Source organism: Erythrobacter cryptus DSM 12079 (assembly GCF_000422985.1).
GTDB classification, from domain to species: Bacteria; Pseudomonadota; Alphaproteobacteria; order Sphingomonadales; family Sphingomonadaceae; genus Erythrobacter; species Erythrobacter cryptus.
Window position 1 is genome coordinate 54803 of sequence record NZ_AUHC01000002.1, and the last position, 113996, is coordinate 168798.

Genomic DNA, 113996 nt, shown 5'->3' on the forward strand with positions numbered 1-113996 from the left:
GATTGGCAAGGAAGCCCTCGGCAATCGCCCGGGCATAGTCATAGGGGCGTGGGCCCGGGCCGCTGTCACAGGCGGCAAGCCAGCCGTGAACCAGCGCCGGAGAGAGCGGCACGCGGTTGCGCGCCGCGCCCTTGAAGGCAGCGCGAAGCATTTCAAGCACAGTCATGGGCAATCCCTGGTTTAAGGCGCGCGAGGCCTCACAGCGGGCGGACACTCGGAAGCTGGCGGCGTCCCAGCAGCAATTCGCTGAGCGCCCAGACCAGCGCGTCGGCGCGGTCGGGGCTGCGGCCGGGGCCGGCATAGCCGCCCCCGGTGATGAGCCCGCACAATTGGTCTTCGAGCCGGGCAAACATGCCGACATGCCGCACCCGGCCCGCGGCGTAGAGCGCCGCCACCGGCTCGGCGCGTGCCAGCTTGCCGCGCGCGGCATGCACCAGCTTGACCGGCAAGGCATGATCCGCCGCGCGCAGCACGCTTTCGACCATCGCGCCGCCCTGATTGGCCTCGGCCACCACCCGATCGGCCTGCCAGGCCTGCGCCGCCTCGGCGACGGCCTTGGCCCAGGCGGCGGGCGGTGCGTCGCTGATCGAGCAATCGGCCAGCACACGTGCGATCCCGTCGGCGCCGAGCGCGGCCACGATGATCCCGCATTCATCCCCGCCGCTGCCTGCGGGCGGATCGACCGCGACCACCACCCGCAGCGGCTCGGGCACCTCGCCGTGCTCGCGCGCCGCCTCGAGCATGGCGCGGGTCCACAGGGCGCCCTCGATATCGTCGATGAGCTCGCCGCCGATTTCCTGGCGGGCGAGCGGGCTTCCGGCAAATTCGCTGGTGATCGCGGCGAGGAACCGAGCCGGCAGGTTGGCGGCATTGTCCTCGGTCGTGCCGCGGGTGATCACCACCTCGTCCGACACGCCAGCCTGCCCCACCAGCCGCCGCACCAGCGGGACAGCGCGCGGCGTGGTGGTCACCACGATCCGTGGGTCTTCCCCCAGCCTCAGGCCCAGCAGCAGATTGTCCCAGCAGCGCGTTGCCCGCTCATGCGCGAGCGGCCACTTGCCGACCTCGTCGCACCAGGCGTGGCTGTGCTGCGGGCCGCGCAGCGCCTCGGGCTCGGCGGCCGAGAACAGCTGCGCCTGCGCCCCGCCGGGAAAGGTGAGGCGGTGGAGCGAAGGCTGGTAGAGCGGCGCCTCGCCCGCAAGGCAGACGTGCAAGAGGCCGCTCTCGCCCTCGACCATCACCGCGCGCGCCTCGGCCAGCGAGGCGCCGACAATCGCGATCCGGGCATTGGGATCGCTGGCGGCGATCATCCGCACCCATTCGGCCCCGGCCCGGGTCTTGCCGAAGCCGCGCCCGGCCATGATCATCCACACCCGCCAGTCACCCGGCGGGGGAAGCTGCTCCTTGCGGGCCTGGAACTCCCACAGGAACGCCAGGTGGTCGCGTTCGGTCTGGCTGAGGCGGCGCAGCAGCTGCTGCCGCACGCGCGCCGCCTCGTCGGTCTGGTCTTCGAGCAGCGCGACCAGCGCGCTGGTCATTTGCCGTTTGCCTCGGCGGCAGCCTTCTCCCGGGCGATGCGTCGGCGGATGTCCTCGATCTTGCGGTCGATCGAGGCGCGCACCTCGGCGGCGCTGACATGGCGCACCGTCGCGCCGGCGCGCCCGGCGCTCTCGCGGTGGGCAGCGAGCAGGCGGATGGCATTGGCAAGGTCGAAGCGCTCCTCGCCTGACGTTTTGTTGTCGCCTTCGCGCAGGCGGCGCACCACCTCCATCTCGAGATGAAGATAGCCCTCGGCCAGCGCGGCCTGCCACTGGCGGGCGAATTCCGCATCCTCGCGCCGCACCTTGTAGGCGCGGCTGGGGCAGACCCCGGCCCTTGCGGCCGAGGCCGCAACATTCGAGGTCTCGGCGAGGTGATCGAGAAATTGCCGGCGCCAGTTGGTGCTGACGCGCGCGCACTCGCCATCCTTGAGATCGGGGCGGATGGCGACGCGCTTGCCCGGCGACTTGGGCATGGCGGGAACTCCTCGTGCGGCAACGACAAAAGGGCGGCTCCCCAGAGGGAGGGCCGCCCGCTGGCGAATCGCAATTTTCCGATGATGCCCCCTCTTAACCAAAGAGCGTGACGATGTCAAGAAAAATAACCAGATTGGTTACTGCGCGGAGGGCTTTTCAGCCCCGGGGCGGGTGACGCCTGAAACAAAATTGCCATTTTTCCATTGACGACAATCGGATTCGTGCGATTTTCTGGGTTCAGCCCTTTTCTTCATGTCGCTTGCGAGGAGAGCTGATGACGGATCGCGCGTTCCTGGCCCAGATGGCGGGCTACGGCCTGTCCACGGTGGAAATCCACTATTACATGCCCGACCATCGCAGCCTGCTGCAGCAATTCGTGATGCAACAATACGACGTGGCGCCGCATTTTCCGGAGCTTGACCGCTTCCTTGCCTTCTGGCGGCGCGAGATCGACGCCGTGCTCCATTCGGTGCGGGTCGCGCACAAGCACCTGATCGGCCCGCAGGAATGGCGGGCCGTGGACGGGATCATCTCGATCCATTGAGGCGCTGCGGGCCAGGGCCGCAACAGCTTCGGCTCAGATGATCCCGATCGCCTTGCCGGCACGGGCGAACATGCCGAGAATGGTAGTCACTTCCTCGGCTGAATGCTCGGCGCACAGCGAGCAGCGCAGCAGCGTCATGCCCGCCGGGGTTGCCGGGGGACGGGCGAGGTTGACGTAGAGGCCCTCCTTCAGCAGCGCCTCCCACATCATCGCGCCCTTTTCGAGATCGGGCATGATCACCGCGATGATCGCGCTCTGCGGGGTTTCGGTGCCGAGCTGGAAGCCCAGATCGCGCAACCCCTGGTGCAGCCTGCGGCTGTTCTCCCACAGATGCGCGCGCTTGTTGCCGCCATGCATCAGCTTGCGGATCGAAGCGGCGCTCGACGCCATCACGCTCGGCGGCAGGGCGGCGGTGAACACGTAAGGCCGGCACACCAGCCGCAGCACCTCGAACTTGGGGTGATTGGACACGCAAAAGCCGCCGACCGTGCCGACGCTCTTGGAGAAGGTGCCGATGATGAAATCGACCTCGTCGATCACCCCCTGCTCCTCGGCAACACCGCGGCCATGCGCGCCGATGAAGCCCATCGAATGGGCCTCGTCCACCAGCACCATCGCGCCGTGGCGCTTGGCGATCGCCACCATGTCCTTGAGCGGCGCGACATCGCCGAGCATCGAATAGACCCCTTCGAGCACCACCAGCTTGCCCGCGCCCTCGGGCACGCGCTTGAGCCGCTTTTCGAGCGCGTCCACATCATTGTGCTTGAAGGGCACCACCTCGGCATCGCCCATCTTGCAGCCATCCCAGATCGAGGCGTGGCTGTCGATGTCGAGGATGATGTAATCGCCCTTGCCCGCCAGCGTCGAGATCACCCCGAGATTGGCCTGGTAACCGGTGGAGAACACCATGGCGTGATCCATGGCATAGAATTCGCGCAGCGCCGCCTCGACATCGCGGTGATCGCGGAAGGTGCCGTTGAGCACGCGGCTGCCGGTGGTGCCCGCGCCGAAATCCTCCATCGCTGCCTTGCCCGCGGCGATCACATCGGGATCGAAGGTCATCCCCATGTAATTGTAGGTGCCAAGCAGGATGGTGTCGCGCCCGTTGCAGATGGCCCGGGTGGGCGAGAGCACCTTGTCCATCACCAGATTGAAGGGATCCTCCACCCCGGCGGCGAGCAGCGCCTCGCGGGTCTGGATGATGGGATCGAACTTGGCCAGCAGGTCAACCGGCGCGGGGGTGGGATTTTCGCTCATCGCGGTGGCCATGATCAGCCTTCCTGCAGCTTGTGGACCGCGGCCACCAACTGGCCCCAATTCTCGATCTCGGCCTGCTGGTTCATCGAGATGATGACATCGAAGGCATCCTCGATCTCGGCGACGAAATCCATCACCGTCAGGCTGTCGAACTCGAGATCGCCGGCAAAGGTGGTCGAATCCTCGATGGCGATGCCCTTCTTGTTGAAAGGCTGGATAAGCTCGCGGATGCGCGCGTCGACTTCGGCTGGGGTCATGCGAAAGGGTGCTTTCGTGGCTGGGGCCTGGCTGTGGGCGTGGCGTTGGTTGTGCGGCGCTTTGGCCTCATATACTACGCGTGCAAAGCGGCGGATGGGGCTGCTTGTCAAGTTTTCGGCGTGCCGGGGGGGCGCAAGGAGGTGGGTAATGGCCGATGCCGCTCGTCAGTCTCAGCCCGCAAAGGCGGCGCCGCCCGCGCCCGATGCGCCGCTTTCCCCCCACGGCGTCCACCTCATCCGCACCGCGCAATCGCTCACCCTGTCGCTTTCGCAGATGGCCGATGGCAAGGCCAATATCCTTATCGGCGCCACCTTCGTGGTGTTCTCGCTGGTGATCACTCAGGCCTTGTCCGCCGCGGTGCAGTGGTCGATGATCTGCCTTGCGGTCACAGCCTTTCTCTCCACCATCTTCGCGGTGCTGGCGATCACCCCGCCGATGCGCGCCAAGGCCGTGCCCGAGGAGCACAGGAACCTGCTGTTCTTCGGCCATTTCGCACTCATGGACGAGGAAGCCTGGACAAGGGCGATGCTGGCGCGCCTCCACGATGACGAGGCGCTCTATCGGGTGATGCTGCGCGATCTCTACCAGAACGGGATGGTGCTGCACCGGCGCAAGTATCGCTATCTTGCCTATGCCTACCACCTGTTCCTGGGCGGCCTTGGCCTTACCCTGCTGGTGTTCCTGCTGGAGAACCTGCTCTAGGCCCTCGGGGCTTGCCCCGTCCCCCTGGCCCCTGCGCTCGCCCTCAGGCCGCCAGCAATGCGCGCACCGCGCTCATGAAGGGGCTGATCGAGACCGGCTTGGAAAGGTATGCGGCCGCCCCTGCTGCGCGGATGCGTTCCTCATCGCCCTTGGCGGCAAAGGCGGTGACCGCCAGCACCGGGATCTTGCGCAGCACCCGGTCGCGCTTGGCCGCCTCGATGAGATCAACCCCGGAAACCCCGCCGAGCTGGATGTCCATGATGATGAGATCGGGCACCACCTGCCGCGCGGTGGAGAGCACCTTGTCGCCCTCGGCCACCGGTTCGACCTCGAAGCCATTGGCCTTGAGCACATCGCAGAACAATTTCCGGTTGAGGTCATTGTCCTCGACAACCATGATCCGCTTTGTCACATCGCGCCCCGCTCATGACCTAATTACCGACTAACCCGACAGGAAGGACACGGCAATCCCGCAAGGCCCCGCACAGCTTTCGGCAGACCCTGAGGCGCTGGCGCTGGCAGCGCTCGCCTGGGTGCTCGCCTGCGAGGAGCGTGCGGTGCGCTTCCTTGCGCTCACCGGGCTCGATCCGGCTCGGCTGCGCGCCGGGCTTGCCGATCGGGCGGTGCTGGCCGCGCCGCTCACCTTTCTTGCCGACCATGAACCCGATCTCCTGCGCGCGGCCGAGGCGCTTGCCGTCAGCCCCGAGGAACTGGTCGCCGCCAGGAACGCTCTCGACACATGACCCGCCCGCTCATCATCTCCGATTGCGACGAAGTGCTGCTGCACATGGTTGCCCCCTTCAAGCACTGGCTCGAGACCACCCAGGGCGTGGACTTCCACCTTGAAGGCCACAATTTTGCCCAGGCGCTGCGCTGGCAGGACAGCGGCGAGGTGCTTGCCCCGGCCGATATCTGGCGGATGCTCGGGCGCTTCTTCGATACCCAGATGGACACGCAGACGCCGATCGCCGGCGCGGTCGAGGGGATCAACACCCTTGCCGAGAAGGCCGACGTGGTGATCCTCACCAACCTGGTGGACGAGCGCCGCGACAAGCGCGCCGCGCAGCTTGCCGCGGTCGGCATCAATGCCCGGGTCTATACCAATCAGGGCCCCAAGGGTCCGGCGCTGCGGGCGATCCTGGCCGAATATGCCCCGAGCAAGGCGCTGTTCATCGACGATCTTGCCCAGCACCATGCCTCGGTGGCCGAGATCACGCCGCATGTCACCCGCCTGCACCTGTGCGGCGAGCCGATGATCGCCCATGCGATTGATTGTGCGCACAAGGCCGGCCATGCCCATTCGCGGATCGACCGCTGGGACGAGGCCCTGCCCTGGCTGCTCGAACGACTGGAGGATTGAGACATGACCATCGCCGCCAAGCTCGCCGAACTCGGCATCACCCTGCCCAAGCCCGCCGCGCCGGTCGCCAGCTATGTCCCGGTGGTGGTGCATGGCGGCGTGGCTTATGTCTCGGGCCAGATCGCCTTTGTCGATGGCGCGGTGATGACCGGCAAGCTGGGCGCCGATGTCAGCCTCGAGGAAGGTCAGCGCGCCGCGCGCGCCTGCGGGTTGATGATCCTTGCCCAGCTTGAGGCTGCAGGCCTGCTTGAACAGGTCGAGCGGGTGGTCAAGCTTGGCGCCTTCGTCTCCTCGACCCCGGATTTCTTCGATCACCCCAAGGTCGCCAATGGCGCATCGGATCTGATGGAGCAGGTCTTCGGCGGGGCCGGCCAGCACGCCCGCGCGGCGGTGGGCGTGGCGGCGCTGCCCCTCAATGCCGCGGTCGAGGTCGATGCGATTGTCGCGCTCAAGTCATGAGCGAGCGGCGCGCGCCTGCCTGGCTGACGCAGTGGGAATATGCCCATCGTGGGCTTCACGGCGAGGGCGTGCCGGAAAATTCGCGCGCCGCGGCCGAAGCGGCCATCGCGCGCGGCATGGGGATCGAATGCGATATCCAGATGAGCCGCGACAATGTGCCGATGGTGTTCCACGATTGGGAGCTTGACCGGCTGACCGGCGCGCGCGGCAAGGTTGCGGCCCGCAGCGCCGACGAATTGTGCGCGCTTGCCCTGATGGAGACCGGCCAGACGATCTGGCGGCTGGCTGACCTGCTCGCACTGGTGGCGGGCCGCGTGCCGATCCTCGTCGAGGTCAAGGCGCAGCCCCATCTCTCCTTGAGCGAGCCGTGCATGGCGATCAACCGGGTGCTGGCGGCCTATCAGGGCCCGCTTGCGGTGATGAGCTTTGATCTGCGCGTCGGTGAGTGGTTCGCCCGCCATGCCCCGGAGGCGGTGCGCGGGCTGGTCGTCACCGACACGCTCGATCACGGCTACAAGAGCGCCTGGCGCGCGCCCAAGGCGCTCGAGCGCAGTGTACCTGATTTTCTCGCCGCTGATGTGCGTGATCTTCCCAATGCGCTCGCCCAGCTGTGGCGCGAAAGCGGCCGCCCGCTGCTCACCTGGACGGTGCGCTCGCCCGACACCCGCGCGCGCGGGGCTGCCCACGCCGATGCCCTGATTGCCGAAGGAGCGGGCCTCGCGTGAGCGATGCGGCCTTGACCGTCCGGATCGCCCCATCGGTCGGCGCCTTTGGCCGCGCGGCGTGGAACGCGCTGGGCGGGAACGACAATCCCTTTGTCAGCCACGAATTCCTCACCGCGATGGAAGATTCGGGCTCTGTCGGGCCCGGCACCGGGTGGGAGCCTGCCCCCATTGCCATCACCGACGATAGCGGGCGCCTGCTGGCAGCCTTGCCCGCTTACGCCAAGGGGCACAGTCAGGGCGAATATGTGTTCGACCATTCCTGGGCCGATGCATGGCACCGGGCAGGGGGGCGCTATTACCCCAAGCTCCAGATCGCCGCGCCCTTCACCCCGGCGACGGGGCCGCGCCTGCTGCTCAGCGACCCGGCGCTTGCCCCGCACCTGCTCAAGGGCGCCGAGGCGGTGTGCCTCCAGAACGGGTTGTCGAGCGCCCATGCCACCTTCATTGACCCTGCCCAGCTTCCCCTGTTCGAGGCGGGCGGCTGGCTCTTGCGCGCCGATATCCAGTTCCACTGGTTCAACCGCGGCTATGCCAGCTTCGAGGACTTTCTCGGCGCGCTCTCCTCGAGAAAGCGCAAGGACCTGAGGAAGGAGCGCGCTGCGGCGGTGGGGGGCCTGACCATCCGTCATCTCACCGGGAGCGACATCACCGAGGCGCATTGGGACGCCTTCTGGGAGTTCTATCAGGACACGGGCAGCCGCAAATGGGGGAGGCCCTATCTCACCCGCGAGGCCTTCAGCCTGCTCGGCGCGCGGATGGGTGAGCGGATCGTGCTGATCCTCGCCTATGACGGGACCGAGCCGATTGCCGGCGCGCTCAACTTCCTCGGGCGCGATGCGCTTTACGGGCGCTATTGGGGCTGCACCCGGCAGGTGCGCTTCCTCCATTTCGAGCTGTGCTATTATCAGGCGATCGAGCTTGCCATCGCCCGGGGGCTAAAGCGGGTCGAGGCCGGGGCCCAGGGTGGGCACAAGCTCGCCCGCGGATATGAGCCGGTCAGGACCTGGTCGGCGCATTGGATCGCCGATCCCGGCTTTCGCGCGGCGGTGGCCGATTTTCTTGAACGCGAGCGCGCCGGGGTGGCGAGCGACCAGCTCACCCTCGATGCCCGCACGCCCTTCCGCAAGGGCTGATCAGGCCGCCCGCAGCCGTCCCTCGGCCAGCCATTGCCGGGCCCGGCGCTGGGCTTCGGCGATCTCGCGCGCGGTCATCTCGTCGGCGATCTCGGCGCGGCAGCGTGCGGCTTCCGCGTGACCGCGGGCGGCGGCAAGATTGAACCACTTGTGCGCCTCGATGAGATCGCACTCGGCCCCGTTGCTGCCGGTGGAAAAGGCAACGCCGAGGTTGAAGCAGGCTTCCGGCTCGCCCTCGGCCGCCTGCGCCAGCCAGGCGCCCAGCAGGCTCTCGCTCGCCGCGCCCCGCGCGCCTCTCGCGGCAATGGCAATGATCGTCATGGTCTTGTCCCCGTTCCTCACCCGGTCGCCCCCCGAGCGACCTTCCGTGGGGGCAGACTGCGGCGATCATGGTCAAGAAATGGTTAACGCCAGCCCGGGCGGGCTGGTGGCGCGCCCGATTGTGTGCTCACAAGCTGCCAAAGGCGCTTGTGCGGTTTGGGGGGCTTGCCTATAGGCGCCGCAGTGCTTCAACTTGCTGGGACCAAGTGAGCCAATGAAAAAATTGAGGCGGCAGGACGCACTGGTCAGCCCAGTGCCACACGGGATGAGGAAGCTTCATGCCATCTGCCGCGTCTGACGAGATCGACATCCTCGAGAAAGCCAAGCGCCTGATCGCTCCGGATTATGTGCCGAGCGAGGACGAGGAATACATGAACGAGCGCCAGCAGGCCTATTTCCGGATGCTGCTCACGGAATGGAAGCGCGCGATCCACTCGGCGGCTGGCCAGACGCTGCAATCGCTCCAGGACGGCCCGATCCGTGAGGCTGATCTGACCGACCGCGCCTCGAGCGAGACGGACTGGGGCATCGAACTGCGCACCCGCGATCGCCAGCGCAAGCTGATTGCCAAGATCGACGCAGCACTGCGGCGGCTCGATACCGGCGAATATGGCTATTGCGAGGTGACCGGCGATCCCATCGGCCTCAAACGCCTGATCGCGCGCCCGGTTGCCACCATGACGGTCGAGGCCCAGGAAGCCCACGAACGGCGCGAGAAGGTCTCGCGCGACGACTAGTCATCAACAGCTTTGCGCCCTTGTGTATCGGCTTGGGACGGGCTTGTTTTTGTGCGCTCGCGGCGGGGCGAAGCTTAACCACCTGTTTACTGCGAATGCGCCATCGTTGCGGGCGCGAGATTGGCGCAGCCGCGATGCGCCCCGGCGGGGTGCCACGCGCGGTTGTCGGTTGAGGAGACAATGCGGGCATGACCGGGGTCGATACACGCAGCGTTGCGCGCGACAGCCTGTTCCTGCTGGCTGACGTGCGGATCGAACAGGGCAGCGAGACCCATCGGGTGCGGGTGCGCAACCTGTCTGACGGCGGCATGATGGGCGAGGGCCAGATCAGGGTGCAACGCGGCAACCGGCTCACCATCGAATTGCGCAATATCGGCGCGGTGGGCGGCACGGTCGCCTGGGTGCAGGACAATCGCTTTGGCGTCGCCTTCGACGAGGAAATCGATTCGCAAAAGGCGCGTCGCCCGGTTCAGGCCAGCGACGAATCGGCGCTTGGCTTCTACGAGCGCTCGTGGGCGCATCGGGCGCCCAAGCCGCCCGAGCCGAGCCGCCTGCGCAAGATCTGATTCGCCCCCTCCCACTGCCTGCGCGCGCAAGCTGACCGGCGCGGTGCGACCTGCTAGGCAGGCGTGATGCGATTCTGGCTCTCCGTGCTTGCGCTCATCCTGCTCACCTCCTGCGGGGCCGCGGGACGCGATGGCCCGGTGGCGGTGGCGATCATCGGCACGCCTGGCAGCCTGTTCCAGCAGGGGGTGCGCCTGCCCTTTGCCGCGCAGCATTTGCGGGCGGCAACCAACGAGGGGCTGGTGAGCCTCGATGCCGCCGGGCAGGTGGTGCCCGCGATTGCCGAGCGCTGGATCGTCACCGACGATGGCATGAGCTACATCTTCCGCCTGCGCGACAGCACCTGGCCCGATGGCGAGGAGATCACCGCAATCGAAGCGCGGCGGCAGCTGCGTGAGGCGATTGCCCGCTTGCGGGGCACCGCCCTCGGGCTTGACCTTGCCAAGGTGCGCGAGGTGCGGGCGATGACCGGAAGGGTGATCGAGGTGCGGCTCAGCGCGCCGATGCCCGATTTCCTGCGGCTCTTGGCGCAGCCCGAACTGGGCTTTGTCAAGAACGGCAGCGGCGTCGGGCCGATGGTGATGTCGCGCGAGGAAGGCGCGGATCTCGCCCGGCTCACCGCACTCCCGCCCGAATCGCGCGGGCAGCCCGCGCGCGAGGACTGGGAGCAGATTGCCCGGCCCGTCACGGTGCAGGTGCTCGGCCCGGAGGCCGCGGTCAGCGCCTTTGGCCGCGGCGAGATCGATCTGGTGCTGGGCGGCAGCCTCACTGATTTTCCCCTGGCCGAGGTCGGCCCGCTCTCGCGCGGGACGATCCAGGCCGATCCCGCCCAGGGCCTGTTCGGGCTGATGGTGCGCCGCGAGGAGGGGCTGCTCGCCGATCCGGCCCGCCGCGAGGCGCTGTCGATGGCGATCGATCGGGCGGCGCTGATCCAGGGCTTCGGCATTTCCGGCTGGCGCGAAAGCAGCTGGATCGTGCCCCCCGATCTGTTTGCCGGCCGGCCCTATCCCGCTGATCGCTGGGATGGCATGTCGCTCGATGAACGCCGCCGCGTTGCCGCAGCCCGGGTGCGGGCCTGGCGCGCCGAGGGCGGGGGCGAGGCGGTGGTGCGGATCGCGCTGCCACGCGCGCCGGGCAGCGATCTGCTGCTGCGCCAGCTGGCCGAGGCCTGGGGCGCGATCGGGGTGACGGTGCGGCGGGTGGCGAGCGTCGCCGAGGCCGATCTAGAATTGCGCGACACGCTTGCCCGCTATGCCGCGCCGCGCTGGTATCTGAACCAGTTCAACTGCGCGCTCAGGGCCGGCCTGTGCTCGCGCGAGGCCGACGCGCTGGTGCGCCAGACCCTGACCGAGCCCGATCCCGCGCGGCGCGAGCGGCTGATGGCCGAGGCTCATGCCGCGCTGGTCAAGCGCGAGGCCTTCATCCCCCTCGGCGCGCCGGTGCGTTGGTCGCTGGTGCGCGGTTCGATCCGCAATTTCCAGCCCAACCCCTGGGGGATGCACCCCTTGTTCCCGCTCTCGCAGCCCCCCACATAAGGCGCATGACCATGACCACTGCCCGCCGCGACCCCGCCCGCGCGATCCTTGCCCAGCTGCCGACCGGCACCGATCCTGCCGCGGTGCGCATGCGGATCGAGGCGCTCGAGCGGCTGCTTGAACGCAGCCTGGTGATCCCCGGAATCAATCTGCCCATCGGGCTTGATGCGCTCATCGGGCTGGTGCCGGTGCTGGGGGAAATCCTTACCACCGCGATGGGCGCCTACCTCATCTGGGAGGCGCGCAATCTCGGGCTTTCGCGCTGGAAGCTTGCGCGGATGGGATTGAACGTGCTGTTCGACACCGCGCTTGGCGCGGTGCCGCTGGTGGGCGATGCGGCCGACGTGGTGTTCCGCTCGAACACCCGCAACCTCAGGCTGCTGCGCCGCCATATCGACCGCCACCATCCCAAGGCCCGGGTGATCGAGGCCTAGCTTGCAGCGCAGCCCATCGCGGCGCTAGGGCATGGGCGCATGACCATCGAAGCGCGCGCTCGCGAGTTCGACCTTGCCGATCCTCTGGCTGCGGCCCGAGCGCTGTTCCGCCTGCCCGATGGCGTGATCTATCTCGATGGAAATTCGCTCGGCGCCCTGCCGCGTGCCACTCCGCAGGTGCTGGCGCGGGTGGTGGAGGAGGAATGGGGAGAGGGGCTGATCGGTTCGTGGAACCGGGCCGGCTGGTTCGACATGGCGGCGCGGGTGGGGGCCAAGATCGCCCCGCTGATCGGCGCCGCGCCGCAGGAGGTGATCGCCTGCGATTCGACCAGCATCAACCTGTTCAAGCTGATCGCCGCAGCCTTGCAGCTGCGCCCGGGGCGCAAAGTGATCCTGTCAGAGCCGGGCAATTTCCCCACCGATCTTTACATGATCTCCGGGCTCGAGGCGCAGGGGCTGGCGCGGCGGCGGCTGGCTGCGCCCGAGCGTCTCGCCGAGGCCCTGGATGGCGATGTCGCGCTGCTGCTGCTCACCCATGTCCATTACAAGACCGGCGCCGTGCACGACATGGCCGCGCTCACCAAGGCCGCGCATGCGGCAGGGGCGCTGGTGCTGTGGGATCTGTCACACTCGGCCGGGGCGTTGCCGGTTGACCTCAACGCGGCGGGCGCCGATTTCGCGGTGGGGTGCGGCTACAAATATCTGTGCGGCGGCCCCGGCGCGCCGGCCTATGCCTTTGTTTCCGCGCGGCATCTGCCCCGGCTGTCCCAGCCGCTGACCGGCTGGTTCGGGCACGAGGCGCCTTTTGCCTTTGTCGATGACTATGCCCCGGCCCCGGGCATTGCCCGGCTGCTTGCCGGCACCCCGCCGATCCTCGGGCTTGCCGCGCTCGAGGTGGGGGTTGACCTGATCGCCAGCCTCGGCGTGGCGCGGCTTTACGCCAAGGCGCAGGCGCTTTCGCAATTCTTCCTTGAATGTCTGGAAGCGCTCGGGGTGGAGCTTGAACTTGCCAGCCCCGCCGATGCCGCGGCGCGCGGCAGCCATCTTGCCTTCCGCCACCGCGAGGCCCACGCCATCTGTCAGGCGCTTATCGCGCGCGGGGTGATCGGGGATTTTCGCGATCCTGATGTGCTGCGCCTGGGCTTTGCCCCGGCCTATCTGAGCTTTGCCGATATGGCCGCCGCGGCCCGGCACCTTGCCGAGGTGCTGGCGCGGGGGGAATGGCAGCGGCCCGAATTTCGCCGCCGCGCCGCCGTGACCTGACCGATCAGGCTTCCAGCTCGACGTCCCAATAGAGCCAGTCGCGCCAGGTTTCGTGCAGATAGTTGGGCGGGAACAGCCGCCCGGCCTGCTGCAATTGCCAGCTCGTTGGCCGGATCGGCGACTGCTGCGGCTGCATCCCGGCCTGGCGGGGGGTGCGCCCGCCCTTCTTCATGTTGCACGGGGCGCAGGCGGTGATGATGTTTTCCCAGGTGGTGCGCCCGCCCAGCCGCCGCGGGATCACGTGATCGAAGGTGAGATGTTCGCGGCTGCCGCAATACTGGCACTGGAAGCGATCGCGCAGGAACACGTTGAAGCGGGTGAAGGCGGGAAATTCGCTCTGCTTCACATATTGCCGGAGCGCGATCACGCTCGGGATCTTCATGTCGAGGCTGGGGGAGTGCACCTCGCGGTCATAGCTCGCGACGATATCCACCCGGTCGAGGAACACCGCCTTGATCGCCGTCTGCCACGGCCAGAGCGACAGCGGATAGTAGGAGAGAGGCGTATAATCAGCGTTGAGCACCAGGGCAGGGCAGGCCGAGAGATTGCGGCTCGGGTCTTCATCGACACCGCGAAAACGGGCCACCTTCTCGATCAGTTCGGCGTTGAACACGGTTCTGCGTTCCTCCCTGACTGGAGCGAACATGCCGTGCCAAGCTAAAGAGTCAAACCCGTGACAGCGGGGCTATCCACAGGGACGGCCTGTGGGCAGGCTGTGGATGGCGCAAGGAAATGTCCTGTGGCATCAGGAAGAATAATGCCCGATTGCGCTGCCCAGACCACCCGTTTCGCGCCCAGCCCCAATGGGCCCTTGCACCTCGGCCATGCGCTTGCGGCGATCATCGCGCATGACCTTGCGCGCGTGAGCGGGGGGCGATTCCTGCTGCGCATCGAGGATATCGACGGGCCGCGCGCGCGCGCGGAGCTTGCCGATGAATATCGCCGCGATCTTGAATGGCTGGGGCTCGAATGGGACGAGGTGCCCGCGCAATCGACCCGCCTTGCACACTATTCGGCAGCGGCCGATAGGCTGAAGGCGCTGGGGCTGCTTTACCCATGCACCTGCACCCGCAAACAGATCGAGGCGGCGGGTGCCAAGCCGGGTTCGGACGGGCTCATCTATCCCGGCACCTGCCGGCACCGCCCCCCTGATCCCGCGCGCCCGGCGGCCTTGCGGCTCGACAGCGCGCGGGCGCTGGCGCTGGCGGGGCCGCTGGTGTGGGAGGACGCGCTCGCCGGCCCGCAGGCGGTGGACCTGTCGGGCCTTGGCGATGTGGTGCTGGTGCGCAAGGATCTGCCGGCAAGCTATCACCTTGCGGTCACGCTCGATGATGCGGCCGACGGGGTGAGCCTGGTGACGCGCGGGGCCGATCTGTTTGCTGCGAGCCATGTCCACCGGCTGCTCCAGGCGCTGCTCGGCCTGCCGGTGCCGCGCTTGCACCACCACCGCCTGCTGACCGATGCGCGAGGAGAAAAGCTCGCCAAGCGCCGCGGTTCGCCCGCGCTTGCCGCCCGCCGCCTTGCCGGGGAGGACGGGCGCCGCCTTGCCGACGAATTGCGCCGCGCCCATTTGGCACTTGGAACCTGAAGCCCAAGCGTCCATTACAGGCCTTATGACATATGTGCTCGTGCCTCTGCTCATCATCCTCATGGGCCTTACCGCCTTCTCGCTGATCCGCGGGATCGTCGCCTTCCTCAGGACGACCAAGATCGATCTTGAAAGCGGCGAGGGCCAGACTGCCACCGAAATGCAACTGCTGCAGAACAAGGCGATGTTCGCGCGGATCAAGTATCAGGCGCTTGCCGTCGTGGTGGTGGCGATCCTGCTGGCGGTGACGCGCTGACCCGCAAGGCCCATGGTCAAGCTCAACCGCATCTACACCCGCACCGGGGATGACGGGACGACGGGACTTGTCGATGGCTCGCGCTGCCCCAAGCACGCCGCGCGCATCCACGCCGTGGGTCTGGTTGACGAGGCCAATAGCGCCATCGGCCTTGCCATTTGCGCGCTTGACGATGCGGGCCACAGGGCGCTGCTCACCCGGGTGCAGAACGATCTGTTCGATCTTGGCGCCGATCTGGCAACGCCGGGGGATGATTTTGCCCCGTCCGAAATGGTGCTGCGCATCGTTCCGGCCCAGCCGGCCTGGATCGAGGCGCAGATCGATGCGCTCAACGAGCGGCTCGAACCGCTCACCAGCTTCGTGCTGCCCGGCGGCAGCGAGGGTGCGGCGCGCGTCCATGTCGCCCGCGCCGCCACCCGTGCGGCGGAACGCGCGATGGTGGCACTGGCGGCCGAGGAAGCGGTCAATCCGGCCGCGCTTGCCTATATCAACCGGCTATCCGATCTGCTCTTTGTGCTGGCGCGCGTCGTCAACGAGGATGGCGCGCGCGATGTGAAGTGGGTTCCCGGCGCTAACCGCTAGCTTTTGCCCTGCACCATCGCTAGTGCGGCGCACCTGCTGCACTTGCGAAGGAGCCGCCTCATGCGCAACATCGCCGTCATCGGCGCCGGTCAGATGGGAACCGGCATTGCCCAGACCATCGCCGCCCATGGCATGGCCGTCATGCTCACCGATGTCGATCTGCCCCGCGCCGAAGCCGGCAAGGAGAAGATCGCGCAGGCGCTCGCCAAGCTGATGGGCCGCGGCAAGATCGAGGCCCACGAGGCTGAAAGCCTGCTTGCCCGCATCACCCCGGTTGCCGACTATGCCCCCTTCGCCGAGGCCGATCTCATCATCGAGGCGGCGACCGAGCGCGAGGAGATCAAGAACGCGATCTTCGAGAAGGCCGGCAAGGTGCTGGCCGCGCAAGCGATCATGGCCTCGAACACCTCGTCGATCCCGATCACCCGGATGGCCAACCATGCCCCCGATCCGGCGCGCTTCATCGGCCTGCATTTCTTCAACCCCGTGCCGGTGATGGGCCTCATCGAGGTGATCCCGGGGCTTGCTACCTCCAAGGACACCACCGATCGCGTCACCGCCTTTGCCCGGGGGCTGGGCAAGGAAGTGGTGCTGAGCCAGGACGAGCCTGGCTTTGTCGTCAACCGCATCCTTCTGCCGATGATCAATGAGGCGGTGTTCGTGCTCGGCCAGTCCACGGCCGGCATCGAGGATATCGACAAGGGCTGCCGGCTCGGCCTCAACCACCCCATGGGTCCGCTGCAACTGGCCGATTTCGTCGGGCTTGATACCTGCCTTGATATCATCAAGGTGCTCTACCAGACCACCGGCGACAGCAAGTATCGCCCGGCGCCCTTGCTGGTGAAATATGTCGAGGCCGGTTGGCTCGGGCGCAAGACCGGACGGGGCTTTTATGACTATTCGGGCGAGATTCCGGTGCCGACCCGCTGAGCGCGCGGCTTTGCTCTATGGCGCGACCGCCATGTCGGGATCGGTGTTGAGGGCGCTGGCCGGTTCGCTGTCGGAACTGATGGTGGCACCCGGGGCGAGCGGAGCGGTCATCGGGTTGCCGGGCGCGGCGGCGCGCGCAGGTGCCGTTGCTGCAGGAGCAGGGCTGGGCGGCACGTAGTCGCCGAAAACGCTTGGCGACGGGTCATCGCGCTGAGGCTGATCGCCCGCGCCTTGTGCTGCGGCATCAGCCCGCCCCTCGCTGGCGCCTGCTGCACCTTCAGCGGCAAGCCGGTCGGCCAGCCTGGGCAATACGCCGCCCTTGTCCGAAGGGCCCACCAGCGCGACTGCCCCCAAAATGGTCATGCCCGCAAAGGCGAGCGCAGCCTTGCTGTTTTCGAACAGGGTTCGCGACATGGGCGCAAGCCTAGCCGCTGCGTGGTTAAGGCTTGGTTGCCTCAGCTGCGCGCCGGGGGCAGGTTGCGCTTCCATTCATAGAGCAGATCGAGCGCCTCGCGCGGGCTCAGCGCGTCGAGATCGGTGGCGCGCAGCGCCGTGGCTAGCGCTTCTTCCGGAGTCTCGCGCGGGGCCTGCTGCGCGGCGGCGAACAGCGGCAGATCGCCCAGCCCGGCGGCGATCCCCCCGGTCGCCGCGCGGGTTTCCTCGAGCTTTGCGAGCACCTCGCGGGCGCGATCGACCACCGCCGGCGGCACTCCGGCAAGCCGCGCCACGGCCAGCCCATAGGAACGATCGGCCGGGCCGCTTGCCAGTTCGTGCAGCAGAACGAGATCGCCCTGCCACTCGCGCGCGCGCACGTGGTGGAGCGAGAGCGCCTCGCAGGTTTCAGCAAGGCGCGCCAGTTCATGGTAATGCGTGGCAAACAGGCAGCGGCAGCCGATCTGCGAATGCACCGCCTCGGCCACGGCCCAAGCCAGCGCCAGGCCATCATAGGTCGAGGTGCCGCGCCCGACCTCGTCAAGGATGACAAAGCTGCGCGCGCTTGCCTGGACAAGGATCGCCGCGGTCTCGACCATCTCGACCATGAAGGTCGAACGCCCGCGCGCGAGATTGTCGGCCGCGCCGACCCGGCTGAACAGGCGATCGACCAGCCCGATGCGCGCCGCTGATGCCGGGACAAAGCTGCCCGCCTGAGCCAACAGCACGATCAGCGCGTTCTGCCGCAGGAAGGTCGATTTGCCGCCCATGTTGGGCCCGCCGATCAGCCACAGCCGATCCTCGGCATCGAGCCGGCAATCATTGGCCACAAAGCGCGCGCCGCTGCGCGCAAGGGCTGCTTCGACCACCGGATGGCGCCCGGCGGTGATCGCGAGTTCGACCTCCTCGGTGATCTCGGGGCGGCACCAGTCACCCTCGGCGGCCCGCTCGGCCAGCGCCGCGCCCACATCGAGCCGGGCGAGCGCGGCGGCGGTGGCGGCAATCGCTTCGCGCGCGGCCGAGATCTCAGCCACCAGCGCGGCAAAATGGGCCTCCTCGGCGGCGAGCGCATGGCCCCCCGCCTCGGCGATGCGCGTTGCTTCCTCGTGCAGGGTGAGCGAGTTGAAGCGCACCACATCCTTCATCGTCTGGCGATGGGCAAAGCCGCTGCCCTCGGCCATCAGCCGATCGGCATGGCGCGCGGGCACCTCGATGAAATAGCCTAGCACCCCGTTGTGGCGGATCTTGAGCGCACCGATCCCGGTTTCGGCACGATAGCGCGCTTCCATCGCCGCAATGGCGCGGCGGGCATCGCCGGCAATCGCGCGCAGCTCGTCAAGCGCCGGATCATAGCCATCGGCGATGAAGCCCCCGCCAGCGCGCTCGGTCGGCGGCGTGGGCACCAGCGCCCGGGCGAGGTGATCGGCAAGCGCGCCGTGCCCGGCCAGCTGCGCGATCACCTCGTCGAGCAGCGCGGGGCGATCGGGCGCGTCCTTGAGCCAGTGGTGGAGCCGCCCCGCTTCGGCAAGCCCATCGCGCAGCTGGCCAAGATCGCGCGGCGATCCCCGCCCGGCCACCACCCGGCCCAGCGCCCGCGCCAGATCGGGGATCGCGCGCAGCGCCTCGCGCAGCTGCGCGCGCTCGATCGGGCGGTCACGCCAGAACTGCACCAGGGCAAGGCGCGCCTCGATCGCCGACCGATCGGTGAGCGGGGCGGACAGGTCCTCGGCCAAAAGCCGCGATCCCGCGCCGGTGACGCAGCGATCAACCGAAGCAATCAGGCTGCCCGCGCGCCCGCCGGTGGAAGCCTCGAGGATCTCGAGGCTCGCCCTGGTGGCCGCGTCCATCGCCATCACCGCGCCGCTCTCGCGCCGCACCGGGGGCAGGAGCAGCGGCAGGGTGCCGCGCCCGACATGTTCGAGATAGGCGATGAGGCCGCCGGCAGCGGCGAGCATCGGCCGGGTGAAGGCGCCAAAGCCATCGAGCGTCGCCACCCCGTGGATGGCCTTGAGCCGCTCTTCCCCCGCTTCGCTGGCAAAGGTGGCGCGGGGGCGCATGATCGCCTCGTCTGGCCCGTGCGGCCAGTCCTCGCCCACCACCACCTCGCTCGGGCCAAGCCGCGCCAGCGCGGCCCCAAGCGCCTCGGGCGCACATTCCTCGAGGCTCATCGCCCCGGTCGAGACATCGCAGGCGGCAATGCCGATCACCCCGCGCAGCTCGGCAAGCGCAACCAGCACATTCGCCCGGCGCGGCTCGAGCAGGGCCTCCTCGGTCAGCGTGCCCGCGGTCACCAACCGCACGATCGCGCGGCGCACCAGCACCTTGGACGAGGGCAGCCCTTCGCGCCTGGCGCGGGCCTTGGCCTCGTCAGGGGTTTCGACCTGTTCGGCAATCGCCACGCGGTGGCCGGCCTTGATCAGCCGGGCAAGATAGTTCTCGGCCGAATGCACCGGCACGCCGCACATCGGGATCGGTGCGCCGCCGTGCTCCCCGCGGGTGGTGAGCGCGATATCGAGCACTGCGGCGGCCACCTTGGCATCCTCGAAGAACAGCTCGAAGAAATCGCCCATGCGGTAGAACAGCAGCGCATCGCCCGCCTCTGCGCGCAGCGCCAGATACTGCGCCATCATCGGCGTGGGCTTGGCGGAAAGCAGAGGATCGAGCAGCGCGGCCATGACGCTGGCCTAGCCCTTCGCGCACGATTCGGAAAATGCCTGCCCCTGGGGCTTTCCCCGGGAGCCGTGCGTGATTTATCGCCTATCGCATCGCCGCGCGCGGCGCTAAGCGGGGCGGGGCAATCGCCAGGCCGACAAGGAGGGATCAGGCAGCATGAGCGAGGAGAGCAAGGGCGGCTTCACCGCGCGCGAGGCGCTGTTCTATCACGAGACCATCCGGCCGGGTAAGCTCGAGATCGTCGCCACCAAGCCGATGACGTCGCAGCGCGACCTCAGCCTCGCCTATTCGCCGGGCGTTGCCGTGCCGGTCGAGGCGATCGCCGGCGATCCCTCGCTCGCCGCGCGCTACACCGCCAAGGGCAATCTTGTCGCGGTGATCTCCAACGGCACCGCGATCCTCGGCCTCGGCAATCTCGGCGCGCTCGCCTCCAAGCCGGTGATGGAAGGCAAGGCGGTGCTGTTCAAGCGCTTTGCCGATGTCGATGCGATCGACATCGAACTGGCGACCGAAGACCCGCAGGCCTTCATCGAGGCGGTGGCGCTGATGGAGCCGAGCTTTGGCGGCATCAACCTCGAGGACATCAAGGCCCCCGAATGCTTCATCATCGAGGCCGCGCTGCGCGAGCGCATGAAGATCCCGGTGATGCATGATGACCAGCACGGCACCGCGATCATCACCGCCGCCGGGCTGCTCAATGCCTGCCATCTCACCGGGCGCGATATCAGGGATGTCAAGGTGGTGGTCAACGGCGCCGGAGCGGCGGCGATCGCCTGCACGGCGCTCATCAAGGCGATGGGCGTGCGCCATGAGAACGTCATCATGTGCGACCGCGCCGGCCCGATCACCCCCGAGCGCGAAGGCGTCGACCAGTGGAAAAGCGCCCACGCGGTCGCCACCAGCGCCACCAGCCTTGAAGAAGCGCTGGTGGGCGCGGACATCTTCCTCGGCCTCTCGGCAGCGGGCGCGCTGAAGCCCGAATGGGTCAAGAAGATGGCCGACAAGCCGATCATCTTTGCCATGGCCAACCCCGTGCCCGAGATCATGCCGGATGAGGCCAAGGCGGTGCGCCCGGATGCGATCATCGCCACCGGGCGCAGCGATTTTCCCAATCAGGTCAACAATGTGCTGGGCTTTCCCTTCATCTTCCGCGGGGCGCTCGACGTGCAGGCGACCACCATCAACGAGGAGATGAAGGTCGCCGCGGCCAAGGCGATCGCCGAGCTGGCGCGCCAGCAGGTGCCCGAGGAAGTGGCGAGCGCCTATGGCAAGAACCACAAGTTCGGCACCGATTACATCATCCCGGCCCCCTTCGATCCGCGGCTGATTGAGGTCGTGTCCTCGGCGGTGGCCAAGGCGGCGATGGATTCGGGCGTGGCGCGCACCCGGATCGAGGATTTCGAGGCTTATCGTGTGGCGTTGCGCAGTCGCCTCAACCCCACCACCTCGGTGCTCACCGGGGTCTATGAGATCGCCAAGGCCAACCCCACCCGCATGGTCTTTGCCGAGGCGGAAGAAGAAGTGGTGCTGCGCGCCGCGATCCAGTTCCGCGATTTCGGCTATGGCACGCCCATCCTGGTGGGGCGCACCAAGGCGGTGCTCGACAAGCTTCACCAGCTTTCGGTGAGCGATCCGGGCAGCTTCGAGATCCAGAACTCGGCCGACAGCGCCCACGTGCCGGCGATGGTCGAATATCTCTACAAGCGCCTGCAGCGCCGCGGCTACACCCTGCGCGACGTGCGCCGGCTGGTGAACCAGGAGCGCAATGTCTTTGCCGCGCTGCTGGTGGCGCTCGGGCATGGCGACGGGATGATCACCGGCACCACCCGCACCTTTGCCCAAAGCGTGCGCGAGGTGAACCTGGTGCTCGGCCCCAAGGAAGGGTGCATTCCCTTCGGCATCCACATGATGATCGGCAAGAACCACACCACCTTCCTTGCCGACACCACCATCAACGAGCGCCCCGATGCCGCCGCGCTGGCCCATATCGCGCGCGAGACCGCCGCGGTCGCCCGGCGCATGGGGCACGAGCCGCGGGTGGCGTTCCTGTCCTATTCGACCTTCGGCAATCCTTCGGGCCAGTGGCTCGACAATATCCGCGAGGCAGTGGCGATCCTCGACCGTGAGGATCCGGGGTTTGAATATGAGGGCGAGATGGCCCCCGATGCGGCCTTGAACCCCAAGGTCATGGCGCTCTATCCCTTCAGCCGCCTGTCCGGCCCGGCCAATGTGCTGGTGATGCCGGGGCTGCAATCGGCAAACCTTTCGGCCAAGCTGCTGCGCGAATTGGGCAGCAACGCCACGGTCGGCCCGATGCTGATCGGGATGGAAAAGCCGGTGCAGATCGTGCCGATGACGGCGAGCGTGCCCGATGTGCTGACCCTGGCGGTGCTGGCGGGTGCCGGGGTGGTGGGGTGACAATCGCGCGCGCCGCCCTTGCCTATTGGGCGGTGGTGTTTGCGCTGGGATTTTTGCTCGGCAGCTTGCGGGTGCTGTGGCTTGCGCCGTTGGTAGGGCTGGTGCCGGCCACGCTGATCGAGTTGCCGCTGATGCTGGGGGCAAGCTGGTGGGCGAGCGGCTGGCTGGTGCGGCGCTTTGCCATCGCGGACAAGGGCGCGGCGCTGGCGATGGGCGGCATCGCCTTTGCCTTGTTGATGGCGGCGGAATGCGCCGTGGGGGTGGGGATGATGGGGCTGACCCCCGGCCAGTGGCTCGCGGACTTTGCCCAGCCCCATGCGGCCATCGGGCTGGCGGGGCAGGTGGTCTTCGCCCTGATGCCGCGGTGGCGGGCGTGCAGCCCAGCCTAGTTCGGCGCAGACCTCGATCAGGACACGCCTAGGTTGCGGGCCTCGGCTGTTTCACGTGAAACATCGCCAAGCCGTGGCCCCTCACCGCCGCCGGAAGCGGAAATACCAAACCTCATGCCCATACACGGTGCGCGCCTTGTGTTCGTAGCGCGTTTCGGGCCAGCCTGAGGGGCGCACCTGCCAGTCTTGCGGCTTTTCCACCAGCCATTCGAACAGATCGGTGTGGCGCTGCATCACCATCAGCGCGTGGCGCACATAGACCGGGTGATCGGTGCTGAAGCGGAATTCGCCGCCCGGCTTCATCTTCTGCGCAAACAGCTTGACCGGCCCATCGTTCATCATCCGCCGCTTGGCGTGGCGGGCCTTGGGCCAGGGATCGGGGTGGAGCAGGTAGAGCATGGTCAGCGCCCCATCGGGGATGCGCTGCAATACCTCCAGCGCATCGCCATGGTGCAGGCGGATATTGGCGAGGCGCTGCTCCTCGATATGGGAAAGCGCCTGGGCCACCCCGTTGAGGAACGGCTCGGCGCCGATGAAACCGTGATCGGGCAGGAGATCGGCGCGATAGGCAAGGTGCTCGCCCCCGCCAAAGCCGATCTCGAAATGCAAGGGGCGCGCATCGCCGAACAGCACCTCGCTTGTCACCGGCCCCTCGGCCGGCACGGCGATCTGCGGCAGGAGGTTATCGACCAACCCCTGCTGGCGCGCGCGCAGGGGCTTGCCCTGGGCGCGGCCATAGAGCCGGGCGATGGTGAGCGGGTCGCCGTCCTTGAATGCGGTCATGGGCCGCCCATAGAAAAATGCCCGGGGATGTTCCACCCCGGGCGCGATGTTTGATGGTGTCGGCAGTTAGGCCCGAAGGGCCGCGCGCGCACGGCGCGCGCCGCAGGCGCGCGATCCCTCAGGCATCGAAACGCAGCAAGGACGAGGGCGCGGGAGACGCCCTTGAAAAACCAGCTACGCCGCCTCGACTTCCTCGCCCGGATCGCGCAGCACGTAGCCGCGGCCCCAGACGGTCTCGATGTAGTTCTCACCCCCGCAGGCCAGCGACAGCTTCTTGCGCAGCTTGCAGATGAACACGTCGATTATCTTCAGTTCCGGCTCATCCATCCCGCCATAGAGGTGGTTGAGGAACATTTCCTTGGTGAGCGTCGTGCCCTTGCGCAAGCTGAGCAGCTCGAGCATCGCATATTCCTTGCCGGTCAGGTGCACCCGCGCGCCATCGACCTCGACCGTCTTGGCATCAAGGTTGACGGCCAGCTTGCCGGTGCGGATCACCGATTGCGAATGGCCCTTGCTCCGGCGCACCACGGCATAGATGCGCGCAACCAGTTCCTCGCGGTGGAAGGGCTTGGTGACATAGTCATCGGCGCCAAAGCCGAAGGAGCGGATCTTCGAATCCATCTCCGAAATGCCCGAAAGGATCAGCACCGGGGTCTGCACCTTGGCGACGCGCAGCTTCTTGAGCACGTCATAGCCGTGCATGTCGGGCAGGTTGAGGTCGAGCAGGATGATGTCGTAATCATAGAGCTTGCCGAGGTCCAAACCCTCCTCGCCAAGGTCGGTCGAATAGACATTGAACCCCTCGGTGGTGAGCATCAGCTCGATCGCCTTGGCGGTGGTCGGCTCGTCTTCGATCAGCAGAACGCGCATTTCTGTCCCCTGTCTTCCCCGTGGTAACCCCCGCTTAGGAGAGGTTGCAGCCTGTTAACCACGCCACTTCTCACCAAAAAAGGTTAATAAGTGGTTTAGCGCGTTAACGTTTGCCGGTGAGTCTTTCGCGTCACACCTCGGGCGGGCAAAAAGCCCTGCCAGTATCGGCGTTTACGCTTTGCCTGTCACCTGAGGCAAAACCGCTAGGATATGCCCGCCAGCTTCTTCGCGCGCCGCCGCTCTGCGCTCGATCCCAGCCCGATCGCCTCGCGGTATTTGGCCACCGTGCGCCGGGCGAGGTCGAAGCCTTCCTTCTGGAGCATTTCGGCCAATTGCTGGTCGGAGAGGATGTTCTTCGCGGTCTCGGCCTCGATCAGCGCCTTGATCCGCGCCTTGATCGCCGCGCTCGAGGCGCCCTCGCCATCGGCCGAGGCGACGCCGCTGGTGAAGAAATACTTGAGCTCGAAGGTGCCGCGCTCGCACCACAGGTATTTGTTGCTGGTGACCCGGCTGACCGTGCTTTCGTGCATCCCGATCGCCTCGGCCACCTCGCGCAGGGTGAGCGGGCGCAATTCGCAGACGCCGCGGCGGAAGAAGCCATCCTGCTGGCGCACGATCTCGGCGGTGGTCTTGAGGATGGTCTTCTGCCGCTGGTCGAGCGCGCGGATCAGCCAATGGGCATCGGCGAGCTTCTCCTTGAGCCAGGCTTGCGATTCCTTGTTGGTCGCCCCGCGGTTCAATTCGAGGTAATAGCCGCGGTTGACGATCAGCCGCGGCAAGGTCTCCTCGTTGAGGGCAATGTCCCAGCCGCCTGCGGCATTGGCGGTGACGAGGATGTCGGGCACCACCGCCGGGCTCGCCGCGCTGGCAAAGGCAAGGCCGGGGCGCGGATCGTAGCTGCGCAGCTCGCGCAGCATCTCGGCAAAATCCTCGGCATCCACCCTGCACAGGCGCTTGAGCCTTTCGATCTCGCCGCGCGCGAGCGCTTCGAGATTGGCGATCAGCGTTGCCATGCACGGATCGTAGCGATCAGCCTCGCGCGCCTGGATGGCGAGGCATTCGGCCAGGCTGCGCGCGCCGACGCCGGCAGGCTCGAGCGCTTGCACCAGCGCGAGGCCCGCCTCGGCCTCGTCGAGCGCCACCCCGAGATCCTCGGCCACCTCTTCGATCGGGGTGGAAAGATAGCCCGCCTCGTCGAGCAGGCCGATGATGTGGCGGGCGATGGCCGCGGCGCGCGGATCGCGGGTGAGCACGCCCACCTGCGCCTCGAGATGTTCGGCCAGCGTCACCTCGGCGGCGCGCCGCTGTTCCCAGTCGGAAAGCTCGAGCGCATCGCCGCTGCCACCTGCCGCTGCGCCCCATTCGGCATCGGCGCGGCCCGGCCCTGACCCGTCGCCCGTGTCCCAGTCGCGATCGACCGCGGCGAGATCGAGCGGGGCATCGCCTTCGCCGGCGCCAGCGAGCATCAGCGCATCGGCGGTTGCCTCCTCGCTCGCCGGGGGCGCCGTCTCCTGACGCTCGGCCTCCCCCGGCTCGGCAGGCGCGGCGGTGTCGAGCAGCGGATTGGCCTCGAGCGCCTCGGCGATGAAGCTTTCAAGCTCGAGATTGGAGGCCGCCAGCAGCTTGATCGCCTGCTGCAATTGCGGCGTCATCACCAGCGCTTGCGTCTGCCTGATATCGAGGCGGGGAGCGAGCGCCATGGCCGGGCCGCGCTAGAGCGTGAAGCTCTCGCCGAGATAGAGGCGCCGCACGTTCTCGTCGGCGACCAGTTCCTGCGGGGAGCCGGAAAACAGCACCTGGCCGCCATAGATGATGCAGGCGCGATCGACGATATCGAGCGTCTCGCGCACGTTGTGATCGGTGATCAGCACACCGATGCCGCGCTGCTTCAAATCCTTCACCAGATCGCGGATGTCGGCGATCGAGAGCGGGTCGATGCCCGCGAAGGGCTCATCGAGAAGCATGATCGAGGGCTTGGCCGCCAGCGCCCGGGCGATCTCGCAGCGGCGGCGCTCCCCGCCCGACAGCGCCATCGCCGGGGATTCGCGCAGCCGGGTGAGGCCGAATTCGTCGAGCAGGCGTTCGAGTTCGCTGGCGCGCGTCGCCTTGTCCGGCTCGACCAGTTCGAGCACGCAATTGATGTTCTGTTCCACCGTCATGCCGCGGAAGATGCTGGTTTCCTGCGGCAGGTAGCCAAGGCCAAGAATGGCGCGCCGATACATCGGCAGCTTGGTGACATCCTCGCCATCCATCAGGATGCGGCCCGAATCAGGCTTCACCAGCCCCATGATCGAATAGAAGCAGGTGGTCTTGCCCGCGCCATTGGGACCGAGCAGGCCAAGCACCTCGCCCTTGGCGACGCTGAGCGAGATATCGGTGAGCACGCTGCGCTTGTCATAGCTCTTGGCGATCGAAATCACCTCGAGCCCGCTGCCGGTGGGCTGGATCGGCGTGGCCGCGGGGGCCGGATCGGTGCGAAGGGCGCTGTTCATGCGGCCCCGTCTTTAGCAGGCCTGCCGCCGCAGGAAAGGCCCCGCGGGGGTTTGGCAGGATTTTTGCTTAACCCAGTTGCCCGCCCGCGCGGCCGTGGCAAAGGCCAAGCGATTCGAGCAGCTTGCCGCGCCACTCTTGCGCTTCATGCAACAAGATGGCGGATTTGCGCGGCTTCTTGCAAGTTGGCGGCCCCTTTGCGATACTCCGCGCCTGACACAGGCCCTTGGGGAGCGGTCTTATGGGAAAGCCTGCCGAACAGCTGCGCAGCGGGGCGCGGGCGCGCGACTGGCGCAAGGCGATGAGCGATCATGTCGCCTATGGCCTCCTGGTCTATACCGCGCTGCAGATCTTCGTCACGGTCAAGGCGCTGTCCGAAGGCTCCTCGAGCCTCTTGCCCTATCTTGCCCTGATCGTGCTGGTCGCCGGGATCATTCCGCTGTGCCGCTGGTATGAAAAGCGCTGGGCGGTGCTGAGCGATGCGGAGGCGGGCGATCCGGCCTTCGCCCCCGCCTTCCGCCGCGATGTCACCACGCTCTGGGCGGTGGCGATCGGCCTGCCCTTTGCCCTTGCGCTTGCGTTCAAGGCCCTGCTCAGCCTCGCTTAAGCCGCGGTTTCAGCCTTCGGCCTTGTCCCGTCCGGCGTCCCGCCCGGCCTCGTAGCGTTCGATCGCCTCAATGGTGATCTGCCGCGCCTCGGCGGCATTGCCCCAGCGGCCCACGCGCACCCACTTTTCGGTCTCGAGGTCCTTGTAGTGGGTGAAGAAGTGCTCGATCTGCTGGAAGATGATGTTGGGCAGATCGCTGGTCTCGGCCACCTCGGCATAATAGGGGAAGGTCTCGTTCACCGGCACGCAGACCAGCTTTTCATCGCCGCCCTGCTCGTCCTCGAGATAGAGCACGCCGATCGGGCGGGCGCGCACCACGCAGCCCGGGATGAAGGGCGAGCGCGAGATCACCAGTGCATCGAGCGGATCGCCATCGGGCGAAAGCGTGTGCGGCACGAAGCCATAGTTGGCCGGATAGCGCATCGGGGTGTGAAGGATGCGATCGACGAACAGCGCCCCCGATTCCTTGTCGAACTCGTATTTCACCGGCTCGCCCCCGGTGGGCACCTCGATGATCACGTGCAGGTCATCGGGCGGATTGAGGCCGGTCGAGATCTTGTCGATGCGCATGATTGTGCTCTTTTGTGGTTGGCTTGGGAGAGGAATGCCCAAGCCCCTTAGATGGTGGCGCAGGATTGCGAAAGGGGCTGCGTGGGCCTAATCGCGCGGGCGCAATGAGCAAGAAAACGCCCCAGGCCATCCGCGGCACCCAGGACATCTTCGGCCCCGAGGCCGAGGCCTTTGCCCATGTGGTCGAGACCTTCGAGCGCATCCGCCGCCTCTATCGCTTCCGCCGGGTGGAAATGCCGGTGTTCGAGCGCACCGAGGTCTTCGCCCGCTCGCTGGGCGAGACCACCGATGTCGTCTCCAAGGAGATGTATTCCTTCGAGGATCGGGGCGGGGAATCGCTCACCTTGCGTCCCGAATTCACCGCCGGGATCGCGCGGGCCTATCTCACCAATGGCTGGCAGCAACACGCGCCGCTCAAGGTCGCGACCCACGGGCCGCTGTTCCGCTACGAGCGTCCGCAGAAGGGCCGCTATCGCCAGTTTCACCAGATCGATGCCGAGGTGATCGGGGCGGGCGAGCCGCAGGCCGATGTCGAGCTGCTGGCGATGGCCGATCAGCTCCTGCGCGCGCTTGGCATCACCGATGTGACGCTGCATTTGAACACGCTGGGCGACGGTGCGAGCCGCGAGGCGTGGCGCGCGGCGCTGGTCGAGCACTTCCGCGCGGTGAGGGGCGAGCTTTCCGAGGAATCGCAGGAACGGCTGGAGAAGAACCCGCTGCGCATCCTCGATTCCAAGGACCCTCGCGACAAGCCCTTCCTCGCCGATGCGCCGAAGATCGACGATTTCCTCTCGGACGAGGCACAAGCCTTCTTCGCCGCTGTCACCAGTGGGCTTGATGCAGCGGGCGTGAAGTGGGTGCGCGCCCCGGCGCTGGTGCGCGGGCTCGACTATTATCGCCACACCGCCTTCGAGTTCATCCCCGATGCGGGCAGCGCCTCGGCCGCGGCGCTCGGCGCGCAGAGCACGGTGCTGGGCGGCGGGCGCTATGACGGGTTGATCGAAAGCCTCGGCGGGCCGCCCACACCCGCGGTGGGCTGGGCCGCGGGGATCGAGCGGCTGGCGATGCTGGTGGGCGCGCGGGAGGAACCGCGGGCCGATGCGGTGATCGTGGTCGAGAACGACGCGCGGCTCGCCGATGCGATCGCCTTGCTGGGGCGCCTGCGACAGGCCGGATTTGCCAGCGAGCTTTTGGCGAGCGGTTCGCCCAAGAAGCGCTTCGACAAGGCGCGCAAGATCCCCGCCCACGTGCTCGTGTCCTTCCCCGTGGCCGAGACTGGCGAGACCATCCGGCTGCTGGGCGATGGCAGCCCCACCGCCGCCGCGCTCGAAACCCTGGTGCGGGGACGCTGATGCACATCCCCCCCGAACGCCTCGATCAGATCGCGCACCGCTTTGCCGAGCTTGAAGCGCGCATGGCGAGCGGAACGCTCGAGGGCGAGGCCTTCGTGCGCGCCTCGCGCGACTATGCCGAGCTTGAACCCGTCGCCAGGATCGCCGCCGCGGTGAAGGCCGCGCGCGAGGAGATCGCGGGTCTCACCGAGATGCTCGCCGACCCGGAAATGAAGGCCATGGCCGAGGAGGAACTGGCTGCCCTCAAGGCCAGCCTGCCCGAGCTTGAACGCCGCCTTGCGATCGCGCTGCTGCCGCGCGATGCGGCCGACAGCCGCTCGGCCATGCTCGAAATCCGGGCCGGCACCGGGGGCGAGGAAGCCGCACTCTTCGCTGCCGATCTCTATCGCATGTACGAACGCTATGCCGCCACGCAGGGTTGGCGGATCGAGCCGGTGAGCATCAACGCTTCTGACATTGGCGGGTTCAAGGAAGTGATCGCCGAGGTTACGGGCGCGGGCGTCTTTGCCAGGCTCAAGTTTGAAAGCGGGGTCCACCGCGTCCAGCGCGTACCGGTGACCGAAAGCGGTGGGCGCATCCACACCTCGGCGGCGACCGTCGCCGTGCTGCCCGAGCCTGACGAGGTGGACGTCGCGATTGAGGAGAAGGACCTCAAGATCGATGTCTATCGCGCCAGCGGGGCGGGCGGGCAGCACGTCAACACCACCGATTCGGCGGTGCGCATCACCCACCTTCCCACCGGCACCGTGGTCACCTGCCAGGACGCGCGCAGCCAGCACAAGAACCGCGAAAAGGCGATGCAGGTGCTGCGCGCGCGGCTTTACGAGGCCCAGCGCGCCGCGGCCGAGGGCGCCGAGGCCGAGGCGCGCCGGGCGATGGTGGGCAGCGGCGACCGCTCCGAGCGCATCCGCACCTACAATTTCCCCCAGGGGCGCGTCACCGATCACCGCATCGGCCTTACCCTGCACAAGCTCGACGAGGTGCTCGCCGGGCCGGGGCTCGATGAGCTGATTTCGGCGCTGATCGCCGCGGATGAGGCGCGGCGCCTCGCCGCGCTTTCGGCGTGATGCGTGCCGGCGCGGCGATCCGCGCGGCCGCCGCGCGGCTCGATGGGGTGAGCGATACGGCACGGCTCGATGCCGAATTGCTGATGGCGCACCTCTTCGGTGTGACGCGCTCGGAACTGCTGCTGCGCCACATGGGCGATCCCGCCCCGGAAGGCTTTGCCGCGCTGGTGGAGCGGCGCGCCGCGCATGAGCCGGTCGCCTATATCACCGGGCGGCAGGAATTTTATGGCCTTGAGCTTCGCGTCACCCCGGCCACGCTGATCCCGCGCGCCGACAGCGAGACGCTGGTTGCCGCCGCGCTCGAGGCGAAGCCCGATGCGGCCCGCGTGCTCGATCTGGGAACCGGCTCGGGCGCCTTGCTGCTCGCGGTGCTTGCCCATCTCGGCGCGGCTCAGGGCGTGGGGATCGACCGCTGCGCGGCGGCGCTCTCCGTGGCTTCGGACAATGCCGCAGCGCTGGGGCTTGAAGCCCGGACGCGCTTTGCCTTGCGCGACTGGACAGCCCCCGGCTGGGCCGAGGGGCTTGGCGCCTTTGACCTCATCTTGTGCAACCCGCCCTATGTCGAGGAAGGCGCGGCGCTCGCCCGCCAGGTGCACGCCTTCGAGCCGCATGGGGCACTGTTTGCCGGGGCGGACGGGCTCGATGCCTACCGCGTGCTTCTGCCGCAAGTGCCCGGGCTGATGAACCCGGGGGCAATCGCGCTGGTCGAGATCGGGGCGCGCCAGGCCGAGGCGGTCAGCGCGCTCGCCGCGGCAGCCGGGCTGGAGGCCGAGCTGCGCCGCGATCTTGCCGCAAGGCCGCGCGTGCTGGTGCTGCGGTGGGCAAATCGCGCCTAGGGCTTGGCAAAGCGCCTCGCCATCGCTACCTCCCGAATCGGGCCGGACGGTTTGCGAAGGGCGCAAACCGCTGAGCCAAGCTCCACTTATCGCTTCAACCCGGCCGCATGGGCTTGGCCCCCCGGCCACGGCAGCGCGGAGCGCGCGGCACTCTCTGGCCGGGCCGGGCGGTGACGCGCAAGGGCAAGGGGTCTGAGGGCCGTGCGGGCAGGCATGATCGCCCCAGGCCGCTGATTAAGGAACGCTTTCCTTGAATAACAACAACCGGAACAACCGCCGCCGTGGCCGCGGCAACCGCAATCAGGGCGGCAACGGCAACCAGCTCAACCGCATCGACAGCCGTGCCCGGGGCAATGCCCCGCAGATGCTCGAGAAATACCGCAAGCTTGCCCAGGACGCCCAGCACAATGGCGATCGGGTGCAGATGGAATATTACCTGCAATTTGCCGATCACTATTTCCGCGTGATCGCCGACAACAAGGCGCGGGCCGAGGAGCAGCGCGGCGGCGGACGGCGCCACGAGGAGCGCGAGGCGGCGGAGGATTTCGACGACGATTTCGATTTCGACCGTGGCCGGCGCAGCGACACCCGCACGCGCACGCCCTATGAACAGCCCCGCGCCAGCGCCGAGGCCGAGATCGTCGAGGGTGAGCCGGGGCAGGAGGGCGAAAGCTTCCTCGCCACCGAGCCGCAGGGCGATGAGGCCGAGCCGCGCGAGGAGGCGCGCGGGCGCGGACGCCGGCAGCGCAAGGCCCGCGATGGCGGTAAACGTCCGCGCAAGGCCGAACGCGACGAGGCCGCTGCCGAGACGGGCGAGACGGGCGAGACGGGCGAGGCGAGCGAGAGCGGCGAAAGCGGCGAGGCCCGTCCGGCCCGCGGGCGCAGGCCGCGCCGCCGCGCCGAGGACAGCGCCCGGACGGCAGACCAGAACGGCATCGACTCATCGATCCTCCCGCCCCCGATCCGCTCGGATGATGCGGGCGGCGACAGTGGCGCGCTCGAAGCCGTCGAGTAGGCCTTCATGGGCTTGTGGCTGGCGGCGGTGCCCGCACTGGCGCAGCGCTGGCCTTTGTTGGCCGCGCTCGCGCTCGGGCTGATCGCTGCCTGCGCCTATCCGCCGCTCCACCTCTGGCCGCTCGGCCTTGCCGCGCTGGCAGGGTTCGTGTGGCTCATCCATTCGGCTGAGAATTGGCGGCAAGCGGCGGCGCGCGGCTGGTGCTTCGGCTGGGCGCATCTGACGCTCGCCAACAACTGGATCGCCACCGCCTTCACCCATCAGGCCAAGATGCCCGAGGCATTGGGCTGGGTGGCGGTGCCGCTCTTGTGCCTCTATCTTGCCTGCTATCCCGCGCTGGCGGCCTTGGCCGCGCATCTGCTGGCGAGGCAGCGCCCGCCATGGGCCTTCGCCCTGGTGCTGGCTGGGGCATGGATTGTCACAGAGTGGCTAAGGGGCTGGGTGTTCACCGGCTATCCTTGGCCGCCCTTGGGGCTGATGCTGCTCGGCGGGTGGGCGCAGCCGGGTGCGGCGATGGTGCTGCCGTGGGTGGGCACCTATGCGCTGTCGGGGTTGACGCTGCTGCTGGCAGGGCTGCTGCTTGCCGCGCTTGCTGCCCGCCGCTGGCTCGCGGGCGCGGCGCTTGCGGTAGGGCTGGGGCTGGCGATGCACGCGCCGGGGCAGGCAGGTGGCGATTCCTCCCTGCGCTACACCCTCGTCCAGCCCTATATCCCGCAGTCCGAGATCAATGACGGCTCCAAGTTCGAGGCGCAGTTTGCGCGCCTTGCCCGTCTCACCGCACCGGGAGGGGGCAAGGCGCGCATCGTGCTGTGGCCCGAAAGCGGGGTGCCCGACTATCTCGAGGATGGCTATCCGGCCCGCTACTATCTCCAGATGACCGCCGGGGGCGATCCCGCCTTCGCTCGCGCGCGCATCGCCAGGGTGATCGGGCCGCGATCGATCCTGCTCACCGGGGTGGTCAATCTCAACATCGGCCAGCGCGCCGATGGCCTGCCCGCGGCGGTGAGCGCGCGCAATTCGGTGATGGCGCTCGATGGCGCGGGGCGGATCGTCGCCGGCTATGACAAGGCGCACCTTGTGCCCTATGGCGAATATCTGCCGCTGCGCGCGCTGCTCGCGCCGCTCGGCCTCACGCGGCTGGTGGCCGGCAGCATCGACTACGTGCCGGGGCCGGGGCCGCGCACGCTCGATCTCGGCGCGCACGGAAGGGCGGGCATCCAGATCTGTTACGAGATCGTCTTTTCCGGCGAGGTGGTCGATCGCGCGAACCGGCCCGATTACATCTTCAACCCTTCCAATGATGGCTGGTTCGGCTGGTGGGGGCCGCCGCAGCACCTGGCGCAGGCGCGGATGCGCGCGCTCGAGGAAGGCCTGCCGGTGCTGCGTTCGACCACCACCGGCATTTCCGCGGTGATCGATGCGGGCGGGATCGTGCGGGGAGCGATCGGCCCGGGCAAGGCTGACAAGCTTGAGGGCCTTGTGCCCGCGGCCAAGCCGCCCACCCTGTTCGCCCGGCTCGGCCATTGGCTCACGCTCGGCTGGGCCGGGCTGTTGATCGGTCTTGGCCTTGCCCTGCCGAGAGTGCTTGCGCTTGCCCGCGCCCGCGGCTAGGGCAGGCCCAAGGGCCGGACATAAAGGTTTCCTTATATCTCTATAAGGCAACGTGTCGGGCCGCGATCCTGTGACCGCCAATCCCCGGGGAACCCATGCGCACCACCTACCTCTTCACCTCCGAAAGCGTTTCCGAAGGCCACCCCGACAAGGTTTCCGACCAGATTTCGGACGCGATCGTCGATCTGTTCCTGTCGAAAGACCCCGAGGCGCGCGTCGCCTGCGAGACGCTGACCACCACCAACCTCGTGGTGCTGGCGGGGGAAATCCGCTGCAAGGGCGTCTATGAGAACGGCGCGTGGGCGCCGGGCGCCAAGGAGGAGATCGAACAGGTCGTCCGCGAGACCGTGAAGCGCATCGGCTATGAACAGGAAGGCTTCCACTGGCAGACCTTCCGCTTCGAGAACAATCTCCACGGCCAGTCCGCCCACATCGCCCAGGGGGTGGATGCGGGCGAGAACAAGGATGAGGGCGCGGGCGACCAGGGGATCATGTTCGGCTATGCCACCGACGAGACCCCGGGCTACATGCCGGCGACGCTCTATTACAGCCACAAGATCCTCGAGCGCATGGCCGCCGACCGCCATTCGGGCGCGGCGCCCTTCCTCGAACCCGATGCCAAGAGCCAGGTGACGCTGCGCTATGAAGGCTCGCTACCGGTGGCGGCGACCGCGGTGGTGGTCTCGACCCAGCACAAGCCCGGCTATGATGAGGACAACCCGGCCAAAAGGGCCGAGCTTGAGGCTTATATCAAGAAGGTCGTCGCCGACGTGATCCCGCCGGTGCTGCTGCGCGAGACCGAATATTTCATCAACCCGACCGGCAAGTTCGAGATCGGCGGGCCGGATGGCGATGCAGGCCTCACGGGCCGCAAGATCATCGTCGATACCTATGGCGGCGCGGCCCCGCACGGCGGCGGCGCCTTCAGCGGCAAGGACCCGACCAAGGTTGACCGTTCGGCCGCCTATATCACCCGCTATCTGGCCAAGAACGTGGTCGCAGCAGGGCTCGCCACGCGCTGCACCATCCAGATCGCCTATGCCATCGGCGTTTCCAAGCCGCTCTCGCTCTATGTCGATACGCACGAGACCGGCAAGGTCGGCGATGACAAGATCGAGCAGGCGATCCTCGGGATCGCCAAGCTCGGCGGGCTGACCCCGCGCGCGATCCGCACGCATCTGGGCCTCAACAAGCCGATTTACCAGCGCACCGCCGCCTATGGCCATTTCGGCCGCACGCCCGAGGGTGACTTCTTCCCCTGGGAGCGGCTCGACCTCGTCGATGATCTGAAGGCTGCGCTGGCCTGACCATTGGGCTAGGGGTGTGGCCGTGACTGCACCCCGGCCGCTCCCCGCCACTCTTGCGCCCGCGCGCATCCCGGCGCTCGATGCGCTGCGCGGGATCGCGGTTGCGGGGATCGTGGCGATGAATGTCCACGCCTTCGCCCTGCCGGGCCCGGCCTATTACAACCCGCTGGCCTATGGCGGGATCGGCCCGGCAGACCGCTGGGTGTGGCTCGTGAGCTTCGTCTTCATCGAGGACAAGTTCCGCACCCTGTTTGCCATGCTGTTCGGTGCCGGGTGCCTGATCCTGCTCGAGAAGGGCGCCCCCCACCCCTGGCGCGCGCATTATGCCCGCATGGCGGTGCTGTTCGTGATCGGCCTTGCCCATGCCACCTTGCTTGCCAGCAATGATGTGCTGCGCGCCTATGCGCTGGCGGGCCTCGCCGTGCCGCTGCTGGCCGGCCTTTCGGCCCGCGCGCTGGTGACGGTGGCGATCGGCCTCGTCGTGGTCCATGTCGCGCTCGGCATGGTCGCGCTTGGCCCCGCGCTTGTCGATCACTTGCGCCACCGGATCGGCAGCGATGCCCTGATCCTTGCCGAGCGCCAGTTCGGGCGCGATCCCATGGTGATCACGATGCTGCTCGAACAGGGGCGCGAGGGGCTGGCCGAGCGCGCGCTGCGCCGCGCCGGCGCGATCCCGGCACAGCTTGCCGTGCTGATCGCCGCGCTGCCGCTTAACCTTGCGGCCATCGCGCTCGGCATGGGGCTGTGGAAGGGCGGGATGCTGCGCGGCACCTGGCGCCTGTTCTGGCTCCAGCGGCTCGCCGCGGGTTGCGCGCTGGTGGCGCTGCCCGCGCTCCTTGGCCTTGCCGCCTGGCTCGAGGTGACGGGCTTTCCGGCGGCGCTGGTCGGCCCGGTGGCGCTGGTGCTCTCCGCGCCTTTCGACATGGCGCTGGCGGTCAGCTATGCCGCGCTTGCCATGGCCTTCATCAAGGCCGAGCGCGGGCTGGCCCGGCGCCTGGCCATGGCCGGGCGCCTGTCGCTGTCCAATTATCTGCTGACGAGCGTCATCCTCGCGGCGCTCTTTGCCCCCTGGGGGCTGGGGCTGTTCGGTGCGGTGACGCGCTGGCAGGCGCTGGCGCTCGGCGCGGTGCCGGTGGCGGTGATGCTGGCCTGGTCGCCCTGGTGGGCACAGCGCTTTGGCCAGGGGCCGCTTGAACGCCTGTGGCGCGCCGCGGCGCGGCGGCTCACCTAGCCGTCCTCGCCGTGGAAGGGTGAGGGCCGGTCGAGCGCCAGCTGGCCTTCCGAGAAGGTGAAGGGGCTGCGCACCCCCGGCACCCCGCCAAGCTCCACCCGCATTGCGCGCGCGATCACCTGGGGATCGGCAAAGACCTCGTCGAGCCGGTTGATCGGCCCGGCGGGAATGCCGGCCTCGTGGCAGGCATCGAGCAGCGCCGCCTTGTCCCACCCTGCGGTGGCGGCGGCGATCGCAGCATCGAGCGCGCTGGCATTGGCGGTGCGATCGGCATTGGTGGCAAAGCGCGGGTCCTGCGCCAGCTCGGCAAGGCCAAGCAGCGCCATCAGCCGCGCAAACAGCCGGTCATTGGCCGGGGCGAGGATCACGTGGCCATCGCGCACCGGATAGACGCCATAGGGCGCGACCTGGGCATGGGCATTGCCCATCCGCGGCGGATTTTGTCCTGTGGCGAAATAATAGCTCGCCTGGTTGGCGAGGAGGCCGACCGAGCAATCGAGCAGGCTCATGTCCACCTGCTGGCCCCGACCGGTGCGCGCGCGCATCAGCAGCGCCGCCTGGATCGCAGTGGCGGCCCACACCCCGGTGGCCAGATCGCTGATCGAAATGCCCATCTTGACCGGCTGCCCATCTGGCTCGCCGGTGAGCGACATGAAACCGCTCATGCCCTGGATGACGAAATCATAGCCCGCCTCGTGCGCGCGCGGGCCGGTCTGCCCGAAGCCGGTGATCGCGCAATAGACCAGCCCCGGATTGGCCGCGGCAAGCGCGGGATAATCGAGCCCGAAGCGGGCTAGGCTGCCGGTCTTGAAGTTCTCGATCAGCACATCGGCGCCCGCGCACAGCGCCTTGACCCGCGCGAGATCCTGTTCGTTCTCGAAATCGGCGATGATCGCGCGCTTGCCGCGGTTGCAGGCGTGGTAATAGGCTGCCTCGCGGTGCACCTTGCCGCTGGCATCGGTGCGCACGATCCAGGGCGGGCCCCAGGCGCGGGTGCCATCGCCCTCGGGGCTTTCAACCTTGATCACATCGGCGCCAAGATCGGCGAGGATCTGCCCGCAGAACGGTCCGGCCAGCACCCGGGCAAGCTCGATCACCTTGAGCCCGGCAAGCGGGGCCTTGGGGTTGCGGGGCTGATCCAGCCACATGGATCAGGCGCTCTCCAGCGCCACCTCGTAATGGGCGGTGGTGGCGCGGGCGATGTCCTCGAGGCGCACGCCCGGCGCGAGCTCGATCAGGCGGAAGGGCGAATTGTGATCGGGGCGCTGGAACACGCCGAGATTGGTGATGATCATGTCCACCACGCCCGCGCCGGTGAGCGGCAGGGTGCAGCGCGGGATGAACTTCGGGCTGCCATCCTTGGCGGTGTGATCCATCACCACGATGATCTTCTTGACCCCGGCCACCAGATCCATCGCCCCGCCCATGCCCTTGATCATCTTGCCCGGGATCATCCAGTTGGCGATGTCGCCGTTTTCGGCCACTTCCATCGCGCCGAGCACGGTAAGGTCGATATGCCCGCCACGGATCATGGCAAAGCTCGTCGCGCTGTCGAAATAGGCGCTGTGCGGCAGTTCGGAGATGGTCTGCTTGCCGGCGTTGATGAGATCGGGATCGACCTCGTCCTCATAAGGGAAGGGGCCGATGCCCAGCATCCCGTTCTCGCTCTGGAGCGTCACCATCATCCCTTCGGGGATGTGGTTGGCCACCAGCGTCGGGATGCCGATGCCGAGATTGACGTAATAACCATCCTTGAGCTCGCGCGCGGCGCGCATCGCCATTTCGTCGCGGCTCCAGCCGGGGGGAAGCGTGGTCATCGGGGGATTTTCCTCAATTGCCCAGAAGCGGCGGGATCAGGAACCAGCCATCGCCGATCAGCGGCTCCAGCCCGGCCCCGGCCTCCGGGTTGCGCAGGTAGCGAAAGCGCATGTCGAAATCGGGGCGTTCGTCCCCGGCGATGGCGACGATGCAGGCAAGGCCGGCAAGGTTGTTGCGGCGCGCATCCTTGCTGTCGGTCTCGTCGCGGCGCAGCGAGATGATGTCCTGCCCGCGCGGATCCAGCCCGGAACGCTCGAGCGCGGTGCGCAAGGCGCCCGACTGGGTGGTGGGAAGATCGGAGAACCAGGCGATCTCGACCCCCTCGGCGCGCAGCACCGCAAGGCCAAGCGCCAGCCCCGGCTGCTTGGGCGGATCGGCGGGGGGCACAAATACCCCGCCGGCTGGATCAAGGTCGATCACCACCACCAGCTGTTCGCCCGGCACGCAGCGGCGGCGCTTGCCATCGAGCGCCACCGGATCGGCAAGGATCGCCGAATTGAGCTGGGCACCCTGGCGCGCCCCGAGCGCCGAGGCCTGGCCGAAGCGCACGAAGCGGGCAAAGCCGAGCTGGTCCTGGGCGAGCGGCTGGGCCGGATCGGGATAGGCCCGCGGCGCGCCCGGTGCCCCGCTGGCCGCCGCTTCCACCGCGGCGCTTGCCGCCAGCGGGGCTGGGGCCGGGGGCGGAGCCGCCGCCGGCTCAGGGGCGGGCTGGGCGCGTGCTGCGGCCATTGCTTGCGGTGCGGCTTCGCGCACCGGCGGCGCGGCAGGTGCCGGTTCGGGCGCGGGGGCCGGTTGCGGCGCGGGCGTGGCGGGAGCGGCGGGCGCCGTCCCCCTGGCCACGGCCTCGGGGCGGGCCGCGCCGGCTTCCTTGCTGTCGATCTGGGTGCCCAGCATCCCCGCCCCGGCGAGCGCCGGGATCGCCACTGCCGCGCAGCCCGACAGCGCGCTTGCCGCGAGCAGCGCCAGCGGCGCGGCAATGGCCCGCCGCCGCATCACGCCGCCTCCCGCTGGCGCACGGTGCGAAACTCGATCTTCTTCTCGTAGGGCGCGCCGCAGATGAAACGGTCCACATAGACCCCGGGCAGGTGGATGTGATCGGGATCGAGGCTGCCGGCCGGCACCACTTCCTCGACCTCGGCGACGCAGACCTTGCCGCAGGTCGCCGCCGGCAGGTTGAAATTGCGGGCGGTCTTGCGGAACACGATATTGCCGGTCTCGTCGGCCTTCCACGCCTTGATGATCGCAAGGTCGGCAAAGATGCCGCGCTCGAGGATGTAGGTCTGCATCACCCCGTCACGATCGGGGAACTGCTTGTGTTCCTTGCCTTCGGCCACCAGCGTGCCAACCCCGGTGCGGGTGTAGAAGGCCGGGATGCCCGCGCCGCCCGCGCGCATCCGCTCGGCCAGTGTGCCCTGCGGGCAGAACTCGACCTCGAGCTCGCCGGCGAGGTATTGGCGTTCAAACTCCTTGTTCTCGCCGACATAGGAGCTGATCATCTTCTTCACCTGGCGGGTGCGCAGCAGCTTGCCGATACCCTCGTTGTCGATCCCGGCGTTGTTGCTGGCAAAAGTGAGGCCGGTCACGCCGCTGTCACGAATCGCGTCCAGCAGCCTTTCGGGCAGGCCGCAAAGGCCGAATCCGCCGGCGGCAATGAGCATGTCGTTCCTGAGCAGCCCGTCGAGCGCGCTGGCGGCATCGGGATAGAGCTTGTTCATCGGTCCTGCCTCGCTTCACTCTGGCGGATCGCGCCCCGGCACGGGGCGGGTGCCGAGGGGCTGATTAGGCAATTTGCGCTGCGCTGTCACGCCCGGGTGCGGCAAAATCCGAATCAACTTTCATGTTGCATTGCAGTATGATCGCCGGGCCGCGAATTGCCCAAGCCTTGAGCGATTGCTCACAAACTGTGCAGATTCTTTGCAAGTTTCTGAACCAAATTGAACATATCTGCCCCGTAATTGCGTCTTTTGCAACCAACTATGCGGGTTTCGCACTTGCGCCTTGGGCGAAAATGCTGCATTGCAAAAGGGCCTTTCAGGCATCCTCTCCCAAACTTTAAAGGCCCGGCCCCAGTGCCGGGCCTTTTTCTTGCCCGGCACAAACCTATCGGCGCGCCGGGCTGCGGGCCTTGCTTCCCGCGCCCCCGTGCTTCCGCCTGCCTTGCCGCCTCCTGATTGCATTCGCGCGCCTCGGTTCCTAGCTATCAGGCTGCCAACCAGCGCAGCAGCAGCACAGGAACCTCCCGCATGGCCGATGCCGATACCGCCGCTCCGCCCCGCACCGTGCGGTTGCAGGTGGCGCCCGCGCGCCAGGAAGAATCGGGGGCAGGGATTGCCCGCATCCCGCGCTCGGCCTTCCAGAAGCTCGGCATCACCGAGGGCGATGTGGTCGAAATTCGCGGCAAGCGCACCACCGCGGCGATCGCCATGGCCGCCTATCCCGAGGATGATGCGCTCGATGTGGTGCGGCTTGATGGGCTGCAGCGCGGCAATGCCCAGGGCGGCACGGGCGAGCATGTCGAGATTGCCCGGGCCGAATCGCGCCCCGCCACCCGTGTGGTCTTTGCCCCGGCCCAGCGCGACATGCGCCTGCAAGGCCCGACCCAGGCGCTGAAGCGCAATTTCTTCCGCCGCCCGCTGGTCGCCGGCGATCTCGTCGCCACCACCGGCCAGCAACCGGTGCAGAACATGCCGCCCGATGTGCGCCAATTGCTGCGCGCGCCGGCCTATGCGCTCACGCAAATCCGCCTCACTGTCGCTTCGACCACCCCCAAGGGCATCGTCCATATCGACGAGAACACCGAGGTCGAGCTGCGCGCCGAGTTCGAGGAGCCGCGCGATGCCCGGGCGCTGGTCAATTACGACGATGTCGGGGGGATGGAGGAGACCATCCGGGCGCTGCGCGAGATGGTCGAGCTGCCGCTGCGCTATCCCGAGCTGTTCACCCGCCTCGGGGTCGAGCCGCCCAAGGGCGTGCTGCTCCATGGCCCCCCGGGCACGGGCAAGACCCGCCTTGCCCAGGCGGTCGCCAATGAGAGCGATGCCGAGTTCTTCACCATCAACGGCCCGGAAATCATGGGCTCGGGCTATGGCGAATCGGAAAAGCGCCTGCGCGAGGTGTTCGAGGAGGCCACCCGCGCTGCCCCGGCGATCATCTTCATCGACGAGATCGATTCGATCGCGCCCAAGCGCACCCAGGTGCCGGGCGAAACCGAAAAGCGCCTGGTTGCCCAATTGCTCACCCTGATGGACGGGCTGGAACAGCGCGGCAACCTGGTGGTCATCGCCGCCACCAACCGGCCCGATGCGATCGACGAGGCGTTGCGCCGCCCCGGTCGCTTTGACCGCGAGATCGTGATCGGCGTGCCCGATCAGCGCGGGCGGCGCGAGATCCTCGGCATCCACACCCGCGGGATGCCGCTCAGCCAGAATGTCGATCTTGATGAGCTGGCCCGCGTCACCCACGGCTTTGTCGGCGCCGATATCGCCGCGCTGGCGCGCGAGGCGGCGATCGAGGCGGTGCGGCGGATCATGCCCCGGCTCGATCTCGACGCGCGCACCATCCCGCCCGACGTGCTCGACGATCTCAATGTCGGCCGCGAGGATTTTCTCGCGGCGTTGAAGCGCGTGCAGCCGAGCGCCATGCGCGAGGTGATGGTGCAGGTGCCCGATATCGGCTGGGCGGATATCGGCGGGGCGGACGAGGCGATCACCAAGCTCAAGGAAGGGATCGAACTGCCGCTCAGGCACCCCGAGGCCTTCCGCCGCCTGGGCATCCGCCCGGCCAAGGGCTTCCTGCTCTATGGCCCGCCCGGCACCGGCAAGACCCTGCTGGCCAAGGCAGTGGCCAAGGAGGCCGAGGCCAATTTCATCTCGGTCAAATCCTCCGATCTGCTCTCCAAATGGTATGGCGAGAGCGAGCAGCAGATCGCCCGCCTGTTCGCCCGCGCCCGCGCGGTCGCCCCTTGCGTCCTGTTCATCGACGAGATCGATTCGCTCGTGCCCGCGCGCGGCTCGGGCCAGGGCGAGCCGCAGGTCACGGGCCGGGTGGTCAACACCATCCTTGCCGAGATGGACGGGCTTGAGGAGCTGCAATCGGTGGTGGTGATCGGGGCGACCAACCGCCCGGCGCTGGTCGATCCGGCGCTGCTGCGCCCCGGGCGCTTTGACGAGCTGGTCTATGTCGGCACCCCCGACAAGGCCGGCCGCGCGCACATCCTTGCCATCCACACCGCCAGGATGCCGCTGGGCGCGGATGTCGATCTGGCCGCGATCGCCGCCGCAACCGAGCGCTTCACCGGGGCCGATCTTGAAGACGTGGTGCGCCGGGCCGGCCTTGCCGCGCTGCACCGCATGGGGGCCGAGGTCGGCACGGTGGAGAAGCGCGATTTCGACGCCGCGCTTGCTGATTCACGCGCCACGGTGACGGTGGAGATGGAGGAGGAGTATCGCAAGATGCGCGGCGAGCTGAAAAAGCGCGCCGCCGCGGTGCAGCCGATGGGCTTCCTCTCGCCCGAAATGCTCACCCCCACCCGGGCGAAGAAACACGAGTGAGCCGCAACCCGCCCCCGCGCGCGTTCGCCAAATGTTTCACGTGAAACATTGGGGCCGGCGCGTGGGGAGCGGCGTGCTCAGTGGGCCGCGTCCCAGCTTGCCCCGGTGCCGATCTCGACCGCGAGCGGGACGCTGAGCGTGACCGCCGGCCCGGCGGCCTCGGCCATCACCTGGCGGATGATCGGCGCGGCGGCCTCGATCTTGTCTTCGGGCAGTTCGAACACCAGTTCATCGTGCACCTGGAGCAGCATGCGCACGTCATCAAGGCCCGCCGCGGCCAGCGCCGGTTCCATGCGCACCATCGCGCGCTTGATGATATCGGCGCTGGTGCCCTGGATCGGGGCGTTGATCGCGGCGCGCTCCGACCCCTGCCTTTCGGCCTGGTTCTTGGAATTGATCCTCGGAAACCAGGTCTTGCGGCCGAACAGGGTTTCCGAATAGCCCCGCGCCCGCACGCTCTCCAGCGTCTCGTGGATATAGCGCTGGATGCCGGGGAAGCGCTGGAAATAGGTGTCGATCATCGCCTGCGCCTCGTCCGGCTCGACTTCTAGCCGGGCGGCAAGCCCCCAGCGCGAAATGCCGTAGAGGATGGCGAAATTGATGGTCTTGGCCCGGGCGCGGGTGTCGCGGGTGACTTCGCCGAACAGCTCCATCGCGGTGCGGGCGTGGATATCCTCGCCCGCGGCAAAGGCTGCCTTGAGGCTCTCGACATCGGCCATGTGGGCCGCGAGGCGCAGCTCGATCTGCGAATAGTCTGCCGCCAGCAGCACGTGGCCTTCCTCGGCGACGAAGGCCTGGCGGATCTGCCGGCCGATCGGGGTGCGCACCGGGATGTTCTGGAGGTTGGGATCGGTGGAAGACAGGCGCCCGGTCTGCGCGCCGACGAGGCTGTAGCTGGTGTGCACCCGCCCGGTATCGGGGTTGATCGCCGCCTGGAGCGCATCGGTATAGGTCGATTTGAGCTTGGCAAGCTGGCGCCACTCGAGCACCAGCCGGGCGATCGGGGCGCCTTCGGCCGCCAGCCGCTCGAGCACCGCGACATCGGTGGAAAATTGCCCGCTCTTGCCCTTCCTGCCGCCCTTGTAGCCGAGCTTGTCGAACAGGATTTCGCCCAGTTGCTTGGGGCTGCCGACGGTGAACTCCTCGCCCGCGGCTTCGTGGATGGCGCGTTCGAGCCGGGCGATCTCGCCCGAAAACTCCTCGGAAAGCTGGGCGAGGCGGGCCGAATCGACCTTGATCCCGGCCCGTTCCATCCGCGCCACCACCGGGATGAGCGGGCGATCGACGCGCTCATAGATGCGCGTGCCGCCTTCGGCCGAGAGGCGCGGCTTGAGCAGGGCATGGAGCCGCCAGGTGATATCGGCATCCTCGGCGGCATAGGCGGTGGCCCGATCCAGGGGCACTTCGGCAAAGCTGATCGCCTTCTTGCCGGTGCCGCACACCTCCTTGAAGGCGATCGGGGTGTGGCCGAGGTGGCGCGCGGACAATTCGTCCATCCCGTGCCCGCCGCCCATGCCGCCTTCGTCGCGCCCGGCATCGAGCGCGAAGCTCATCACCATCGTGTCATCGATCGGGGCAACGGCAATCCCGTGGCGGGCGAGCACGTTGAGATCATACTTGCCGTTCTGGAACACCTTGAGCACCGCGTCATCCTCGAGCAGCGGCCGCAGCACCGCGAGGGCCTCGGCCAGCGGGATCTGCTCGGGCCGCTCGGCGAACATGTCACCCCCGCCATGGCCAAGCGGGATGTAGCAGGCATCATTGGGGCCGAGCGCGAGGCTGACCCCGACAAGCTCGGCGCGGATCGCATCGAGTGCGGATGTCTCGGTATCGACCGCCACCAGCTGCGCGGCGCGGGCGCGCGCCACCCAGGCCACGAGCCGCGCGCGGCTCTGCACGGTTTCGTAAGACCGGTGATCGACGGGCGGCATCGCCGGGGGCGGCTGGCGCTGCGCCCCATCCGCCCCGGCCGCGGGGGCCGCGGCGGTGGTGCGGCGCGGCGGATCAAGCTCGGTGCGGCGCGCCGGGCTGCCGTGCCCGGCCTCGAGCCGGCGCAGCAGCGAGGTGAAGCCGTGCTCCTTCAGGAAGGCGGCGAGCGGTTCGGGCGGGACGGGGCCGAGCTTCATCGCCTCGAGCGGGACAGGAAGTTCGCAATCCTCCTTGAGGGTGACGAGCAGGCGGGAAAGCTCGGCATCGCCGCGCCCCTCGATCAGCCGGTCCCTGAGCTTGGAGGGCTTCATCGCCTGCGCGGCATCGAGCGCAGCGGCGAGCGAGCCGTGCTCGGCGATCAGCTTGCTCGCGGTCTTGGGACCGATGCCGTAGATGCCCGGCACGTTGTCAACGCTGTCGCCCATCAGCGCCAGCACGTCGCCCACCAGGTGGGGCGGCACGCCGAACTTCTCCTCGACCTCGGGCAGCCAGATGCGCTGGTTCTTCATCGTGTCGAGCATGTCGATGCGCGCGCCGTTTTCTTCGCCGATGAGCTGCATCAGGTCCTTGTCGGAGGAGACGATGGTCACGTCCCACCCCTGCCGCTGGGCCGCACGGGCATAGGAGGCGATGAGATCGTCGGCCTCCAGCCCCTCAACCTCGATGCAGGGCAGGCTGAAGGCGCGGGTGGCATCGCGGATCAGCGGGAATTGCGGGACGAGATCCTCGGGCGGTTCGGGCCGGTTGGCCTTGTAAAGATCGTAGATCTCGTTCCTGAAGCTTTCCGATCCGGCATCGAGGATCACGGCAAGGTGGGTCGGGCCTTCGGCGGCATCGAGATCGGCGGCGAGCTTCCACAGCATGGTGGTGTAGCCATAGACCGCGCCCACCGGCGTTCCCTGCGGGTTGGTGAGCGGCGGCAGCCGGTGATAGGCCCGGAAGATATAGGACGAGCCATCGACGAGATAGAGGTGCTGCTTGTCGGCCATGCCGCCTGCTAGCAGGCGCCGAGCCTTGGCGGTAGGCCCTAGCGGGGCGACGCCCCTGCGGCAGGCTACAAGCGGGCGGGCGGCCATGCCGCGGCTTGTCTTGCGCAGGCCAAGGCCCTAGACCGGCGGCGAACCGGACAGGAGAGCCGGTCATCCGCGCGTTGCCAATGGGGGGCGCGTTTCATTCGCACAAGGAAGGACGACACACGATGCGCAAGATCATTCTCGCTGCCGCGATCGCCACTTCGGCGCTCGGCCTTGCCGCCTGCAGCCAGAAGGCGGAAACCGAAACCGACGAAGCCGTCGATGCCATGGCCGCCGATGCCGAAGCGGCCACCGATGCGGCCGTGGAAGGCGCGCAGGATGCCGCCGCGACGACCGCCGAGGGCGTCGAGGCTGCGGCCGACAAGGCTGCCGACACCGCCGAGGCCGCGGCCGACAAGGCTGCCGAAACCGCCGAAGCGGCGATGAAGGCGGCGGAGGAATAAGCGCCGCAAGCCGGCGCTGCCCGGTCAGCCGGGCCTGCGCCATGCAAAGGGCGGCTGCCGCAAGGCGCCGCCCTTTTTGCTGCGGTGATGTTAGTGCGCCCCGGCGGGCTGTCAGCCGCCGGTGCCGTAGGGCGCGTTGGCCCAGTTGCGCGGCGGGCTCAACTGGGCGCGTGCGGCAAAGCCGTCATAGAGCGCCCGGGCGATCGCCGCGATGCGCTCCTCGCGCGCGGCCTTGCTGCCCTGCCCGGTGACATAGATCGCCACCGCGATCGCCCGGCCATCGGGAGTCTCGATGATGCCAATATCGCTTGAGGTATTATTGAGCGATCCGGTCTTGTGGCTGACCCGCGCCTCGAGCGGGATGTGCGCCGGGATGCGGCGCTTGCCGGTGACGGTGCGGCTCATCGCCCCGAGGATCACCGCGCGGCTTTCGGCCGAAAGGAACTCGCCGCGATAAAGCCCGGCAAGCAGGCGCACCATCGCCCGGGGCGTTGCCGCATCGCGCGGATCGATCGTGGTTGCCGGGTTGTACTCGCCATCATCGCGCACCAGCGTGGCGATGTCGCGGTTGATGCTGAACTCGTTGATCCCGTGGCGGCGCATCCAGTCGGTCACCACCGCCGGCCCGCCGACCGCGGCGAGCAGCGCATCGGTTGCCGGGTTGGACGAGCGGGTGATCATGATCTCGATGAGATCGATCGCCGGCATGTATTGCCCCGGGCGCACCGGCGCCTTGGCCGAGGAGAACTTGGGCGAGGCCACCGGCAGCAGCAGCGGAAATTCGCTGGTGAGCGAATAGCGCCCACGCTCGACCTGCTCGAGAAAGGCGGCAGCAACCGCGATCTTGCTGGTCGAGGCCATGGGGAAAAGCTGGTCGCCCAGCACCATCACTTCCTCGCCGGTGGACAGGTCCACCGCCGCCACCCCGATCCGCCCGAGCGCGGGGTTGGCAAGCTCGGCGATGCGCTGCTGAAGGCTGCCGGCATAGATCGCATCGAAGCTCTGCGGGCTGCGCGCCTCGGTGCCGAAGGTGGCATCGAAGCTGGCCTGAAGATCATCCGCCCGCGCCGCAGCCGGGCTGGCAAGGGCGGCGAGTGCCGCGGCAAGGCCGAGCGTGCGGGCGAGGAAGCGGAAAGGGGCCATGGGGGGAAGGCTACTCCTCGAGCGGTTGCGCCAGACTTAACGCCGCATAGTAAGCGCGCGCGATTCGCCGCGGCAAGCCCTCGGCCCGGCGCTTGCGGCGGATGGTGCGCCCTGCGCGACCGGGTCGCCCTCGCGATGCGGCGGCGAGTCGGCGCTTGGCCGAGGCGGCTTGATGTTTCGTCGATTGCCCGTTGGGCGCAGCAGTGCCCGCCACCCGCGCAGGCTTGACTGCGGGAACGCGGCGGGCAGTCTGCGCGTCAAGCACCTGTCACAAGCTGCATCAGGGGATCTCGATGACTGCCACCACCGCATCTGCCGCAAGGCGCGCGCTCGCCCTTGCGCTTCTCGCCAGCGCCTCGGCGCTTGGCCTGGCCGAGGCCGCCCGGGCCGAGGCCGCCCGCAGCGCATCCCCGCCGATCGTGCAGCCGGGCGCGCCGGGCCAGGCGAGCCGGGTGCTGAGCGCCGAGGAAGCCACGCGGCTTGCCAGCGCCAGCTTCACCCCGGCGGACGTCGCCTTCATGCAGCACATGATCGTCCACCACCAGCAGGCGCTCGACATGGCGGAGCTGGTCAAGGCGCGCACCAACACCACCCAGCTGCTCGACATCGCCGGGCGGATCGAGGCCGGGCAGGCCGACGAGATCGCCTTCATGAAGGAATGGCTGACCAAGCGCGGCGCGCCGATCGCGGACCCGGCGCTCGCCGGCCACGGCGCCCATCTCCACCACATGATGGCCGGGATGGCGAGCCCTGAGGAGATGAAGGCGTTGGCCGCGGCCAAGGGGGCGGACTTCGATCGCATGTTCCTCAGCCTCATGATCGCGCATCACGAAGGCGCGGTGAAGATGGTCAATGACCTGCTCGATGAGGACGGCACCGCCGCCGACCCCGAGCTGTTCCGCTTCGTCAGCGATATCGAGGCCGAGCAGAAGGGCGAGATCGAGCGGATGGATCGGTTGCTTGCCAGCCTCTCGTCCGATCCGCGCTCGGGCCTTGCCGCCGGCTTCGACAATGCCGGGGAGGCGATTGCAAACCTCGTCAAGGTGGCGAGCCTTGCCAAGCCCGCCGGGTTCTTCAACCCCGACAACCCGGCCGATCTGCGCCCGCCGGCCGCGCCCAGGAAAGACAAGCCCGCCGCCGCGCCCGAAGCCGCGGCCGAGACCAGCGCGCCCGCGGCCGATGGCAATGCGGCCGATGCCCCCGCCGAGGCCGCGGGCGACCCTGAGCGGGGCGAGGAGGAAAGCCTTACCGAATTTGCCGAACGCTCGCCCCTGCTTGATTTCGCCAATACCGACATGGCCTTCTTTGGCGATGTGCTGGTGGCCGGCTCCTACCACGGCTTCAACATCTATCACCTCGGGGCCGATGGCGTGCCCAGCCTGGTGAGCAGCGTGGTGTGCCCGGGCGGGCAGGGCGATGTCTCGGTCTACGGCAATATCCTGGTGATGAGCGTCGAGCAGACCCGCGCTCGGCTCGATTGCGGGCTTGAAGGTGCCCCGGGCAAGGTCAACCCCGAGCGCTTCCGCGGCCTCAGGATCTTCGACATTTCCGACCTTGCCGCCCCCCGCCAGGTCGGCGCGGTGCAGACCTGCCGGGGCAGCCACACCCATTCGATCGTGAGCGCCGATGAGACGCGCCTCATCGTCTATAATTCGGGCACGGCGGGCATCCGCGAGGAGGCCGAACTGCCCGGCTGCGTGGGCGAGGTTCCGGGTGATACCCGCACCGCGCTGTTCTCGGTCGATGTGATCGAGATTCCGCTGGCCGATCCGTCCAAGGCGCGGATCGTCAAGTCGCCGCGGGTCTTTGCCGATGAGACCACCGGCGAGATCGCCGGCCTGTGGCGCGGGGGCGATCATGGCGAGGGCACGCAGCGCACCGCGCCCACCGATCACTGCCACGACATCACCGTCTTCCCGGCGCGCAAGATCGCCGCCGGGGCCTGTTCGGGCAACGGCATCCTGTTCGACATTTCCGATCCGCTCAATCCCCGGCGCATCGATGTCGCCACCGATCCCACCTTTGCCTATTGGCATTCGGCCACCTTCAACAATGATGGCACCAAGGTGATCTTCACCGACGAATGGGGCGGGGGCGGGCGCCCGCGCTGCCGCGCCTCGGACCCCAAGACCTGGGGGGCGAACGCGATCTACGACATCGTCGATGGCAAGCTCGTTTTCCGCGCCCATTACAAGATGCCCGCCCCGCAGAGCGACAAGGAGAACTGCGTCGCCCACAATGGCTCGATCATCCCCGTGCCGGGGCGCGACCTGTTTGCCCAGGCCTGGTATCAGGGCGGGCTTTCCGTGATGGATTTCACCGACAGCGCCAATCCCAAGGAGATCGCCTATTTCGACCGCGGCCCGATCGATGACAAGCAGCTGGTGCTTGGGGGCTACTGGTCGGTCTATTGGTATGGCGGGCACCTCTATGGCACCGAGATCACCCGCGGGATCGATGTCTTTGCCCTCGTGCCGAGCGCGCATCTGACCGCGGCGGAAATCGCCGCGGCCAAGGCCGCGCGCTATCCCGACCAGCGCTTCAATCCGCAGACCCAGACCCAGGTGACCTGGGACGAGGCGGTAATCAAGGCCGCGGCGGCGAGCCGCAAGGCGGCGCGCAAGCGCGGGTGAGCGCTTGCGCCCCCCTTGTGGGGCGCGTCTGGTGCGGTGCGCTGCACAATTTGCCATTTACGCGCGCGCGCCAGACGCTAAGGGGCGCTGAGCAGGAGGCGAAACGTGAACTGCGCCAGTCCCATTGCACCGCCGATCGAATTGTCCGTGCTGGTTCCGGTCTATAACGAGGAGGCCGGGCTTGATGCGCTGATCGCCCGGGTGATCCCGGTGTGCGAGAGCCTGTTCGGCGACCGTTTCGAGCTGGTGCTCGTCAATGATGGCTCGCGCGATCGCAGCTGGCCGATCATCTGCGCGCATGTCGACCGCGATCCGCGCATCCGCGGCATCAACCTGTCGCGCAACCACGGCCACCAGCTGGCGCTTTCGGCCGGGCTTGCCCATGTGCGCGGCGAGCTGGTGTTCGTGCTCGATGCCGATCTGCAGGATCCGCCCGAACTCTTGGGCCCGATGCTCGCCAAGATCCGCGAAGGCTATGATGTGGCCTATGGCCAGCGCATCAAGCGCCACGGCGAGACCGCCTTCAAGCGCGGCACCGCGGCGCTGTTCTACCGCCTGCTCGATCGGCTGGTCGACACCCATATTCCCCGCGACACCGGCGATTTCCGGCTGATGACCAGGCGGGTGGTCGATCAGCTCAACGCCATGCCCGAACGCTATCGCTTCGTGCGCGGCATGGTGAGCTGGATCGGCTTTGAACAGGCGGCGGTGCCCTATGAGCGCGATCCGCGCTTTGCCGGGGAGACGCATTATCCGCTGGCCAAGATGGTGGCCCTTGCCGTGGATGCGGTGACGAGCTTTTCGGTGGTGCCGCTGCGCCTGGCTTCGCACCTTGGCATGGTCTTCGGGCTGATGGGGCTGCTCGGCCTCATCTGGATCGTGGCGGTGTGGCTCGCCGGGGGCACGGTGCAGGGCTGGGCCAGCCTTGCCTCGCTGGTGCTGATCATCGGCAGCGTGCAACTGCTGGTGCTCGGCGTCTTTGGCGAATATCTCGGGCGCATGTACATGGAATCCAAGCGCCGCCCGCTCTACATCATCGCCGAACTGCGCGGCCAGCCGGCGGCGAGTGCCGAGGCCGGGGCGCCGGTGCGCGCGCTCGAGGAGGAATTGCAGGAGCGCATCGGTGTCGCCGGCTGAATTCGATGCCTATGTCGATGATTACGATGCCCAGCACGCCGCCTCGATCAGGCTGAGCGGCGAGGCGCCGGATTTCTTTGCCGAATACAAGGTTGCCGCGGCGGCGCGCGATCTCGCCCGGCAGGGGATCGTCCCCCGTCGGATCATGGATTTCGGCGCCGGGGCGGGCAACAGCGTCGCCCCGCTCCAGCGCCACTTTCCCGAGGCTGCGCTCACCTGTGTCGATGTTTCGGCCGCATCGCTGGCGCGCTGCCGCAGCCGGGCGCAAAGGCCGGTTGAAACCGTGTGCTATGATGGCGCGCGCCTGCCCTTTGCCGCGGCGAGCTTCGATCTCGTCTTTACCGCCTGCGTCTTCCACCACATCCCCGCCGATCAGCACATAGCCCTCCTTGTCGAGATCCGCCGCACGCTTGCCCCGGATGGGCGGCTGGTGCTGTTCGAGCACAACCCCTGGAACCCGCTCACCCGCCATGCGGTGGCCACCTGCCCGTTTGATCGCAATGCCGTGCTGATTTCCGGGCCAGAGATGAAGCGGCGGGTGCAGGCGGCGGGCTTTGCCGATGTGCGGCTGACCTGGCGGCTGTTCTTCCCCGGCCCCTTGGCGATGCTGCGCCCGCTCGAGGCCGGGCTCGGCTGGTTGCCGCTCGGCGCGCAATACAGCCTGATGGCGCGCTGAAGCGATGCTGGCCCGCTTTGGCCGGTTCGTGCTGACCGGGATCGCAAATTCGCTGGTCGGCTGGGCAGTGATCTTCGCTGGCCTGATGGCGGGTCTGACTGCGGTGGCGGCCAATGTTGCAGGCTATGGCGTGGGGCTGCTGCTCTCCTTCACGCTCAACCGCCACTATGTCTTTGGGGTGCGCGGTGCCGTTTCGGGCGGTGAGGTGATGCGGTTTCTGGTGGTGTTCTTCCTCGCCTTCGCGGTCAATCTGGTGGTGCTGCTGGGCAGCGCGTGCGTCTTCGGGCTTTCGCCGGTAATGGCGCAGGTCCCGGCGATTGTGGCCTATACGGCGGTGTTCTTCCTGCTGTCGCAATTCTTCGTGTTCCGGCGGGCGGACAGCGAATGACCAGCGCAAGCCACACCGCACACCCGCCGCTGGCGGGAGAGCCCTGGCGAGCGCTCAAGCTGGAGAGCTGGCCGGCTGTTGCGCTGATCTGCCTCGTGTCGCTTGTGCCGCTGATGGTGGTCGAGATCCCGCCGCTGGTTGATCTTTATGGCCATATCGGGCGCTATGCGGTGCAGACCGATCTGGCCAACCGGCCCGAACTCCAGCCCTACTATTCCTATGAGTGGCGGCTGATCGGCAATCTTGGCGCTGACCTGTTGGTCGAGCTGCTGCACCGCGCGCTTGGGCTCGAAGGCGCGGTGCGCGCGGTGGTGGCGCTCACCCAGTTGCTCGCCACGCTCGGCATCCTTGCGGTGAGCCGCGCGATCCATGGCCGCATCACCCCCTTTGCCATCGCCGCCCTGCCGCTGATCTACGGCTATCCCTTCAACTACGGCTTCATCAATTTCGCCCTCGGCATGGCGCTGGCGCTGCTGGCCTTTGCCGCCTGGGTCAGCTTGCGCGAGCGCGCCCGGCCGCTGGCGGCGGCGCTGTGGCTGGCCGCGGCAGGGCCGGTGATCTGGGTGTGCCACACCTATGGCTGGGCCTTCCTCGGGCTGATGTGCGGCGCGGCCATGCTGGCGGATGAGGTGGCCGCGCGCAGCCACCCCTTCACCGCCATCCGCCGCATCCTTGGCGCCTGCGCCCCGCTGCTCTTGCCGCTGGTGCCGATGGTGCTGTGGCGCAGCGAGGTCGGCCCCGCCTTCACCGGCACCTGGGCGTGGTTCTTCAAGGGTATCTGGCTGATCTCGGCGCTGCGCACCAAGTGGCAGGCCTTCGACCTTGCCTCGCTGGGCGTGATCGCGGGGCTGATCGTGGCGGCGGTGTTCTATCGCGGCACCGGGTTTGACCGGCGTGTGGCGCTCGCGGCGGCGCTCGCCTTTGCCTGCGTGGCGGCGCTGCCGATGTATGTGCTCGGCTCGGCCTTTGCCGACATGCGGATGGTGCCTTATGCCTTCATCCTCGCCCTGCTGGCAATCGCCCCGCGGCGCATGGGCCCCTGGGGGCGGGCGGTGTTCTGGAGCGTGGCGCTCGGCCTCTTTGCGGTGCGCGCGGTGGGCACCGCGGCGGCCTATGTCGAACAGAACCGCCCGATCGCCGCCGCCGTGCCCACGCTCGAGGCGATCCCGCGCGGATCGCGGGTGGCGCTGTTCGTGGTCAATCCCTGCCCGGCCAAGTGGGCGCTGCCGGTGCTCGATCACCTGGGCGGCCTCGCGCTGGCGCGGCGCAGCGTCTTCATCAACGACCAGTGGTATGGGCCGGGGATGAACCCGCTCTCGATCCATCACCCCATCGCCGGGCCCTTTGCCCACGATCCTTCGCAGGTGGTGATCCCCGATGGCTGCCGCCGCAAGAGCCTGCGCCTGCAATTGAGCCGCGCGCTCGCGCTGATGCCGCGCGCGGCCTTCACCCATGTGTGGATCATCGGCGAGGTGCGCAGCGATCAGCAGCTCCCGCCAGACCTCGTCCCCCTGCCGCACCGTGGCAAGGGCCTGCTGCTCGCGGTCAGGCGCTGATCCCGGCGGCGCGCGCCAGCCGCGCGCGGGCCTCGGCCTCGCCGATCAGCGGCAAGAGCTCGGCCATGTCCGGCCCGTGATCGCGCCCGGTGAGCGCAAGGCGCAGCGGCAGGAACAGCGCGCGGCCCTTGCGCCCGGTGGCGTCTTTCAGCGCCGCGGTAAGGCTTGCCCAGGGGGCATCGTCCCAGACGAGCAGGCGCGCGGCCTCGGCCAGGAAGGCCTGGTCTTCCGGGCTGAAGGGCGGCGGGGTGACAGGGCCGGTGACCACCGCCCACCATTCGGCCGCCTCGCTTAGCCGCGAAAGATTGGGGCGGATGGCGTGCCAGCCGGCGGCATCCATGCCTTGGGGCAAGCGGGCCGCGACGGCCTCATAGGGCAGCTGGTGGATGATCGCGGCATTGAGCCGTTCGAGCTCGGCCTCGTCGAACCGCGCGGGCGCGCGCCCGAAATGGGCAAGGTCAAAGCTGGCGATGAGCGCGGCGCGATCGACGATCGGCTCAATCGGGAGCGCGGTGCCCAGCCGGGCGAGCAGGGCGATGATCGCCTCGGGCTCGATGCCCTGGGCGCGAAAGGCATCGCAGCCGAGCGCGCCAAGGCGCTTCGACAGCTTGCCCTCGCGTCCCACCAGCAGCGCCATGTGGGCAAAGGCGGGCAGCGCCGGGGGCTTGCCCGCGCCCGCGCCCTCGCCAAAGCCTGCGGCGATGAGCGCGGTGAAGATCTGGAGCTGCACCGCGGTATTGGAGACATGGTCCTCACCGCGCAGCACCTGGCTCACCCCCATGTCGAGATCGTCCACAGCGCTCGGCAGCATGTAGAGCCACGAGCCATCGGCGCGCCGGATCACCGGATCGGAAAGCTGCGCCGGATCAAACCGCTGCGGCCCGCGGATGCCATCCTGCCAGGCGATCGGCGCGTCATGATCGAGCAGGAAGCGCCAGTGCGGCTGGTTCCCGGCGGCCTCATGGGCGGCGCGCTCGGCGGCGGTGAGCCTGAGCGCGGCGCGATCATAGATCGGCGGCAGCCCGCGCGAGAGCGCGATCTTGCGCTTGATCTCCAGCTCCTGCGCGGTTTCGTAGCACGGGTAGATGCGCCCCGCCGCGCGCAATGCATCAAAAGCCGCCTCGTAGCGCGCGATCCGGGCCGACTGGCGCTCCTCGGCATCCCAGGTGAGGCCGAGCCAGGCGAGATCCGCGCGGATCGCCTCGGCATATTCCTCGCGGCTGCGCGCGGCATCGGTGTCGTCGATGCGCAGGATGAAGCGCCCGCCCCCCTTTCTTGCCAGCAGCCAGTTGTGGAGCGCCGTGCGGATATTGCCGACATGCAGGCGGCCGGTGGGCGAGGGGGCAAAGCGGGTGGTGATCATGCCCGGCGCGGTAGTGCGCCGCGGCCCTGCCGGCAAGGCATCAGGCCGCGCGCCACTCCGCCGCGGCGAGCGCGAGGCTCGCCTCCCACAGGCGCACCATGCGCTCGGGCCGCACCAAGCCGGCAAGCGCGGCCTCGAACCCCACCCGATCACCCCGCGCCGCGGCATCGACAAAGGCGCCGATGGTGGCCTCATCGTGGCTCATCAGGCGGCAGCAGAAGCGGCTGACATGAATCGCCTCGGGCCAGCTCGCCGAGATCGCCTGGGCGAGGATCAGTGCCTTGGCCGCGATCTCGACCCCGCCCAGCCGGGCCGCGAGTTCGGGCACCGGATCGCGCCCCAGCCGCTCGTGCAGCGCGATCAGGCGCAGGGCATGGACGAAGCGCCCGCCGATCGGGCCGAGCGCATCGACCCGCGGCGGGACGGCGAGCGCGGCGATCAGCTTGCGGGATGCGGCGGAAGGGGCGTTGTCAGGGGTCATCCGGCCTCGCTCGAGATCACAAGGGGGGTGGGTTGCTTGGCCCTTGTATCAAGCTGCGAGTGATTTGCAATAGCGATTCTTGGTCAGCGCGGTGACCCATGCAAAAGCCCCGCCGGAGCAGGTGCTCCGGCGGGGCCTACGCTCGATTGCGGGGCAAGCGCCCCGGCGGCCTGCTGTCAGCCTTCGTCGCTCTCGCGCGCCGCCGCGGCGGCAGAGGCCGAGGCCGCCATCGCCGCCTTCATCGCCTCTTCCGAGCCGATCGCATCGACCGCTGGCTCGGCCTCGCGCTGCCCGGCCGAGGCGAGCGCTTCCTGCTGGCGCCGCCAGGCGGCCTTGAGCGCCGCATCGCGCGCGTTGGCAGCCACGCGCAGGCGGTTCATCGCCGCACCGGTGCCAGCCGGGATCAGGCGCCCGACGATGACGTTCTCCTTCAGCCCGACGAGCGTGTCCTTCTTGCCTTCAACCGCGGCCTGGGTGAGCACCCGGGTGGTTTCCTGGAAGCTCGCCGCCGAGATGAAGGAGCGGGTCTGCAGGCTCGCCTTGGTGATGCCGAGCAGCACCGGCTTGCCCTGCGCCGGTTGCTTGCCCTTGGCCAGCTTGGCATTGACCTCGAGCATCTCGGCCAGATCGACCTGTTCGCCCGGCAGCAGGGTGGTGTCCCCACCATCGGTGATCTCGACCTTCTGCAGCATCTGGCGGACGATCACCTCGATGTGCTTGTCGTTGATCTTCACGCCCTGCACCCGATAGACCTCCTGGATCTCGTTCACCAGGTATTCGGCCAGAGCCTCGACCCCGAGCACCTCGAGGATGTCGTGCGGGTTGGGCGAGCCGGAGACGAGGATGTCCCCCTTCTTCACATAGTCGCCTTCCTGCACGTCGATGATCTTGGTCTTGGGGATCAGGTATTCGACCGGTTCACCCTCCTCGGGGATGATCGCGATCTTGCGCTTGGCCTTGTATTCGCGCAGGAATTCCACCCGGCCCGAGACCTTGGCGATGATCGCCACGTCCTTGGGCATGCGCGCCTCGAACAGCTCGGCCACCCGCGGCAGACCGCCGGTGATGTCGCGGGTCTTGGCCGCCTCGCGGGTAGCGCGGGCGAGCACATCGCCGGCCTCGACCTGCTGCCCATCCTCGACCGACAGCGTGGTGCCGGGGGCGAGCATGTAGCGCGCCGCCTCGGTCTCGCCACCTGCCTCATTGAGAAGCGTCAGGCGCGGGCGCAGGTCTTCCTTCTTCTTGCGCCCGGTGGCGCGGTTCTCGGTCACCACGCGCTGGGCAATGCCGGTGGCATCATCGACCTGCTCCTCGAGCGTGACGCCCTCGATCAGGTCCTGATACTTCACCACGCCCGAGGTCTCGGTGATGATCGGCAGGGTGAAGGGGTCCCACTCGGCCAGGCGGTCGCCCACCTTGACCTGCTCGCCGTCCTTGAACTTGAGCACGGTGCCATAGGGCACGCGGTGCATCTCGCGCTCGCGCCCTTCGGCATCGATCACCGCCAGCTCGCCGTTGCGCTCGAGGCTGAGCAGCCGGCCCTGCTTGTCGGTGATGGTGCGCATGTTGCGGTATTCCACCCGCCCTTCCGAGATCGCCTCGAGATGGCTGGTCTCGTTGAGCTGGGCCGCCCCACCGATGTGGAAGGTGCGCATGGTCAGCTGCGTGCCCGGCTCGCCGATCGACTGGGCGGCGATCACGCCCACCGCCTCGCCGATATTGACCGGGGTGCCGCGGGCAAGATCGCGCCCATAGCAGGCCGCGCACACGCCCTGTTCGGCCTCGCAGATCAGCGGCGAGCGGATCTTGACCGATTGCACCTCGGCCGCTTCGATCGCCTTGACCATCGCCTCGTCGAGCAGCGTGCCGGCCGGCACGATCACTTCGCCGGTGGCGGCGTTGAGGATATCCTCGGCCACGGTGCGCCCGAGGATGCGCTCGCCGAGCGAGGCGATGACGCTGCCGCCGCGGATGATCGCGCGCATTTCGAGCGCGTTCTGCGTGCCGCAATCCTCCTCAACGATGACGCAGTCCTGCGACACGTCAACCAGGCGCCGGGTGAGATAGCCCGAGTTGGCGGTCTTGAGCGCGGTGTCGGCCAGGCCCTTGCGCGCGCCGTGGGTGGAGTTGAAGTATTCAAGGACGGTGAGGCCCTCCTTGAAGTTGGAGATGATCGGGGTCTCGATGATCTCGCCCGAAGGCTTGGCCATCAGCCCGCGCATCCCCGCGAGCTGCTTCATCTGCGCCGGGCTGCCGCGCGCGCCCGAATGGCTCATCATGTAGATCGAGTTGACCTCGCCCTCACGCCCGGTCTCGGGATCGATCGGGGTGGCCTTGATCTCGGCCATCATCGCCTCGGCCACCATGTCGCCGCACTTCGACCAGGCGTCGATCACCTTGTTGTACTTTTCCTGCTGGGTGATGAGGCCGTCCTGGTACTGTTGCTCGTAGCCAGCAACCAGCTCCTTGGTCTCCTCGACCAGGCGCTCCTTGGCCGCGGGGATGATCATGTCATCCTTGCCGAAGCTGATCCCGGCCTTGAAGGCATAGCGGAAGCCCAGCGCCATGATCGCATCGGCAAACAGCACCGTGTCCTTCTGCCCGGTGTGGCGATAGACCTGATCGATCACGTCGCCGATCTCGCGCTTGGTGAGCAGGCGGTTGACGATGTCGAAGGGCACCTTGTGGCTCTTGGGCAGGCATTCGCCGATCAGCATCCGCCCCGGGGTGGTGACAAAGCGCTTCATCACCACCTTGCCGCTTTCATCGGCCTGCGGCACGCGGGCGATGATGCGGGTGTGGAGCGTCACCGCCTTGGCCTCGAGCGCCTGGTGCACCTCGGCCATGTCGGAAAAGCGGGGGAGCTTTTCGATCTTGGTGCCATCGGGCTCGGTGATGAACTCGGGGTGCTTCTCCTGCCGTTCCATCGACAGGTAGTAGATCCCCAGCACCATGTCCTGCGAGGGCACGATGATCGGCTTGCCATTGGCGGGCGAGAGGATGTTGTTGGTGCTCATCATCAGCACCCGCGCCTCGAGCTGGGCTTCGAGGCTCAAGGGCACGTGCACCGCCATCTGGTCGCCATCAAAGTCGGCGTTGAAGGCGGCGCAGACCAGCGGGTGCAGCTGGATCGCCTTGCCCTCGATCAGCACCGGCTCGAAGGCCTGGATACCGAGGCGGTGGAGCGTCGGCGCGCGGTTCAGGAGAACCGGGTGCTCGCGGATCACCTCATCGAGGATGTCCCAGACTTCCTTGCGCTCCTTTTCGACCCACTTCTTGGCCTGCTTCAAGGTCATCGACAGGCCCTTGGCGTCAAGCCGGGCGTAGATGAACGGCTTGAACAGCTCGAGCGCCATCTTCTTGGGCAACCCGCACTGGTGCAGCTTGAGCTCAGGCCCGGTCACGATCACCGAACGGCCCGAATAGTCGACGCGCTTGCCGAGCAGGTTCTGGCGGAAGCGGCCCTGCTTGCCCTTGAGCATGTCGGAGAGTGACTTCAAGGGCCGCTTGTTCGCGCCGGTGATCACCCGGCCGCGCCGGCCATTGTCGAACAGCGCATCGACCGCTTCCTGAAGCATGCGCTTTTCGTTGCGCACGATGATGTCGGGCGCGCGCAGCTCGATCAGGCGCTTCAAGCGGTTGTTGCGGTTGATGACGCGGCGGTAGAGGTCGTTCAAATCCGAGGTGGCAAAGCGGCCCCCGTCGAGCGGCACCAGCGGGCGCAGCTCGGGCGGGATCACCGGGATCACCTCGAGGATCATCCATTCGGGCCGGTTGCCCGATTCGATGAAGCTTTCGACGACCTTGAGGCGCTTGATGATCTTCTTGGGCTTCAGGGCCGACTTGGTGGTGGCAAGCTCCTCCATCAGCGCATCGCGCTCGGCCTCGAGGTCGAGCTGCATCAGCATGGTGCGCACGGCCTCGGCACCGATATCGGCGGTGAAGGCGTCCTCGCCATATTCGTCCTGCGCCTCGAGGAGCTCATCCTCGGTGAGCAGCTGGTATTTCTCGAGCGGGGTGAGGCCCGGCTCGATCACCACGTAGTTCTCGAAATAGAGGATGCGCTCAAGCTGCTTCAATTGCATGTCGAGCAACAGGCCGATGCGGCTGGGCAGCGACTTCAGGAACCAGATGTGCGCGACCGGGGCAGCGAGTTCGATATGGCCCATGCGCTCGCGCCGCACCTTGGTAACGGTGACTTCGACGCCGCACTTTTCGCAGACGACGCCCTTGTACTTCATGCGCTTGTACTTGCCGCACAGGCACTCGTAGTCCTTCACCGGGCCGAAGATGCGCGCGCAGAACAGCCCGTCACGCTCGGGCTTGAAGGTGCGGTAGTTGATCGTCTCGGGCTTCTTGATCTCGCCATAGGACCACGAGCGGATGCGCTCGGGCGAAGCGATGCCGATCTGGATCTGGTCGAAGGTTTCGGGCTTCGCCAGCTGGTTGGTGAATCTGGTCAGGTCGTTCATGACTGTGTTCCCTTAGGGGGGATGAAGGGCAGGGGAGGCGATGGACGGGGGCGCGGGTGCCCCCGGCCCTCACTCTGCGGCCTCGGCGAAATCGGCGTCCTCGTCCTCGTCGGAAAGCGACTTCAGCTCGACATTGAGGCCAAGGCTGCGCATTTCCTTGACGAGCACGTTGAAGCTCTCAGGGATACCGGCCTCGAAGGTGTCGTCGCCCTTGACGATCGCTTCATAGACCTTGGTGCGGCCGACCACGTCGTCGGACTTCACCGTGAGCATTTCCTGCAAGGTGTAGGCCGCGCCATAGGCCTGGAGCGCCCAGACCTCCATCTCGCCGAAGCGCTGCCCGCCGAACTGCGCCTTGCCGCCCAGCGGCTGCTGGGTGACGAGGCTGTAAGGCCCGATCGAACGCGCGTGGATCTTGTCATCGACGAGGTGGTGGAGCTTGAGCATGTAGATGATGCCCACCGTCACCTTGCGGTCAAACGCCTCACCGGTGCGCCCGTCATAAAGGACGCTCTGGCCCGAGGGATCGAGCCCGGCCTTGACCAGCATGTTGGTGACATCGGCCTCGCGCGCCCCGTCGAACACCGGGGTTCCCATCGGCACGCCGGCCGAAAGGTTCTGCGCCAGTTCGACGATCTCGGCGGTCGAGCGGCTCTCGAGGTCCTCGTGATACTGCTCGCCATAGATGTCCTTGAGCCGCTCGAGCACCGCTGCCGGCGGGGGCACGTTGGCATAGTCCTCGGCGGCATTGGGATTGGCCGCGCGCCATTCCTCGAGCAGGTCCTTGATCTGGTGCCCGAGCGCACGCGCGGCAAAGCCGAGGTGGGTCTCGAAGATCTGCCCCACGTTCATGCGCGAGGGCACGCCCAGCGGGTTGAGCACGATGTCAACCGGGGTGCCATCCTCGAGGAAGGGCATGTCCTCGACCGGCAGGATGCGGCTGATCACGCCCTTGTTGCCGTGACGCCCGGCCATCTTGTCGCCCGGCTGGAGCTTGCGCTTCACCGCGACGAAGACCTTGACCATCTTGAGCACGCCCGGGGGCAGCTCGTCGCCGCGCTCCAGCTTCTCCTTACGGTCCTGGAACTTGGCGTCGATCGACTTCACCGCCTCGTCATATTGCGACTTCACCGCCTCGATCTGCTCCTGGCGCGCATCATCGGCGACCGCGAACTTGAACCACTCGTGGCGATCGACCTCCTCGAGCACCTCCTCGGTGATGGTGATGCCCTTCTTCAGCCCCTTGGGCGCGGCCGAGGCGGTCTGGCCCAGCAGCATGTCGCGCAAGCGGTTGTAGGTGGCGCGGTTGAGGATGTTGCGCTCGTCAGCAGCGTCCTTGCGCAGGCGTTCGATCTCCTCGTTCTGGATCGCCCGGGTGCGGTCATCGATCTCGATCCCGTGGCGGTTGAACACCCGCACCTCGACCACCGTGCCCGACACCCCCGGCGGCAGGCGCAGCGAGGTGTCGCGCACGTCGGAGGCCTTCTCGCCGAAGATCGCGCGCAGCAGCTTTTCTTCCGGGGTCATCGGCGATTCGCCCTTGGGCGTGATTTTGCCCACCAGGATGTCACCCGGGTGCACCTCGGCGCCGATATAGACGATGCCCGCCTCGTCGAGGTTGCGCAGCGCCTCCTCGCCGACATTGGGAATGTCGCGGGTGATGTCTTCCGGCCCGAGCTTGGTGTCACGGGCCATGACCTCGAATTCCTCGATGTGGATCGAGGTGAACACGTCGTCCTTGACGATGCGTTCGGAGATCAGGATCGAGTCCTCGTAGTTGTAGCCGTTCCACGGCATGAAGGCGACGAGGCTGTTGCGGCCCAGCGCCAGCTCGCCGAGGTCGGTCGAAGGCCCGTCGGCGATGATGTCGCCCGCCTCGATCACATCACCCACCTTCACCAGCGGGCGCTGGTTGATGCAGGTGTTCTGGTTGGAGCGCTGGAACTTCTGCAGGGTGTAGATATCCACCCCCGACTGGCCGGGTTCCACGTCACCGATCGCGCGGATGACGATGCGGGTGGCATCGACCTGGTCCACGATCCCCCCGCGCCGCGCCGCGATCGCCGCGCCCGAATCGCGCGCCACGGTCTCCTCCATCCCGGTGCCCACGAAGGGCGCCTCGGCCTTGACCAGCGGCACCGCCTGGCGCTGCATGTTCGAGCCCATCAGCGCGCGGTTGGCGTCGTCGTTTTCGAGGAAGGGAATGAGCGAGGCGGCGACCGAGACGAGCTGCTTGGGGCTGACGTCCATCAGCGTGATCTGCTCGCGCGGGGCCATCAGGTTGTCGCCATTGTGGCGCGCCGAGACCAGCTCCTCGACGAAGCTGCCATCGGGATTAAGCTCGGCCGAGGCCTGGGCGACGGTGTGCTTCTGCTCCTCCATCGCCGAAAGATAGACGACCTCGCTCGTCACCTTGCCATCGACCACCTTGCGATAGGGGGTCTCGATGAAGCCATACTTGTTGACCCGGCTGAAGCTCGCCAGCGAGTTGATGAGGCCGATGTTCGGCCCTTCGGGCGTCTCGATCGGGCAGATGCGGCCATAGTGGGTGGGGTGCACGTCGCGCACCTCGAAGCCGGCGCGCTCGCGGGTGAGACCGCCCGGCCCCAGCGCCGAGACGCGGCGCTTGTGGGTGACTTCGGAGAGCGGGTTGGTCTGGTCCATGAACTGCGAAAGCTGCGAGGAGCCGAAGAACTCGCGCACCGCCGCCACCGCCGGCTTGGCGTTGATGAGGTCATTGGGCATGACGGTGGAGACGTCCACGCTGCTCATGCGCTCCTTGACCGCGCGCTCCATGCGCAAGAGGCCAACGCGGTACTGGTTTTCGAGCAGCTCGCCCACCGAGCGCACCCGGCGGTTGCCGAGATTGTCGATGTCATCGACCTCGCCCTTGCCGTCCTTGAGGCCGACCAGCTCCTTGACCACGGCAAGGATATCCTCCTTGCGCAGGGTGGTGATGGTGTCCTCGCACTCCAGCCCCAGGCGCATGTTGAGCTTGACCCGGCCCACCGCCGAGAGGTCATAACGCTCGGGATCGAAGAACAGGCCCTCGAACAGCGCCTCGGCGGTTTCCTTCGTCGGCGGTTCGCCCGGGCGCATCACCTTGTAGATCGCCTCGAGCCCCTCGTCGCGGTTCTCGGCCTTGTCGGCCTTCAAGGTGTTGCGGATCCACGGGCCGGTGTTGATCTCGTCGATGTCGAGCAGCGGCAGGCGATCGACCCCGGCCTTGTCGAGCACCTCGATGTGCTCGAGCGTGACCTCGTCGCCCGCCTCGATGTAGATGCGCCCGGTCGCCTCGTCGATCATGTCACAGGCGGCATAGCGGCCCACCACTTCCTCGGTCGGCAGCAGCAGTTCGGCAAGGCCGTCCTTGGCCGCCTTGTTGGCAGCGCGCGGGCTGATCTTCACCCCGGCGGGGAAGATTTCCTCGCCGGTCGCAGCGTCAACCAGCGGGAAGGCCGGCTTGGCCCCGCGCCAGGCCTCGGCCACGAAGGGCACCTTCCAGCCATCCACCCCATCCTTGCGCGCGGCGCGCTCCCAGGTAACGGTGTTGTAGAAATAGGCGAGGATCTGCTCGGCATCGAGCCCCAGGGCATAGAGCAGCGAGGTCACCGGCAGCTTGCGCTTGCGGTCGATGCGGACATTGACGATGTCCTTGGCATCGAACTCGAAATCGAGCCAGGAGCCGCGATAGGGAATGACCCGCGCGGCAAACAGCAGCTTGCCCGAGGAATGGGTGCGGCCGCGATCGTGATCGAACAGCACGCCCGGCGAACGGTGCATCTGGCTGACGATCACCCGCTCGGTACCGTTGATGATGAAGGTGCCGTTCTCGGTCATGAGCGGCATGTCGCCCATGTAGACGTCCTGCTCCTTGATATCGAGCACGGAGCGGGTCTCGGTCTCGGTATCGACCTCGAACACGATGAGGCGCAGCGTCACCTTCATCGGTGCGGCATAGGTGATGCCGCGCTGGCGGCACTCGGTGACGTCGTACTTGGGATCCTCGAGCTCGTAATGGACGAAATCAAGCTCGGCCGTGCCGGCAAAGTCGCGGATCGGAAAGACGCTGCGCAGGGTCTTCTCGAGGCCCGAGGCATAGCCCGTGGACTTGTCCGAGCGCAGGAACTGCTCGTAGCTTTCGCGCTGCACCTCGATGAGGTTGGGCATCTGGACGACTTCGTGGATGTCGCCGAAGATCTTGCGGATGCGCTTCTTGGCGGTCCCTTGCGCCTTGCGGCTGCGGGTCACGGGCGGCTTGGCCTGGGTTGCCATGGAGGAAAGGGCCTCTTTGCTGGGCCACGCGAGAGAGGGCCCTCGCGCGGACGGGAAAACGCTGAATGCTCGTCACGCGCGAGAAAAGCCGCCCAAGCCGACGCCCTCAAAGCCGCAAGGCGCGCCCGGCCCATGGGGCCAGCCGCCTGCAGCATCCTGTCGTCGCGAGATCGGCGTGCCGCCGCCTCCATCCTGAAGCCGATCCCCGCGCATGAATCGGCCCTGCTCGAGGCGGGCGAGCGCGTGCATCTAGGAGCCGCGCCGCCCCCTGTCAATGCGCTGCCGGTGCGCCGATCCGGCGGCAACGGTGCAATCTGCTTGACTCCTGCCGCCGATCGCCTAAGGGAGCGCCCCGTCCGGCGGGCCACCAGGCCCATGCCGGCCATCCGTCCGAGACCGCTGGTGCAGGCTCGCCTGCTTAATCTTCCAGCCTAGACGGGGAAACGAGATTTGCCGGCTGCCCCTGGCGGGCACGCCGCGCGTGCCTGATGGCACACCCTCCTTCCCTATCGACGGACCAGCCCGTGCCGGGTGCCTTGGGGCCCCGGCATGGACAAACCCCCGCCCGTGCGGGGGCAATCGAAGCCGGTCGCGCCCGGGGAGCCATTCCCGTGCGCGATCACATGTGAAGGAGTATGGCATGGATCGTTCGCAGAAAGCCGAAGCGGTCGCCCAGCTCAATGCGGTCTTCAACGAGGTCGGCGTGGTGGTCGTCACCCGCAACCTCGGCATGACGGTGGCTCAGTCCACCGAACTGCGCGGCAAGATGCGCGAAGCTGGCGCGGCCTACAAGGTCGCGAAGAACCGTCTCGCCAAGCTCGCCCTTCAAGACACCGCCTATGTCGGGCTGAGTGACATGCTCACCGGCCCGGTCGGGCTGGCCTGGTCGAAGGACCCGGTCGCGGCTGCCAAGGCCGCTGTCGATTTCGCCAAGTCGAACGACAAGCTCGAGATCGTCGGCGGGGCGATGGGTTCGGTGGTGCTCGATGAAGCCGGGATCAAGGCGCTCGCCTCGATGCCGAGCCTCGACGAGCTGCGCGCCAAGCTCATCGGCCTGGTCAATGCCCCGGCGACCAAGATCGCCCAGGTGGTGACCGCGCCGGCCGCCAAGGTTGCCCGGGTGTTTGCCGCCTATGCGGACAAGGCCGCTTAAGAGACGTTTTTCGCCAGACGAAACAATCTGTTGGGGCCAATAAGCCCCGCCACAATCAGGAGTGAACCATCATGGCCGATATTGCCAAGCTTGTTGAAGAACTCTCGCAGCTGACCGTGCTCGAAGCTGCCGAACTCGCCAAGGCCCTCGAAGAAGCCTGGGGCGTCTCCGCTGCGGCGGCGGTCGCCGTGGCTGCGGTGCCGGGCGGCGGTGCCGGCGGCGATGCCCCGGCGGCCGAGGAGCAGACCGAATTCGACGTCATCCTCACCGGCGACGGCGGCAAGAAGATCCAGGTGATCAAGGAAGTCCGCGCCATCACCGGCCTCGGCCTGACGGAAGCCAAGACCCTGGTCGAATCCGCGCCCAAGGCGATCAAGGAAGGCGTCTCCAAGGCCGAAGCCGAAGAGATCAAGAAGAAGATCGAGGAAGCCGGCGGCACCGTCGAGCTCAAGTAAGCGCACGCGCGCCGATCTTCCGATCGCGCCATTCGAACAAGGGCGGTGCCAGGGCTGGCGCCGCCCTTTTTCATGCGCCCCGTCCGGGCAATCTCGCGGGCAATCGGGCTTGCCCGCGCCCGGGCGCACCTCTAGGGCGGTCGGCCCGCCGCGGCGCGGGCGATGGAACGATCATGCAACAGGCCCACATCACAAGGCGGCCCGGCTGGGCCCGGGAACTGCGCGCCACGCTGGGGCTGGCAGGGCCGCTGGCGGCGGCCAACCTGCTGCAGATGCTCACCTATGCGATCGACGTGATCTTCATCGCCCGGCTGGGCGAGGCGCAGCTGGCTGCCTCGGCGCTGGCGGTCTCGCTGTTCGGGCTGGTGCTGTGGGCGCTCTCGGGGCTTGCGGGGGCGGTGGCGCCGCTGATCGCCGAGGCGCTCGGCGCGCATGCCCCGGCGCTGCGGCAGGTGCGCCGGGCGGTGCGCATGGCGCTGTGGCTGGCGCTGATCGCCGGGATCGCCGGCACGATTGTGTGCCTGATGCTCGATCCGATCATGCAGCTCACCGGCCAGCAGCAAGAGATCCGCACGCTCGCGAACAGTTACAACAATGTGCTGGTGTTCTCGATGGTGCCGATGCTGGTGTGCTCGGTGCTGCGCAATTTCGTCTCGGCGCTGGGCCGGCCGATCTTTGCCACCGCGATCACCGGCCTCGGCATCTTCGTCAATGCGCTTGCCAATTATGCCTTCATCTTCGGGCATTTGGGCGCGCCGGCTCTGGGCCTTCCCGGCGCCGCGGTGGCCACGGTGATCACCACGCTGTTTACGCTTGCGGCCTATGTCTGCGCGATCCGGCTTGATCGGCGGCTGGCGCGCTATCACGTTTTCGGGCGGCTGTGGGTGCCCGATTGGCCGCGCTTCCGGCAGATCGTCCGCATCGGCCTACCGATCGCGCTCACCATCACCGCCGAGGCCGGGATCTTCGGCGCTGCGGCCTTCCTGATGGGGCGCTTCGGCGCAGCCGAGCTTGCCGGGCACACTGTGGCGCTGCAACTGGCCAGCCTTGCCTTCCAGGTGCCCTTCGGGGTGGGGCAGGCCGCGGCGATCCGGGTCGGCTATTTCCACGGCGCGCGCGATCCTGCCGGGGTGGCGCGCGCGGGCTGGGTGGCGCTGGCGATCGGCGCCGGCTTCATGGCGATGACTGCCGCGGCGATGATCCTCGCGCCCGAACTGCTGCTGCGCATCTATGTCGATCCCGATGCCCCGGCCAATGCCGCGCTGGTGGGCTTTGCGCTGCAATATCTGGTGCTTGCCGCGATCTTCCAGCTCGCCGATGGGGTGCAGGCGGTGGCGGCCGGTGCGCTGAGGGGCCTGCAGGACACGCGCGTGCCGATGTGGATCGCCATTGCGAGCTACTGGGTGCCGGGGATCGGCCTTGCGCTGGGGCTGGGCTTTCTCACCCCGCTTCAAGGCACGGGGGTTTGGATCGGGCTGGCAGGCGGGCTGTTCTGCGCCGCGGCGGGGCTGTTGTGGCGCTGGCACCGGCGCGAGGCGCTGGGGCTGACCCGCGCCGCGCTGCCCGCCTAGCCGCGCGCCGGGAGCGTGCGCACTTCGCGCTGGGGGAAGGGGATGGTGAGGCCGACCTCGGCAAAGCGGGTCTTGGCCGCCTCGGTCAGCGCCCAGGACAGGGCCAGCCAGTCCTCGGTCTTGCACCACACCCTGAGGCCCATCGTCACCGCGCTGTCTGCCAGCGCGGCCACAAACGCCACCGGCTCCGGATCGGCCAGCACCCGCGCATCGGCCCGGGCCAGCGCCAGAAGTTCGGCGCGCGCCTGTTCGATGCTGTCGGAGTAGGCGATCCCGATCAGCAGTTCAAAGCGCCGGGTGGGCATCCGGGTGAAATTGACCACCGGCTTGTTCCACAGCTCGTTGTTGGGCACCATCACGAACAGGCCATCGAGCTGGACGATCTCGGTGGTGAACAGCCCGATCGCCTGCACCGTGCCGTTGACGGTGCCCGCGCTGATCGTCTCGCCGACGCGAAACGGGCGCTGGATCAGGATCATCACCCCGGCCGCGACATTGCTGAGCGTGCCCTGAAGCGCGAGGCCCACCGCCAGCGCCAGCCCGCCGAGCGCAGCGATGATGCTGGTGGTCTCGACCCCGAACTGGGTCAGCACCGTCACGCCCACCACCACCCACAGGGCATAGCGGATGATGTTGCTGAGGAACCTGGCGACGGTGGGCTCGATCCGCTCGGAACGGGTGAGCGCGCGGTCGGCCCAGCGCCCGAGCAGGCGGGCGAGGATCACCCCGATGATGAGCACCGCCAGCGCCCCGGCAAGGTGGGCAAGGTTGGTCTTCAGCCACAGCCAGGCCTCGGCGGCTAGGTTGATCTCGTCCCCGAGACTGGCGGCGAGCTTGGGGGGCAGCTTGGCGGAAGGGGCAGTCAACAAGGGCCTCACAAGATGGAGCGCGCAGCGGCCCCGCCGCCTGGCAGGGACGCCGCACGCAGGATGACGCTTGCGCCGGGCTTAGCCGGGCGTGAGCGTGATTTCCACCCGCCGCGCGCCGGCAAGATCGCTCGCCTCGTCGGAAATGTCCTCGGGCTTTACGAGGTCGATGCGCTCGGCCGGCACGCCCTCTTTCTCCAGCGATGCGGCCACCGCCTGGGCGCGGTTCTTGGCGAGTTCGGCATTGGCCGCGGCATTGCCGGTGGGATCGGTAAAGCCGCTGAGCTGCACCCGATCAGCGGGATTGGCCTCGAGCCAGGCCTTGATCGGCGCCACCGCGGCGGCAAAGTCGGGCGCGATTTCGGCCTTGCCGACATCGAAATAGACCGAGACCTTGGGCCTGCCCTCGACCACCTCGGAAACGATGCCTGCGCCTGCGGGGATCGCCGGGGCCGGAGGCGCTGCCGGCTCTGCCGCGGGGGCCGGGGCAGGGGCCGGTGGCGGCGGGGCCTTGTCGAAGCGCCCGGCAATGTAGCTGCCGGCGATCGCGGCAAAGAGCATGATCGCCGCCCCGCCGCCGGCCACCAGCGTGGCAAAGCCGATGAAGCCATCATCCCGATCGGCCCCGCCGCTGCGCCCCGCGCCGTGACCGCCACTGGGCAGCGCCGCCGCCGCCAGCGGCGCTGCCGGTGCGGCTGCAGGGGCCGCCGCAGCGGCTGCCACCGGGGCCGCCGCCGCCATCGCCGCGCCGGCCCCGAACACCGTGAGCTTGCCGAAATGTTCGGCCAGCAGGTAATAGACCGTCACCCGGTTGCGGAAGCTGGTGTCGCTCATGCGTTCGCCGACCTTGGCAATCGCCGCGTCGATTACCTCGTCGGGATCGGTAAGCTCGAGCTTCTTGCGGCAGAAATTGTCGCGCACCCGCGCCGTTTCCACCGGATCGGAAAAGGACACGAGCGCGGCATCGCGGGTTCTGAGCGCGATCCCGCAATAGCGCACAATCGCCGCGATTACCCCGTCGTCAGCCTCGGGCGCGTAGCGCTTGACGTCGCTTGCCCAGTCGGTTCCTGCCACTTCCTCGGCCATTGGCGGATCTCCCTCTTTGCCCTTGCGGGCACCCCAATCCTGATCCCACGTGGCAGGCTACCACCGCTCGGCCGATCCCCCAAAAAAATTGTGCGGCGGGCGTCTTGACTCCTCGGCAACGCGCAACCATCTGCGCCGCGTTGGCACTCTCGAGGGGAGAGTGCCAAGCAACCCCTAGATTCAGGAAAGGTCATACCAATGGCATTTCGTCCGCTGCACGACCGCGTTCTGGTGCGCCGCATCGAAGCCGACACCAAGACCGCTGGCGGCATCATCATTCCCGACAGCGCTCAGGAAAAGCCGAGCGAAGGCGAGGTGATCGCCGTGGGTGACGGCGCCCGCGACGAGGACGGTGAGCGCATCCCGATGGATGTGAAGGTGGGTGACCGCGTGCTGTTCGGCAAGTGGTCGGGCACCGAAGTGAAGATCAACGGTGAAGACCTGCTGATCATGAAGGAAAGCGACATCATGGGCATCATCGAGCCCGCTGCCGCTGCCGCCAAGGCGGCCTGATCGGCGCAGAGCACCTTCCCAGCACAAACACGCAATTCTCAGGAGAAACGGACATGGCAGCCAAGGACGTGAAGTTCGGCCGCGAAGCGCGCGAAGGCATTCTGCGCGGGGTCGACATCCTCGCCAACGCGGTCAAGGTGACGCTCGGCCCCAAGGGTCGCAACGTCGTGATCGACAAGAGCTTCGGCGCGCCGCGCATCACCAAGGACGGGGTGAGCGTCGCCAAGGAAATCGAGCTCAAGGACAAGTATGAGAACATGGGCGCGCAGATGCTGCGCGAAGTGGCCAGCAAGGCCAATGATGCGGCCGGCGATGGCACCACCACCGCCACCGTGCTCGCCCAGGCGATCGTGACCGAGGGCATGAAGTCGGTTGCCGCGGGCATGAACCCGATGGACCTGAAGCGCGGGATCGATCTGGCCGTCGCCAAGGTGGTGGAAAACCTCAAGGCCCGCTCGAAGGAAGTTTCGGGCTCGCAGGAAATCGCCCAGGTCGGCACCATCTCGGCCAATGGTGACCGCGAAGTCGGCGAGAAGATCGCCGAGGCGATGGAGAAGGTCGGCAAGGAAGGCGTGATCACGGTCGAGGAAGCCAAGGGCCTCGAGTTCGAGCTCGACGTGGTCGAAGGGATGCAGTTCGACCGCGGCTATCTCTCGCCCTACTTCATCACCAACCCCGAAAAGATGACCGTGGAGCTGGAGAACCCCTACATCCTGATCCACGAGAAGAAGCTGTCGAACCTGCAGTCGATGCTGCCGGTGCTCGAGGCGGTGGTGCAGTCGGGCCGTCCGCTGCTGATCATCGCCGAGGACGTGGAAGGCGAGGCGCTGGCCACCCTGGTGGTCAACAAGCTGCGCGGCGGGCTCAAGGTCGCCGCGGTCAAGGCCCCGGGCTTCGGCGATCGCCGCAAGGCCATGCTGCAGGATATCGCCATCCTCACCAAGGGCGAACTCATCAGCGAAGACCTCGGCATCAAGCTCGAGAACGTCACGCTCGGCATGCTCGGTCAGGCCAAGAAGGTCACCATCGACAAGGACAACACCACCATCGTCGATGGCGCCGGTTCGGCTGAGGACATCAAGGCCCGCGTTGCCGAAATCCGCACCCAGATCGAAAGCACCACCAGCGATTATGACCGCGAAAAGCTGCAGGAGCGGCTGGCCAAGCTCGCTGGCGGCGTGGCCGTGATCAAGGTTGGCGGTGCCACCGAAGTCGAGGTGAAGGAGCGCAAGGACCGCGTCGATGATGCCCTGCACGCCACCCGCGCGGCGGTGGAAGAAGGGATCGTCCCGGGCGGCGGCACCGCGCTGCTCTACGCCACCAAGGCGCTCGAAGGCCTCAAGGGCGAGAACGACGACCAGACCCGCGGGATCGACATCATCCGCAAGGCGATCACCGCCCCGGTCAAGCAGATTGCCGAGAACGCCGGCCACGATGGCGCGGTGGTCGCGGGCAACCTGCTGCGCGAGAACGACGAGACCAAGGGCTTCAACGCCCAGACCGAGACCTACGAGAACCTGGTCGAAGCTGGCGTGATCGACCCGACCAAGGTGGTGCGCACCGCGCTGCAGGATGCGGCCTCGGTGGCTGGCCTGCTCATCACCACCGAAGCGGCGATCGTCGAGCGTCCGGAAGACAAGCCGGCCCCGGCGATGCCGGGCGGCATGGGCGGCATGGACTTCTGATCCACGCCCACACGCCTGTGCGGGGAGCTGCGGCCCCCCGCAGGAGCACAACAATCAGCCCCGGCGGTGCCTGCCGCCGGGGCTTCTTGCATCAGGCGCCTGTGCCGCGCCACGCCGGCGCCCGGCGCTGGATCAATCGAGAATCTTGCCGAGCATCCCGCGCACCTTGCGCTCGACCGCGGCGTTGGCCTCGTCCTCGGCGGCCCGCCCGGCGGTCTCGCCCAGCCGCCGGAAGCTGCGCGCGATCGCGTCATCGCCCCGTGCCCCGCCTGAACTCGGCGCGCCCTTGATGCCGGAGATGCAGCAGTCCGAGTTGGAGGGTTCAGGCACGCTGTCCTTGAGGTAGCATTGGCCATACTCGCTGCGGCCCGGCGCGACATAGGTCCAGGCCACACACTGCGCTTCGCCATCGCAGGCTGCCTTGCAGCTGCGCCAGTCGTTGCCCGCCGCGGTGTAGTTGATCTCGCGGTAATCCGAACCGAACAGATCGACATTGTACATCGGCTGCCAGTCATCCGCCGGCGTGGCCGCGGCGGAGCGCTTGCCCTTCTTGCCCTTCGCCGCGCCGGCCGTGCCCGCCGGCGATTGCGGCGCGGCGGCGGCAAGCCTGCGGCTCGGCCCGAGGTAGCGCAGCGAGCTGATCGATCCGCCATTGTCACCCAGCGAGGCGACCTCGCCATCGACGATCATGCACCCCGTGCGATAGCCCGCATCCATGCACACCTGCCACTGGCCCTCGGTCCTGAGCGAGAAGGCATAGTCATTGGCGGTGCCATCGAAGCCCTCGGCGGCGGGGATCTCCTGAAGGTTCTCGACATCGCGGGCGATCCGCACCGGAGCGCCGCCAAGGTTCTCGGCACTGTAGAGCGTGATCGAACCCGGCGCCTCGCGCTGCGCGGCGATTGCGTTGGCAAGGAAGGGCGAGGTGGCCAGCGCACCCAGCGCGAGACCCACGGCGAATTTGCGAAACATCGGACAATCTCCCCATTCACCGGCGCACCGGCGCGCCGTCGCTCATGGGAAACCGGAAAATCCGGCCAAACCGGACAGCCCCGCAGCAGAAAAAATTATTTGCGCCCGGCCTGTCCGGTTCTGCCGCCGTTTGCGGTTCTCTCTCGGTGAAGGGAGAATGATGATGCGCGTGCTTGCAATCCTGGCGGCATTGGCGGGCCTTGCGGCCTGTTCGGGCGAGGCAGACGAAAGGCGCGGGGCCGGGGCGGAGGCGGGCGCTGTTGCCGGCGCCATGGCCGACGCGGCTGGCAGTGTGACCGAGATTGTCACCAGCGATGCACCCACGAGCAACGAACCGATCATCGCCACCCGCGCAGAGGCGGAAGAGACCTACAAGTGTGAAGGCCTCATCACTGCGATCGCCAACCGCAACCTGCTCGCCAAGAGATATGGCGGCGATGCCGAGCTGCCCGAGGAGCTGGCGAATATCCGCCTTTCCGACACCGCCTTCTGGGGCAATCGCGTCGAGCGGATGACGGTCTCGGGCATGAGCAAGGCCGAGCTGCGCAAGCTGCGCGAGTCTTACGTCGACCCCTTCCTTTCCGGCGAGGAGCTCACGCGCCGGCTGCCGGAGGTCCGCGCCTGCCGCGAAATCCAGCAGGCTGGCTGAAGCAGCCAATCCAGGGAATTGAGGCCATGACCATGTTGCGATGCGTTCCTGTCCTTCTGGCCGCCGTGAGCCTCGCCAGCCTTGCGGGGTGCAGCGACACCGGCAACGCCGATGGCGGCGGCGGCAGACCAGATGCCGTGACCAATGGGGCGCAAGGGGCCGCTGCGATTGCTGCAAATGCGGCGGCGCAAGGCGATGCGCCGATCACCGCCACCCGCGCCGAAGTGGAGCAGGCACATGAGTGCCGCGGCCTGATGGGTGCGGCTTTCGCGGCAAAGACGGTGATCAAGGATGGCCTGCCCGAGGAGCTTGCCGGAATGACCAGCGATGCCGCGATGTATTGGACTGTCCGCGCCGACCGCCTGCGCGCGCCCGACATGACCGAGGCAGAGCTTGACGCCCTCACCGCCGCCTCGGTGCGCGTGCTTGCCACCCCTCAGGCCATCGCAAACGCCTTGCCGGACATTCGCGCATGCCTTGCCGCGCAGGGCGCGGGCTGAACCCGGCCAGATCGGCCCCGGCCCGAAACCCGCTTCATAGAGGAGAGCGACCATGACCATGTCCCGCCGCAGCTTCGTTATTGCCACAGGCTTCATCGCCACCGGTCTTGCCACCGGCACCGCCGCGCTCGGGGCCGAGGGCGATGTGGTCGAGATCAGCATCGCCAATCCGCGCGCGCTCAAGGGCCTTTCCGGCGAGCGGCTGCGCGCCGCGCTGGTCAAGACGGTGCGGCTGCGCGCGCGGCTGGCCGGGCCGGTCCAGGCGCAGCTGCTCGCCGGGCGGGTGGAGCGCGGGGTGCTGATGGAGGTCTTCGCCTCGGACGGCTTTGCGTTGAAGCCGGGGGTGATCGCCTTTCCAGGGGACATGTTCTTTCCTGGGGACATGTTCTTTCCCGGAGACATGTTCTTTCCCGGAGACATGTTTTTCCCTGGCGACATGTTCTTTCCCGGTGACATGTTCGTGCCGCGTGGCGGGGCTGGCCGCGTATTGGCGCCGGTTGTCAAGGACACCCTGGGGCATGGCGATGCGGCCAGCGGCCTCGTGTTCTTCGTCGCGCTCGAGGCCAAGGGCGCGCGCGGGCGCGGGCTTGGCCTGCCCACCGCCAAGGGCTGAGCGCGATGGCGCTGTGCAGCACCCCATGCGCTCTGGTGGTGGGCGATGGTATCGCCGGGCAGGGCGCCGCGCTGGTTCTTGCGCGCGCTGGCTGGCAGGTCTGGCTGGCCCTGCCGCGCCCCGGCAAGCCCGCCGCGCACCGGCGCCACGCCCACATCACCAGCGCCGCGGTGATCGCCCGGCTCGAGCGCAGCCTCGGGAAGGCGCCGGGCGGCTGGGCGATGGGCCGGGCGCTGGTGTGGGACGAGGCCGGGCGACGCGAGGCGGGGGCGCGCCCGATCATCGGCGCCGAGGCCCTGCGCCTGAGCCTTGCCGCGCAGGCCGCGGCAGCGGGCGTCCAAGGCCTCACCGATTGCACGATCGTCCCGCTTGCCCATGGCGCGGGGTGGCGCTGGCGCGCGCGCGGCAAGGCCGGCCATGCCGATGTGGTGGTCGATGCCACGGGCAGCGGGCATTGGCTTTCCCGCATGGTGGGCGCGGCGGTGATGATCGAGGAACTTGCCGGCACTGACCGCGCATGGAGCTGGACAGGGATCAACGACGGGCCGGATCGCCCCTGGCTGCTCGCCGCGCGGGAGCGGACGCAAGCGGCGGTGCTGCTGCGCGAGCCGGATGGGCAGGTGCGCCTGACCTTGCGCGCCCCGCAGGCGGCGCCGCCCGATCCGCTCGCCGCGCTCGATCGCTTGCTCATCGGCGCCGGCGCGGAGTGGACGACATGGATCGGCTCGCTCGCGCTCGATCCGCGCCCGCTGCGCCATGAGGCGCCGCTGGCCCGGCGCACGCTGGTGGGGCCCGATCCGGCGCTGCCCCCCCTCTTGCGCCTCGGCGATGGCCTGACCCAGACCGCCCCGCGGCTCGGCCAGGGGATCGCCCAGATCGCCGAACAGCTCGAGGCGCTCGCCGGCGCGCTCGCCGCCGCGCTGCCGCCGGGACAGTGGCAGGCCCGGCTCGATGCCCTTGCCGAAAGGCGCTGGACGGGGCTGATGCTGGGCACCGGCCTGATGCTGGGCGCGGGCCTGATGCTGGGCGCGGGCCTCGTGAGGATCGCCGCATGATGCGCGCCGGCCTTGCGGGCTGCCTGCTTGCCCTGGCGCCCGCGCCGCTGGCCGCGCAGCTGGACGCCCCCGGCCCGTTCCATGGCAATTGGCGCATGACAGCGGCCGACGATCCTGGCGACAACGGGCTGATGGCGGTCAGCCTTCAGCTTGGGCGGAGCGAGCGGCACGGCAGCGGTGATTATGCCATGCACCAACCGATGTGCAGCTTTCTGGATGGCGGGGCGATCCGCGGCGATGAGGAATGCGCGCTTGGCGGGGGCATCTTTGCCCGCGTCGAACGCAAGGGCGCCCGCCTGCTGCTCACTTTCCACCCGACCGCCGATGGCATGACGCACCGCCTCGTCCTTGCGCGCCGGGGCGCGCGCCTTGTTGGCACCTATCACGCGCCCGGCCTTGCCCGGCGGGTCATTCTCGAACCTGCACCTTGAAGGAGACTGCCATGCGCCATCACTCTGCCCCTGCCTTTGCCTCCACCCTTGCCCTCGCCCTGCTCCTCGCCGCCTGCGGCGACAACACGAACGAGACTACCATCACCGACAGCGAGAGTGGGGAGAGCCTCACCCTGCGCACCGCCGACGATCCCGATGAGGGCATTGCCCCGCCGGCCGATTTGCCCGCCTTCGCGCCGATCTATCCCGGCGGGGTGATCACCGCCTCGGTCACCGGCAAGCCGGGCGAGGCGCAGGGCATGGTCGCCTTCACCACCGCCGACAGCGCCGATGAGGTGATCGCCTTCTACCGCGAGAGGGGCAAGGCCGCCGGGCTGTCCGAACAGGGCGAGATGAACATGAGCGGCACCCGCATCCTCTCGATGGGGGCAGGCGATGCCGCCGCGGCGGCGATGCAGGTCACCGTCTCCCCGCTCGATGAGGAAAGCCGCCGCATGGTGCAGATCGTCTATGCCGCACAAGGCGCGTGACAAGCCGGCGCTGCCGCGATAGCCTCACTTTTCGAGAGGAATTTGCGCAAGATGGCCGAACACGCTGCCCCCGATAGCCCGACCGACGCCTTGATCCTTGCGCTCTATCCGCAGGTCAAGCGCATGGCGCGCGATCTGCGTTGGCGTTACGGCGCCAGCGAGACGCTGCGCTCCACCGCGCTCGTCAACGAATGCTTCCTCAAGCTGCGCCACATGCACGCCTTTGCCGACGAGGCGCATTTCCTGCGCACCGCGGCGCGGGCGATGCGCCAGGTGCTGGTCAACCACGCTGCCGCGCGCCAGGCGGCCAAGCGCGGCGGGGGCGTCGTGGCCGAGGCCTTCGAGGACGATCTGCCGGTGATCTACTGGGAAAGCGATGAGCGCCTGATCGCGCTCGATGCCGCGCTCGCCCGGCTGGCAAGCTATGCCCCGCGCCTGGCCGAGCTGGTCGAGCTGCGCTTCTTCGGCGGCTATGCCGAAAGCGAGATCGCCCGGCTGCTGGATTGCAGCGAGCGCACCGTGCGGCGCGATTGGGTCAAGGCCAAGGCGCTGCTCCTGGTTGACCTTGCCGAGGAAGGCCCCGCCGTGGCTGCCTAAAGCTGCGCGCGCAAAGGCTTGGCCGCCTCGCCCAGGCGCGCGCCGGCCGGGCCAAGCTGCGGCAAGAGGCTATCGAAGGCGCCGAGCGATTGCCGCGCGCCGGCCCGGTCGCCGCCGGCAAGCTGCACCTTGGCGAGTGCCAGCAGCGCCATGGCCTTGGCCGGCGGCGGGGCCTTGCCCAGCTCGGCCGCGCCAAGCGCCTCGCGGGCGAGGGCGAGCGCATCGGGCGCACCCAGCGCAAGGCGCGCCTCGGCCAGGCCGGCAAGCGCGGCGACGTGCTGCATCGCGCCCGCCCCGGCGAATTGCTCTGCCATCCCTGCCGCCTCGGCGAGGAGCGGCGCGGCCTCGCGCGCGCGGCCAAGTTGCAGCAGCACCTTGCCGTGGTTGCTGAGCAGCGCCGCGGTTCCGGCCGAATCGCCGAACAGCGTGCGGCGGATGCGCACCGCCTCGGCAAACAGCGGCTCGGCCGCGGCGGGGCGCCCGGCCAGCATCTCGAGCGCGGCGAGATTGTTGGCGGTGTTGAGCGCATCGGGCGTGTCGGTGAGGCCGGTGGCCTGCCAGATCGCCTGCGCCTTCTTGAGCGCCGCGCTGGCCCCGGCCGGATCGCCCGCCGCCAGCAGGGCAACGCCAAGATTGTTCTGGAACACCCCGGCCTGGCGGTTGGTGGTGCCGAACATTGCGGCGTGATCGCGGGTCGCCGCCGCGAGCATCCGCGCCGCTGCCGCCGGATCGCTGGCGCGCAGGATCTGCGCCTCGACCAGCCGGCTGTCGATCAGCCGGGCGCGCCACTTGGGCGCATCGGCCTGCCAATAGGCCTGCGCCTGTTGCAGCAGGGGCCTTGCCCCCTCGATCTCGCCAAGGCGCACCATCGCCTGGGCCATGTCATAGCGCGCCGCGGCCAGCACATCGCCCGGCACCTGCCGTGCCCGGGCGCGCACCAGCGGGGCGAGCGCTGCCTTGGCCGCGGCATAATCGCCGAGATAAAAGTGCAGCTCGCCCAGCGCGTGCAGCACCCGCGCGCTTTCACCCGGATCGCGGGCAAACTCGGCAAGGATCCGGCGGGTGGCCTGATCGAGCACCTCGCGCGCGCTGCTCTCAGTGCCGGCGGCCTCGACGCTTTCGCCGAGCAAGAGATAGAGCGACTGGCGCACCGCATCGCTGCGCTGCTCCTCGGCCAGCGCCGCATCGCGCGCGGCCAGCGCCTCGCGCCGCTGGATCTCGGTGCTGACCAGCCCGGCGCCGAGCGCCGCGACGATGGCGAGCGTTGCCGCAATCGGCCAGCGCGCGCGCCAGGCAAGGCGGCGCAGACGATAGGCCCGATCGCCGCTGCGCGCCGCCACGGCCCGGCCATCGCAGGCGCGGCGCAGATCCTCGGCGAAGGCCTCGATCGTGGGATAGCGATCCGCTGCCTGCTTGCGCAGCGCCTTGGCCAGCACCGCATCGAGATCGGCCACCAGCGCCTTTGGTGCCGCGGCCAGCACCGGCACCTCATCGCGCAGCGCCAGCAGCCGCACCGGCTCGGCATCGAGCACCCGCCCGATCCCCAGCGCCACCGGCAACCCGGCAAGATCGATCGGCGGGCGGCCGCTGGCCAGTTCGTAGAGGATCGCCGCCAGGCCATAGACATCCACCGGCGGGCCAACCGGCGCGCCGGTGAGCAGTTCGGGCGCGGCATAGGGCGCCGATAGCGGCAGCAGATCCTGCGTCTGATCGCTTGCCCCCAGCTCCTTGGCGATGCCGAAATCGATCACCCGCACCCGCCCGGCGGCATCGACCAGCACATTGCCGGGCTTGAGATCGCGGTGCAGCACCAGCATGGCATGGGCCGCGCCCACCGCTTCGGCGACCTCGAGCACCAGCGCGATGCGCTGCATCAAGGAGGCGGCGCGCGCGGCGCACCAGCGCTCGATCGGCACGCCATCGACCCGCTCCATCACCATCCAGGGCTGGCCCGCGGCGGTCACCCCGCCATCGAGCAGGCGGGCAATCCCGGGATGATCGAGCCGGGCCAGCAGCTGGCGTTCGGCCTCGAAGCGGCGCAGGTCGATCGCGCCGTCGCTGCGCATCAGCTTGAGCGCGCCGGCCTGTTCAAACCCGCCCTCGGCGCGGGCCACGGCATAGACCACGCCCATGCCCCCGCGCCCCAGTTCCTCGCCCAGCTGCCACACCCCGATCTGGCCCGGCAGGGCGCTGCCTGCTGGCGCGGCCGGATCGGGCGCCGGCGGCGGCGGCTCGAGGAAGTCTTCGGCCTCGGCGAGGCGGGCAAGGATCGTGCGCGCCTTGTCAAGCCCGGCCGGATCGCCTGCCAATTGCTGTTCGAGAAAGGCGGCGCGCCGATCCGCGGGAAGGCCCATCGCCGCATCGACGATGCTTTCCAGAACGCGCCATTCATGCGACTTCATACAAACCCCCGCCCGGACTTAGTGCCAAGTCCGGGCGGGATTTCAAGTCCCTAACGCAAAGGCGTCGGGGCGGGGCAAGGCCCTTACCAGCCGAAGGTGACGCCCACGCGCCCGCCGGTCGAGCCCTTGACCGTCGATCCGGCAATGCCGCCCGAGAGCCACACCCGATCATCGAGCCGCGCCACCGCCGCGGCGGAGAAGCCCTGCTCGCCGCGATAGGTGGCCAGGTTGACCGAGAGCGAGAAGGTGGCATCGGGGGGGATCACCGTGCCGCCCAGCGCCATGGCCGCCGCGGTGCCGCCCGCGGCCTGGCGCTGGAGCGAGGCAAGGCCCATCTGCAGCCGATCGACCGCAGAACCCAGCATGATGATCTGCCCCTCGACCGTGCCCAGCCGGGTGCTGAGACCATTGAGCTGGGCGAGATCGAAGTCGCTGGTCGCAAGGTTGCCCAGCGCATCGGCGGTCACCAGGCGCACGGCGCCTTCCTGCGCGGCGCGGCTGGCCGCGCTCGACACCCCGGGCAGGGTATAGGTCGAGCGGGTGGCGCCGAGCAGGATCTGATCGTCGCGCACGGTCTGAGCCTCGGTGCCGATTGCCACGCTGTTGGCGTGACGCGCCTGCGCCCCGGTGCCGATCGCCACGCTGTTGACAGCGTTGTTTCGGGTTGCCGCACCCTCCCCGATGGCGATACTGTTTGCGCCCTGGGCATCGGCATTCGCGCCCTGTGCGATGGCACCATCGCCCGCGGCATTGGCGCTGCTGCCAATGGCAATGCCGCTGTTGCCCAGTGCATTGGCCTGCGCGCCGAGGGCCACGGCATTGCTGCCGATCGCCGCCGCCTGCGATCCGACCGCGGTGGTGAAGAACCCGAGGGCAAAGCTGTTCGCCCCCAGAGCGGTGCTTTCGCCAACCTCGGCCTGGGCAAGATTGCCGATCGCCACGCTGTTGGCGGACGAACCATTGGCGCGCGGGCCCACCGCCACTGAGGAGGCGCCGGTGGCGCTGCTGGCCGTGCCGAGCGCAATCGCATCGCCTTCGCTCGCCCGGGCCCCGCTGCCCAGCGCCACCGTGTTGTCGCCCTCGGCGCTCGCGGTCTCGCCGAGCGCGATCGCGGCGATGCCATTGGCGCTGGCCTCGCGCCCGGCGGCAAAGGTCGAGGTGCCGATCGCGCTGCTGGTGTCGCCCAGCGCGATCGCACCCTGCCCGGTGGCAACGTTGTCGCGCCCGATCGCCACCGCGCCATCGCCCGTGGCAAGGTTGGGATCGCCGATCGCCACCGCGCCATTGCCGCTGGCCTGGTTGTCGAGCCCGATCGCCACCGCGGCGCCATTCATGGCCTGCGCGCCGTTGCCGATCGCCACCGAATTGTCGCCGCTGGCCACGCTGGCATTGCCGAGCGCCACGGCATCGCTGCCTGTGGCAACGGCCGGAATGGCGCCGAGCAGCTGGCCCAAGCCGGTTTCGACCGCGCCGAGCCGCTGGCCCTGTTCGTCAAGCCGCACCTCGGCCGCGCCGATCCGCGCGTCCTGCGCGGCATTGGCGGCGAGCGCCTGATCGGTGCGGTTCTCGAGCGTGAGGATGCGCCCGTCCTGCACCAGATTGGCATTCTCGAGCGCGCCGACGCGGCCATCGATGGCCGCGACCGCATTGGCCGCGGCGGTGGAGGCGGCCAGCGCCGCGCTGGCCTCACTGCTCGCTGCGTTGGCACGGCTGAGGGCCTCGCTCGCGGTCTGGCTGGCGCCAGTGGCAGCACTGAGCGCATTCTGCGCGGTGGCATCCGCCCCCGTGGCAAGGGCGAAGGCCTCGTCCGCGCGGGTCTGGGCGGCGCTCGCCGCAGCGCTCGCACCATTGGCGGCATTGAGCGCCGCGGCAGCATCGGCAGAGGCCTGCGTGGCCTGGGCAAGCGCGGTGCTTGCCGCCGTCTGCGCGCCCACCGCGATGGCTTCGACCTGGTTGAGCTGATCGAGATTGACCGCATCGGTCCCGGCGGTGCCGGCCGCGACATTGACCAGCTGGCGCTCGGCCCCGGCAGCGCCGATCGAGACCGTCCCGGCCCGGTCAGCCAGCGCGCCCGCGCCCAGCGCGACGCTGTTGGCCGCGCCATTCTGGGTGGCGGCGCCAAGCCCGATGGCGATGCTGCCTTCGCCCTGGGCATCGGCATTGGCGCCCTGCGCGATCGTGCCGTCGCCCGCGGCATTGGCGCTGCTGCCGATGGCAACGCCATTCACGCCGAGCGCGCTAGCCTGGCCGCCCAGCGCGATGGAATTGCTGCCGGAGGCGTTCGCTTGGGACCCGATCGCGGTGGCAAGGAAGCCGGTCGCCAAGCTGTTTGCCCCCAGCGCGGTGCTTTCGCCGGCATTGGCCTGGGCGAGATTGCCGAGCGCCACGCTGTTGGCGCCCGAGCCATTGGCACGCGGGCCCACGGCGATTGCGCCAGATCCGGTGGCGTTGCTTGCCGCGCCGACCGCGACCGTATCGAGCTCGGCTGCGCGGGCATCGCTGCCCAGCGCGAGGCTGCTGTCGGCCTCGGCCCTTGCCCCGGCGCCAAACGCGGTCGCATTTTCGCCCTCGGCCTTGGCACGGGCCCCGGTGGCCGTGCTGTTTTCCCCCAAGGCCTCGGCCTGGGCGCCGAGCGCGGTGGCTCTGATGCCTTCGGCCTTGGCAAAGGTTCCGGTGGCGGTGCCAAGCAAGTCTGACGCCTCGGCCTCGGCGCCAAGCGCGGTGGAACTGGCGCCCTCGGCCTTGGCAAAGAACCCGGCAGCGATGCTGTTATCCCCCAGCGCCGTGGCGCCTACGCCCAGCGCGGTGGCTTGAAACCGGGCCTCGGTCGCGGCACCGAGCGCGGTGGCACTGGTGTCTGCGGCCTTGGCTGCGGTCCCAACGGCGGTGCTGAGGTCTGCCAGTGCCTCCGTCAAACCGCCAAGCGCAGTGGCTCTACTGCCCTCGGCCCTGGCTGCGGTCCCAACGGCGGTGCTGTTGTTGCCGAGCGCCTGGGCAAAACCGCCAAGCGCGTTGGCAGAGGGGCCCTCGGCCTTGGCGAAGGTTCCGGTGGCGGTGCTGAAATCGCCGAGCGCCTCGGCTCTGGCGCCAAGCGCGGTGGCAGAAATGCCCTCGGCCCTGGCTGCGGTCCCAACGGCGGTGCTGTTGTTGCCGAGCGCCTGGGCAAAACCGCCAAGCGCGTTGGCAGAGGGGCCCTCGGCCTTGGCGAAGGTTCCGGTGGCGGTGCTGAAATCGCCGAGCGCCTCGGCTCTGGCGCCAAGCGCGGTGGCTTGCTGCCCTTCGGCCTTGGCCTGGGCCCCGGTGGCGGTGCTGAAGTTGCCAAGGCCGCTGCTCGCCTGCCCCAAGGCAACTGCCGCAACGCCCGACGCTTGTGCATCGGCCCCGATCGCAATGCTCCCCACCTGCAAGGCTTGGGCACCGATGAAGTCCGCATCATCATCATCGCCGCCAATCGCAATGCTGCCGCTTTCTGCTGCGGTTGCCCTATTGCCCACCGCGACACTATTACCTCCGTTGGCGGTGGCAAAGCGCCCAATGGCGGTGATACCAAAGCCGCCTGATGCCTCCGCGCCCACCCCGCAGGCAAGGTTGGTGTCCTCGCCGCTTTGGTCATTCGCCCCGCCGTCATCGTCGGTGCCGGCGTCCACCACTCCGTCATTGTCGCGATCAAGCAGGCAGGTTTCGGCACGCGCCTCGTGTGGCGCGGCGATCAGCGAGGCGGCGGCCAGCGCCACGCCGAGCGCGCCAAGGCTGGCATGGGGGGCTGCAAGCTTGCAGCCGGGCTTGGGCGAAATCTTGCGCATGATGTGTTTCCTCCGGGATGTGCGACAAACGGATGCGACACGTCTTGTGGTTTTCCCGGAGAAACAGGATCGGCCGGCAAAACCGGACAGGCGCCCGAGCGATTTTTTGTGCTTGTCCTCAAGAGCCTGATGGAAAGCGCAGATCTGTGCCGTTCGCAGCCGCGCGCCGGCACCGCGCAAGGCGCCGGGCGATCAGCAGCGCGCGCCTTGGCCCGCAGGGGCAAGGGCGCGTCAGAAGGCGAGGGGGAGGGCTGGAGCGGGTAGCGGGAATCGAACCCGCATAGCCAGCTTGGAAGGCTGGTGCTTTACCACTAAGCTATACCCGCTTGAGGGCTGCCGCGGCCCATGCCACCAATGGCGGCGCGGTGCAATATCCGCGCGCAGGGGGCGCTAGCCGCGCGCGGCGCCCACTGGCAGATTGTCGATCAGCCGGGTGGTGCCGATCCGCGCGGCAACCAGCAGCCGGGCTGGGCGCGCCCCCAGCGCTTCGAGCGGCGCCAGCGTTGCTGCATCGGTCAGGCTCGCATAATCGATCCGGGCAAAGCCGGCGGCCACAAGCTCGGCCTCGAGCCTGGCCAGCGCCCCGGCCACCGCCGCCCCGCCTTCGATCGCCGATACCGCCGCGGCCATCGCCCGCGGCAGGGCCGCCGCCGCGGCGCGCTGCGCGGGCGTCAGGTAGCGGTTGCGGCTGCTCATCGCCAACCCGTCTGCCTCGCGCACCGTGGGCACGCCGATGATCGCATCGACATGCGGGCGGGTCAGATCAAGATCGCGCGCCATCGCGCGGATCACCGCGAGCTGCTGGAAATCCTTCTCGCCGAAGAAGGCCATGTCGGGCGCGACCTGGTTGAACAGCTTGAGCACCACGGTTGCCACCCCGTCGAAATGGCCGGGGCGCGCCGCGCCGCACAGCCCCTCGCTCACCCCGGCAACGCTCACCGTGGTGGCAAAGCCATCAGGATACATGGCCTTGACATCGGGCGCCCACAGCAGCGCGGTGCCCTCGGCGGCAAGCAGCGCCGCATCCTCGGCAAGCTGGCGCGGATAGGCGTCGAAATCCTCGCTGGGGCCGAATTGCCGGGGGTTGACGAAGATCGAGGCGACCACGTGATCGCACCGCGCGCGCGCCGCGCGCACCAGCGCGAGGTGCCCCTCGTGCAGCGCGCCCATGGTCGGCACCAGCGCGATCCGCGCGCCATCGCGGCGCAGATCGGCAAGCGCGGTTCTCAACATTTCCAGCGAGGTGACCGTTTGCACCGCAAGCCCTTTCGGGGATAAATCGCGCCTTGCGCCCCTAGCGGGGGTGAAGGTCACAATTCAAGCCGATCAGCCCATCCACGCGCGACCGGGAGAGATTTCATGCCGCCCGCCCCTGCCAGCCCTCCCGCCAGCGAGACCCCTTTCGCTCCGGCGCGCCGGCTGCGCCCCGGCCAGGCGCACCGGATCGTGTTTGCCAACGAGAAGGGCGGCACCGGCAAATCCACCACTGCGGTGCACGTGGCGGTGGCGCTCGCCTATCTCGGCGCGCGGGTGGCCGCGATCGATCTCGATCCGCGCCAGCGCACCCTGCACCGCTATGTCGAGAACCGCCTCGCCACGCTGGAAAAGCGCGGCCTTACCTTGCCCACCCCCTATTGCGAGGTGTTCCGCGGCACCGAGGCGGAGGAACTCCTCGCCATGATCCGCCGGCTCGAGGCGCACTGCGATTTCCTCATCATCGACAATCCCGGGCGCGACGATCCCTTTGCCCGGCTGGCGGTGGAACAGGCCGATACGCTGGTCACCCCGATGAATGACAGCTTCGTCGATTTCGACCTCATCGGCCAGGTCGATGCCGAAAGCTTCAAGGTGAAGAAGCTCTCCTTCTTTGCCGAACTGATCTGGGAAGCGCGGCTCAAACGCAGCCGCATGACGATCGAGCAGCAGCGCCCCGAGATGGATTGGATCGTGGTCAGGAACCGCACCGGCCATGTCGAGGCGAAGAACCAGGCGCGGCTGCACAAGGCGCTGAGTGAGATGTCGCGGCGGGTGGGCTTCCGGGTGACGCAGGGGCTGAGCGAGCGGGTGATCTACCGCGAGCTCTTTCCTTCCGGCCTCACCCTGCTCGACAAGGGGCACCTTGGCGAACTGGGCACCAGCCACCTCGTCGCCCGGCAGGAACTGCGCGCGCTGGTCAAGGCGCTGGCGCTGCCCGCCTTCACCCGCGCCCAGGGCGAGCTGGAACTGGCCTGATGCTGCGCGCGCTCATCATCCTTGGCATCATCGTGCTGGTGTGGCGCTGGGCGCTGGGGCGCTGGCCGTGGGACGATCTGCGCCCCGCCGCGCGGCGCGCCGAGGCGCTGGCACGGGCCCGCCGGCTGCTCGGGGTGGGGCCGGGGGCGAGCCGCGAGGAGGTGATCGCCGCGCACCGGCGCCTGACGGCGCTGGTCCACCCCGATCGCGGCGGCACCACCACGGCGATGCAGGAGGCCAATGCCGCGCGCGATCTGCTGCTGGCCGAATTGCCCGATCCCCCGCCATCGCCCGATTGAAACAATCCCGCGCCAGGCCCAGCGGTGGCGGCGCGCAAGGGGCACACCCCAAGGCCGGCGCGCCGCGGCAGACAGGAAAGGAAGAAGCCCCCCAATGTCCCACCACTTCCACCCCACCGTGCTGCGCGAATATGATATCCGCGGGATCATCGGCCAGACCCTCGGCGCCGAGGATGCCCGGGCGATCGGGCGCGCCTTTGGCACGCTGCTGCGCGGTGCGGGGGGCAGCAGCGTGGCGGTGGGCTATGACGGGCGGCTCAGCTCCCCGATGCTTGAGGAAGCGCTGGTGGACGGGCTGGCGAGAAGCGGCTGCGATGTGCTGCGCATCGGCCTTGGCCCCACGCCGATGCTTTATTTTGCCGAGGCCTCAAGCGAGGAGGTGGATGGCGGCATTCAGATAACTGGCAGCCACAATCCCCCCGATTACAATGGCTTCAAGATGGTATTTCGGGGCCGCCCGTTCTTCGGCGCCGATATCCAGAAGCTCGGGCGCGTGGCGGCAGAGGGGGCCTTCGCCAGCGGCAGCGGCACCATCACCACGCGCGATCTCCTCGGCCAATATGTCGAGCGCCTGCTCGAGGGTCTGGCCGGGGTGGAGCAAGCGCGCCTCGCCAGCCTCAAGGTCGGCTGGGATGCCGGCAATGGCGCTGCCGGCCCCGCGCTCGAAGCGCTGGTGGCCCGCCTGCCGGGCGAGCATCATCTGCTTTACACCGAGGTTGACGGCCATTTTCCCAATCACCACCCTGATCCGACGGTCGAGGCCAACCTTGCCGATCTGCGCGCGCTTGTCGCGGCCAAGAAGCTCGATTTCGGAGTGGCTTTTGATGGCGATGGTGACCGGATCGGCGCGATCGACGGCGAGGGCCGGGTGATCTGGGGCGATCAGCTGCTGATGATCTATGCCGAGGATCTGCTCGCGCGCCGCCCGGGCGCGACGGTGATCGCCGATGTCAAGGCCAGCCGGGCGCTGTTCGATCGGGTAGCGGCGCTGGGCGGCCAGCCGCTGATGTGGAAGACCGGCCATTCGCTGATCAAGTCCAAAATGAAGGAAACCGGCGCGCCGCTTGCGGGCGAGATGAGCGGGCACGTGTTCTTTGCCGATGACTATTATGGCTATGACGATGCACTTTATGCCGGGGTGCGGCTGCTGGCGGCGGCGGCGCGGCTGGGCCGCTCAGTCACGGCGCTGCGCGGCGCCATGCCGGTGCTGTGCAACACCCCCGAGCTGCGCTTCCAGGTGGACGAGAGCCGCAAGTTTGCCGCCATGGCCGAGATCGCCGCAAGGCTCACCACCAACCCTGGCCCCGATGTCGAGGCGGTCGATACCACCGATGGGGTGCGGGTGAGCACGCGCGATGGCTGGTGGCTGCTGCGCGCCTCGAACACCCAGGACGTGCTGGTCGCCCGGGCCGAGAGCGACAGCGAGGCGGGGCTTGCGCGGCTGCTGGCGCTGATCGACCAGCAGCTTGCGCTGTCGGGGCTGGAACGCGGGCAAAGCGCGGGGCACTGAACGCGGCACAGCGCGGCAAGGCGCGGCGCGGGGCTTGCGGGCGCCGCGCCAAGGGGCCACACACGCCCGGGTGACCGAGGCCGCGCTGCTCCCGCCCGAAATCGCCGCCTGGTTTGCCCGCCGCGGCTGGCGCGTGCGGCGCCACCAGCTTGCCATGCTGGAAAAGGCCCGCGAAGGGCGCCATGCGCTGCTCATCGCCGATACCGGGGCGGGCAAGACGCTTGCCGGCTTCCTTCCCAGCCTGTGCGCCTTTGCCCCTTCGGCCGGGATGCCGCCGCCCGAGGGCCTCCACACGCTCTATGTCTCGCCCCTGAAGGCGCTGGCGCAGGATGTGAAGCGCAATCTTTTGTCCCCGATAGAGGAGATCGGCCTTCCCATCCGGGTCGAGACCCGCAGCGGCGATACCCCCGCGGCGCGCAAGGCCCGCCAGCGCGCCCGCCCGCCGCACATGCTCCTCACCACGCCCGAAAGCCTCGCCCTGCTGCTCACCTATCCCGAAAGCGCCGGGATGTTTGCCGGCCTCGAGCGCATTGTCATCGACGAGATCCACACGCTTGCCAGCGACAAGCGCGGCGATCTGCTCAGCCTGAGCCTCACCCGGCTCCATGCCCTTGCCCCGCAGGCGCAGCGGGTGGGGCTATCCGCGACGCTGGCAAACCCGCGCGATTTTCAGGAATGGCTTGCCCCCCAGACCGATCCTGAAGGTGCGGTCGCCGCCGCCGACCTGGTGGTGGGCGAGGCCGGCGCTGCGCCGCAGGTCGAGATCCTCCTGCCCGAAGGCGCGCGCGTGCCCTGGGGCGGCCATGCCGGGCGCTGGGCGATCCCGCAGCTCTATGAGCGCATCAAGGCCAACCGCACCACCCTCGTCTTTACCAACACCCGCTTTCTGGCCGAGTTCATCTTCCAGTGCCTGTGGGAGGCGAACGAGGACAACCTGCCGATCGGCATTCACCACGGCTCGCTCTCCACCGAGGCGCGGCGCAAGGTGGAAGAGGCAATGGCGCGCGGGGCCCTGCGCGCGCTGGTGTGCACCTCCAGCCTCGATCTCGGGATCGACTGGGGGGATATTGACCTTGTCGTGCAGATGGGCGCGCCCAAGGGCTCCTCGCGCCTGCTCCAGCGCATCGGCCGCGCGGGCCACCGGCTCGAGGTGCCCAGCCGGGCGCTGCTGGTGCCGGGCAACCGCTTCGAGTTTCTCGAGGCGCTCGCGGCCAAGGAGGCGGTGGAGCAAGGCCAGCGCGATGGCACGCCCCTGCGCCCCGGCAGCCTCGACGTGCTCGCCCAGCACGTGATGGGCTGCGCCTGCGCCGGGCCGTTTGACGAGGAGGCGCTGCGCGCCGAGATCACCACCAGCCTCGCCTATGCCTGGCTCGACCGGCAGACCTTCGCGCGCGTGCTCGATTTCGTTGCCACCGGGGGCTATGCGCTCAAGGCCTATGACCGCTTCCGCCGGATCGTGCGCGATGGCAGCGGCACCTGGCGGCTCGCCCACCCCAGCCAGGCCCAGCGCCACCGGATGAACGCCGGGATCATCGTCGATTCCGAGATGCTCACCGTGCGCTTCCGCAATGGCCGCAGCCTCGGCAAGGTGGAAGAACGTTTCGCCGCCCAGCTTGCCCCGGGCGACACCTTCTTCTTTGCCGGCATGAGCCTTGAGGTCGAGGGGGTGAAGGACATGGAGGTGGTGGTGCGCGCGGCGAAGAAAAGCGCGACGATCCCCTCCTATGCCGGGCTGCGCCTGCCGCTCACCACGCATCTTGCCGCGCGGGTGCAGGCGATGCTTGCGGACCGCGCGGGCTGGGCGCGCCTGCCCGATGAGGTGCGCGAATGGCTGGAGATGCAGGATCACCGCTCGCGCCTGCCCGCCCCGGGCGAGCTGCTGGTCGAAACCTTCCCCCACGCCGGCAAGCACTATGCTGCCTATTACACCTTCGAGGGCTGGAATGCGAACCAGTCGCTGGGGATGCTGATCACCCGGCGGATGGAAAGCCTCGGCCTGATGCCGGGCGGCTTTGTCGCCAATGACTATTGCCTCGCGGTCTGGGGCCTGAGGCAGGTAGGCGATCCCGCCCCGCTGCTCTCGCCCGACATCCTCACCAGCGAATTTGTCCAGTGGGTGACCGAAAGCCACCTTCTGCGCCGCGCCTTTCGCGAGGTGGCGGTGATATCGGGCCTGGTCGAGCGCCAGCATCCGGGCCAGCGCAAGAGCGGGCGGCAGGTGACCTTCTCCACCGACCTCATCTATGACGTGCTGCGGAAATACGAGCCCGATCACCTGCTGATCGAGGCCGCCTGGGCCGATGCCCGCGCGCGGATGACCGATGTCGCCCGGCTTGCCGATCTGCTCGAACGCTCCCGGCGCGCGCTTGTCCACGTCCCGCTCGATCGGGTCTCGCCGCTCGCCGTGCCGGTGATGACCATGATCGGGCGCGAGGCGGTGCCGCAGGGGGCGGTGGATGAGGCACTGCTGCTCGAGGCCGAAGGGTTGATCGCGGAGGCGATGCGGCCCGATGTCTGGGCGGTCGAGGATTGATGTTCGCGCAATGTTTCACGTGAAACATTGCTGAGGAAAGCGACTGCCCGCCCCAAGGAAAAAGGGGCGCTGCCCTGTGGCAACGCCCCTCCTGTGGGTGTGAAACCTCGTCAAAGCCGCCACAAAGCCGTGGCAAAGCCCTGACAGGCAAAAGCGCCTACTTGCCGAAATCGCGATACTTGTCGTTGCCGACAAAGCCGAACTTGGTGACGCCGGAACCCTTGATCATCTGCAGCGTGCGCGCCGCCAGGTCATAGCTCGCCAGCGGCTCGGGCTCGAACTGCAGCTCGGGCTCGGGCACGATCTTGAGCGACTGGATCAGCGTCGCCTGCAGCTCGCCTTCGGTCAGCGGCTGGCCGTTCCACAGGATCTGGTCCTGCGCGGTCAGCACCACCTTGTTCTTGATCGGATCGATCGGCGGCGGATTGGTCGGCGGCGTCGGTGTCGGCAGGTCGATATCGACCGAGTGGGTCGCCACCGGGATGGTGATGATGAACATGATCAGCAGAACGAGCAGCACGTCGATCAGCGGGGTCATGTTCATGTCCATCATCGGCTCGCCGTCGAGCTGGCCTCCAGACATACCCATGTCAGTTACTCCTTGGCTTGCTTGCCGGCTCAGCCCTTGGGGTCGATCGGATTCGAGATGAACCCGACGACCGGGTAGCCGGCCCGCTGGATGTTGTAGATCGCGCCTGCAACGCAGCGCCACGGCGCGTTGACATCGCCGCGGATATGCACCTGCGGGATCTTTTCCGGATCCTTGAGCAGGGCTTCGGCTCCACCGGCGCGCTTGACGATCGCATCAAGCCGCTTGAACGCCATTTCCTGCAGCTCGTCCGAGGTGACGGGCGTGATGTTGTTGAAATAGACCCGGCACTCGCCCTCGCGCGAGGCCCCCTGATATCCCGGCTCCCCGGCGCTGCGCCCGGCCGCATCGGTGCTGCTGACCGTCAGCAGCAGGTTTTCAACCTTGTCCTTCGATTCTTCCGAGCGGAACACCGGGATCTGGAGCTTCTCGATCGTCTGGATCGCCACCGGAACCGCGATCAGGAAGATGATCAGGAGCACGAGCATCACATCCACCAGCGGGGTGGTGTTGATGTCGGACATGGGGACATTGTCCCCGCCTCCCACCGAAATCGCCATCGTTAATTCCTAGCCTGTCAATGATCTTGGCTGTGGGTGCGCTGGCCGACGGGGCGCGCTGCCCCGCCGGCCGGCAGTGGCGATCAGGCCTTGGCGGCAGGCGCCGCGGGCTTGGCCGCGGGCTTGGCCGCAGGCGCCGCCTGGACCGCGGGCTTCACCGCCCCGTTCGAGTTGATATAGGCCAGAAGATCGTTCGAGAAGGTGCTCAGCATCGCGGCGATGCGGCGGTTGCGCGATTGCAGCCAGTTGAAGGCAAGCACCGCGGGCACCGCCACGAGCAGGCCGATCGCGGTCATGATCAGCGCCTCACCCACCGGGCCGGCAACCTTGTCGATCGAGGCCGAACCGGCAATCCCGATGTTGATGAGCGCGCGGTAGATCCCGATCACGGTGCCGAGCAGGCCGACGAAGGGCGCGGTTGCGCCCACGGTGGCGAGGAAGGGCAGGCCGCCATTGAGCACGGCGTTGATCGAATCTTCCGAGCGCTGGAGCGAATTGTGCATGTAATCATGCGCCTCGAGCGAATCGCTCATCTTGCTGTGATCTTCCTGCGCCTTGATCGCATCGTCGGCGAGCTGACGCCAGGCGCTGTTCTTTTCCAGCTTGGCCGCGCCTTCCTTGAGACTGGCGGCGCGCCAGAAGGTGCTTTGCACGGTCTTGTACTGCTTCATGATCTTGTTCTGCTCGAAGAGCTTGGTGAACAGGATGTAGAACGAGCCGACCGACATGATCACCAGCACGGTGAGGATCGACCAGGCGACTGCGCCGCCCTGTTCCATCGCTTGGATGAAGCCGAACTTGTTTTGCGGCGCGGCATCGGCAGCGGCGGCAGCGAGAAGATAGAGGTTCATTGCGAATAGTCCTTCCGAAAGAATGGTCCCGAAAGGCCGGCGGCCGCAGCCGCCGACCATAGCCTGATCAGTTCAACTTGTAGGTAATCCTCGTGGTCCAGCTCGCGCTGATGGGGTTGCCCGCATCATCGAGCGCCGGCTCGAAGCGCGAATAGCGCTCGATGTCCTTGCACGCGGCATTGTCGAGAATGCTGTGCCCGCTCGAACTGGTCACGGTGCAGCCGGTGGCCCGGCCTTCCGGGGTGACGGTGACGCGCAGGCTGACCGTGCCCTCGAGCCCTTCGTTGGCGGCGCGCGGCGGATAGTTCTCGATGATCCGCGCGACCCACTGGCGCTCGTTCTTGGTGCGCACCGGGCGCGCCTTGGATGGCGGCTTGGGCGGCGGCGGGCCGGGATCGGCGATCACCGGACGGCTCGGCTCGCGGATGACCTCGGGCGGAGTCTCGCGCGTGGTCGTCTCGATCGGCGATTCGCGCGGGATGTCGATCAGCGAGGGCGGCGCGTTGGGCGGCGGCGGCGCGGTATCGGGCCGCGGCTCCTCGGGCGGCGGCGGCTCCTCCTCCTCGGGCGGCGGCTCTTCCTCCTTCACATCGACGGTGGTCACCCGTTCGACCACCTGCTTGACGGCGTCAATCGCAAGCCCGGTGACAAGCAGATATCCGACCGCGACGTGGATCAGCACCACCATCGCGATCGAGACCGTCTTGTTACCGGCCTGTTGTTGCTCAGCGTAGGACATCCAGCGCTTTCTCTCCAAAATTTCGCCGACCCAGCAAAGTCAGCACATTGCCTACCCCCCGGCGGTTTCGGCCGGTCGGCAGATCCCGGACATTTCGGTCCTCCCACACCGGGGCCGGGAACACGGGGCCGCGCGCGTGGTGCACAGGCCCGGGCATCCCGATCCGGCCGTTACGCGCTGATCCCAAGAGGCAAGCCCTTAAAGCCCAGAGCGCAACCCGGACAGCGCGCGCGGCTTTAAGTCCCCAGGGCCGAACGCGCAGTCCCAGCGGGCTTTAACGGGCAAGACTTGGCCGATCAAACGCTTTTGCGGTTCAGCCGCGATTAACGCTGCGCGCTATGCTAAGGGCCGCACGCGCGCAGGCCTGTGCCGGCGGGCGGGATTGGATCACCAGACGACCATGGACACGCACCGATGACGCACCAGGATGGGCAGGAATTAACAAGAAGTTTCAAATACCTGAAGATTGGTCTTGGGCTGTCCCTCGGGCTGATGGGGGGTCTGGCGGGGCTGGCCGCGGGGGCGCTGACGGCCCCGGCTGCGGCCCAGACGAACCCCGCCGCGGCGGCGCCGGCAAGCCCCATCGCCGGGCCGACCTATGCCGATCTGGCCAGCCTTGCCGATGCTGCCGACCTCGTAATCCGCGCCAAGATTCGCCGCCAGAGCCTGCTCGAGCCGGCCCGCGCCCCCGGCCTTGCCCCCGGATTCGCGCGGCTCTATGTCGAGGCCGATACGCTGGCGCTGATCGCCGGGCGCGCCAGCGTGGGGGCGCGCCTTGCCTATCTCGTCGATGTCCGGCTCGACCCCAGGGGCAAGGTGCCCAAGCTCAAGAGCCGCGAGTTTCTGGTCTTTGCCGATCCGGTGCCGGGGCGGCCGGGGGCCGTGCAGCTGGTCGCGCCCACGGCGCAGCTGCCGTGGAGCGCCGAGCTGGAGGCGCGGCTGCGCCCGATCCTCACCGAGCTTTATGCCCCCGATGCCCCGCCGCGCATCACCGGGGTGAGCGAGGCGCTGGCGGTGCCCGGCACGCTGAGCGGCGAATCGGAAACGCAGATCTTCCTTGCCACCGACAGCGGCGCGCCGGTCTCGCTCAGCGTGCTGAGGCGCCCGGGCCAGGCGGTGCAATGGGGCGTCTCGTGGGGTGAGATCATCGATTCGGCGGCGCGCCCGCCCGCGCCCGAGACGCTGCGCTGGTATCGCCTCGCCTGCGCCCTGCCGCCGCAATTGCCCTCGAGCGCCAATCTCGCCCGCGATCTGGCCGAGCGGCGGCTGGCGGCGGGCGATTATGCCTTCATCCTGAGCCGGCTCGGGCCGTGCGAGCGGCGGCTCACCGCGCCGGGCTGAGCCGCGCGCGGCTTGACCGCGCCGGCGCGCAGGCTAAGCCGCGCGCGCGCCTGATCGCGCAATGATGGAGAGCCGCTTGACCGCCACCCACAGCCCCGCCGCCCCCGCTTCCGCCCCTGCCGCCGCGCCGGCTGCCAGCCCCGGCCCGCTGCGCATCGCCATTGCCGGGCTGGGCACGGTGGGCGCAGGCGTGATCCGCCTGCTCGACACCAACGCCGCCTTGATCGCCGCGCGCGCCGGGCGCCCGATCGAGGTGGTGGCGGTGAGCGCGCGCGACCGCGGCAAGCCGCGCGGGGTCGATATTTCGCGCTTCGCCTGGGAGGATGACATGATCGCGCTCGCCCGGCGCGATGATGTTGATGTGGTGGTCGAGCTGGTCGGCGGGGCCGATGGCCCGGCGCTGGCCTGCTCGCGCGCGGCGCTGGCCGCGGGCAAGGGCCTGGTGACCGCCAACAAGGCGATGATCGCGCACCACGGGCTCGAGCTCGCCGAGCTTGCCGAAGGGCACGCCGCGCCGCTCAAGTTCGAGGCGGCGGTGGCCGGCGGCATCCCGGTGATCAAGGGGCTGCGCGAGGGCACCAGCGCCAATGCGCTCACCCGCGTCTATGGCATCCTCAACGGCACCTGCAATTACATCCTCTCCACCATGGAGCGCACCGGGGCCGATTTTGCCGAGGTGCTCGCCGAGGCCCAGGCCCATGGCTATGCCGAGGCCGATCCGGCCTTCGACATCGAGGGCGTGGATGCGGCGCACAAGCTCGCCATCCTCGCCGCGATCGGCTTTGGCACGCGGCTCGATTTTGCCAATGTCCAGATCAGCGGGATCACCGCGGTGCGCAGCCACGACATCGCCCAGGCCGCCGCGCTCGGCTTTGTCATCCGCCTGATTGGTGAAGCTGATGTGGAAGAGACGCCGCAAGGGCCGCGCCTGCTCCAGCGGGTGCGCCCCTGTCTCGTCGCCCGCGGCCACCCCCTGAGCGCGGTGGACGGGCCGACGAATGCCGTGGTGGCCGAGGGCAATTTCTCCGGGCGGCTGCTGTTCCAGGGTGCCGGCGCCGGCGACGGGCCGACCGCGAGCGCGGTGGCGGCCGACCTCATCGACATTGCCCGCGACGAGGTGGGGGCGCCCTTCTCGATCCCCGTCGCCCGGCTGGCGGCGCTGCCCCCGGCCGAGCCGGGCCACCGCCTCGCGCGCACCTACCTGCGCTTCATGGTCAAGGACCGGCCCGGGGTGCTGGCGGAGCTGACCGCGGCGATGCGCGACGGGGATGTCTCGATCGAAAGCCTGATCCAGCAGGGCCGCGGCGATGGCGAGGGCGCGGTGATGGTGGCGATGGTCACCCACGAGGGGCCCGAGGCCCACGTCGCGCGCGCGCTGGCGCTGCTCGAAGGCTCGGACAGCCTTACCGCGCCGCCGCTGGTGCTGCCGATCCTGCCGCTCTAGTTGCGCTTCTTGCCCGATCGCGGGGGCACCACGGTCTTGATGCCGGCCGCCTCGCGCCGCGCCTTCTCCTCTTCCTCAGAGAGTTCGCCGTCCTGGCCGAGCGGGGGGAGGCCGCGGGCGATGCGGTCGGCATCCGATCCGGCCGGGGCGGGGGGCAGGGCCTCGACATCGATATAGAGCACCGGGGGCGGCACCCCGCCAAGGCTGATGCCCTTGCCATTGTCGGGAATGCCGAAAAGATCGGGCGCGCGCGGGGCGCCCTTGAGCGCGGTCTCCTCGGCATAGCGGCGCTGGCTTGCGGCGCGATCCCCGGTGAGCGGCGCCTTGCCCTCGCTTCCGGTGGAGCCGCAGACCACGATCTCGCCGCTGATCCGTCCGGCCTCGGCACGATCGACACATTCCCGCTGCTGCGCCGCGCTCGCCTCGGCGCGCGGCACGGTGACCATCAGGTTGATGCGCGGGCGCGGCTCGGCCTCGGGCGCGGGTGGGGGCGCGGGCGGGGGCGCACCATCGTCGGCACTGGCGCCATCGCCGGCACTGGCGCCGCTCGCAGCGGGCGGGGCGGCTGTCGCGAGGCTGTCATCCGCGGCGCGCACAGGCCCGCCCGAAGCGGCAAGGGCGAACACGGCCAGAGCGGCAAAAGCGGGCACACGGGGCTTGGCTCTGCTCGACAAACCGGTCTCCGTCCGCCTATGCGCTCAGGCGATAAGAACAAGGGTCACAGCAACCAGACAGACAGAGGGCTGAATTGCGCATGAACCTGACCAGCGATAACCCCACCACCCCTGCTGGGCAAGCCGTGAGCCAACCGGCCGCCAGCGACGGCGCGATCGCGCGGGTGCTGGTGCTCGAGATGGTGCGCGTCACCGAAGCCGCGGCGATCGCCGCCTCAAAGCTGATCGGGCGGGGGGACGAGAAGGCCGCCGATGCCGCCGCGGTGGCGGCGATGCGCAAGGCCTTCGACAATCTCTATATCGATGGCACCGTGGTGATCGGCGAGGGCGAGCGCGACGAGGCGCCGATGCTGTTCATCGGCGAGAAGGTGGGGATGGGCAAGGGGCCCAGGATCGACATTGCCTTGGATCCGCTCGAAGGCACCACCATCACCGCCAAGGCCGGGCCCAATGCGCTCGCCGTGCTCGCCGCGGCCGAGGAAGGCTGCCTGCTCAACGCCCCCGATGTCTATATGGACAAGATCGCGGTCGGCCCGGGCTATCCCGATGGCATCATCGATCTCGCCCGGTCGCCGACCGAGAACGTCAAGGCCGTGGCCGCGGCCAAGGGGGTGGACCCGTCGCAGATCAATGTCTGCGTGCTCGATCGCCCGCGCCATGCCGAGCTGATTGCCGAGCTGCGCGCGCTCGGCTGCGGGGTGGTGCTGATCGGCGATGGCGATGTCGCCGGGGTGATCGCGGTGACCGACGAGGAGACCACCATCGATCTTTACATGGGCCAGGGCGGCGCGCCCGAAGGGGTGCTCGCCGCCGCGGCGCTGCGCTGCGTGGGCGGGCAGTTCAACGGCCGGCTGGTGTTCCGCAACGAGGACGAGAAGGCCCGGGCAAGGAAGTGGGGCATTACCGATTTCAACCGCATCTACCGGCTCGAGGATCTCGCCCGGGGCGATTGCATCTTTGCCGCCACCGGGGTGACCTCGGGCTCGCTGCTCGATGGGGTCAAGCGCCGCCGCAAGCCCACCGGCGAGACGATCCTCACCACCGAAAGCGTGGTGATGCGCGCCTCCTCGGGCACGGTGCGCTGGATCAGGGGCGAGCACCGCATCGGATAGCCCTGCGCTAGGACGGCGTCCCGCGCGCGGCTGGCTCTAGGCGGGCGGGCAGGCAGGCGCCTAGAGGCCGAACAGGCGCCGCACCGCCGGGTGCGGCATCAGCGTGCCGGGGGGATAGTGCCGCAAGTGCAGCGCGCGCATCGCGGCGAGGTGCTGCGCCCCCAGCACCGCGGCGAAATCCTCCACCAGCGCGCTCTTGCCCCAGTGCGGGCGCACCCCGGGAAAGGCGCTGCTCACCGCGCGTTGCAGCCGCTCGAGCCAGGCATAGTCGCGCACATCGGCAAACAGGTCGATCGCCGCGGCCGGGCCGCCGAAATTGCCGGCAAAGGGTAGGTCGCTCGCATCGGCACATTCGCGCACCGAGATCAGGCTCTTGAGCACGAAGCCGAGCGGGCGCAGCCGCCGCGCCTCCTCCATGATGAAGCGCACCACCGCCTCGGTCGCATCGAGCGGCACGAAGAAGGCGAGGTTGTAGGCGGTGAAGGTGGTCGAGAAGAAGCCGGTGAGAAGATCGGGGGCGCGCTGCGATTTGAGCAGCGGTTCGGGATCGTAGAGGTAATCGAGATCGTCGGGCGCGGTGATGAGGCGCCGGTGGCTGCGCGGATCGATCCGATCGGCGGCGCGTTGCAGCCAATAGCGCGCCGCTGGCACCATCCGGTCGAAGGCCCACAGGCGGCGCAAGAGGGCCTCGATCAGCCCCTTGAGCGTGAGCAGCGGCGCGCGCGCCTGGCGCGGCCCCTTGCCCGCGCGCACCGGGCGCAGGGTGTGGAGCATGATCAGCGGATCGGCCGGATCGCTGTAGGGCACGATCGCCGCGGTCACCGCGATCGCGCCGCGCGCGAGCGCGGCCTTCTTTGACAGGCGCGTGACCCAGGCATCGGACTGGAAGCTCTCGAGCGGCGCGGTGCGCAGGGTGACGCTGAAGATCGGGCCGATCATCCCGAAGGAGAGCGCGGCATAGGGAAAATCGGGGTCGCCGCGGTTGAGCGTGACCTTCTGCCCCCGGCCATCGAGGAAGGTGAGCGAGGTGACCGCCTGGGCCATCACCGCCTGTTCCCCATAGCCATGGGTGCCGCCCATCAGCGCGCCGATCACCGTCTGCGCCATGTAATTGCCGCTGTTGAGCATCCGCCGCCCGTGCGCGCGCAGCAGCTCCTTGAGTTCGCGCACGCTCACCGAGGGGCCGCAGGTGGCGGTCTTGCTCACCGGGTCGTAATGCGCGTCCTTGAATGCCGCCTTGCCCAGGTGAAGCGCGGTGATGCCGGGGATCACCTGGATGCCGTTGTAGCTGTGCGACTGGCCGATGCAGCTGTAGGGCCGGCCCTCGAGCGCGCCGATCAGCGCGGCCTCGCTCGGCGGGCTGGTGACATGGGCAAGGCCGGTAAAGACCCCCATCCATGATCTGACCTCGCTCTGCCCATCGGCGCTGGCCTTCGCCCCGCCTTTCATCAGCCCCCCAAACCGCCCCATGGCCCCCGTTACGACCCGCCTGCCTGCGCCCGCGCATGTTCGAGCACCGGCGGCGCCAAGGCAAGGAAAATCCCCGGCAATCGCGCCCGGTCTTACCCGCCTGGCCTTGCCCGGCGGCGCAGGGCGGCGCGCGGAGCGGCGCAGGGCATGGTTGCGGATGGTGGCGGGAAGCACACCATGCCAGATCGGCGGATCGGCCCTGGCATTGGCATGGGCACAGGTTGCCACACGCCCGCGGCGGTGATCGTGCCGAACGGCGCATTGAGATCAACCTCGCGCGGCGCGATCACCCCATGGCCGAAGACGACAGGGGAGATGCCGGCCGCCAGTTCCTGCGCGTTGATGCGCCAGCCCGGCAAGGCTGGCGCACCCCTTTGCGACCATACGCCATTTTGCCCCAGCGCCGGCACGCGCCAGCGCCCCTTGACGCGGTGAGGGGCGTGGGCGCCTGCGGCCCCGGCCTAGAACACCTCGAACAGCCCGGCTGCGCCCATGCCGCCGCCCACGCACATGGTGACGACGACATATTTCGCCCCGCGGCGCTTGCCCTCGATCAGCGCGTGGCCGACGCAGCGCGCCCCCGTCATCCCATAGGGATGGCCGATCGAGATCGAGCCGCCGTTGACGTTGAGGATGTCGTTGGGGATGCCGAGCGTGTCGCGGCAATAGAGCACCTGCACCGCGAAGGCCTCGTTGAGTTCCCACAGGCCGATATCGTCCATGGCAAGCCCATGGGCCTTGAGCAGCTTGGGGATCGCAAACACCGGGCCGATGCCCATTTCATCGGGCTCGGTGCCGGCCACCGCCATGCCGACATAGCGGCCGAGCGGGGCAAGGCCCTTCTTCTCGGCGAGCTTGGCTTCCATCAGCACCGCGGCCGAGGAGCCATCGGAAAGCTGCGAGGCATTGCCGGCGGTGATGTTCATCCCCGGCCCCATCACCGGCTGGAGCGCGGCCAGGCCTTCAAGGGTGGTGTCGGGGCGGTTGCCCTCGTCCTTGGTGAGCGTCACCTCGACATCGCTGACTTCGCCAGTGGCCTTGTCCTTCACCTTCATGGTGGTGGTGACCGGCACGATCTCGTCATCGAACTTGCCGGCGGCCTGGGCCGCGGCGGTGCGCTGCTGCGATTGCAGGGCATATTCGTCCTGCGCCTCGCGGGTGATGCCGTAGCGCTTGGCCACCACTTCGGCGGTGCCGAGCATCGGCATGTAGATGTCCTTGTGCATCGCGATCAGCGAGGGATCGGGCATCACGCGCATTTCTGCGGTCTGCACCAGGCTGATCGAATCCTGCCCGCCGCCCACGACGATATCCATCTGGTCGGTGATGATCTGCTTGGCCGCGGTGGCAATCGCCATCAGGCCGCTTGAGCACTGGCGGTCGATGGTCTGGGCGGCGACTGTCACCGGGCAGCCGGCGCGCAGCGCCACCTGCCGGCCGATATTTCCGGCCTGGGTGCCCTGGGTGAGCACGCAGCCCCACACCACATCGTCGATTTCGCCCGGCTCGATCCCGGCGCGCGCGATCGCCGGGGCAAGGCTGAGCGCGCCCAGCGTCGGGCCGAGCGTGGCATTGAAGGCGCCCTTGTAGGCGCGCCCGATCGGGGTGCGGGCGGTGGAGACGATAACAGCGTCACGAGCCATGGTGGGGTATCCTCAGATCAAGGCCCCTCTGCCCGAGAGGCAAGGGGGCGGGGTGGGGGGGCGGGTGGAGAGGCTGGCGCGCCTTTCCACCCTTCATGCGCGCTTCAGCGCGCGGCAATTGCAGCGGCGATCAGACGAAATATTGCGTGATCCACTCGCAGATCAGCGCGGGCTTGTCCTCGCCCTCGATCTCGATGGTGATCTCGGCGGTCTGCTGCCACTGGCCGGGGCGCTTCTCGATCATCTCGAGCAGCTTCCAGTGGCCGCGGATGCGCTTGCCCGCACGCACCGGGGCGATGAAGCGGGTCTTGTTGCCGCCATAGTTGACGCCCATCTTGATCCCGTCGATGCGCGGCATGTCGGAATTGGCGGCAAGATAGGGGATCATCGACAAGGTGAGAAAGCCATGGGCGATGGTCCCGCCGAAGGGGGTCATCTTGGCCAGTTCCTCGTTGACGTGGATGAACTGGTGATCGCCGGTGGCATCGGCGAACTTGTTGATGCGCTCCTGGCTCATCTCCACCCATTGGCTGGTGCCGATATGCTCGCCCACCTTGGCGGCCAGTTCCTGCGGGTTCATCGCTCCTCCTCCTCCTTGGCTTGTGCGCGGCGGGCAGGGGCGCCCGCGGCCCGGTTCGTGGGCGATCTCATGGCGCAACAACGGGGGGAGCGCAACCGAGCGGCCTATGCCGCTACGGCACCGCCGAGCGCCGGGGCGGGGGTGGCCGGCTTGCGGCTGCTGCGGGCAAGATTGGCCCGGGCCGAATCGATCCGCGCGCAATAGGTATGAAGGCCGATCTGCAGCCCCACCAGCATCAGCATCACCGGCTGATAGGCGATCCCCTGGAACAGCGCCCCGACGAGATAGATGAGCGCGCCCATCTGCAGCGCCGCGGCAAAGGGCGCGATCCAGCGCTCGGCCTCGTCGCTGCGGCGGCGCCAGCGGCGCTGGATGCGCTCCATCTGCCACAGGCCGAGAAGATGGAGCAAAACCCAGATGGCAAGGCCGGGCCAGCCCTGTTCGCCCAGCACCTCGAACACCGAGGAGTGGAAGGCGCGGGCCTTGTCCTCGACCTCGCGGTATTCGATCGTGGTGGTGTTGCCATCGACCGTCTTGACCGGCATGACATAGGTGAAGCGGTTGGAGCGATAGGCATCAAAGCCCCCACCAAACGGCTTTTCGGCGACATAATCGAGCGTCCAGCGCCACACCGCCACCCTGGTCGAGGCGCTTTCATCGCCCGAGGGCGAAAGGATGGTGGCCATGCGCTCATAGTAGCTCTGCGGCAGGAAGGGCAGCGCCGCCAGCCCCAGCGCCCCGGCGCCGAGGATGAACAGCAGCCGCCGCCTGGTGTAGCGCAGCATCAAGAGGCCGAGCGCGGCGATGCACAACAGGCCGGTGCGCGCCTCGGTGCCGATCGGGATGAGCAGGCAGGCAAAGGTGAGCGCCGCGGCAAACAGGCTCACCAGCCAGTGCGGGCGAAAGATCGTGCCGTGGCGGGCAAACCACCAGATCAGCGGGATGAGCCCGATCGCCACCGTGGCGAGTGTCGAGCTTTCATAGATGCCCGAATTGTCGTTGACGAAGAAATGGAGGTTGGCATAGCCGCCGCCGCCCAGCACCGTCTTCATCCCCGCGCCGATCACGATGGTGGCGACCGAAAGGGTCAGGACGAGCGCCAGCCCCTCGATCCGCGCCCGGGTGGTGAGCGTGAGCGGCAGGAAGATCGCAAACAGCAGCGCCTTCCACACCCAGTCCCACTTGGTTGCCGCTTCCTCGGGAAAATCGGCCCTGCCGGTGGTCCAGAAGCACCAGATGAGCAGCGCGAGCAGCAGCCCCTGGCGCAAGGTGAAGCGCGCGCCCGTCTTGCGGTCGAGCACGAGCCAGCCGCCAAAGGCCGCGGCAAAGGCGATCAGCGAGACCGGGATCGAGGTGATGATGCCATAGCCGATGCGCTGGGGCGCGAGGATGTCGATATAGACATAGAGCAGCACCCACAGGAACGGGCGCTTGAGCCCGAGCACCAGCACACAGGCGATGAAGGCGAGGAAGAAAAGATCGAGCATCAGGGTGCCCGCGGCGCTTGGCGCGCGCCCATCCCGGCCTGGGCCTCGGCCGCATCCCCGGCCGCGCGGGCGCGGCGCGCGGCGCTGCGGCCTGCGGCGCTGCGCGCGGCGCGGTTGGTTTCGGTCTCGGCCTCGATCGCGCTGATGAGCGGATCGGCATCGAGCCCGTCGCGCAGCAGCAGCCGCAGGAAGGCCAGCGCCATCAGGCCATGGCCAAGCAGCAGCGCAAACTTGTCGATCATCTCGTGGTGGCTCCGGGCCGCGGCGGTGCGCCGTTCCTACCCCGGTGGCGGTTGACGCCGCGTTAAGCACGCCCGCGCTATGCCCCGCGGCCATGACCCGCGTGCTCCATGTGCTTGACCATTCGCTCCCGCTCCATTCGGGCTATACCTTCCGCACCCGCGCGATCCTGAAGGCGCAGCAGGCCCTGGGGCTTGAGGTGCGGGGGATCACCGGGCAACGGCACAACCTTGAAGCCTCGGCCAGGGCCGCGTGCGATGAGGCCGATGGCCTCACCTTCCACCGCACGCCGGGCACGCCGGCGGGCCTTTCTCCCATGCGCGAACTCGATGAGATCGAGGCGCTGACCGCGGCGATCTTGGCGCTCGCCGAAGCGTGGCGGCCCGAGATCATCCACGCCCATTCCCCGGCGCTGTGCGGCGCGGCGGCGCATCGTGCGGCCCGCGCGCTGGGGGTGCCCTTCGTCTATGAGATCCGCGCCTTCTGGGAGGATGCCGCGGTCGGCAACCTTTCGGGCAGCGAGGGCAGCCTCAAATACCGCCTCACCCGCGCGCTCGAGACCCGGGTGGCACGCAGCGCCGATGCGCTGTTTGCGATCTGCCACGGATTGAAGGACGATCTGGCGGCGCGCGGGATTGCGCCAGGACGCATCCACATCATGCCCAATGGGGTGGATCTGGGGCTGTTCGGCGCGCCGGCGCCGCGCGATGAGGCGCTGGCCGCGCGGCTGGGGCTGGCGCCGGGCGCGCCGGTGATCGGCTATATCGGCAGCTTCTATGCCTATGAGGGGGTGGACGATCTCATCGCCGCCATGCCGCTGCTGCGCGCGCGCCACCCGGCGGCGCGGTTGCTGCTGGTGGGGGCAGGGCCGATGGACGCGGCCTGGCGCGCCGCCGCCGCCGCTCTGAGCGAGCCGGATGCAGTGATCTTCGCCGGGCGCGTGCCGCATGGCGAGGTCGAACGCTATTATTCGCTCATCGACGTGCTCGCCTATCCGAGGAAGGCCCAGCGCCTCACCGATCTCGTCACGCCGCTAAAGCCGCTCGAGGCCATGGCCCAGCGCCGCCTCGTTGCCGCCTCGAACGTGGGCGGGCACCGCGAGCTCATCCGCGATGGCGAAACCGGAACGCTGTTCGCCCCCGACGATCCGGCCGCCTGCGCCGCGGCGCTCGCGCGCCTGCTCGATCGCCGCGAAGAATGGGAGGCGCTGCGCGACCGGGCGCAGGCCCATGTCCGGCGCTGCCACGACTGGGCCAGCAATGCGCGCGATTATCTGGCTGTTTACCATCACCTGCTAGGCCGGGATGCGGCCGGGATGGCGCAAGGCACCGCGCTGGCGCTGGCCACGGCAGGATAGATCAGGACAGGCGGATGAGACGGGGCAGGCAAGCGGCACAAGACGTGGGGCGCAAGCGCGCCGGCTGGCGCGCGCTCATCGCGCACCGCCTGTTCGCCGCGGCGATCGGGGTGTGGGGCGCGCTGCTCGGCGGCCTTGCGGTGATGGTGCTGCCGGCCAGCCTTGTCGCCACCCACCTGGCCCCCTTCGCGCCTGCCGCGCTTGCCCCCTGGGTGCAGCCGCTCGCCGCGCTCATCGCTGCGGCCCTGCTCGCCGGCCTGCTCGGCGCGCTTGCCGCAGCGCTTTCGCGCCGCGTCCGCGCCGGGGGGCGCACCGTGGAGGCTCAGGCTCCCGAAGATTGTGGCCCGATCGATCCGGCGCGCGATCTTGGACTTGCCAGCCTTGACGAGGCCTTCACCCCCGATCCGCCCGCCGCAGAACCCCATTGCGCGCCGCAGGAGCTTGATCTGGCCGGCTTTGCCGCGCTTCCCGGGCGCAATGCGGTGTGGGTGGAAGAGCCCGCGGCGCCCGAACCGGTGGCGCCCGAACCGGTGGCGCCTGAACCCGCGTCTCAGCATGCCCCCGAACCTGCCCCGGAACCCGCGCCCGTGGATGCGCCCGCCGCGCCGGTGGCGCCGCTGCGCCGCGGCCCGGCGATTCCCGATCCCGGCGCTGCCGCGCTCGCCCGGCTGCGCGCCGTGCCGCTGAGCGAGCTCAGCCTTGCCGAGATGGTCGAGCGGCTGGCCGGGGCGATCCACGAACACCGCCGCGCCGAGGCTGGCACCGCGCTCACGAGCGAAGACCTTGCCGCGCGCCAGGCCGCGCTGGCCGAGGCGCTCAAGGCGCTCGCCGCGCTGGGGGGCGAGGACGCCGCGGGCGCAGGTGACGCCGAGCCGCTGCGCGCGGCGCTGGCGCGGCTCCAGCACCTGCGCGGGGCGGCCTGAGCGGCGCAAAAGCTGCAACCAAACCGGCGCTCTGGTGTATCAGGCGCAATCTAATGATAGCCTGAATAGGTCTTCGAGAAATAATACTTCACGCAACCCCATTGCCAAACCGCTTTGCTGTCGGCATGAGGGCCGCCATCGGGCGGGGCTGACGCCAGGGGCAGCCGTGTCCGTGAAAAGCCCGCCGCCAAGCGCCCCTCCGGCCTGCCAATGCCCGAAGCGCGCCTGTCGGCATCAGACAGATCGGATTCTTGCCATGGGTTACCCCATCTCCCAGGGTCTTTATGACCCCGCCCACGAACATGACGCCTGCGGCGTCGGCATGGTCGCGCATATCAAGGGGGAGAAAAGCCACGCCATCATCACCCAGGCGCTCGAGATTCTCGAGAAGCTCGATCACCGCGGCGCGGTGGGCGCCGATCCGCTACTGGGCGATGGCGCGGGGATCCTGATCCAGATTCCCGATCCGCTGATTCGCGCCTGGGCGCTGGAACAGGGCCACGATCTGCCCGCCCCCGGCGATTATGCCGTGGCGATGTGCTTCCTGCCGCAGGACGAGGCCGCGCGCGCCTTCGTGATGGAGCGGATGGAGGCGCTCACCGCCAAGGAGGGCCAGCGCTTCATCGGCTGGCGCGATGTGCCCACCACTCTGGACGGGCTGGGCGCGGCCGTGCTTGCCTCGATGCCGGTGATCAAGATGGCGATCGTGGCGCGGGGGGAAAACTGCGCTGATCAGGACGCCTTCGAGCGCAAGCTCCTCGTCATCCGCAAGCAGCTGCAAAACCCTCTCGCCCAGCTGGCCGAGCGCCATGGCCTTGCGCAGCTGACCGAGACCTATCTGCCCAGCTTCTCCTCGCGCACGCTGGTTTACAAGGGGCTGCTGCTCGCCACCCAGGTGGGCAGCTTCTATGACGACTTGCGCAATCCCGATTGCGTTTCGGCGCTTGGCCTTGTGCACCAGCGCTTTTCCACCAACACCTTCCCCAGCTGGCGGCTGGCGCATCCGTTCCGCTTCATCGCCCATAATGGCGAGATCAACACCGTGCGCGGCAACGTCAACTGGATGAACGCGCGCCGCCGCACCATGGAAAGCGAGCTGCTGGGGCCGGATCTTGACAAGATGTGGCCGATCATCCCGCACGGCCAGTCCGACACCGCCTGCCTCGACAATGCGCTCGAGCTGTTGGTGGCGGGCGGATACAGCCTCGCCCATGCGATGATGATGCTGATCCCCGAGGCGTGGAGCGGCAACAGCCTGATGGACCCGGCCCGGCGCGCCTTCTACGAATATCACGCCGCGCTGATGGAGCCGTGGGACGGGCCGGCGGCGGTGTGCTTCACCGACGGGCGCCAGATCGGCGCCACGCTCGATCGCAACGGGCTGCGCCCGGCGCGCTATTGCGTGACCAAGGACGATATCGTCTGCCTCGCCTCGGAAAGCGGCGTTTTGCCCTTTGCCGAGGAAGACATCGTGCGCAAGTGGCGGCTGCAGCCGGGCAAGATGCTGCTCATCGATCTCGAGCAGGGCCGCATCATCGAGGACGATGAATTGAAGGCCGAACTCGCCAATGCCCAGCCCTATGCCAAGTGGCTGGCCCAGGCGCAGTACAAGCTCGAGGACATCACCGATATCGTCCCCGAACTGGCGGCGATCCCGGAGGAGGCGACCACCCTGCTCCAGCGCCAGCAGGCCTTCGGCTACACCCAGGAAGACATTGCGCGCTTCCTCGAGCCGATGGCACTCGAGGCTGACGATCCGGTCGGCTCGATGGGCACCGACACGCCGATCGCGGTGCTCTCCAACCGTGCGCGGCTGCTCTATGACTATTTCAAGCAGAACTTCGCGCAGGTGACCAACCCGCCGATCGATCCGATCCGCGAGGAGCTGGTGATGAGCCTCACCAGCATGATCGGCCCGCGCCCCAATCTGCTCGGCCGTGATGGCGGCACCCACAAGCGGCTCGAGGTCGATCAGCCGATCCTCACCAATGCCGATCTGGCCAAGATCCGCTCGGTCGAGGAGGCGCTCGATGGCGCCTTCCGCTGCGCCACCATCGACATCACCTGGGATGCGGCGAGCGGTGCTGCCGGGCTGGAGCAGGCCTTGAAGGAAATGTGCTGGGCCGCGACCGAGGCGGTGCTCCAGGATCACAACATCCTGATCCTGTCCGACCGCGCCCAGAGCGAGGCGCGGGTGCCGATGCCGGCGCTGCTCGCCACCGCGGCGGTGCATCATCACCTGGTGCGCCAGGGCCTGAGGATGCAGACCGGCCTCGTGGTCGAGACCGGCGAGGCGCGCGAGGTGCACCACTTCTGCGTGCTCGCCGGCTATGGCGCGGAAGCGATCAACCCCTACCTTGCCTTCGAGACGATCGAGGCGCTGCGCGCCGTGCGCCACCCCGAGCTGACGCCCGAGAAGGTGCAGCAGAACTTCATCAAGGCGGTGGGCAAGGGCATCCGCAAGGTCATGTCCAAGATGGGCATTTCGACCTACCAGTCCTATTGCGGGGCGCAGATCTTCGATGCGGTGGGGCTTTCCTCCGCCTTCGTCGAGAAATATTTCACCGGCACCGCCACCACCATCGAGGGCATCGGCCTTGCCGAGGTGGCCGAGGAGGCGCTGCGCCGCCACGCCCAGGCCTATGGCAACAACCCGCTTTATGACGGGATGCTCGATGTCGGCGGGATTTACCAATACCGCCTGCGCGGCGAGGATCACGCCTGGACGCCGCAGAGCGTCTCCAGGCTCCAGCACGCGGTGCGCGGCAACAATCCAGCCGACTATGCCGAGTTTGCCCGCAGCATCAACGAACAGTCCGAAAGGCTGCTCACCATCCGCGGGCTGCTCGAGTTCAAGAAGGCCGATCAGCCGATCCCGCTCGAGGAGGTCGAACCGGCCAGCGAGATCGTCAAGCGCTTCTCCACGGGGGCGATGAGCTTCGGCTCGATCAGCCACGAGGCCCATTCGACCCTGGCGATCGCGATGAACCGCATCGGCGGGCGTTCCAACACCGGCGAGGGCGGGGAGGAGCCGTTCCGCTTCAAGCCCCTGCCCAACGGCGATTCGATGCGCAGCCGGATCAAGCAGGTGGCATCCGGCCGCTTCGGGGTGACGACTGAATATCTCGTCAATGCCGATGATATCCAGATCAAGATGGCGCAAGGGGCAAAGCCCGGCGAGGGCGGGCAGCTGCCCGGGCACAAGGTTGACAAGCGGATCGGCGCGGTGCGCCATTCCACCCCGGGCGTGGGCCTCATCAGCCCGCCGCCGCACCACGACATCTATTCGATCGAGGACCTGGCGCAGCTGATCCACGACCTCAAGAACGTCAACCCGGCGGCGCGTATTTCGGTCAAGCTGGTCTCCGAAGTCGGGGTCGGCACGGTGGCGGCGGGCGTGTCCAAGGCGCGCGCCGATCATGTCACCATCGCAGGCTACGATGGAGGCACGGGCGCATCGCCGCTCACCTCGCTCACCCATGCCGGCAGCCCCTGGGAGATCGGTCTTGCCGAAACCCAGCAGACCCTGCTGCTCAACGATCTGCGCGATCGCATCGCGGTGCAGGTCGATGGGGGCCTGCGCACGGGCCGCGATGTGGCCATCGGCGCGCTGCTTGGCGCGGACGAGTTCGGCTTTGCGACGGCACCCTTGATTGCTGCCGGGTGCATCATGATGAGGAAGTGCCACCTCAACACCTGCCCGGTGGGGGTGGCAACGCAGGACCCGGTGCTGCGCGCGCGCTTCACCGGCCAGCCCGAGCACGTCATCAACTACTTCTTCTTCGTCGCCGAGGAGCTGCGCCAGATCATGGCCGAGATGGGCTTCCGCAAGGTCGAGGAGATGATCGGCCGGGTCGATCGGCTCGACACCCGGCGGATGGAGCGGCACTGGAAGGCGCGCGGGGTGGATCTTTCACGCCTGCTCCACCAGGTGCCGCTGAAGCCCGGGGCGGCGCTGCGCCAGACCACGACGCAGAACCACGGTTTGGAAGGCGCGCTCGACAACCGCATCATCGCCGATTGCCAGCCCGCGCTCGAACACCGCCAGCCGGTGCAGCTGGAATACGAGGTGCGCAACGTCAACCGCACGGTGGGCGCGATGCTTTCGGGCGAGGTGGCGCGGCGCTATGGCCACGAGGGCCTGCCCACCGACACCATCCGCATCAACCTCAAGGGCGTGGCCGGGCAGAGCCTTGGCGCGTGGCTCGCCCATGGGGTGACGATCGATCTTGTCGGCGATGCCAATGATTATGTCGGCAAGGGGCTATCGGGCGGGCGGATCATCGTGCGCCAGCCGCCCGAGGCGGCGCGCGCGGCGCATGAGAACATCATCGTCGGCAACACCGTGCTCTATGGCGCGATCGCGGGCGAGGCCTATTTCAACGGCGTTGCCGGGGAGCGCTTTGCGGTGCGCAATTCGGGCGCGATCGCGGTGGTCGAGGGCACGGGGGATCATGGCTGCGAATATATGACCGGCGGTGTGGTGGTGGTGCTGGGCAAGACCGGGCGCAACTTTGCCGCCGGGATGAGCGGCGGGGTCGCCTATGTCTATGATCCGCAAAGGGTCTTTGGCGATCTGGTCAATCATGCCCAGGTCGATCTGGTGCCGATTTCGCCCACGCCCGATGCCGACGAGGGCACCGGCCGGCCGAGCCAGCGCCCGCGCAATGTGCATGATTTCGGCATGGGCGACATGCTGCGCCACGATGCCGAGCGGCTGCGCATCCTGGTGGAGCGGCACCTTTTGCACACCGGCTCGGCGCGCGCGCGCGAACTGCTGGCCGATTGGGACGCGGCGCTGCGCTGCTTCGTCAAGGTGATGCCGCGCGACTATGCCGCCGCGCTCAGGAAGCTCGAGGCCGAAAGGCGCGAGGCCGAAAGCGTGGCGGCGGAATAGGGTTTGAGGAACGAGACCAGAGCAATGGGCAAGGAAACCGGATTTCTCGAGCTGGAGCGGCGCGAGCGCGACTATCTCGATCCCAAGGAGCGGGTGAAGAATTACCGCGAATTCGTCATCCAGCCGGATGATGCGACGCTGCAGGGGCAGGCCTCGCGCTGCATGAATTGCGGCATTCCCTATTGCCACAATGGCTGCCCGGTGAACAACCTCATCCCCGACTGGAACCACCTCGTCTATGAGGCGGACTGGCGGCGGGCGCTGGAGATGCTCCACTCCACCAACAATTTCCCCGAGTTCACCGGGCGCGTCTGTCCGGCGCCGTGCGAGGCAAGCTGCACGCTCAACATCATCGACCAGCCGGTGACCATCAAGTCGATCGAATGTGCAATCGTCGATCGCGGGTGGAAGGAGGGCTGGATCGCCCCCAAGCTGCCCGCGCGCAAGACCGGCAAGCAGGTGGCGATCGTCGGCTCCGGCCCGGCTGGCCTCGCCTGCGCCCAGCAGCTGGCGCGCGCGGGCCATTCGGTCACGGTGTTCGAGAAGGCCGACCGCGTGGGCGGGCTGCTGCGCTATGGCATCCCCGACTTCAAGATGGAAAAGCACCTCATCAACCGGCGCTGCGTGCAGATGGAAGCCGAGGGGGTGACCTTCAAGACCTCGAAGGAGGTGGGGGTGGATATCTCCTTCCAGTCGCTGCGCGAGAACTTCGATGCCGTGGTGCTGGCCGGCGGGGCCGAGGAGGCGCGCCAGCTCACCATTCCCGGCGCGGAAATGCCGGGGGTGCGGCTCGCCATGGAGTTTCTGACCCAGCAGAACAAGCGGGTGGCCGGGGATGACGAGCTGCGCGCCGCGCCGCGCGGCAGCCTGCTGGCCACCGGCAAGCGGGTGGTGGTGATCGGCGGTGGGGACACGGGCAGCGACTGTGTCGGCACCGCCAACCGCCAGGGGGCGATCAGCGTCACCCAGCTCGAGATCATGCCCAAGCCCCCCGAAAAGGAGGACAAGGCGCTGACCTGGCCCGATTGGCCGATGAAGCTGCGCACCTCGACCAGCCACCAGGAAGGGGTGGAGCGCGACTGGGCGGTGCTGGCCAAGCGCGTGCTCGGCGATGGCGAAACCGTGACCGGCCTCGAATGCGTCCGGGTCGAATGGCAGGGCGGGCAGATGCGCGAGATCGAAGGCACCACCTTCACCATCCCTGCCGATCTCATCCTGCTCGCGATGGGCTTTGTCGGGCCGCGCAAGGCCGGGCTGCTTGAACAGGCCGGGGTCAGCCTCACCGAGCGCGGCAATGTCGCTGCCGATACCGACAGCTATGCCACCAGCGTGCCGGGCGTGTTTGCCTGCGGCGACATGCGGCGCGGGCAGAGCCTCGTGGTCTGGGCGATCCGCGAGGGGCGGCAATGCGCGCGCAGCGTCGATGAGGCGCTGATGGGCACCACCAGCCTGCCGCGCTGAGCCGGGCGTTCAGCCCGCGCGTTCCACCCGGTAGAGCGCGAGCGGGCAGGCCTCCTGTCGCCTCAGCGGAAAGGTGGCCAGCGCAAAGGCGCGCCGCGCCGGATCGGCGATGAGCACGTAATCGACCGTGAAGGCATCGAGGAAGGCGCGGCTCCCCGCCGGGCCAAGCCGGCCATCGGCCATGTTGCGCGGCTCCATCATCGCCGCAAGGCCGCCCAGCGCCCCGGCGCGCGCGGCAAGATCGTCATCGCCCAGCACCAGCACCCGCGCCCCCGGCGTCTCGGCCAGGCAGGCCTCGAGCACACGCACCTCGACCGGGGCGGCAAAGCGCGGCCAGGCGCGCCAGTCGGGCACCCCTGCCGCGCCGATCCGCGCCGCCAGCACCAGCACCACCGCCACCCCCGCCATGCTTGCCGCCAGCCGGGCGACCAGCGCGCGCTGGTGCGCCGTGGCGCCGCGCACAATGCCCCAGCAGGCGATGGTGAGCAGCAGCGCCCAGGCCAGCGCGCTCAAGTAACGCGGCTCGAGATAGCCGGTGGCGACCTGCGGGGCGAGCAGCAGGCCGAGCGCGACGCAAGTGGCGCCGAGCACCACGAGACCCTTGCGCGCGTCCTTGCCTGCCTCCGCGCGCACCTGCCCGGCGGCGAGCCAGGCCAGCCCGAGCGGCGCGGCGATGAGGGCAGCCGCGCCCAGCCCCAGCGGACTCGCGGCAAGCCCCGCGCCAAGGCGCACAAGGCCGATGAGATTGCCCGCCACGCGCCCCGCCCAGGCGAGCGGATCGTCGGCCAGGCTCGGCGGCGGGGCGGGCCACCAATCGGTGACATAGGCGCGCGGATCGAGCGCGCGCGCCGCGGCGGCATTGTCGCTGGCAAAGGGGGTGCCGAAGGTGGTGAGCGAATAGGCGATCCACGGGCTTGCCGCGGCAAGCCCGGCCGCCAGCGCCGCCAGCGCGAGCCCCGCCCGGCGCGACTGCCACAGCACCGCGCCGGCCACCAGTAGGGGCACGGGCGCGCCATCAAAACGGTTGAGCGCGGCAAGGCCTGCGAGCAGCCCAAGGCCCAGCGCGCCCTTAAGCGAGCCGCCCACGCCGCGCAGCAGCCCCAGCACGATCAGCCCATAGAGCAGCAATTGCAGCGGGATGGTGCGCCCGGCGCCGAGTTCGGCAATGATCATGTTGGGGCCAATGAGCAGCACGCCCGCCGCGGCCAGGCCGAGCCACGGCGCCCCCGTCACCCGCCTGCCGATCGCCTCTGAAGTGAGCGCAAAGCCGGCAAAGGCGGCAAAGGCAAGATAAAGCCCGGTGCGCGCGCCGCTGCCGAAGGCCGCATCGCCAAGCGCGATCAGCACCGGGGTGAGCGGCGGGAAGGCGGCCGAATAGGGCGCGCTGTTCGCATAGCTGCGCCAGTGGGTGAAGCGGTAGAAATCGCCAAAGATGCTCTGCGCCAATTCGTAAAGCGCCCAGGAATCGGGCGAATAGGGGGGGTGCGCGATCATGCTGATGAGTAGCGGCGCGAGCACCAGCAGGGTGATGAGGATGGGCGCGAGCCACCCGCTGCGGGCCGGGGCCGGGCTGTGAGGGGTGTAGCCGCCGCTCGCGGCGATGAGCGCTTCCTTGAGCAACGCGAGCTTGGCGCCAAGCCCGCCGATCTTGGTCGGCACCTTGCCGCTTGGGGGATAGCGCCGCGCTACCGGCACCTCGCACACCTTGAGGCCCAGCTGCCCGGCGCGCACGGTGAGATAGAACAGCAGGCTGTAATCGGAAAACACCGCGCGGAAGGGCTGCACGAGCGGGTGGGTGAGGTAGCGCGCCGAATAGGCGCGAAAGCCGTTGGTGGTGTCGGTGAACCAGCGCCGCGCGGCAAGGCTGAGCAGCGGGGCGTGGATCAGGCGGTTGGCCAGCGTGCGCTCGAGCGGGGTGTTCTCGGCCAGCCCGCCGGGCAGATAGCGCGAGCCCTGGACATAGTCATAGCCCTCCTCGAGCCGTGCGACCATGGTGGCAATCGCCTCGATCCCGTCCTTGCCATTGCCATCGATGGTGACGATCCCGGCATAGCCCTCGCTGAGGCACCAGGCATAGGCCATGCGCAGCTGCGCCGAGAGGCGCCCCGGCCCGGTCTTGGTCAGCACCGCGCGCACGCCCTGACGGCGCAGGAAATCGGGATCGAGCGAGCCGTCGCGCGAGCCGCCATCGGCGATGATGACATCGACCGGCAGATCGGCCGCCTTGATGCGCTGGAGCTGGGCGCGGATGCGTTCGCCCTCGTTGATCACCGGGATTACCAGCGCATGGGGCCAGCGCCGCGCCCCGTGGAGCGCGATCGTATGCGCGGGTACCTCCCGGTCGGCGCCGGGGCGCGGCGGGGGGGCGGGCGCGTTCATGCCGCCTCCCTTCCCGCCGGGCGGGGGGCAAAGACCACCCAGCGGCTGAGCGCGTAATTGACCGCAAAGGAGCCGCCCGCCCCGGCGATGAGGATGGCCAGCGCCGCGCCCCCGCCGGTGAGCCGCGCGAGCAGCGCCACGATCCCCGCCCGCACGGCCAGCGTGAGCAGGCTGGCCGCGAGATAGGCCCCGGCGCGCCGGGCCGAAAGGCGGCTGTGCGCATGGCCGAAGCTCCAGCGCTGGTGGAGCACGTAATTGGCCCCGGCCGCCACGACAAAGCCCGCGCTCGCCGCCAGCCACAGCGGCGCGCCCGCCAGCCGGTGGAGCGCGAGCGCGAGGGCAAGGTCAAGCGCCAGCCCCACGAGCGTCACCGCGAAGAAGCGCAGGAAGGCGCTCATGGCCGGGCCTCCACAAGGTAGCGGCCAATCCCCTCGGACAGGCCCGGCAGGTGGGCCAGATCGGGTGCGGGGAGGATCGCGGCGGTGCAGGTGGCGGTGCCGATCGCGCGCCCGTTCAGCACCGTGAGGGTGAGCCGGGTGGGCCGGCCCGCCGCGAGCGGGGCGAGCAGCCGCGCGCGCGGCGCGTTGGCGATGCCATAGCGGGGAAAATCGGCCCAGGGAT

101 protein-coding genes and 1 tRNA gene (2 of these 102 running past the window's edge) are annotated in these 113996 nt (G+C 68.4%); 56 read left to right on the top strand and 46 right to left on the bottom strand.

The window, feature by feature from the left end:
• The 3 genes in view from G524_RS0103145 to G524_RS14810 are tightly spaced (at most 31 nt apart) and all read right to left on the bottom strand, a layout consistent with a single transcriptional unit that may run on beyond the window.
• Positions 1-166, bottom strand: the 5' end (the start) of a protein-coding gene (locus G524_RS0103145; RefSeq protein WP_027442406.1) for a phage portal protein. It extends 992 nt beyond the left edge of the window; only the first 166 of its 1158 coding nucleotides appear in the window; it begins with the start codon at positions 164-166; the stop codon falls past the left edge of the window.
• A 31-nt stretch (positions 167-197) separates the two neighbouring features.
• On the bottom strand, positions 198-1538 hold the full coding sequence (locus tag G524_RS0103150; protein ID WP_027442407.1) for a DNA-packaging protein: 1341 nt from the start codon (positions 1536-1538) through the stop codon (positions 198-200).
• Entirely contained in the window at positions 1535-2014 is a 480-nt protein-coding gene (locus G524_RS14810) for a hypothetical protein (RefSeq protein ID WP_036857288.1), read from the bottom strand. The genes G524_RS0103150 and G524_RS14810 overlap by 4 nt, the downstream gene beginning before the upstream one ends.
• 275 nt (positions 2015-2289) lie before the next feature.
• Between G524_RS14810 and G524_RS0103160 the strand changes: the two genes are divergently transcribed.
• Positions 2290-2559 carry an usg protein gene (locus G524_RS0103160; RefSeq protein ID WP_027442408.1) on the top strand — a complete coding sequence of 90 codons (270 nt, stop codon included), beginning with the start codon at positions 2290-2292 and terminating at the stop codon, positions 2557-2559.
• A 33-nt stretch (positions 2560-2592) separates the two neighbouring features.
• Here the strand turns inward: G524_RS0103160 and spt are convergent, their stop codons facing one another.
• Together spt and G524_RS0103170 are read right to left on the bottom strand one after the other, a co-directional pair.
• The gene (gene spt, locus G524_RS0103165; protein ID WP_027442409.1) at positions 2593-3828 is read right to left on the bottom strand and encodes a serine palmitoyltransferase; all 1236 of its coding nucleotides are present in this window, start codon (positions 3826-3828) and stop codon (positions 2593-2595) included.
• Between the two features lie 2 nt (positions 3829-3830).
• Positions 3831-4073 carry an acyl carrier protein gene (locus G524_RS0103170; protein WP_027442410.1) on the bottom strand — a complete coding sequence of 81 codons (243 nt, stop codon included), beginning with the start codon at positions 4071-4073 and terminating at the stop codon, positions 3831-3833.
• 148 nt (positions 4074-4221) lie between these two features.
• Between G524_RS0103170 and G524_RS0103175 the strand changes: the two genes are divergently transcribed.
• Complete coding sequence (locus tag G524_RS0103175) at positions 4222-4776, top strand: Pycsar system effector family protein (protein ID WP_027442411.1); 555 nt, start codon at positions 4222-4224, stop codon at positions 4774-4776.
• Positions 4777-4819: 43 nt separating this feature from the next.
• Here G524_RS0103175 and G524_RS0103180 read toward each other — a convergent pair whose 3' ends face one another.
• Positions 4820-5173 (bottom strand): response regulator, encoded by a 354-nt coding sequence (locus G524_RS0103180; RefSeq protein ID WP_281170483.1) that lies wholly within the window; start codon positions 5171-5173, stop codon positions 4820-4822.
• Positions 5174-5243: 70 nt separating this feature from the next.
• On the opposite strand from G524_RS0103180, the gene G524_RS14815 reads away from it, so the two are divergent.
• From G524_RS14815 to G524_RS0103205, 5 genes are read left to right on the top strand one after another with little or no spacing between them, the layout of a single operon-like run.
• The gene (locus G524_RS14815) at positions 5244-5519 is read left to right on the top strand and encodes a DUF3572 family protein (protein ID WP_036857291.1); all 276 of its coding nucleotides are present in this window, start codon (positions 5244-5246) and stop codon (positions 5517-5519) included.
• Complete coding sequence (locus tag G524_RS0103190) at positions 5516-6136, top strand: HAD family hydrolase (RefSeq protein ID WP_027442414.1); 621 nt, start codon at positions 5516-5518, stop codon at positions 6134-6136. Before G524_RS14815 ends, G524_RS0103190 begins: the two co-directional genes overlap by 4 nt.
• Positions 6137-6139: 3 nt before the next feature.
• Positions 6140-6595 carry a RidA family protein gene (locus G524_RS0103195; protein WP_027442415.1) on the top strand — a complete coding sequence of 152 codons (456 nt, stop codon included), beginning with the start codon at positions 6140-6142 and terminating at the stop codon, positions 6593-6595.
• The gene (locus G524_RS0103200; RefSeq protein WP_027442416.1) at positions 6592-7320 is read left to right on the top strand and encodes a glycerophosphodiester phosphodiesterase family protein; all 729 of its coding nucleotides are present in this window, start codon (positions 6592-6594) and stop codon (positions 7318-7320) included. The genes G524_RS0103195 and G524_RS0103200 overlap by 4 nt, the downstream gene beginning before the upstream one ends.
• A complete protein-coding gene (locus G524_RS0103205) occupies positions 7317-8453 on the top strand; it encodes a GNAT family N-acetyltransferase (RefSeq protein WP_027442417.1) in 1137 nt (378 codons plus the stop codon). Before G524_RS0103200 ends, G524_RS0103205 begins: the two co-directional genes overlap by 4 nt.
• On the opposite strand, the gene G524_RS0103210 is transcribed toward G524_RS0103205, so the two are convergent.
• Positions 8454-8774 (bottom strand): hypothetical protein, encoded by a 321-nt coding sequence (locus tag G524_RS0103210; protein WP_051220874.1) that lies wholly within the window; start codon positions 8772-8774, stop codon positions 8454-8456.
• Between the two features lie 278 nt (positions 8775-9052).
• Between G524_RS0103210 and dksA the strand changes: the two genes are divergently transcribed.
• The 5 genes from dksA (at position 9053) to kynU (ending at position 13307) form a co-directional block, all read left to right on the top strand.
• Complete coding sequence (dksA, locus tag G524_RS0103215) at positions 9053-9511, top strand: RNA polymerase-binding protein DksA (RefSeq protein WP_027442419.1); 459 nt, start codon at positions 9053-9055, stop codon at positions 9509-9511.
• A 188-nt stretch (positions 9512-9699) separates the two neighbouring features.
• On the top strand, positions 9700-10077 hold the full coding sequence (locus G524_RS0103220) for a PilZ domain-containing protein (RefSeq protein WP_027442420.1): 378 nt from the start codon (positions 9700-9702) through the stop codon (positions 10075-10077).
• A 66-nt stretch (positions 10078-10143) separates the two neighbouring features.
• Complete coding sequence (locus G524_RS0103225) at positions 10144-11610, top strand: ABC transporter substrate-binding protein (protein WP_027442421.1); 1467 nt, start codon at positions 10144-10146, stop codon at positions 11608-11610.
• 11 nt (positions 11611-11621) lie between these two features.
• Positions 11622-12044, top strand: a complete 423-nt coding sequence (locus G524_RS0103230; RefSeq protein WP_027442422.1) for a DUF4112 domain-containing protein — start codon at positions 11622-11624, stop codon at positions 12042-12044.
• Positions 12045-12083: 39 nt separating this feature from the next.
• Positions 12084-13307: a kynureninase gene (kynU, locus tag G524_RS0103235; protein ID WP_027442423.1), complete on the top strand. Its 1224-nt coding sequence runs from the start codon at positions 12084-12086 to the stop codon at positions 13305-13307.
• 4 nt (positions 13308-13311) lie between these two features.
• On the opposite strand, the gene G524_RS0103240 is transcribed toward kynU, so the two are convergent.
• Positions 13312-13920: an HNH endonuclease gene (locus G524_RS0103240; protein WP_027442424.1), complete on the bottom strand. Its 609-nt coding sequence runs from the start codon at positions 13918-13920 to the stop codon at positions 13312-13314.
• 144 nt (positions 13921-14064) lie between these two features.
• Here G524_RS0103240 and gluQRS point away from each other — a divergent pair, with 144 nt between their 5' ends.
• Genes gluQRS through G524_RS0103260 form a run of 4 tightly spaced genes read left to right on the top strand, consistent with a single transcriptional unit; the run spans position 14065 to position 16663 of the window.
• Positions 14065-14895 (top strand): tRNA glutamyl-Q(34) synthetase GluQRS, encoded by an 831-nt coding sequence (gluQRS, locus tag G524_RS0103245; protein ID WP_027442425.1) that lies wholly within the window; start codon positions 14065-14067, stop codon positions 14893-14895.
• Positions 14896-14920: 25 nt separating this feature from the next.
• Positions 14921-15151 carry an HIG1 domain-containing protein gene (locus G524_RS0103250; protein WP_027442426.1) on the top strand — a complete coding sequence of 77 codons (231 nt, stop codon included), beginning with the start codon at positions 14921-14923 and terminating at the stop codon, positions 15149-15151.
• A gap of 12 nt (positions 15152-15163) precedes the next feature.
• The gene (locus G524_RS0103255) at positions 15164-15733 is read left to right on the top strand and encodes a cob(I)yrinic acid a,c-diamide adenosyltransferase (protein WP_027442427.1); all 570 of its coding nucleotides are present in this window, start codon (positions 15164-15166) and stop codon (positions 15731-15733) included.
• A 60-nt stretch (positions 15734-15793) separates the two neighbouring features.
• Positions 15794-16663, top strand: coding sequence for a 3-hydroxyacyl-CoA dehydrogenase family protein (locus tag G524_RS0103260; protein WP_027442428.1), 870 nt, complete (start codon positions 15794-15796; stop codon positions 16661-16663).
• A gap of 15 nt (positions 16664-16678) precedes the next feature.
• Here G524_RS0103260 and G524_RS0103265 read toward each other — a convergent pair whose 3' ends face one another.
• Both G524_RS0103265 and mutS read right to left on the bottom strand, forming a co-directional pair.
• Positions 16679-17077, bottom strand: a complete 399-nt coding sequence (locus G524_RS0103265) for a hypothetical protein (RefSeq protein ID WP_027442429.1) — start codon at positions 17075-17077, stop codon at positions 16679-16681.
• 41 nt (positions 17078-17118) lie between these two features.
• Positions 17119-19770, bottom strand: a complete 2652-nt coding sequence (mutS, locus tag G524_RS0103270) for a DNA mismatch repair protein MutS (protein WP_027442430.1) — start codon at positions 19768-19770, stop codon at positions 17119-17121.
• 154 nt (positions 19771-19924) lie between these two features.
• Between mutS and G524_RS0103275 the strand changes: the two genes are divergently transcribed.
• A complete protein-coding gene (locus G524_RS0103275) occupies positions 19925-22186 on the top strand; it encodes an NADP-dependent malic enzyme (protein WP_027442431.1) in 2262 nt (753 codons plus the stop codon).
• Positions 22183-22575, top strand: a complete 393-nt coding sequence (locus G524_RS0103280; protein WP_027442432.1) for a hypothetical protein — start codon at positions 22183-22185, stop codon at positions 22573-22575. Before G524_RS0103275 ends, G524_RS0103280 begins: the two co-directional genes overlap by 4 nt.
• Before the next feature lie 81 nt (positions 22576-22656).
• Here the strand turns inward: G524_RS0103280 and trmB are convergent, their stop codons facing one another.
• The 4 genes from trmB to lptB all read right to left on the bottom strand — a co-directional run bounded on the left by trmB (position 22657) and on the right by lptB (position 26720).
• Complete coding sequence (gene trmB, locus G524_RS0103285; protein ID WP_027442433.1) at positions 22657-23358, bottom strand: tRNA (guanosine(46)-N7)-methyltransferase TrmB; 702 nt, start codon at positions 23356-23358, stop codon at positions 22657-22659.
• Between the two features lie 174 nt (positions 23359-23532).
• On the bottom strand, positions 23533-24228 hold the full coding sequence (gene ctrA, locus G524_RS0103290; protein WP_027442434.1) for a response regulator transcription factor CtrA: 696 nt from the start codon (positions 24226-24228) through the stop codon (positions 23533-23535).
• Positions 24229-24431: 203 nt separating this feature from the next.
• A complete protein-coding gene (gene rpoN / locus G524_RS0103295) occupies positions 24432-25928 on the bottom strand; it encodes an RNA polymerase factor sigma-54 (protein WP_027442435.1) in 1497 nt (498 codons plus the stop codon).
• Positions 25929-25940: 12 nt separating this feature from the next.
• Positions 25941-26720 carry an LPS export ABC transporter ATP-binding protein gene (gene lptB / locus G524_RS0103300; RefSeq protein WP_027442436.1) on the bottom strand — a complete coding sequence of 260 codons (780 nt, stop codon included), beginning with the start codon at positions 26718-26720 and terminating at the stop codon, positions 25941-25943.
• 239 nt (positions 26721-26959) lie between these two features.
• On the opposite strand from lptB, the gene G524_RS0103305 reads away from it, so the two are divergent.
• Entirely contained in the window at positions 26960-27325 is a 366-nt protein-coding gene (locus tag G524_RS0103305; RefSeq protein ID WP_051220876.1) for a hypothetical protein, read from the top strand.
• A gap of 9 nt (positions 27326-27334) precedes the next feature.
• Here the strand turns inward: G524_RS0103305 and ppa are convergent, their stop codons facing one another.
• Positions 27335-27895: an inorganic diphosphatase gene (ppa, locus tag G524_RS0103310; RefSeq protein ID WP_027442438.1), complete on the bottom strand. Its 561-nt coding sequence runs from the start codon at positions 27893-27895 to the stop codon at positions 27335-27337.
• Between the two features lie 104 nt (positions 27896-27999).
• Between ppa and hisS the strand changes: the two genes are divergently transcribed.
• From hisS to G524_RS0103345, 7 genes are all read left to right on the top strand, one after another.
• Positions 28000-29247: a histidine--tRNA ligase gene (gene hisS / locus G524_RS0103315; protein WP_027442439.1), complete on the top strand. Its 1248-nt coding sequence runs from the start codon at positions 28000-28002 to the stop codon at positions 29245-29247.
• Positions 29247-30314, top strand: coding sequence for a peptide chain release factor 1 (gene prfA, locus G524_RS0103320; protein WP_027442440.1), 1068 nt, complete (start codon positions 29247-29249; stop codon positions 30312-30314). Before hisS ends, prfA begins: the two co-directional genes overlap by 1 nt.
• The gene (gene prmC / locus G524_RS0103325) at positions 30314-31150 is read left to right on the top strand and encodes a peptide chain release factor N(5)-glutamine methyltransferase (protein ID WP_027442441.1); all 837 of its coding nucleotides are present in this window, start codon (positions 30314-30316) and stop codon (positions 31148-31150) included. Before prfA ends, prmC begins: the two co-directional genes overlap by 1 nt.
• Positions 31151-31400: 250 nt before the next feature.
• The gene (locus G524_RS16500) at positions 31401-32165 is read left to right on the top strand and encodes a DUF4167 domain-containing protein (protein ID WP_036857295.1); all 765 of its coding nucleotides are present in this window, start codon (positions 31401-31403) and stop codon (positions 32163-32165) included.
• 6 nt (positions 32166-32171) lie between these two features.
• Positions 32172-33776, top strand: coding sequence for an apolipoprotein N-acyltransferase (gene lnt, locus G524_RS0103335; RefSeq protein ID WP_027442442.1), 1605 nt, complete (start codon positions 32172-32174; stop codon positions 33774-33776).
• Positions 33777-33871: 95 nt separating this feature from the next.
• A complete protein-coding gene (gene metK, locus G524_RS0103340) occupies positions 33872-35083 on the top strand; it encodes a methionine adenosyltransferase (protein WP_027442443.1) in 1212 nt (403 codons plus the stop codon).
• 22 nt (positions 35084-35105) lie between these two features.
• A complete protein-coding gene (locus tag G524_RS0103345; RefSeq protein WP_245561276.1) occupies positions 35106-36314 on the top strand; it encodes a DUF418 domain-containing protein in 1209 nt (402 codons plus the stop codon).
• Here G524_RS0103345 and G524_RS0103350 read toward each other — a convergent pair.
• From G524_RS0103350 to G524_RS0103365, 4 genes are read right to left on the bottom strand one after another with little or no spacing between them, the layout of a single operon-like run.
• The gene (locus G524_RS0103350; protein ID WP_027442445.1) at positions 36311-37462 is read right to left on the bottom strand and encodes a CaiB/BaiF CoA transferase family protein; all 1152 of its coding nucleotides are present in this window, start codon (positions 37460-37462) and stop codon (positions 36311-36313) included. The genes G524_RS0103345 and G524_RS0103350 overlap by 4 nt on opposite strands.
• Before the next feature lie 3 nt (positions 37463-37465).
• A complete protein-coding gene (locus G524_RS0103355) occupies positions 37466-38131 on the bottom strand; it encodes a CoA transferase subunit B (protein ID WP_027442446.1) in 666 nt (221 codons plus the stop codon).
• A gap of 13 nt (positions 38132-38144) precedes the next feature.
• The gene (locus G524_RS14825; protein WP_036857297.1) at positions 38145-39125 is read right to left on the bottom strand and encodes a hypothetical protein; all 981 of its coding nucleotides are present in this window, start codon (positions 39123-39125) and stop codon (positions 38145-38147) included.
• Positions 39125-39847: a CoA transferase subunit A gene (locus tag G524_RS0103365; protein WP_027442447.1), complete on the bottom strand. Its 723-nt coding sequence runs from the start codon at positions 39845-39847 to the stop codon at positions 39125-39127. Before G524_RS0103365 ends, G524_RS14825 begins: the two co-directional genes overlap by 1 nt.
• Before the next feature lie 528 nt (positions 39848-40375).
• Between G524_RS0103365 and G524_RS0103370 the strand changes: the two genes are divergently transcribed.
• A complete protein-coding gene (locus tag G524_RS0103370; protein WP_027442448.1) occupies positions 40376-42682 on the top strand; it encodes a CDC48 family AAA ATPase in 2307 nt (768 codons plus the stop codon).
• 77 nt (positions 42683-42759) lie between these two features.
• Here G524_RS0103370 and polA read toward each other — a convergent pair whose 3' ends face one another.
• Positions 42760-45600, bottom strand: a complete 2841-nt coding sequence (gene polA, locus G524_RS0103375) for a DNA polymerase I (RefSeq protein WP_027442449.1) — start codon at positions 45598-45600, stop codon at positions 42760-42762.
• A gap of 209 nt (positions 45601-45809) precedes the next feature.
• On the opposite strand from polA, the gene G524_RS0103380 reads away from it, so the two are divergent.
• Positions 45810-46088 (top strand): hypothetical protein, encoded by a 279-nt coding sequence (locus tag G524_RS0103380; protein WP_027442450.1) that lies wholly within the window; start codon positions 45810-45812, stop codon positions 46086-46088.
• A gap of 111 nt (positions 46089-46199) precedes the next feature.
• Here G524_RS0103380 and G524_RS0103385 read toward each other — a convergent pair whose 3' ends face one another.
• Complete coding sequence (locus G524_RS0103385; protein WP_027442451.1) at positions 46200-47231, bottom strand: serine hydrolase; 1032 nt, start codon at positions 47229-47231, stop codon at positions 46200-46202.
• 293 nt (positions 47232-47524) lie between these two features.
• On the opposite strand from G524_RS0103385, the gene G524_RS0103390 reads away from it, so the two are divergent.
• The 5 genes from G524_RS0103390 (at position 47525) to G524_RS14830 (ending at position 53621) form a co-directional block, all read left to right on the top strand.
• Entirely contained in the window at positions 47525-49864 is a 2340-nt protein-coding gene (locus G524_RS0103390; protein ID WP_027442452.1) for a DUF305 domain-containing protein, read from the top strand.
• Between the two features lie 105 nt (positions 49865-49969).
• The gene (locus tag G524_RS0103395) at positions 49970-51001 is read left to right on the top strand and encodes a glycosyltransferase family 2 protein (RefSeq protein ID WP_036857300.1); all 1032 of its coding nucleotides are present in this window, start codon (positions 49970-49972) and stop codon (positions 50999-51001) included.
• The gene (locus G524_RS0103400; RefSeq protein ID WP_027442454.1) at positions 50988-51677 is read left to right on the top strand and encodes a class I SAM-dependent methyltransferase; all 690 of its coding nucleotides are present in this window, start codon (positions 50988-50990) and stop codon (positions 51675-51677) included. The genes G524_RS0103395 and G524_RS0103400 overlap by 14 nt, the downstream gene beginning before the upstream one ends.
• A gap of 4 nt (positions 51678-51681) precedes the next feature.
• Positions 51682-52065, top strand: coding sequence for a GtrA family protein (locus G524_RS0103405; RefSeq protein WP_027442455.1), 384 nt, complete (start codon positions 51682-51684; stop codon positions 52063-52065).
• The gene (locus G524_RS14830; RefSeq protein WP_051220877.1) at positions 52062-53621 is read left to right on the top strand and encodes a hypothetical protein; all 1560 of its coding nucleotides are present in this window, start codon (positions 52062-52064) and stop codon (positions 53619-53621) included. Before G524_RS0103405 ends, G524_RS14830 begins: the two co-directional genes overlap by 4 nt.
• Here the strand turns inward: G524_RS14830 and gltX are convergent.
• The 4 genes from gltX to rpoB form a co-directional block, all read right to left on the bottom strand.
• Positions 53611-54984, bottom strand: a complete 1374-nt coding sequence (gltX, locus tag G524_RS0103415) for a glutamate--tRNA ligase (RefSeq protein ID WP_027442456.1) — start codon at positions 54982-54984, stop codon at positions 53611-53613. The genes G524_RS14830 and gltX overlap by 11 nt on opposite strands.
• 40 nt (positions 54985-55024) lie before the next feature.
• On the bottom strand, positions 55025-55465 hold the full coding sequence (locus G524_RS0103420; protein ID WP_027442457.1) for a hypothetical protein: 441 nt from the start codon (positions 55463-55465) through the stop codon (positions 55025-55027).
• Positions 55466-55641: 176 nt separating this feature from the next.
• Entirely contained in the window at positions 55642-59937 is a 4296-nt protein-coding gene (gene rpoC / locus G524_RS14835) for a DNA-directed RNA polymerase subunit beta' (RefSeq protein ID WP_036857303.1), read from the bottom strand.
• Positions 59938-60006: 69 nt separating this feature from the next.
• Positions 60007-64212 carry a DNA-directed RNA polymerase subunit beta gene (rpoB, locus tag G524_RS0103430; RefSeq protein WP_027442458.1) on the bottom strand — a complete coding sequence of 1402 codons (4206 nt, stop codon included), beginning with the start codon at positions 64210-64212 and terminating at the stop codon, positions 60007-60009.
• A 640-nt stretch (positions 64213-64852) separates the two neighbouring features.
• Between rpoB and rplJ the strand changes: the two genes are divergently transcribed.
• The 3 genes from rplJ (at position 64853) to G524_RS0103445 (ending at position 67391) form a co-directional block, all read left to right on the top strand.
• Positions 64853-65365 (top strand): 50S ribosomal protein L10, encoded by a 513-nt coding sequence (gene rplJ, locus G524_RS0103435; protein WP_027442459.1) that lies wholly within the window; start codon positions 64853-64855, stop codon positions 65363-65365.
• A 71-nt stretch (positions 65366-65436) separates the two neighbouring features.
• Positions 65437-65820, top strand: coding sequence for a 50S ribosomal protein L7/L12 (rplL, locus tag G524_RS0103440; protein ID WP_027442460.1), 384 nt, complete (start codon positions 65437-65439; stop codon positions 65818-65820).
• Positions 65821-65993: 173 nt separating this feature from the next.
• Positions 65994-67391, top strand: coding sequence for an MATE family efflux transporter (locus tag G524_RS0103445; protein ID WP_027442461.1), 1398 nt, complete (start codon positions 65994-65996; stop codon positions 67389-67391).
• On the opposite strand, the gene G524_RS0103450 is transcribed toward G524_RS0103445, so the two are convergent.
• Both G524_RS0103450 and G524_RS16505 read right to left on the bottom strand, forming a co-directional pair.
• Positions 67388-68257 (bottom strand): mechanosensitive ion channel family protein, encoded by an 870-nt coding sequence (locus tag G524_RS0103450; protein WP_342662444.1) that lies wholly within the window; start codon positions 68255-68257, stop codon positions 67388-67390. The genes G524_RS0103445 and G524_RS0103450 overlap by 4 nt on opposite strands.
• Positions 68258-68338: 81 nt before the next feature.
• Complete coding sequence (locus G524_RS16505; protein ID WP_084625031.1) at positions 68339-69343, bottom strand: DUF2853 family protein; 1005 nt, start codon at positions 69341-69343, stop codon at positions 68339-68341.
• Positions 69344-69541: 198 nt separating this feature from the next.
• Between G524_RS16505 and groES the strand changes: the two genes are divergently transcribed.
• On the top strand, positions 69542-69856 hold the full coding sequence (gene groES / locus G524_RS0103465; protein ID WP_027442463.1) for a co-chaperone GroES: 315 nt from the start codon (positions 69542-69544) through the stop codon (positions 69854-69856).
• A 53-nt stretch (positions 69857-69909) separates the two neighbouring features.
• Positions 69910-71541, top strand: coding sequence for a chaperonin GroEL (gene groL, locus G524_RS0103470; RefSeq protein ID WP_027442464.1), 1632 nt, complete (start codon positions 69910-69912; stop codon positions 71539-71541).
• A 132-nt stretch (positions 71542-71673) separates the two neighbouring features.
• Here the strand turns inward: groL and G524_RS0103475 are convergent, their stop codons facing one another.
• Entirely contained in the window at positions 71674-72513 is an 840-nt protein-coding gene (locus tag G524_RS0103475; RefSeq protein WP_027442465.1) for a PAN domain-containing protein, read from the bottom strand.
• Between the two features lie 163 nt (positions 72514-72676).
• Here G524_RS0103475 and G524_RS0103480 point away from each other — a divergent pair, with 163 nt between their 5' ends.
• The 7 genes from G524_RS0103480 to G524_RS14850 are packed head-to-tail and all read left to right on the top strand — an operon-like array spanning position 72677 to position 76849.
• On the top strand, positions 72677-73162 hold the full coding sequence (locus tag G524_RS0103480) for a hypothetical protein (RefSeq protein WP_156893995.1): 486 nt from the start codon (positions 72677-72679) through the stop codon (positions 73160-73162).
• Positions 73163-73188: 26 nt separating this feature from the next.
• Complete coding sequence (locus tag G524_RS0103485) at positions 73189-73662, top strand: hypothetical protein (protein ID WP_156893996.1); 474 nt, start codon at positions 73189-73191, stop codon at positions 73660-73662.
• A gap of 52 nt (positions 73663-73714) precedes the next feature.
• On the top strand, positions 73715-74275 hold the full coding sequence (locus tag G524_RS0103490) for a hypothetical protein (protein ID WP_156893997.1): 561 nt from the start codon (positions 73715-73717) through the stop codon (positions 74273-74275).
• A 5-nt stretch (positions 74276-74280) separates the two neighbouring features.
• The gene (locus tag G524_RS0103495; RefSeq protein WP_027442469.1) at positions 74281-75330 is read left to right on the top strand and encodes a hypothetical protein; all 1050 of its coding nucleotides are present in this window, start codon (positions 74281-74283) and stop codon (positions 75328-75330) included.
• Positions 75327-75761, top strand: a complete 435-nt coding sequence (locus G524_RS0103500) for a hypothetical protein (RefSeq protein WP_027442470.1) — start codon at positions 75327-75329, stop codon at positions 75759-75761. The genes G524_RS0103495 and G524_RS0103500 overlap by 4 nt, the downstream gene beginning before the upstream one ends.
• Before the next feature lie 11 nt (positions 75762-75772).
• Positions 75773-76252 (top strand): hypothetical protein, encoded by a 480-nt coding sequence (locus G524_RS0103505; protein WP_027442471.1) that lies wholly within the window; start codon positions 75773-75775, stop codon positions 76250-76252.
• Positions 76253-76303: 51 nt separating this feature from the next.
• The gene (locus G524_RS14850; RefSeq protein ID WP_036857305.1) at positions 76304-76849 is read left to right on the top strand and encodes an ECF-type sigma factor; all 546 of its coding nucleotides are present in this window, start codon (positions 76304-76306) and stop codon (positions 76847-76849) included.
• Here the strand turns inward: G524_RS14850 and G524_RS0103515 are convergent.
• The 4 genes from G524_RS0103515 to panC form a co-directional block, all read right to left on the bottom strand.
• Positions 76846-79251, bottom strand: a complete 2406-nt coding sequence (locus G524_RS0103515) for a serine/threonine-protein kinase (protein WP_027442472.1) — start codon at positions 79249-79251, stop codon at positions 76846-76848. The two genes, G524_RS14850 and G524_RS0103515, sit on opposite strands and share 4 nt — an antisense overlap.
• 83 nt (positions 79252-79334) lie before the next feature.
• Positions 79335-83054, bottom strand: coding sequence for a YadA-like family protein (locus tag G524_RS0103520; RefSeq protein ID WP_027442473.1), 3720 nt, complete (start codon positions 83052-83054; stop codon positions 79335-79337).
• A 252-nt stretch (positions 83055-83306) separates the two neighbouring features.
• Positions 83307-83380 (bottom strand) — tRNA-Gly (locus G524_RS0103525).
• Between the two features lie 64 nt (positions 83381-83444).
• On the bottom strand, positions 83445-84311 hold the full coding sequence (gene panC, locus G524_RS0103530) for a pantoate--beta-alanine ligase (protein ID WP_027442474.1): 867 nt from the start codon (positions 84309-84311) through the stop codon (positions 83445-83447).
• 102 nt (positions 84312-84413) lie between these two features.
• Between panC and G524_RS0103535 the strand changes: the two genes are divergently transcribed.
• The 4 genes from G524_RS0103535 to G524_RS0103550 all read left to right on the top strand — a co-directional run bounded on the left by G524_RS0103535 (position 84414) and on the right by G524_RS0103550 (position 89628).
• A complete protein-coding gene (locus tag G524_RS0103535; protein ID WP_084625032.1) occupies positions 84414-85286 on the top strand; it encodes a division plane positioning ATPase MipZ in 873 nt (290 codons plus the stop codon).
• A complete protein-coding gene (locus G524_RS0103540; protein WP_036857309.1) occupies positions 85286-85585 on the top strand; it encodes a J domain-containing protein in 300 nt (99 codons plus the stop codon). Before G524_RS0103535 ends, G524_RS0103540 begins: the two co-directional genes overlap by 1 nt.
• 94 nt (positions 85586-85679) lie before the next feature.
• A complete protein-coding gene (gene pgmG / locus G524_RS0103545; protein WP_027442477.1) occupies positions 85680-87095 on the top strand; it encodes a phosphoglucomutase/phosphomannomutase PgmG in 1416 nt (471 codons plus the stop codon).
• A gap of 70 nt (positions 87096-87165) precedes the next feature.
• Positions 87166-89628, top strand: coding sequence for a ligase-associated DNA damage response DEXH box helicase (locus tag G524_RS0103550; protein WP_027442478.1), 2463 nt, complete (start codon positions 87166-87168; stop codon positions 89626-89628).
• A gap of 157 nt (positions 89629-89785) precedes the next feature.
• On the opposite strand, the gene G524_RS0103555 is transcribed toward G524_RS0103550, so the two are convergent.
• The 4 genes from G524_RS0103555 to G524_RS0103570 all read right to left on the bottom strand — a co-directional run bounded on the left by G524_RS0103555 (position 89786) and on the right by G524_RS0103570 (position 92367).
• On the bottom strand, positions 89786-90217 hold the full coding sequence (locus G524_RS0103555; protein ID WP_027442479.1) for an ExbD/TolR family protein: 432 nt from the start codon (positions 90215-90217) through the stop codon (positions 89786-89788).
• 29 nt (positions 90218-90246) lie between these two features.
• A complete protein-coding gene (locus G524_RS0103560; RefSeq protein WP_027442480.1) occupies positions 90247-90777 on the bottom strand; it encodes an ExbD/TolR family protein in 531 nt (176 codons plus the stop codon).
• 83 nt (positions 90778-90860) lie between these two features.
• Positions 90861-91628 carry a MotA/TolQ/ExbB proton channel family protein gene (locus G524_RS0103565; protein ID WP_027442481.1) on the bottom strand — a complete coding sequence of 256 codons (768 nt, stop codon included), beginning with the start codon at positions 91626-91628 and terminating at the stop codon, positions 90861-90863.
• Positions 91629-91695: 67 nt separating this feature from the next.
• The gene (locus G524_RS0103570) at positions 91696-92367 is read right to left on the bottom strand and encodes an energy transducer TonB (RefSeq protein WP_027442482.1); all 672 of its coding nucleotides are present in this window, start codon (positions 92365-92367) and stop codon (positions 91696-91698) included.
• A 414-nt stretch (positions 92368-92781) separates the two neighbouring features.
• Here G524_RS0103570 and G524_RS0103575 point away from each other — a divergent pair, with 414 nt between their 5' ends.
• Together G524_RS0103575 and G524_RS0103580 are read left to right on the top strand one after the other, a co-directional pair.
• A complete protein-coding gene (locus G524_RS0103575) occupies positions 92782-93708 on the top strand; it encodes a hypothetical protein (protein WP_245561277.1) in 927 nt (308 codons plus the stop codon).
• Between the two features lie 148 nt (positions 93709-93856).
• Entirely contained in the window at positions 93857-95152 is a 1296-nt protein-coding gene (locus G524_RS0103580) for a homoserine dehydrogenase (RefSeq protein ID WP_027442484.1), read from the top strand.
• Here the strand turns inward: G524_RS0103580 and G524_RS16240 are convergent.
• Positions 95149-95826: a hypothetical protein gene (locus G524_RS16240; protein WP_156893998.1), complete on the bottom strand. Its 678-nt coding sequence runs from the start codon at positions 95824-95826 to the stop codon at positions 95149-95151. The two genes, G524_RS0103580 and G524_RS16240, sit on opposite strands and share 4 nt — an antisense overlap.
• Before the next feature lie 80 nt (positions 95827-95906).
• Between G524_RS16240 and glpX the strand changes: the two genes are divergently transcribed.
• Positions 95907-96938 (top strand): class II fructose-bisphosphatase, encoded by a 1032-nt coding sequence (glpX, locus tag G524_RS0103590; RefSeq protein WP_084625033.1) that lies wholly within the window; start codon positions 95907-95909, stop codon positions 96936-96938.
• A 60-nt stretch (positions 96939-96998) separates the two neighbouring features.
• Here the strand turns inward: glpX and G524_RS0103595 are convergent, their stop codons facing one another.
• The 6 genes from G524_RS0103595 to G524_RS14860 form a co-directional block, all read right to left on the bottom strand.
• Entirely contained in the window at positions 96999-98387 is a 1389-nt protein-coding gene (locus G524_RS0103595; RefSeq protein WP_169447826.1) for an FAD-binding protein, read from the bottom strand.
• Positions 98388-98500: 113 nt separating this feature from the next.
• Positions 98501-98767: a hypothetical protein gene (locus G524_RS0103600; protein ID WP_027442487.1), complete on the bottom strand. Its 267-nt coding sequence runs from the start codon at positions 98765-98767 to the stop codon at positions 98501-98503.
• 102 nt (positions 98768-98869) lie between these two features.
• On the bottom strand, positions 98870-100051 hold the full coding sequence (locus tag G524_RS0103605; protein ID WP_027442488.1) for an acetyl-CoA C-acyltransferase: 1182 nt from the start codon (positions 100049-100051) through the stop codon (positions 98870-98872).
• Between the two features lie 130 nt (positions 100052-100181).
• Positions 100182-100631 (bottom strand): MaoC family dehydratase, encoded by a 450-nt coding sequence (locus G524_RS0103610; protein ID WP_027442489.1) that lies wholly within the window; start codon positions 100629-100631, stop codon positions 100182-100184.
• A 104-nt stretch (positions 100632-100735) separates the two neighbouring features.
• Positions 100736-102118, bottom strand: a complete 1383-nt coding sequence (locus G524_RS0103615) for a putative O-glycosylation ligase, exosortase A system-associated (protein ID WP_027442490.1) — start codon at positions 102116-102118, stop codon at positions 100736-100738.
• On the bottom strand, positions 102118-102360 hold the full coding sequence (locus tag G524_RS14860) for a hypothetical protein (protein WP_051220879.1): 243 nt from the start codon (positions 102358-102360) through the stop codon (positions 102118-102120). Before G524_RS14860 ends, G524_RS0103615 begins: the two co-directional genes overlap by 1 nt.
• Positions 102361-102452: 92 nt before the next feature.
• Between G524_RS14860 and G524_RS14865 the strand changes: the two genes are divergently transcribed.
• From G524_RS14865 to G524_RS0103640, 4 genes are all read left to right on the top strand, one after another.
• Positions 102453-103715, top strand: coding sequence for a TIGR04063 family PEP-CTERM/XrtA system glycosyltransferase (locus tag G524_RS14865; protein WP_051220880.1), 1263 nt, complete (start codon positions 102453-102455; stop codon positions 103713-103715).
• A 44-nt stretch (positions 103716-103759) separates the two neighbouring features.
• A complete protein-coding gene (locus G524_RS0103630) occupies positions 103760-104638 on the top strand; it encodes a hypothetical protein (protein WP_027442491.1) in 879 nt (292 codons plus the stop codon).
• 256 nt (positions 104639-104894) lie between these two features.
• Positions 104895-109535 carry a glutamate synthase large subunit gene (gene gltB, locus G524_RS0103635; protein WP_027442492.1) on the top strand — a complete coding sequence of 1547 codons (4641 nt, stop codon included), beginning with the start codon at positions 104895-104897 and terminating at the stop codon, positions 109533-109535.
• A 24-nt stretch (positions 109536-109559) separates the two neighbouring features.
• Positions 109560-110996: a glutamate synthase subunit beta gene (locus tag G524_RS0103640; RefSeq protein WP_027442493.1), complete on the top strand. Its 1437-nt coding sequence runs from the start codon at positions 109560-109562 to the stop codon at positions 110994-110996.
• A 9-nt stretch (positions 110997-111005) separates the two neighbouring features.
• Here the strand turns inward: G524_RS0103640 and G524_RS17045 are convergent, their stop codons facing one another.
• The 3 genes in view from G524_RS17045 to G524_RS0103655 are tightly spaced (each overlapping or abutting the next) and all read right to left on the bottom strand, a layout consistent with a single transcriptional unit that may run on beyond the window.
• A complete protein-coding gene (locus G524_RS17045; RefSeq protein WP_211219271.1) occupies positions 111006-113375 on the bottom strand; it encodes a glycosyltransferase family 2 protein in 2370 nt (789 codons plus the stop codon).
• Complete coding sequence (locus tag G524_RS0103650) at positions 113372-113773, bottom strand: GtrA family protein (protein ID WP_027442494.1); 402 nt, start codon at positions 113771-113773, stop codon at positions 113372-113374. The genes G524_RS17045 and G524_RS0103650 overlap by 4 nt, the downstream gene beginning before the upstream one ends.
• On the bottom strand, positions 113770-113996 hold the 3' portion of the coding sequence (locus G524_RS0103655) for a hypothetical protein (protein ID WP_027442495.1). The gene runs 1897 nt beyond the window's last position; the window shows 227 of its 2124 coding nt (coding positions 1898-2124); its start codon lies beyond the right edge, outside the window — the gene reads right to left on this strand; its stop codon occupies positions 113770-113772. The genes G524_RS0103650 and G524_RS0103655 overlap by 4 nt, the downstream gene beginning before the upstream one ends.

Coding starts and splice junctions, on each gene's coding strand:
- G524_RS0103490 (WP_156893997.1), top strand. CDS start 73,715: ATGACCATGTCCCGCCGCAGCTTCGTTATTGCCACAGGCTTCATCGCC.
- rpoC (WP_036857303.1), bottom strand. CDS start 59,937: ATGAACGACCTGACCAGATTCACCAACCAGCTGGCGAAGCCCGAAACC.
- G524_RS0103370 (WP_027442448.1), top strand. CDS start 40,376: ATGGCCGATGCCGATACCGCCGCTCCGCCCCGCACCGTGCGGTTGCAG.
- G524_RS0103150 (WP_027442407.1), bottom strand. CDS start 1,538: ATGACCAGCGCGCTGGTCGCGCTGCTCGAAGACCAGACCGACGAGGCG.
- G524_RS0103230 (WP_027442422.1), top strand. CDS start 11,622: ATGACCACTGCCCGCCGCGACCCCGCCCGCGCGATCCTTGCCCAGCTG.
- groL (WP_027442464.1), top strand. CDS start 69,910: ATGGCAGCCAAGGACGTGAAGTTCGGCCGCGAAGCGCGCGAAGGCATT.
- G524_RS0103365 (WP_027442447.1), bottom strand. CDS start 39,847: ATGAACAAGCTCTATCCCGATGCCGCCAGCGCGCTCGACGGGCTGCTC.
- ppa (WP_027442438.1), bottom strand. CDS start 27,895: ATGCGCATCGACAAGATCTCGACCGGCCTCAATCCGCCCGATGACCTG.
- G524_RS0103640 (WP_027442493.1), top strand. CDS start 109,560: ATGGGCAAGGAAACCGGATTTCTCGAGCTGGAGCGGCGCGAGCGCGAC.
- gltB (WP_027442492.1), top strand. CDS start 104,895: ATGGGTTACCCCATCTCCCAGGGTCTTTATGACCCCGCCCACGAACAT.
- lptB (WP_027442436.1), bottom strand. CDS start 26,720: ATGAACAGCGCCCTTCGCACCGATCCGGCCCCCGCGGCCACGCCGATC.
- prfA (WP_027442440.1), top strand. CDS start 29,247: ATGCACATCCCCCCCGAACGCCTCGATCAGATCGCGCACCGCTTTGCC.
- rplL (WP_027442460.1), top strand. CDS start 65,437: ATGGCCGATATTGCCAAGCTTGTTGAAGAACTCTCGCAGCTGACCGTG.
- lnt (WP_027442442.1), top strand. CDS start 32,172: ATGGGCTTGTGGCTGGCGGCGGTGCCCGCACTGGCGCAGCGCTGGCCT.
- G524_RS14825 (WP_036857297.1), bottom strand. CDS start 39,125: ATGCGGCGGCGGGCCATTGCCGCGCCGCTGGCGCTGCTCGCGGCAAGC.
- G524_RS0103570 (WP_027442482.1), bottom strand. CDS start 92,367: ATGTCCTACGCTGAGCAACAACAGGCCGGTAACAAGACGGTCTCGATC.
- G524_RS0103595 (WP_169447826.1), bottom strand. CDS start 98,387: ATGAAAGGCGGGGCGAAGGCCAGCGCCGATGGGCAGAGCGAGGTCAGA.
- G524_RS0103305 (WP_051220876.1), top strand. CDS start 26,960: ATGGGAAAGCCTGCCGAACAGCTGCGCAGCGGGGCGCGGGCGCGCGAC.
- G524_RS0103180 (WP_281170483.1), bottom strand. CDS start 5,173: ATGGTTGTCGAGGACAATGACCTCAACCGGAAATTGTTCTGCGATGTG.
- G524_RS0103480 (WP_156893995.1), top strand. CDS start 72,677: ATGCGCGTGCTTGCAATCCTGGCGGCATTGGCGGGCCTTGCGGCCTGT.
- spt (WP_027442409.1), bottom strand. CDS start 3,828: ATGGCCACCGCGATGAGCGAAAATCCCACCCCCGCGCCGGTTGACCTG.
- G524_RS0103210 (WP_051220874.1), bottom strand. CDS start 8,774: ATGACGATCATTGCCATTGCCGCGAGAGGCGCGCGGGGCGCGGCGAGC.
- G524_RS0103170 (WP_027442410.1), bottom strand. CDS start 4,073: ATGACCCCAGCCGAAGTCGACGCGCGCATCCGCGAGCTTATCCAGCCT.
- G524_RS0103565 (WP_027442481.1), bottom strand. CDS start 91,628: ATGAACCTCTATCTTCTCGCTGCCGCCGCTGCCGATGCCGCGCCGCAA.
- G524_RS0103485 (WP_156893996.1), top strand. CDS start 73,189: ATGACCATGTTGCGATGCGTTCCTGTCCTTCTGGCCGCCGTGAGCCTC.
- groES (WP_027442463.1), top strand. CDS start 69,542: ATGGCATTTCGTCCGCTGCACGACCGCGTTCTGGTGCGCCGCATCGAA.
- G524_RS0103195 (WP_027442415.1), top strand. CDS start 6,140: ATGACCATCGCCGCCAAGCTCGCCGAACTCGGCATCACCCTGCCCAAG.
- G524_RS0103650 (WP_027442494.1), bottom strand. CDS start 113,773: ATGAGCGCCTTCCTGCGCTTCTTCGCGGTGACGCTCGTGGGGCTGGCG.
- dksA (WP_027442419.1), top strand. CDS start 9,053: ATGCCATCTGCCGCGTCTGACGAGATCGACATCCTCGAGAAAGCCAAG.
- ctrA (WP_027442434.1), bottom strand. CDS start 24,228: ATGCGCGTTCTGCTGATCGAAGACGAGCCGACCACCGCCAAGGCGATC.
- G524_RS0103420 (WP_027442457.1), bottom strand. CDS start 55,465: ATGACCCCTGACAACGCCCCTTCCGCCGCATCCCGCAAGCTGATCGCC.
- G524_RS14810 (WP_036857288.1), bottom strand. CDS start 2,014: ATGCCCAAGTCGCCGGGCAAGCGCGTCGCCATCCGCCCCGATCTCAAG.
- G524_RS0103255 (WP_027442427.1), top strand. CDS start 15,164: ATGGTCAAGCTCAACCGCATCTACACCCGCACCGGGGATGACGGGACG.
- G524_RS0103615 (WP_027442490.1), bottom strand. CDS start 102,118: ATGCTCGATCTTTTCTTCCTCGCCTTCATCGCCTGTGTGCTGGTGCTC.
- G524_RS0103560 (WP_027442480.1), bottom strand. CDS start 90,777: ATGGCGATTTCGGTGGGAGGCGGGGACAATGTCCCCATGTCCGACATC.
- polA (WP_027442449.1), bottom strand. CDS start 45,600: ATGGCCGACAAGCAGCACCTCTATCTCGTCGATGGCTCGTCCTATATC.
- G524_RS0103540 (WP_036857309.1), top strand. CDS start 85,286: ATGCTGCGCGCGCTCATCATCCTTGGCATCATCGTGCTGGTGTGGCGC.
- G524_RS0103265 (WP_027442429.1), bottom strand. CDS start 17,077: ATGTCGCGAACCCTGTTCGAAAACAGCAAGGCTGCGCTCGCCTTTGCG.
- G524_RS0103200 (WP_027442416.1), top strand. CDS start 6,592: ATGAGCGAGCGGCGCGCGCCTGCCTGGCTGACGCAGTGGGAATATGCC.
- rplJ (WP_027442459.1), top strand. CDS start 64,853: ATGGATCGTTCGCAGAAAGCCGAAGCGGTCGCCCAGCTCAATGCGGTC.
- G524_RS17045 (WP_211219271.1), bottom strand. CDS start 113,375: ATGAACGCGCCCGCCCCCCCGCCGCGCCCCGGCGCCGACCGGGAGGTA.
- G524_RS0103175 (WP_027442411.1), top strand. CDS start 4,222: ATGGCCGATGCCGCTCGTCAGTCTCAGCCCGCAAAGGCGGCGCCGCCC.
- G524_RS14860 (WP_051220879.1), bottom strand. CDS start 102,360: ATGATCGACAAGTTTGCGCTGCTGCTTGGCCATGGCCTGATGGCGCTG.
- G524_RS0103260 (WP_027442428.1), top strand. CDS start 15,794: ATGCGCAACATCGCCGTCATCGGCGCCGGTCAGATGGGAACCGGCATT.
- G524_RS14830 (WP_051220877.1), top strand. CDS start 52,062: ATGACCAGCGCAAGCCACACCGCACACCCGCCGCTGGCGGGAGAGCCC.
- G524_RS0103390 (WP_027442452.1), top strand. CDS start 47,525: ATGACTGCCACCACCGCATCTGCCGCAAGGCGCGCGCTCGCCCTTGCG.
- G524_RS0103350 (WP_027442445.1), bottom strand. CDS start 37,462: ATGTGGCTGGATCAGCCCCGCAACCCCAAGGCCCCGCTTGCCGGGCTC.
- G524_RS0103445 (WP_027442461.1), top strand. CDS start 65,994: ATGCAACAGGCCCACATCACAAGGCGGCCCGGCTGGGCCCGGGAACTG.
- G524_RS0103380 (WP_027442450.1), top strand. CDS start 45,810: ATGCGCAAGATCATTCTCGCTGCCGCGATCGCCACTTCGGCGCTCGGC.
- prmC (WP_027442441.1), top strand. CDS start 30,314: ATGCGTGCCGGCGCGGCGATCCGCGCGGCCGCCGCGCGGCTCGATGGG.
- G524_RS0103275 (WP_027442431.1), top strand. CDS start 19,925: ATGAGCGAGGAGAGCAAGGGCGGCTTCACCGCGCGCGAGGCGCTGTTC.
- G524_RS0103575 (WP_245561277.1), top strand. CDS start 92,782: ATGACGCACCAGGATGGGCAGGAATTAACAAGAAGTTTCAAATACCTG.
- G524_RS0103555 (WP_027442479.1), bottom strand. CDS start 90,217: ATGGGTATGTCTGGAGGCCAGCTCGACGGCGAGCCGATGATGGACATG.
- G524_RS0103605 (WP_027442488.1), bottom strand. CDS start 100,051: ATGGCTCGTGACGCTGTTATCGTCTCCACCGCCCGCACCCCGATCGGG.
- G524_RS0103190 (WP_027442414.1), top strand. CDS start 5,516: ATGACCCGCCCGCTCATCATCTCCGATTGCGACGAAGTGCTGCTGCAC.
- G524_RS0103495 (WP_027442469.1), top strand. CDS start 74,281: ATGGCGCTGTGCAGCACCCCATGCGCTCTGGTGGTGGGCGATGGTATC.
- mutS (WP_027442430.1), bottom strand. CDS start 19,770: ATGGCCGCGCTGCTCGATCCTCTGCTTTCCGCCAAGCCCACGCCGATG.
- G524_RS0103160 (WP_027442408.1), top strand. CDS start 2,290: ATGACGGATCGCGCGTTCCTGGCCCAGATGGCGGGCTACGGCCTGTCC.
- G524_RS0103535 (WP_084625032.1), top strand. CDS start 84,414: ATGCCGCCCGCCCCTGCCAGCCCTCCCGCCAGCGAGACCCCTTTCGCT.
- G524_RS0103355 (WP_027442446.1), bottom strand. CDS start 38,131: ATGACCACGCTTCCCCCCGGCTGGAGCCGCGACGAAATGGCGATGCGC.
- G524_RS0103220 (WP_027442420.1), top strand. CDS start 9,700: ATGACCGGGGTCGATACACGCAGCGTTGCGCGCGACAGCCTGTTCCTG.
- G524_RS0103225 (WP_027442421.1), top strand. CDS start 10,144: ATGCGATTCTGGCTCTCCGTGCTTGCGCTCATCCTGCTCACCTCCTGC.
- metK (WP_027442443.1), top strand. CDS start 33,872: ATGCGCACCACCTACCTCTTCACCTCCGAAAGCGTTTCCGAAGGCCAC.
- rpoB (WP_027442458.1), bottom strand. CDS start 64,212: ATGGCAACCCAGGCCAAGCCGCCCGTGACCCGCAGCCGCAAGGCGCAA.
- G524_RS0103405 (WP_027442455.1), top strand. CDS start 51,682: ATGCTGGCCCGCTTTGGCCGGTTCGTGCTGACCGGGATCGCAAATTCG.
- G524_RS0103610 (WP_027442489.1), bottom strand. CDS start 100,631: ATGAACCCGCAGGAACTGGCCGCCAAGGTGGGCGAGCATATCGGCACC.
- glpX (WP_084625033.1), top strand. CDS start 95,907: ATGAACCTGACCAGCGATAACCCCACCACCCCTGCTGGGCAAGCCGTG.
- G524_RS16505 (WP_084625031.1), bottom strand. CDS start 69,343: ATGGCCGAGGAAGTGGCAGGAACCGACTGGGCAAGCGACGTCAAGCGC.
- G524_RS0103505 (WP_027442471.1), top strand. CDS start 75,773: ATGCGCCATCACTCTGCCCCTGCCTTTGCCTCCACCCTTGCCCTCGCC.
- G524_RS0103500 (WP_027442470.1), top strand. CDS start 75,327: ATGATGCGCGCCGGCCTTGCGGGCTGCCTGCTTGCCCTGGCGCCCGCG.
- G524_RS0103520 (WP_027442473.1), bottom strand. CDS start 83,054: ATGCGCAAGATTTCGCCCAAGCCCGGCTGCAAGCTTGCAGCCCCCCAT.
- kynU (WP_027442423.1), top strand. CDS start 12,084: ATGACCATCGAAGCGCGCGCTCGCGAGTTCGACCTTGCCGATCCTCTG.
- G524_RS14850 (WP_036857305.1), top strand. CDS start 76,304: ATGGCCGAACACGCTGCCCCCGATAGCCCGACCGACGCCTTGATCCTT.
- G524_RS0103515 (WP_027442472.1), bottom strand. CDS start 79,251: ATGAAGTCGCATGAATGGCGCGTTCTGGAAAGCATCGTCGATGCGGCG.
- pgmG (WP_027442477.1), top strand. CDS start 85,680: ATGTCCCACCACTTCCACCCCACCGTGCTGCGCGAATATGATATCCGC.
- G524_RS14865 (WP_051220880.1), top strand. CDS start 102,453: ATGACCCGCGTGCTCCATGTGCTTGACCATTCGCTCCCGCTCCATTCG.
- gltX (WP_027442456.1), bottom strand. CDS start 54,984: ATGATCACCACCCGCTTTGCCCCCTCGCCCACCGGCCGCCTGCATGTC.
- G524_RS0103385 (WP_027442451.1), bottom strand. CDS start 47,231: ATGGCCCCTTTCCGCTTCCTCGCCCGCACGCTCGGCCTTGCCGCGGCA.
- hisS (WP_027442439.1), top strand. CDS start 28,000: ATGAGCAAGAAAACGCCCCAGGCCATCCGCGGCACCCAGGACATCTTC.
- G524_RS0103250 (WP_027442426.1), top strand. CDS start 14,921: ATGACATATGTGCTCGTGCCTCTGCTCATCATCCTCATGGGCCTTACC.
- G524_RS0103475 (WP_027442465.1), bottom strand. CDS start 72,513: ATGTTTCGCAAATTCGCCGTGGGTCTCGCGCTGGGTGCGCTGGCCACC.
- rpoN (WP_027442435.1), bottom strand. CDS start 25,928: ATGGCGCTCGCTCCCCGCCTCGATATCAGGCAGACGCAAGCGCTGGTG.
- gluQRS (WP_027442425.1), top strand. CDS start 14,065: ATGCCCGATTGCGCTGCCCAGACCACCCGTTTCGCGCCCAGCCCCAAT.
- trmB (WP_027442433.1), bottom strand. CDS start 23,358: ATGACCGCATTCAAGGACGGCGACCCGCTCACCATCGCCCGGCTCTAT.